Raw genomic sequence first — 109,641 nt, 5'->3', positions numbered from 1 at the left:
GCCTCGTCGATCTGGGTGAAGGGCCGGCTGCCGAGGAAGAGCTTGGCCGACAGCGGCGACGGGTGGGCGCCCTGCACGACGGCGTGCCGCTCCGTGTCGATCAGGGGCAGCTTCTTCTTGGCGTAGTTGCCCCACAGGACGAAGACCGCCGGGTCGGGACGGGAGGCCACGGCCTTGATGACGGCGTCGGTGAACTGCTCCCATCCCTTGCCCTTGTGCGAGTTGGCCTCGCCCTCGCGCACGGTCAGCACCGCGTTGAGCAGCAGGACGCCCTGCTCGGCCCACGGCATGAGGTAGCCGTTGTCCGGGACGGGGTGGCCGTACTCGTCCTTCAGCTCCTTGAAGATGTTCCGCAGGGAGGGCGGGGTCTTCACCCCGGGCCGCACCGAGAAGCACAGGCCGTGTCCCTGGCCCTCGCCGTGGTACGGGTCCTGGCCGAGGACCAGCACCTTGACCTTGTCGTACGGCGTGGCCTCCAGCGCGGCGAAGACCTGCTCGCGCGGCGGGTAGATCCGGTGGCTCCCGCGCTCCTCCTCGACGAACTCGGTGAGTCGGCCGAAGTAGGGCTTCGCCAACTCCTCGCCGAGGACGGCCTGCCAGGACTCGGGCAGCGTGATGGGCACGTCAGGAACCTCCGGTACGCGATCCGTTACTGGGACGAACGTACCGTTCCCCTCCGACAGTCGCCGCGCGTGGGGGATCCGCGGCCGCGGAGGGAGCGAGCCCCCGGTGCCGGCCGCCGTTTCCGGGGCCGGCACCGGGGCGTCGCGTGCCGGGCGCGGGCTCAGTGGCCGACGCCGGCGTTGAGGAAGATGCCGCCGTCCACGACGAGGGTCTGGCCGGTGATCCAGGCCGCCGCGTCGGAGAGCAGGAACGCCGCGGCGCCGCCGATGTCCTCGGGCACGCCGAGCCGCTTGAGCGGGTACGCGGCCGCCGCCTGCTCCTCGCGGCCCTCGTAGAGCGCCGCGGCGAACCTGGTCTTGACGACGGCGGGCGCGATGGCGTTGGCGCGGATGCCGGGGGCCATCTCGGAGGCGAGCTGCAGCGTGAGGTTGACCATGGCGGCCTTGCTCATGCCGTAGGCGCCTATGAAGGGGGAGGCGCTGACGCCGGCGATGGAGGCGATGTTGACGATCGCGCCGCCGTTGTCCTTCATCCACGCCTTGTAGGTCTGCTGGGCGAAGCCGAGCGCGGAGATCACATTGGTCTCGAAGACCTTGCGGACGACGCCGAGGTCGAGGTCGGAGAGCGGACCGAAGACCGGGTTGGTGCCGGCGTTGTTGGCGAGGTAGTCGACGCGGCCGAAGGCCTCCATCGCGCGCTCGACGACCTCGGCCTGGTGCGCCTCGTCGTGGGCCTTGCCGGCGACGCCGAGGGCGCGGTCGGCGCCGAGCCGCTCGACGGCCTCCTTCAGCGCCTCCTCGTTGCGGCCGGTGACGACGACGCGGTCGCCGCGGGCGACCAGGGCCTCGGCGATGCCGTAGCCGATGCCGCGGCTGGCGCCGGTGACGATCGCGACGCGGCCGCTGTCGGGCTGGGTGCTCATGGGTGCTGGTCTCCTGTCGCCGGTCAGTCGAGCGGGCCGCCGGCCACGTACAGCACCTGGCCGGACACAAAGCCGGCGGCGTCGCCGGTGAAGAACGCGATGGCGTTGGCGACGTCGTCCGGGTTGCCGACGCGCTGCACCGGGATCTGGGTGGCGGCGGCGGCCTGGAACTCCTCGAAGCCCATGCCGATACGGGCGGCGGTCGCGGCTGTCATGTCGGTGGCGATGAAGCCGGGGGCCACGGCGTTGGCGGTGACGCCGAACTTGCCGAGCTCGTGCGCGAGGGTCTTGGTGAAGCCCTGCAGACCCGCCTTGGCGGCGGAGTAGTTGGCCTGGCCGCGGTTGCCGAGCGCGGAGGACGAGGAGAGGTTGACCACGCGGCCGAACTTCGCGTCCACCATGTGCTTCTGGACGGCGCGAGTCATCAGGAAGGCGCCGCGCAGGTGGACGTTCATGACCGTGTCCCAGTCGGACGCGCTCATCTTGAAGAGCAGGTTGTCGCGGAGCACGCCGGCGTTGTTGACCAGGATCGTCGGGGCGCCGAGCTCCTCGGCGACACGCGCGACCGCGGCCGCGACCTGCTCCTCGTCGGAGACGTCGGCGCCGACGGCGACGGCCCGGCCGCCGGCCTTGGTGATCTGCTCGACGGTGTCCTTGCACGCGACCTCGTCGAGGTCCAGCACGGCCACGGCGCGGCCCTCGGCGGCCAGGCGTACGGCGGTGGCGGCGCCGATGCCGCGTGCCGCCCCGGTGACGATCGCTACCCGCTGCTCGGTGGTCGACATCTGTTCTCCTCAGCCCTGTGGGTCCGGTCGCGCAGGTGAGCGACCGCTTAGTACGTCCCGCTGCCGAAACCGTAGGAGTGCCGTGACCCTGTGTCAACGCCCACCGCGCCGATGTGGCTCAGCGCACCAGGAGATCCAGCAGGCGGTCGACCTCCGCCTGCGGGTCGGAGGTCAGCCCGGTGTGGATCGGGCCGGGCTGCACGATGGTGCTGCGCGGCGCCGTCAGCCACCGGAAGCGGCGGCCCGGGTCGTCCTCCGCGGCCTGCCCGGCGCGCTCGCCGCCCGCGCAGATGCCCTCGTAGCCGCGCAGCGCCGCGCGCACGCCGGCCACGTCGACGTCCGGGTCCAGGCAGCGCAGCCGGGTCTCGTCCAGGTGGACCCGGGCGCCGACGAAGGACTTGGCCCGGCAGTACACCAGCACGCCGGCGTTGATCAGTTCCCCGCGCTCGATCCGCGGCATGACACGCACCAGCGCGTACTCGAAGACGTCGCGCCCGTTCGCCGTGCTCACTTCGCGGCCTTCCCCTCGACCCAGGTGCGCAGCCACTCCGGCGGCGCCTGCTTCTCCTGCTGCTTCGGGGCGAGGTTGATGCGCTCCCCCACGGTGCCGGCCCGGGCCAGCAGCACCCGCTCGTACGCGCGCCGCACGTCGTCGGGGCCGTCGAAGCCGGGCTCGTCCACCAGCCACTCGTCCGGGATCTGCGCCGTGACCTCGCGGAGCAGCGCCTCGTCCACGCGCGGGGCGAGGTCGCGGGCGGCGGCCCCGATGTCGGGGGCGAACCGGGCGAGGGCGTGGTCGGCGGCGTCGTACGGCTTGTCGGCGGCCTGGTCCGCGCCCTTCCAGTTGTGGTGGAAGATCAGCGCGGCGCCGTGGTCGATCAGCCACAGGTCCTGGTGCCAGACCAGCATGTTCGGGTTGCGCCACGAGCGGTCGACGTTGCCGATCAGCGCGTCGAACCACACGATCCGGCCCGCCTCGCCGGACTCCACGTCGAAGACCAGCGGGTCGAAGCCGAGCGCGCCGGGCAGGAAGTCCATGCCGAGGTTGAGGCCGCCGCTGGCCTTGAGCAGGTCCTGGATCTCCTGGTCCGGCTCGCCGAGCCCGATCACCGGGTCGAACTGGAACCGCACCAGCACCGGCACCCGCAGCCCGAGGCGCCGGGCCAGTTCCCCGGCGATCACCTCGGCGACGAGGGCCTTGCGGCCCTGCGCGGCGCCGACGAACTTCACGACATAGGTGCCGAGGTCGTCGGCCTCGACCACCCCTGGCACCGATCCGCCCTCGCGCAGCGGCGTCACGTACCGTATCCCGGTCACTTCCTCCATGCCCGCATCCTAAGAGGCCCCTGAGGTCGCGGCCGACGTCACTCCCCCTCCGCGGCGGCGCAGTCGGCCCGGACCAGTGCGGCGAAGCGGCGGGCGGCGGGGCTCGCCGCGTGGCCCGTGGGCAGCAGCAGGTCGACGCGGCGCCCGAGGCCGGCATCCGCCAGCGGGACGAGCCGCAGCGGGCCGGCGGGCCGCGCGTGCAGGGAGAAGTCCAGCCCCTCCGGCACGAGCGCCACGCCCACGCCCGCCGCCACGAGATCGAGCAGCATGGGCCACTCCCCCACCTCGCACACGGTCCGGCGGGCCAGGCCGGCGTCGCGGAACGCCCGGTCGGCCTGGACACGGATCGCCCAGCCGGGCGGCGTGTCGACAAAGCGCTCCGCGGCGAGGCGCTCCAGCGTGACGGGTTCCCCGTCCGCGAGCGGGTGGTCCGGCGCGCAGGCCAGGACGACCGGTTCCTCCAGGAGCGGGACGACCTCGAGGCCCTCGCTGTACGGGGGCACCAACGGCATGACAGCGCAGTCGAGTTCACCGGCGCCGACCATCTCCAGCATCCGGACGGCGGGCAGCTGGCCGACGGTCACGTCCACACCCGGATGGGCCAGCGCGAACCGGGCGATCCACGAGGTGAAGGGCAGCGTGTGCCCGATGGTGTGCATGGCGCCGATGCGCAGCCGCCCCGACAGCACACCGCGCGCGTCCCGCACGGCCTGCCGCGCGGACTCGGCGGCGTCGAGGACCTGCCGCGCCACGGGCACCAGCGCCTCGCCCTCGGACGTCAGCCGCACCGGACGCGTACCGCGCACGAACAGCAGGGCCCCCACGTCCTTCTCCAGCGCGCGGACCGAGGACGACAGTCCCGACTGCACGATCAGTTCACGGGCCGCGGCCCGGGTGAAACTGCGCTCGTCGGCGAGGGCGACGAAGTGGCGCAGGTTGCGAAGCTCCATGGGGACATCATCTCTCGTGGAGATGGAAACCATCTGTTCCACATGTCCGGGAGCTGACACGGGGTTCCGGCCGGGACGTGTTGTGGTCGTACGCGGCACGGCACCCGTGACCGCGGCACCGCTCCGATCAGGCACCGAAGGACGCACATGACCACTCACCCTCCCGCCCTCACGGCCGCGGCCGCTCCCTCGGCCACGACCTCCCCGGGCCGGCACGCCCGCGGCTTCTGGTGCGTCGCGGCGGCCTTCCTGGTGCTGATGGCCTTCGGTACCGTCCCGACCCCGCTGTGGCCGCTGTACCAGGAACGCGACCACTTCGGCGCGACCGCGGTCACCGTCGCCTTCGCCGTGATGGTCGTCGGCGCCGCCTTCGGCTTCAGCCTGCTGGGCCATCTCTCCGACCGCCTCGGCCGGCGCCGGGTCATCGTCCCCGCGCTGCTCGTCGCCATCGCCTCGGCCGGCGTCCTCGCGGCCCGGCCGGACCTGCCGGGCCTCGTGGTGGGCCGTGTGCTCACCGGCGTCGCGGTGGGCATGATGGCCTCCACGGCCACCGCGTACCTCACCGACCTCCACCACCGGGCCCGTCCCGACCGGGCCGGTTCGCCGCTGCCCGCGCTGGTCGCCAGTGCCGTGAACCTCGGCGGGCTGGCCCTGGGTCCGCTCGCGTCGGGCGCCCTCGCGCAATGGGCGCCCGCGCCCCTGGCCACCTCCTACCTCGTCTTCGCCGCCGCGATGGCGGTGCTGCTCCTGCTGGTCCTCCTCACGCCCGAGACGGTCGACACCCGGCTCACCGCCCAGGACCGGCCGACCCGCTTCGCGCTGCGTCCCGGCCAGGGCGGCGCCTTCGCCGCGGCGGCGAGCCTGGGCTTCTTCGCCTTCGCCCTGATGGGGCTCTTCTCCTCGCTCGGCGCCGTCATGGTCCGCGGCGAACTCGGCATCACCTCCACGTTCGTCATCGGGCTGGCCCCCTTCACGGCGTTCGCCGCCTCAGCGGTCGCGCAACTCGCCCTCGGCGCCCTCTCGCAGCGCCGGCAGCTCGTCATCGGCGTGGTGGCCTTCCCCGCGGGCCTGGCCGTCACGGCGCTCGCCCTGCACGACCCGGCGCTCGGGCTCTTCCTTTTCGCCACCGCCCTGGCCGGCGGCGGCGCGGGCCTGCTGTTCAAGGGGGCGGTCACCCAGAGCGCCCGGGCGGCGGTTCCCGCCTCGCGCGCGGGGGTGCTGGCCGCGTTCTTCGTCATCGCCTACATCGGCATGGGGCTGCCGTCCATCGCGTTCAGCATCGTCGTCCGGCACGCCGCCCTCGTGCCGACCATGATCGGCTTCGGGGCCGTGCTCTCCGTCGGCGCGGTCGCCGCCGTCACGGTCGCGCTCCGGCACGAGGCCGCCGCGCGGGGCGGAAGGGTCACGGAAGAATAATTTCGTCGCGCATTGAACCACCTCCGGGGCCGGTCCGTATGCCTTCGCAGGGCGTGATCTCACGCCGCCGTGCCGGCGCGACGCCGGTCCGGACCGGACGAGGCAACAGGAAGTGTGAGGCATGGCCGAGACGACTGGCATCGCAGGAGCTCCCACCCGCCGCGCCGTGGTCGCCGGAGTGGGTGCGGCGGGGCTGGCGGCCGCGCTGGCCGCGTGCGGCGACTCGAACGACTCCGCCGGCGCGTACAGCCCCGCCGCGCCCCCGCAGGGCGGCACCGCCACCGGCGGCCAGGGGGGCGGCGACGGCGCGGCTCAGGCGCTGGCGAAGACGACCGACATCCCGGTCGGCGGCGGCACCGTCTTCGCGGACAAGAAGGTGGTCGTGTGCCAGCCGACGGCGGGCCAGTTCAAGGCCTTCTCGGCGATCTGCACGCACCAGGGCTGCGCCGTCAAGGACGTGGCGGACGGCACGATCAACTGCCCGTGCCACGGCAGCAAGTTCAACGTCGCCGACGGCAGTGTGGCCGCCGGCCCCGCCACCCAGCCCCTCCCGGCCGCGAACGTCAAGGTCCAGGGCGACTCGATCACCCTCGCCTGACCCCTGCCGCGTACCTCCCCGCGCGGGTGTGCCGCACGCCGGCACACCCGCGGCGGCATCTGCGGTGCGCCCCGTCGGGTCAGGGTGTGCGCAGCACGAATTCCCCGAGTGCCGACCGGTGTTCGCGTGCCGCGGCCCGCAGTTCCGCGAGCGCGAGCCGCCGGGCCTCGACGGGAGGGGAGAAGCGCCCGGCCGACGCCCGGACGTGCTCGCCCCAGCGGTCCTGCCAGAACTCGACCGTCCACCCCGGCCACCGCGAGGCCATCTCCGTCGCGCCCGCGGCGGCGCCGAGAAGCCACCAGCCCACCCGCCGCCGACCTGGGTCGACGTGGAGACCCGACTCCGCCGCGAGCCCACAGCGGCCGTGGTCGGGGGCTCCCACGAGGCGGTCGAGCACGGCCGGCCCCTCCGCCACCGGATGGTCGTTGCCGGCGGACAGCACATGGCACCGGTCCGCGCCGACGGTGACGACACGGACCATCGGGTCGCGTTCCGTAAGTTCCGCGTCGTCAGCGGCGAGGGCGGCGTCCGGATACACGCGGCGGCCGCGGTACCGGACGGCTTCCGGGTCGAGTCCCAGGTGGGCACGGAGTGCCGCGGGGCCGTCGTACGTCCAGCGGAGCTCCCAGCCCGGCCACGCGCGCCGCAGCGCCTCCCACAGCACGGCCCGGTGGCGCATCTGCGTGATCGGGCCCTCCCAAGCGAAGAACAGCAGCGTCCTGCCGGGCAGATCGACCAGAGCCGCGGCCTGGCACAGGCCCTCGTCCCGCCACTGCGCGGTGCTTCGGGACCGGAGCAGCGGAACGAGCACCTCGGGTCCCGCGAGCAGGTCCAGGTCGAGGCCCACCGCCCCGAGGCGGGCCTCGTACACCTCGTGCCCACCGTCCTCGCGCGCTATGACGTACGTCGCCCAATCGGCCATGGGGGAAGGATCTCAGGCGTCCGCCGCCGCCAGGGCCGTGCCCGCCTCACGGAGGGCGTCGACGGCGGCGCGGATCGCGGGGCGGCGGTCGGCGTCCGCGCGCCAGACGGCGTAGATGTGGCGGCGCATGGTGTGCCGGACGGGCAGGGCCCGGACGCCGGCCGGCAGGAGGCCGCGGCCGAGGCGGGGCACCACGGCGACCCCGAGGCCGGCTGCGACGAGGGCGAGCACGGTGGGGTGCTCCTCGGCGTGGTGCGCGATGCGCGGTTCGACGCCCTTGCCGCGCAGGGTGAACAGCAGCCACTCGTGGCAGAAGCCGCCGTCGGGCCAGGCGATCCAGTCGTCGTCGGCGAACTCGGCGAGGTCCACCTCCGCGCGCGCCGCGAGCGGGTGCCCGACCGGGACGACGACGTCGGCGATGTCGTCGAGCAGCGGCTCCTTGGCCAGTCCGCCGGGCAGGGAGAGCGGCTTGTTGTACCAGTCGAGGACGACCGCGAGGTCGATGTCGCCGCGCACCAGGAGGCCCAGCGCGGGTTGCGGCTCCATCTCCTGGACCATGGCCCGCAGCGTGGGGTAGTCGCCGCGCAGTGATTTCAGTGCCTGCGGGAAGAGGCCGCGGACGGCGGTCGGGAAGGCGCCCATGCGCAGTTCGCCGACCGGCGCGCCGCGGTGCGCCTCCAGGTCGGAGTGGGCGAGTTCGACGAGGGACAGGATGCGTCCGGCGTGCCCGGACAGCAGGCGGCCGGCGTCGGTGAGCCGTACCCCCCGGCCGTTCTTGACCAGCAGCGCCTGCCCGGTCTCCCGTTCCAGCTTGGTCATCTGCTGCGAGACCGCCGAGGTCGTGACGTGCAGGACGTCGGCCGCCGCGCTCACCGAGCCGTAGGCGGAGATCGCGTGCAGGATGCGCAGCCGCTCCAGATTCAACATGTAAGTGATGCTACGGGATGCCGCGCAGCGAATCTCCCTTGTGCTAAGAGGTTGCTTCCGTCATCGTGTGGGCCATGAGCGCTACCGCCCGCCCGGCCGACGCCGGCCTCACCCCCGCCGGCTCCCCCTCCCCCGACGCACCGGCCCGCCGTCCCGCGCTCGACTGGCGGGTCAGCTGGGCGGTCCTCGCCCTCATCTGGGGCTTCAGCTTCCTGTTCATCAAGGTCGGCACGGAGGCCTACGCCCCGCTTCAGGTCGCGCTGGGACGGATGGTCTTCGGCACCGCCGTGCTGGCCGTGGCCTTCGCGGCGCGGCGGCAGCGGCTGCCGCGCGGCGCGCGGACCTGGGGCCACATGGCCGTCGCCGCGCTGCTGCTCAACACACTGCCGTTCTCGCTCTTCGCGTACGCGGAGCTGACCATCCCCTCGACGCTGGCCGGCATCTGCAACGCCACCACCCCGCTGTGGAGCATGCTGCTCTCGGTGGTGGCCCTGTCGGACGACAAGCCCACCCGGCAGCGCGTCGCGGGCGTCGGCATCGGCTTCGCCGGTGTGCTGACCGTGCTCGGCGCGTGGCAGGGCTTCTCGGGGACGGACCCGTCGGGCACGGCGATGGCGCTCGGCGCGTCGGCGAGTTACGCGGTGGGCTGGATCTACGTCCGCCGGACGCTCAGCGGCAGCGGCCACTCGGCGCTGTCCATGTCCTTCTCGCAGCTGCTGCTCGGCACCGTCCAACTGGCCGTGCTGACGCCGCTGTTCACCTCCGCGCCGGACCGCTGGCCGCTGTGGCCGACACTGTCGGTCGTCGCGCTCGGCGCGCTGGGCACGGGCATAGCCTTCCTGCTGCAGTACGGGATCGTCGCGGAGAAGGGCCCGACGATCGCCACGATGGTCACGTACCTCATCCCCGTCATCGCCACCGCGGCCGGCGTCGCGCTGCTGGACGAGCGGCTGAGCTGGAACGAGCCGGTCGGCGCGGTCGTCGTGCTCGCCGGGGCCGCGCTCACCCAGCGCCGCCCGAAGGCGTGACGGCCGGGCGGGGGCGCGCTCAGCCGTAGCGGCCGGTCCGGCGCGGGCGTACCGCCCCGGCGACGGCGTCGGCCAGGGCCGGCACCTCCGCCGCGGCGACCGGCGAGACCGTGATCCGGATGCCAGGCGGGGAGGCGAGGCGGAAACGGGCGCCGGGCGCGACCGCCCAGCCGGCGTGGAGCAGGCGGGTGACCGCGCCGGTCTCGTCGGGCACCGGCACCCACACGTTCATGCCGCTGCGGCCGTGCGCGGCCACCCCGAGGCCGTCGAGCGCGCCGACCAGCGCATCGCGCCGCGCCGCGTAGGCGGCCGCGACGGCGGGGACGTCGACCGCGCCGGTGCGCCACAGGTGGGCGACGGTGTGCTGGAGCAGATGGCTGACCCAGCCGGGGCCCAGCCGGAGGCGGCCGCGCACCCGGTCCACGGTGACCGGGTCGCCGGTGAGCACGGCGAGCCGCAGGTCGGGTCCGTAGGCCTTGGCGGTGGAGCGGACCAGCATCCAGTGCCGGGTGCTGCCGGACAGCGGGTGCAACGGGAGTCCGGTCAGCCCGTGCACATGGTCGTCGTCGACCACCAGCACCTCGGGGTGCGCCGCGAGGACCGCCCGCAGCTCCCGCGCCCGCCCGGCGGAGATCGTCGCGCCGGTGGGGTTCTGCCCCCGGTCGGTGACGATCAGGGCCCGGGCGCCCTGCCGCAGCGCGCGGTCCACGTCCTCCGGGCGCGGTCCTTCGTCGTCGACGCCGACCGGCACCGCACGCATGCCGAGGGCCGGGACGAGGTCGAAGACACTGCCCCAGCCGGGGTCCTCCACCGCGACGCTGTCGCCGGGCCGCAGGTGGCCGGCCAGCGCGCGCTCGATCGCGTCGAGCGACCCGGAGGTCACCGCGACCGGCCCGCCGGGCACCCCGTCGGCGTCGAAGGCGGCGCGGGCCAGTTCTTCCAGTTCCTCGTCGACGGGCGGGGCGCCGTAGAGCGTCGGCCGTTCGGCGTGCCGGGCGGCGGCCGCGGCCAGCGCCGCGCCGAACGGGGGCAGCAGCGCGAGGTCGGGGTTGCCGGTGGACAGGTCCCGCACACCGGCCGGCACGGCCGGGCGGATCTCGTCGCGCGCCGTCGTCACCGGGCGGGGCCGGATCCGGCTGCCGCGCCGTCCGGCGGTCTCGATGACTCCGCGGTCGCGCAGCAGCCGGTAGGCGGCGGCGACCGTGTTGGGGTTGACCCCGAGCCGGGCGGCGAGTTCCCGCAGCGGCGGCAGGGCGGCCCCGGGCGCCAACGCGCCCTGACCGACGGCTCGTTCGACATCGGCCGCGATCTCGGCTGCGCCCTGACCGGTGAACATGTACTCTCCTAGCACAAACGACAGTATGCACTAGTGCAAAGGATCGCGCCATGGCCGCCCCGCCGCCGTCCCCGGCCTCCTCGCCCGGGGCCGCCCCTTACCCCGCCACCGACCGGACGGTCCCGACCCGCAGCCGTGAGCGGGCCTCGTACGACCGCGACGCCGTGCACGCGATCCTCGACGCCGGCTACGTCTGCCACCTGGGCTTCGTCCGGAACGGCGCGCCGGTCGTCCTGCCGACGCTCTACGCCCGCGTCGGCGAGCGGCTGTACGTGCACGGCTCCACCGGTTCGCGGCCGCTGCGCGGCGCGGGCGAGGACCCTGGGCTCGCGGTGTGCCTGACCGTGACGCACGTGGACGGGCTCGTCCTGGCCCGGTCCGCCTTCCACCACTCCATCAACTACCGCTCCGTGATGGTGCACGGCACCGCCCGCCAGGTCACCGACCCCGCGGAACGCGCCACCGCCCTCGACGCCGTGGTCGACCACGTCCTGCCGGGCCGCGCCGCCGACTGCCGCCCCGCGAACGCCAAGGAACTGGCCGCCACCGCCGTCGTCGCCCTCGACCTGACCGAGGTCTCCGCGAAGATCCGCACGGGCGGCCCGTCCGACGACCCCGAGGACCTGTCCCTCCCCCACTGGACCGGCGTCCTGCCCGTCTCCCCCGGCTACGGCCCGCCCGTGCCCGCCGACGACCTCGACCCCTCGATCGCCCTCCCCGGCTACCTCGACCGGCACTGACCCGGCACTGAAAGGAGGCACCCCGTGCTCATCCACCCCTGGGACTCCGCCCGCGACGACGCCGAGTGGCAGGACTGGCTCGCCGCCCACGACTTCGGGCAGCTCGCGGTCAACGGCCTCCCCGGCGAACCGCCCTACGTGCAGCCGCTGCACTTCGCGTACGACGCGGAGCGGCGCGAGGCCGTCACCCACCTCGCCCGCCCCAACCCGCTGTGGCGCGCGCTGGAGGCACGCCCGGAGGCGGTCCTCAGCGTCGTCGACGACTACACGTACATCCCCGCCCCCTGGCACGCCCCCGCCGACGGCCCGCCCGAGCACGGCACCCCCACCAGCTACTACGCCGCCGTCCAGCTGGTCTGCCGCGCCCGCATCGTGGACGACCCGCAGGAGAAGGCGGACCTCCTGCTCCGCCAGCTCGCCCACTTCCAGCCGGAGGGCGACCACGGCCACGTCGCCCCGGGCGAGGCGCCCTACGGCCGGCAGCTGCCCGGCATCCGCGGCCTGCGCCTCGAAGTCACCGGCGTGCGGGCGAAGTTCAAGTTCGGCGGCAACAGGCCGCGGGAGACGCGCCGGCACGTCAGCGACCTGCTGGCCGCCCGCGGCGGTCCCGGCGACGCCACCGCCCGCGCCCAGCAACTGCGGCGCCTCGCGGCGGACGGGGACTGAGCGCCCGGTCGCGCGACCGGGCCACAACGCCGGTGCGGCCGGCCACCCGCGTGATGCAGGATGGTGCCCATGTCCCACGTCCTCGACCGCCCCGAGCCCCGTCAGGTCCCGCCGCGCGAGCACCCGTGGTGGAACCGGGCTCTCGCCCTGCTCAACCGGGACCTGGCGGCGACCCTCCCCCAACAGGGCCCGCTGCGGCTGCTGGCCCACCCGGGCCACGGCACGGAGTACTTCTACGTCGCCATGGCCGACGGCGAGTGGCACGGCAATTACCTGCTCCCGGACACGGCGGACGACCCGGAAGCCGCGCTGGCGGCCGTCGCCGACGCCGCGCAGGAGACCGTCACCGAATGTCTGTCGCGGGCGTGGCCCGTGTGCGCCGCGCATGACCGGGGGATGCATCCGCGGGATGCCGACGGGCATCTGTCCTGGTGGTGCGCGGGAGAGCGGCCGGGTGGCGGCTCGGCCCACGTCGTCGCGGCCGTGGGCGTGCTCGACACGGTTGCCGACCGCGGCTGACCGGAGCCCCGGATATTCGGGCGACTCGCGCGGCCCGGCCCGCCTACTATCGGCCGTCGCCCCCGTGTCCCCGATGTCCCTGGTCGGTCCCCCGTGAAATCCTTGGTCCCCGCCGTACTGCGTGACGAACCGCAGTTCGCCCGCCTCTTCGCCGGGCAGTCCCTGTCGGTGCTGGGCGACCGCGTGTCGTTCGTGGCCGTGCCGTTCGCCGTGCTGTCGGTGGGCGGTTCCGCCTCCGACGTCGGGCTCGTGGCGGCCGCCGGGCTGCTGCCCACGCTGCTGTTCACGCTGGTGGGAGGGGTCTGGGCGGACCGCTTCCGGCGGCACCGGATCATGCTGGTCTCGGACGCGGTGCGGTGCGCCGTCCAGGGGGCGATCGCCGTGCTCCTGCTCACCGGAGCCGCCGAGGTGACGCACCTCGTCGTGCTGATGGCCGTGTTCGGCACGGCGGACGCGTTCTTCATGCCCGCCTCGACCGGGCTGCTGCCCCTGGTCGTCGGGGCCGGCCGGCTGCGGGAGGCGAACGCGCTGCGCGGCTTCGTGCAGTCGTCCGGGCTCGTGCTCGGCCCCGCGCTGGCCGGTGGCCTGATCGCCCTGGCCGGACCCGGGGGCGCCCTGGCCGTGGACGCGCTGACCTTCGCGCTCAGCGCCGCCTTCCTGGCCCGGCTGAGACCTCGCGAGGCGGCCCCGGGAGCGGCGGCGGCGCCCGCGGGCGGCAGTTTCCTGGCGGAACTGCGGGCCGGCTGGGCGCATGTGCGCGGCACCGCGTGGGTGTGGTCGGGAATGGCGGCCATCGGGGTGTACCACGTCGTCGTGCTGCCCTCGGTGTTCGTGCTGGGGCCGGTGCTGGCCGCCCGCGAGTGGGGCGGCGTGGCGGGCTGGTCGGTCGTCGTCGCGGCCTTCGGCGCCGGTGCGATCGCCGGGGACGTGTGCGCCTACCGGCTCGACGTCGCGCGCCCCATGGCCCTGGCCGCGGCGGCGCTCGCCGTGGCGTCCTGCCAGGCCGTGATCATCGGTTCCGGCGGGTCGCTCGCCCTGATCGCGGTGCTCGAAGCGGTGACCGGCGTCGCCGTCTCCGTCTTCTTCACCCTGTGGGAGACCGCGCTCCAGACGCATGTGCCCGAAGCGGTGCTGTCCCGGGTGAGTTCGTACGACTTTTTGCTGTCGTCGGGGCTCATGCCGCTCGGTCTGGCACTCGCCGGGCCGGTGTCGGCGTCCCTCGGTGTGCGGCCCACGCTGTTCGCGATGACGGTCATCGCCGTCCCCGCCTCGCTCGCGCTGCTCTGCGTGCCCGCCGTACGGCGGCTGCCCGCGCGCCCCGCGGCCGCGCCCGCCGGCGGCCCGGCGGCGGTCGCCGACCCGGCAGCGGCGTAGGCGCCTTCGGGGTTCACCGGTCCAAACCGGCGGACGGGATCACGCGGGCGGCGTGCTTCCGTCCACGCTCCCTCCATGATCCTCGATCAAGAGGTTTGCACCCTTTGCGCATGAAAGCGACCCCTTCACGCACTTCTCGTACGTCCTGAGGTGCTGTTGGCTGGTGTGGCCGCAGGTGCCGCCCGGCGTCAGTGGTGACGTGGGTGTTCCGCCTGTCCGTTCGCACACCGCTGACTCCTCTGGAGGCCTCGTGCCCGTACCCGACAGCGCCGCCGGTCCCGGCACCGACGGATCCGTACTCGACCCGCCCGCGGACCGCCTGCCCACCAGTCTCGGCACCCGTGCCGCGCGCCGGCTGGCGGACACGACCAAGTCCGAGCCCCAGATGGAGGCCATCTCCTCGCGGTGGCTGGTGCGGATGCTGCCGTGGGTGGATGTCAGGAGCGGCACCTACCGGGTCAACCGGCGACTGCAACTGCGCGCCGGGCGCGGCCGGGTGGACTTCGAGCACAACGGCGCTGACGACATCAGGGTGATCCCCAGGACCCTGACCGAACTGCCGGCGCTGCGCGGCTACCCGGACCTCGACGTCCTCCAGGAGCTCGCGGGCCGCTTCACGCCCCGGGAGGTCGCTCCCGGGCAGGTCCTCGCCGAGGCGGGGCAGCCCGTCACGGAGGTGTACCTCGTCGTCCGCGGCCGCTTCACGCGCTTCGCCGCCGGCCGGTACGGGGACGAGGCGGCGCTCGGCGTCCTCACGGACGGCACCCCGATGGGCGACGAGTCCCTCACCACACCCGACCCGCTGTGGCCGCACTCCGTGCGGGCGGAGACGGCGGGGGTGGTGCTCGCCCTGCCCTCGCCCGCGGTGAGGGAGTTCGCGGACCGCGTGCCGTCGCTGGCCGCCCACCTGGCGGCGTACGCGGAGCGGCAGCGCCTGCCGGCGAACCGCAAGGGTGAGGCGGACGTGCCGGTGCGGGCCGGCCACAGCGGTGAGCCGGCGCTGCCGGGCGGGTTCGTCGACTACGAGCTGCGGCCGCGCGAGTACGAACTCTCCCTGACCCAGAGCGTGCTGCGGGTGCACACCCGGGTCGCCGACCTCTACAACGGCCCCATGGACCAGACCCGGCAGCAGATCCGGCTCACGGTGGAGGAGATCCGCGAGCGGCAGGAGTGGGAGCTGGTCAACAACCGGGAGTTCGGCCTGCTGAGCAACGTCGACCACGGTCAGCGCATCAGCACCTTCACCGGGCCGCCGACCCCCGACGACATGGACGAACTGCTGTCGATGCGCCGCAAGACACGGCTGTTCCTGGCCCATCCGAAGGCGATCACCGCCTTCTTCCGGCAGTGCAACCGGCGCGGTCTCACCCCGGGCACGGCCGAGGTGAACGGGCACGAGGTCCCCGCCTGGCGCGGCGTCCCGATCTTCCCGTGCGGCAAGATCCCCGTCTCCGACGACCAGACCAGCAGCATCATCGCGCTGCGCACCGGCGAGGCGGACCAGGGGGTGGTCGGCCTGTACCAGACCGGCATCCCCGAGGAGTACCAGCCGGGGCTGAACGTGCGGTTCATGGGCATCGACGAGGCCGCCGTCGCCAAGTACCTGCTCACCGCCTACTACTCGATGGCCATCCTCGTCCCCGACGCGGCCGGGATCCTGGAGAACGTCCAGCTCGGCCGGACCGCGGACTGACCCGCCCTGACGACCCGGTGGAGCACACATCGATGAGCACGTCCGCGAACACCGCCGCCGGCTTCACCATGCCGGGCCCGCCCCACCCCGCGCCGGCCACGGCGGCCCGCCGCCACGGCGCGATTCCCGGGCTGAGACACCGTCCCGCCGTCCCGGCCGACCCGGAGAAGTCGGCGGAGGTCGACCGGCGGGTGGAGACCTGGGCCCGCGAACTGGACCTCTTCCCTCCCGAGTGGAGCGGGGACTTCGCGCAGTTCCAGTGCGGCCGCGCCGTGACCCTGCAGCACCCCGCGGCGGCCGACCTGGAACGGCTCACCGCCGCGGGCAAACTGCTGCTCGCCGAGAACATCGTCGACAGCTGCTACTGCGAGGAGGACGAGGGCAAGGGGGCGTCCCGGCGCCATCTGGGCGGCAGGCTGGTCGTCGCGCAGTCCGCCCTCGACCCCCTGCACAGCACCCCGGAGCACGAGGCGCAGTGGCGGAGCGCCGTCGACGCCGGCGATCCGCTGCGCGCCTACCACTGCGCGCTGCGGGACTACGCGGTCCTCGCCACCCCGAGCCAGACGAACAGGTTCGTGCACGATGCCGCCCGGCTGCACCTGGGCTACCTCGCCGAGGCCTCCTGGGCGCAGACACGGCACATGCCCGAGGTCTGGGAGTACCTGGTGATGCGGCAGTTCAACAACTTCCGCCCCTGCCTGTCGATCGTCGACGCGGTGGACGGCTACGAACTGCCCGAGCCGCTGTACGCCCGGCCGGAGGTCCAGCGGATCACCGCGCTGGCCTGCAACGCCACGACGATCGTCAACGACCTGTACTCCTTCACCAAGGAGCTGGCCAGCGATCCCGACCACCTCAATCTGCCCCAAGTGGTCGCCGCGAACGAGAAGTGCGGCCTCAAGGCCGCCTATCTCCGCAGCGTCGAGATCCACAACCAGATCATGGAGGCGTTCGAGAGGGAGTCCGCGGCGGTGTCCGCCGCCTCGCCGCTGATCGAGCGCTACGCCCAGGGTCTGGCCGACTGGGTGTCCGGCAACCACGAGTGGCACGCCACCAACACCCACCGCTACCACCTGCCGCACTACTGGTAGGCGCCCGGTCGGCGCCGGCCATCCGGCGCCGACCGCTGTCCGACCACTGCCTGACCATCGGATGTCCCAAGCAAGGAGTCACCGTTGACCACTGTGCACCCCGGCACCACGTCCGTCTCGCTCCCGACGCAGTCCACGTACCAGAGCCGCGTCGCGGACTACTGGAACGCCGAGGAGAACCCGGTCAATCTCGAACTCGGCAAGCTCGACGACCTGTACCACCACCACTACGGCATCGGCGACGCCGACCGCTCGGTGCTGGACGAGCCGGACCCGGGCCTGCGCCGCGAGCTGATCACCCGTGAACTGCACCGGCTGGAACAGGCTCAGGCGGAACTCCTCGCCTCCCGTCTCGGACCGCTGTCACCGGAGGACCGGGTCTTCGACGCCGGATGCGGGCGGGGCGGCGGCAGCGTGGTCGCGCACCAGCGGTACGGGTGCCACACCGACGGCGTGACCATCTCGGCCAAGCAGGCCGACTTCGCCAACGACCAGGCCCGGCAGCGCGGCATCGACGCCAAGGTGCGCTACCACCACCGCAACATGCTCGACACCGGGCTCGCCACCGGCGGGTACGCGGCCTCGTGGAACAACGAGTCCACCATGTACGTCGAGCTCGACCTGCTCTTCGCCGAGCACGCCCGGCTGCTGCGCCGCGGCGGTCGGTACGTGGTGATCACCGGCTGCTACAACGACACGTACGGGCGCGCCTCGCGCGAGGTCTCCCTCATCAACGCCCACTACATCTGCGACATCCACCCCCGCTCGGAGTACTTCCGGGCCATGGCCCGCAACCGGCTGGTCCCGGTCCACGTCGAGGACCTGACCCCCGCCACCCTCCCGTACTGGGAACTGCGCAGTGAGGCGGACCACTTGGTCACGGGCATCGAGGACGCGTTCGTGACGGCCTACAAGAACGGCAGCTTCCAGTACCTGCTGATCGCGGCCGACCGCGTCTGACAATCCATCAGGAAGGATGAGCGTCCGTCGTCGACCCGCCGCGCCCCGGCGGGTCAACGACGGACGCGGCGACGCGCGCCGCGGACGAGTTGCCGGGCCGCGAGGTGTCCCGAGCCGCCGCCGAGGCCGGGTCCGGGGTGGGTGGAGGAGCCGATGTGCCACAGCCCGGGTACGGGCGTGGCGTGCCGGGGCGCACTGGGCAGCGGGCGCCACAGCAGGCTCTGGTCGAGTTCCGCCGAGCCCCCGTACGGGTCGCCGGCCACCGCGTTGGGGTTGTACGCGGCCAGGTCGGAGGGGGTGACGGCGTCCCAGGCGACCACCTTGCCGGGCAGGTCGGGTGCGTGCCGGGCGATGCGCTCCAGCACCCGGTCGACGTAGCCCTCGGTCAGGGACTTCGTCCAGCCGCCGGTGACGTCCAGTTCACCGGCCGCGTCGCCGACCGGCGCGTAGGGCAGTTCCTGGAGCTGGATCCACAGGGCCGCGGCACCCTGCGGCACCCGCGACGGGTCGAGCACGTACTGCTGGCCGACGACCACCGTGGGCCTGCGCGGCAGCAGCCCGGCCTCGGCCTCCGCGCACGCCATTCCCGTGCTCGCGGACCCGTCGCTCAGGTGCAGCACCGGCAGCCCGGCCAGGCGGTCGTCCCGCCAGCCGGGCGGGGCGGAGAGCGCGACGTGGATCTGCATCGCGGCGCGGCCGTAGCGGTAGCGCCGCGCCTGCCCGCGGACCGCGGGCGGCAGCGGGACGTCCTGCGGCAGCAGCTCCCCGTACAGCGCGGTCGGGGTCACCGAGGCGAGGACGGCGCGGCGCGCGTGGATGGTCTCGTCACCGCTGATCACCCCGGTGACGCGGCCGCCGGTCACGAGCAGCCGCCGCACCGGCTGCCCGGTGCGGACGTCGACGCCCATCTCGGCGAGCAGCGTCTCGAAGGCGCGGACGAGGTTGCGGACGCCGCCCGCCACCACCGGCAGGCCGAAGCCGTGCAGCGAGGACGCCACCACGGGCAGGAGAAGGCCGCCGCCGGCGTGGTCCGGGCACAGGCCCGTGTGCAGCAGCCACGGCGTCCACAGCAGGTCCGCCTCGTCGCCGTGGAACGTACTGCGGCAGTACGAGCGGCCACTGGTGAGCGCGGCGCGCAGCCAGGCCTCGGTGCCGGTGAACCGTTCCCGGCGCACCATCTTCGCGATGTTCTTCAGCATCCCCGGCGAGCGGGGTTCTCCGCCGAGCATGCCGCCGATGGCGTCGGCGTTGTCGAGGAACCGGCGCAGCATGGCGAGGTAGGCGGCGCGGTCCTCGGCGCGGGCGAACGCCTCCGCCGTCACCACGGCGTCGCGGTGGGCGAGGACGGCGCGGCCGTCGTCGGCGACGGTGCCCGTGACGAAGCCGTCGGTGTTGCGGAACTCCAGACCGTGCCGGTGCAGATCCTCCCCGAGGGCGGCGTAGGCCGGTCCGGACACGAAGAGCGGCTGCCACGAGGCATAGGTGTCGTGCAGGAAGCCGGGGACGGTCCGCTCCTCGGTGGCGAGGAAGCCGCCCAGCCGCTCGCCCCCTTCCACCAGGGCCACCGACCAGCCCTCCTTGGCCAGTTCGGTGGCGGCGACGAGGCCGTTCACACCGGAACCGACGACGACGGCATCGACCGTGCGGGGCATCAGTGCTCCTCGGGTTCGTCGCTGGGGCGAGGCCTCCAGCCTGCACGCCCCGTCACGGCGCCGCACCCGGACAGCGGGGGCGGCGGTGGGGCGGAGCGCGCGACGCCCCGTTCCTCTGCGTCCGGCGTCCGGGCGCGCCACACTCGTTGACACAGCCGTTCACGAAAGCCGATCGATGACCACCGAAGACCTCAGCAAGCCCGCGATCCTCCTGGTCCACGGCGCCTGGCACGGGGCCTGGTGCTGGGAGGCGCTCGTTCCCGAGCTCACCGCGCTGGGATGGCGTGCGGCCACCGTGGACCTGCCGAGCGCGTCCGCCGACCCCGCGGACAACGCCGGGATGTACGACGACGCGCGCGCCGTCCGCGAGCGGCTCGCGGCCCTCGACGGCCCGGTGACCGTCCTGGCGCACTCCTACGGCGGCCTGCCCGTCACGGAGGCCGCCGCGCACGCGTCCAACGTCTCCCGCCTGGTGTACCTGGCCGCTTTCCTGGTCGACGAGGGTGTCTCGCTCGCCGCAGTGAGCAAGGGGCAGCTCACCCCCGGCGCCGGCGGCACCGTGCCCCCGCCCGAGGATGCGGGCGGCGTCCTCTACGGTGGCGTCGCCCCGCAGGACGCCGACCGCGCCGCCGCCCGGCTGACGCCGCACACCCTGAAGTCCTTCAGCGAGCCGCTCACCGAAGCCGGGTGGAAGTCGGTGCCCTCCAGCTACATCGTCTGCGAGGACGACAACGCGCTGGCTCCGGCCTTCCAGGAGACGATGGCCCTGCGCGCCGAGCGGTCGCACCGGCGCGCGTGGAGTCACTCCCCCTTCCTGTCGGCACCCGCCGAGCTGGCCGCGCTGATCACCTTCGACGCCGGCCGCTGACCGGCCGCCGACGGCCGCCGGGTCTCGGCCGCCCCCATGCCCGCGACCGCGGCCAGCAGGATCGCCGTGCCCAGCACGGTCGCGGGCCCCGGCCGCTCGCCGAGGACCGCGATCGCGACCACCGTGGCCGAGACGGGCTCGATGAGGGCGATCACCGAGACCGTGGCCGGCCGCAGGACCGCCGCGCCCGCGAAGTACAGCCCGTACGCGAGCGCGGTGGGCACCGCGGCGACGTACAGCAGCAGCGGCAGCGCGACGGTCAGCGCGTCGTGGCGCGGCAGCGGCCCCTCGGCCGCGGCGAGCGGCAACACCACCGAGGCGCAGACCGCGAAGGACCACAGCGACGCCGACGCGGGGTCCTCGGCCTGCCCGCGGCGGGCGGCGTGCCGGGTCAGCAGGGTGACGGCGGCGTAGCCCGCCCCGGAGGCCAGCGCGAGGGCGACGCCGCCCGGGCGCACGGTCGCGTCGCCGCCTCCGCCCAGAACGATGACGGCGAGTCCGGCCAGGGCCGCGGTGACGCCCCAGGCGCCGCCGCGGCCGATGCGTTCGCCGGTCCACAGCCGCTCGCCGAGCGCGATGAGCACGGGCCCGGATCCAAGGGTGACGACCGTGGCGACGGCGAGGCCGGTGGCGGCGACGGCCATGAAGTACGCGGTCTGAAAGACCGTCAGCCCGAGACCGATGAGCAGCGTGCGCGCGCCGGGGCGGCGCGGCCGAGTCGCGCCCGGGGCCGCGCGGGCGGCGAGCAGCAGCACGCAGCCGCCGACCGAGCGCCAGAAGGTGAGGGCGAAGGGGCCGAGCCCGGTGCGGTCGTACAGCACGGAGGCGGCGGCGCCCGCGGTGCCCCACGCGGTGGCGGCGAGGGTGACGTAGAGCAGGCCCCGCCGGACCGGCAGGGCAGGGGACATGGACACGAGGGTGCTCCCGCGGAAGGAATGAGGTGGTCGTGGGCTCCCGTGTGCGGGCAGCGGCCACCTGCCCGGGGACGTGCCCGGGCCGGGTCTTCCGTGGGTGCGCCGTCCGCCTTAAGCGGCGGGCGGCGGGGGGAGAACGGTGTGTCGCACGGCACCGACCCTATACGAGCCGCGCCGTGTCCTGGGGCGCGTCGGCGGCGTCCTCGCCGGCCGCCGGGACCGCGGCGGCGACCACGGTCGTCGCCCCGCGCTTCTTCGCGGTCTGGGCGACGAAGGCGCCCGCGAGGACGAGGACGCCGCCGAGGACCTGCGGGACGCCCAGGTGCTCGTCGAGCAGGATCCAGGCGAGGACCGTGCCGACGACCGCTTCCAGGCAGGCGACGACACCGGCGACCTGCGGCGACAGCCGCCGCACGGCGAGCACGCCGGTGAGGTAGGCGACGACGGTGGCCACCAGCACGATCCAGCCGACGAGCAGCAGCGCGGGCACGGACACCTCGCCCATGTCGGCGCGGTGGGTGAGCACGGTCCAGTCCATCCGCCAGGGGCGGGAGGTGACGGTCAGGACGAGGGCGCCGATGAGCAGCCCGTACGCGATCACGGCGACGGGGTCGGGGGCGTCCTCGCCGTCGCTGCCGTGGTCGGCCAGGACGAAGTAGCTGACCTGGCAGCAGGCGGCCCCGAAGGCGAGCGCGAGGCCCAGCGGGTCGAAGGCCAGCCCCGACCACACCTCGACCACGGCGGCCATGCCGCCCACGGCGAGCACCACGCCGACGGCCGCGGCCCTGCTGACCGCCTTGCGCTGCACGAAGCGCACCCAGCCGAGCAGCAGCGCGGGGCCAAGGAACTCCACGAGGATCGCGACGCCGACGGGGATGCGCGATATGGCCGCGAAGTAGAAGGCCTGCACACCCGCGACACCGAGCAGCCCGAAGCCGGCCAGCACCGCGGGGCGGCGCAGCAGCAGGGTGCGGTGGCGCAGGACGACGGGCAGCATGATGAGCGCGGCGCCGGCCACGCGCAGCCAGACCACGTGCAGCGGGTCCAGCCCCGCCTCGATCAGCGGCTTGGCCGCGACCCCCGAACCACCGAACGCGAACGCCGAGACGAGCGCGAGTCCGAGCCCGGTGTTCCTCCCCTGAGACACATGCATCGGGCCATGATGTCAGCTCACGACAGGACCGTCACCCCAGTAGCGACTGTCGTCACCGGCGCGTTGGGCCGGTGGACGCGCCGGCAGCCGTTCGGGGTCCACTCCGGCGGCGCGCAGCACCTCCACGGCCCGGCAGGCGGGGTCGGCCAGCAGTGCCGCCAGCAGGTCGCCGCCGTCGGCCTGCGCCACACCGCGTTCATGGGCGCGGGCGACCGCGGCGCCGATCGCCGTGGTGGCCGCCGGGCTCCAGCCGGGCGCGCCGAGGGGGGTGAGCACGGACAGGGCGCCGGAGTCCTCGACGGCGTCGCGCCACCGCATGCCGTAACCGATGCTGCGCTGCACGAGGTAGCCCAGGACGCGGGCCGCCTGCCCGCCGCCCGCCGCTCCGTCGACCGCCTCGCGGGCCCGCGGGTCGTTCTCCAGCAGGGAGTGCAGCAGATGCGCGGTGTCGACGCGGTCGTCGCCGTCGCGCACCGCGCGGCGCCGCGCCCCGGCGGTCACGGAGCGCAGCTCCACCGTGAGCCGCAAGTCGTCCCTGTGCACGGTTCCCACCCCATCAGTTCTGCCGTCGCGCGGCATCGGCGCGCGGGGCCATTCGTCACTCCTCCCGCGGGTGGGCACACGCGGGCGACCGGTCCTCCTGAGGGATGACGGCGGCGGCCGGCGTCTCAGGGCCAGAGCAGACCCCGCGTCCAGACCCCGGGCGCCGCCGGATCGCGTGCGTAGCGCAGCCGGATGTGGCGGCCCGCGGGTCCGGCCTGCCAGAACTCGGCCTCGTCGGCGGCGAGCCGGTAGACGGTGTGCCCCTCGGGGACGTCCTCCGGGGCGGCGGCGATGTGCGCGGTGGCGCGCCGCCTGGCCTCCTCGTACGCCTCCGGGCCGTCCAGCGGCGCGCTCATCACGCCGGTGAAACCGGCGGCCCTGGAGGGCTCGCGGCGGCCGAGGAAGTCACGGCGTGCGGTGTCCCGGTCCAGGATCTCCACCGGCCCTGCCACCCTGATCTGCCGGCCGTGCCGGGGCCAGTACCAGGTGAGCGCGGCGTACGGGCGCTCCGCCAGGTCGCGGCCTTTCCGGCTGACCGCCTCGGAGGCGAAGTCGAAGGCGCAGCGCTCGACGTCGACGCCGCGCAGCAGGAGCACCCGGGCCGAGGGGCGGCCGTCGGCACCTGCCGTGGCAAGGGTCATGACATGCGGCTCCGGCACCCCGTCGTCCAGGGCGCGGGCCAACCAGCGGGCGAACACCGGTCCGGGCGCGGGCCCGGCGCCGGCCGGGTCGAAGCCGGGGAGCGGGCCCGCCAGCACGGGGGCGGAACGCATGCGTTCGCGCAGGGAGTCGGCGGTCACGGGGTCGTCCTGGCCGGTCTCGCCGCGGACGCCGGGCTTGTCGTCGGTCACGTCGTGATCCTCACACGCCACCGCCCGGCGCACACACGGTGCACCGGGCGGCCGCGCGCCTGTCCCCCTGTCAGGCCGGGAGGTGGAACTGCTGGTTGGTGCCGCCGGCGCAGGTCCAGATCTGCAGCCGGGCCGCGTTGGCCGTCGACTTGTCCGTGACGTCGAGGCACTTGCCGGACGCGGGGTTCACCAGGGTGTCGCCGGTGCCGCGCTGCCAGACCTGGGCGCCGGTGCCGTTGCAGTCGTACAGCTGCACCTTGGTGCCGTTGGCGGTGCCGGCCGCGGTGAGGTCCATGCACTTGCCGAGGGCGCGGATGGTGCCGTCGGTGCCCACGGTCCACTGCTGGGCGGTGGTGCCGTTGCAGTCGTACATCTGGACGGCGGTGCCGTTGGCGCTGCTCGCGGCGGCGACGTCGACGCACTTGCCGCCGAGGCCGGTGATCTGTCCGGTGGAGCCGGTGGGCGGCGGGGTCGTGCCGCCTCCGGTGACGGTGTTGAAGATGCTGGAGAACTGCCAGGCGCTCTGCGGGGTGCCGCTGCAGGAGTCGGACAGCTGGCCGTTGGTGGCGCAGGCCTTGTCGCGGCCGACCGCCCAGAAGGCGAGTTCCTGGATGCCCTTGGACTTGGCGAAGTTGGCGAGCGTGGTGGCGTTGCCGGTGCTGAAGGTCTCGGCGGTGGTGTCGTTGACCCCGATCATCGGGGTGTTGCCCTCCATCGCCCACAGCTGCGCGTCGGTCTTGGTGGTCCAGATCGCGCCGAGCTGGTTGCGCAGCGCGGTGGCGGCGTCGGTGGCGGCCTTGCCCATGTCCATGGCCGGTCCGTAGTCCATCGTCATGATGTTGACGAGGTTGACGTTCAGCCCGTTGCTCTTGGCGTTGTTCAGCAGGCTGATCGAGTTGGACTCCAGGCCGGTCGGGTTGACCGGGAGCGTGTACTGCACGTCGAGCTTGCGGCCGGCGGCGGCGTACTCCTGCTGGAGCTGGGCCAGCGCCTTGTTGCGGCGGTCGTTGGCAGCGGTGTTGTCGAGCTGGCCGCCCTCGACGTCGAGGTCGATGCGGGTCAGGTTGAGGGCGTCGACGACCTTCTTGTACTGCGCCTTCAGCGAGGCCACGCTCGTACAGGAGACGCCGATCTCGGTGCCGGAGGCGCCGCCGAAGGAGGCGATGACGTCGCCGCCGGCGGACCGCAGGGAGTTGATCGCCGAGGTCCAGCCGGCGTCGGTGACCGGTGTGTCGCCGTTGAACATGGCGTTGCAGCCGCCGCCGTCGATGACGAAGGCCAGCGTGAAGTACTTCAGGCCGGTGGCGTTGCGGGCGTTGGCCATCGCCGAGGGCGAGTTCCAGGTCTCGACGTACGGCGCGGCGTACTGGGCGGGGAAGCCGGGGCCGGGGTTGGCGGCGGCGCTCGCCGAGCCGCCGGTGGCGACGACGGCGGTGGCGGCCATGGCCAGGACGGCGGGGGCGGCTGCGAGGGCTCTGACGGCGGTCTTCAGCACAGGACGACTCCTGTCGTGGGCGCGGGTGGGGTGCGCGCTGTGGGGGGTGGTGCGCCGCGGGGACGGCGTGGGGGGCTTGCCAGCTGTTCATGTAGGTGAACAACACCCCACTACATGAACAGCTGATGGCCGATGACGGTATGGACTAGACCAGCTCCGCGTCAACCCCCTGCGCCCGTGGGAATCCACGGGTCGTCAGGGCACCGCCGGGTGGACGCGGGCGCGCCGGGGAGCGGGGCCGCCGCCGCCGTGCGCACGGCGGCCCCGCCTCGGCCGGGTCCCTCCTGGCTAGGGACCCGAGACCAGGTTGGCCACGTTGCTGGAGGAGTTGGACGGTCCTCCGGTGTTGTTGATCACGTGGCTGATGGTGCCGGTGCCGCCGAGCGAGACGGTCACCATGTCGTGGAAGCGGACCCCGGACACGGCCGGCGCCTCGAAGGCGCGGTCGGCGACCACGGACGGGTTGACGTTGAAGTAGCAGTAGCTGCCCAGGCCCCATGCCTCGTGGCTGGTGACGGAGGGGCTGACCTTGTAGGCGTCGTAGCCGCGCACCGAACCGTTCATCCAGGAGCCCTGGTTGGGCGGGTCGTACGGCATCTCGTTCTGGAAGAAGTACGTGCGGCCGCCGTTGCCGTTCCAGATCACCTGGTGCTGCTGGTAGTGCTCCACGAACAGGCCGTACATCGTCACGTTGGTGCCGTTGACGATCAGGCCGTTGGTGGCGGTGTTGCTGGTCCAGCCGACGCCGCTGCCGTGGTCGGCGCGCCACAGCCACATGTGGTCGCCGATGACGTCGGAGCTGTTGACCACCAGGCTCTGCGTGGCCTTGCCGACGCCCGCGCCGCCGATGCGGAAGAACACGTCGTGCAGCGAGGTCGGGTCGGCGGTGTGCCGCGCGGCGGAGCCGGCCGGGCCGACCTGCATCAGTGTCTGCGAGTTGGTCGTGCCGGCGTCGATCAGCAGACCGGCGATCTTCACGCCGTCCACATCGGCCACGTTGACGGCCGTGATGCCGTTGTCCGGGACGATGGTCGCCAGGCCCAGGCCCAGCACCACGGTGTCGGCCCGGTTGATGTTGAGCGTCTGGTTGAGGTGGTAGACGCCGGGCGTGAACAGCAGGTTCTTGCCCTGGGCGAGCGCGCCGTTGATGTCGGTCGCGGTGGCGCCGGGCTTGACGATGAAGAACTGGTCGATCGGCAGCGAGCTGCCCGCCGGGCTGCCGCCCGCCCAGCTCGTGCCCTGGGTGTTGGTGCGCAGCGCCGGGACGAAGACCTGGTAGGCGCCGGCCGAGTCCACGTACAGGAACGGCTTCTCACGCGTCACCGGGGACTGCGCGACCGTGGTGTAGGGCGGGTTCGGGAAGGTGTTCGCGGGGGCGTTGACGTCCCCGACGAAGACCATGTTCCAGTTGGAGCCGGTCCAGCTGCCCCACTGGCTGTTGCGCGACAGCCACTGCTGCTGCGAGCCGGAGCGCACCTGTCCGTCGATCTTGGAGTCGGCGATCAGACCGCCGCTGGACCAGCCGCCGTCGTCCAGCTGCAGGTTGCCGCGGACGTGCATGCGCCGGTACGGGGCCGCCTGCGAGACCGCCCAGCGGTCGGTGCCGCTCGACGGGTTGACGGAGAGGTTCTCGGCCGAACGCCAGAAGTTCTGGGTGGCGTTGCCCTGGAACCAGTCGGCCTCGGCGTGGACCGCGCCGTTGATGGTGACGTCGTCCGGCGACAGGCCGAGGCCCGCGACCTGGGTGTAGAAGCCGACGTTGGCATCGACGTTGTAGCTGCCCGGCTTGAACAGCAGGGCGTAGCGCTGCGAGCCGAACTGGTTGGACTCCTGCTGGCCGAAGACCTGGCTGAGCCTGCTCTGGATGGAGGCCGAGGACATCGACGGGTCGAAGACGGAGACGTTGGGGCCGAAGTCGGGGGTGCCCGGCGGGTTCTGCGGGCCGTCGGTGGACCCGAGGCTGAAGGACTGGGCGGCGGTGCCGTTGCAGGTGTACTGCTGCATGCGCGCGGCGTCCGCGGTGGACGCCGACGGCACGTCGAGGCACTTGCCGCTGTTGCGGTTGACGAAGTGGAAGGTGCCGCCGGTCTCCTCCACCGGCAGCCACTGCTGGTTGGCGCCGCTGGAGTAGGACCAGAGCTGGATCGGGGCGCCGTCGGCGGTGGAGACGTCGGTGACGTCCCACGACTTGGTCGCGTCGTTGCGGTTGTTGACCCGCACGTATCCGTCGCTCGTGGCCTGGAACTGCCACTGCTGCGCGGTGGTGCCGTTACAGGCGTACTGCTGCACGGCGGTGCCGTTCGCGGTGGCCGCCGCGGCGGCGTCGACGCACTTGCCGCTGTGCTTGGCGGCGACCGTCACCCAGCCGGTGGGGACGGCGGCCTGGGCCTGGGGGGCGAGTACGACGGCGGACAGGCCCGAGGCGACCAGCGCGCCGAGGGCGAACGGTATGACGCGGCGCCGGATCCGGCTGCGGCCGGGGGCGTCCGGAGACGGTGCTCCGAGGATTCTCATGGATGCTCCTGTGCCGCGCGGGGCGCGGCGCCGTGGGGGGCGGGCATGCCGAATCGGGCGGCGGCATGCAGGAGTGTGAGGTGCTGTGCGGGGTGCGAAGAACTGACACGGGCTTCACCGGACGGGCAACGTCCGGCTGCGACAGCGGCTGAAAGGTCTGGACAACCTTTCTTCACGGCGTGAAGTTAGGCTCATGGAAGGGACACGTCAAGAGGTGGCGCTACGGATTCCGAACTCCCGCCGATCCGTGGTAAAGACTCGACTCCCCCCGCACACGCGGTGTTTGAGCAGCCCAAACACCGGGCACCCGGGGGTCCCCCGGCAGCGCCGGCCGTCGGCGCACGCTGATCAACACTTGAAGACAGACCCCCGCGCGGCGTCACGCGCGGCTCCGGCGCCCGCGACCGGTACCGCACCGACTGGTCTGTACCAAAGTCTTGACGGGGACCTTCTTTCACTCCTTAAATCACAACGTTGACAAAGGTCTCCCCACGGATCCCCCCACCGCGCCACCGTTCAACGCCGTGCCCCGCCCTTCACCCTCACCGGCGCCCCCACCCACGCACGCCGACACGGGAAGGACCCCCCATGACCGCTCTCACCACCGCAGGCCGGCGCGCCGCCGGCCGGCTGTTACTGCTGCTCGCCGTGCTCCTCGGCGTCACCGCCGCCCCCGCCGTCACCGGCCACGGCGCCGCGGCCGCCACCCCGTTCAAGGTGATCGCCTTCTACAACGGCACCTACGACGCGGCCCACATCAACTTCGTCGGCGAGGCCAACCGCTGGTTCCCGCAGCAGGCCGCCGCCAACGGCTTCACGTACACCTCGACCAACAACTGGAACCTGCTGGCCGACAGCAACGCGCTGAAGCAGTACCAGGTCGTCCTCTTCCTCGACGACGCACCGCAGACGGCCGCCCAGCGCGCCGGCTTCGAGTCCTACATGCGCGGCGGCGGCGGCTGGCTGGGCTTCCACGTCTCGGCGTTCACGACCAGCGCGTCCAGCTGGCCCTGGTACTACAACCAGTTCCTGGGCAGTGGGAACTTCGCCACGAACACCTGGGGCCCCACCACCGCCGTGCTGCGCGTCGAGGACCGCACCCACCCCTCGACCGTGCACCTGCCCGCGACGTTCACCTCGGCCGTCAGCGAGTGGTACAGCTGGAGCAACGACCTGCGCACCAACCCGGACATCGACATCCTGGCGTCCGTCGACCCGGTCAGCTTCCCGCTGGGCACGGACCCCAACCAGTCCTGGTACAGCGGCTACTACCCGATCCTGTGGACCAACAACAAGTACCGCATGCTGTACGCCAACTTCGGCCACAACGCGATGAACTACGACACGAACACCGGACTGTCGTCGACCTTCGCGAGCGCCACACAGAACACCTTCCTGCTCGACGGCCTCAAGTGGCTCGGCACCGGCTCCACCGGCGACCCGACACCGCCCACCGGCACCCTGCCCAGCGGCTGGGCGACGGTCGCCGCCAAGCACAGCGGCAAGTGCGTGGACGCCGCCGCGGCGGCCACCGCCAACGGCACCGCCGTGCAGCAGTACACCTGCAACGGCACCACCGCGCAGGACTGGCAGTTCCAGGCGACCAGTGGCGGTTACTACCGCATCAACAACCGCAACGACGCGACCAAGTCGTGGGATGTCACCGACGTCTCCACCGCCGACGCCGCCAAGATCCAGCTCTGGTCGTACTCGGGCGGCGCCAACCAGCAGTGGCTGCCCGTCGCGGAGACCGGCGGCACCTTCCACTTCGTCAACCGCAACAGCGGCAAGTGCCTCGACGTGCCGTCGGCGTCCACCGCGGACGCCGCGCGCATGCAGCAGTACACCTGCAACGGCACCGCCGCCCAGTCCTTCCAGCTGACCGCCCGGTCCTGACACCGGGCGGTCGCGTCAGGCCGTCCGTACCCCGTAACCGGGTACGGACGGCCAGCGCACCGTCAGCACGACGGACTCCTCCTCCGCGTGCCAGGAGTGGTCCACCCCGCGCCCCCACACGACGTAGTCGCCCTGCTCGGCGAGCACCACGCTGCGCCCCGGCAGCTCGACCCGGAAGCGCCCGCTGATCAGCACCAGCACGGCCGTGCGGGCCTCACCTCGCACCCAGGCCGCGCGCTCGTCGCCCTTCGGGTGGACCCCCCACTTGATCTCCACGTCCGTGCTGTGCCGGGGGTCGCCGGCCTCCTTGAAGTGGCCCAGGAGCCATCCGCGGTCCAAGGCCGCGTCCCGGCCCGCGTTGCCCACGTACACGCTGTCGTCCATGGCCGGACGCTAACATCCCGCAGGCCGGAGGCCTGCTCCCGCACACCGCCTCAGCGGAAGGCGGCGGCGTTGCGCGCCGCCCAGGCGGCGAACGGCGCCGCGGGGCGGCCCAGCAGTGCCTCGGTGTCGGGGCTGACGCGCCGCTCCCCGGGCAGCGGCTCGCCCAGGATGTCCAAGGTGCCGTCCGCGACGGCCTCCGGCATGAAGCGCAGCAGGCCCGACCGGGCCTCCTCCCGGCCCAGTTCGACGAAGCGCAGCGGCGTGCCCAGCGCTTCCCCGATCGCCGCCGCCTGCTCGCGCGGCGAGACGGGCACGGGGCCCGTCACCTCGTAGGTGCGTCCCGCGTGGGAGCCGTCGCGCAGGACGACCGCCGCGGCCGCGGCGATGTCGGCGGGGTCGACGACGGGGAGCGCGACGTCCGCGAAGGGCGCGGCGACCGTGCGCGCCGTGCGCACCGACTCCGCCCAGGCGAAGGCGTTGGAGGCGAAACCGCCGCCGCGCAGGATCGTCCAATCGGTGCCGGACTCGCGCACCGCGGCCTCGAAGGCGCGCAGCGGTTCGTGCGAGACCGCCTGCGGGCGGGTGCCGGCGGCCTGCGAGGAGAGCAGCACGACGCGGCGCACCCCGGCCGCCTTGGCGGCGCCGACGAGGTCGTACGGCCGGCCGCCGGGCCTCAGAAGCTCCCCGGCCGGCAGGAGGAACAGCGTCTCGGCGCCGTCCAGCGCCTCGCGCAGTTCCTCCGGGGCCGTCAGGTCGACCTTCCTATGGCGTACTCCGGAGGGGAGTGCGCCGAGCGCGGGACTCCGGCGGGAGAGCGCGGTCACCTGTTCCCCCGCCGCGGCGAGGGCGCGGACCAGCGGCTGTCCGACGTTCCCGGTGGCACCTGTTACTGCGATCATCTTCAGCTCCGTATCGGCGAGTTGACTGCGACGGGACGAAGCTAACAGCGCAGGTATAGTAGGTACCTAGAAGATAGTGACTATGCCGAACGCTGCCGAGTCCTCACGGAGTCGCCCCGATGAGCAGCCCGTCCGCCCGCAGCGCCCCGTCCCCGGCCGCCGACCCCGCGCTGGCCTGCCCGATCAGCCCGGTCGTCGACCTGGTCTTCAGCCGCTGGACCACCCCGATCCTGTGGACCCTGCACGCCCACGGCCGGCAGCGCTTCGTGGAACTCCAGCGCCGCATCGGCTCGGTCACCCCGAAGGTCCTGACACAGCGGCTGCGCCAACTGGAGCGCGACGGCCTGGTGATCCGCACGTACCACCCCGAGGTGCCGCCCCGCGTCGAGTACGAGATCAGCGAACTGGGCGGCAGCCTGGCCCCGTTGTTCGCGTCGCTCGCGCACTGGTCGCAGGAGCACATGGGCGACGTGGACGAGGCGCGGGCCGCGTACGACGACGACACGCGCTGACCCGCGCCGACACGCCGGACGCCGGGGACCACGGGGGCGGTGCGGCCCGCGGTCCCCGGCGCGCCGCACCTAACGCAGCACCACGTCGGCGCTCTTGTCCCCCGCGGTGAAGGTGTACGTGCCCCGCTCGACGCGCGGCGTTCCCGAGCCGTCGATGTCCCCGGGAGTCACCGCGAGCGCGCTCTTGGCGAAGTCCAGCCGAACGGTGCGGTGCTCGCCCGCCCTCAGGTGGACCTTCGTGAACGCCACCAGCTTGCGCGCGGGCGCCAGCACGTCGCTGACCGGCCGCGACGCGTAGACCGGGACCACCAGGTCACCGTCGCGCGCACCGGTGTTGGAGACCGTCACCTTGACGCCCTTGGTGTCGGCGGTGAGGGCGTCGAAGCTGTACGTGGTGTAGGACAGGCCCGCGCCGAAGGCGTAGAGCGGGTCGTAGGACGACTCCGGACCGCCGTTGGTGCCCGGCAGCTGCTGGTAGTACATCGGCTCGTCGCCGATGTTCCGCGGCCAGGACACTGGCATCCGGCCGCTCGGGTTCACCTTGCCGAAGAGCACGTCGGCGACGGCGTGGCCGCCCTCGGTGCCCGGCAGCCAGGACATCAGCAGGCCCTGCGTGCCCTCGGCGTCGCCCAGCACCAGCGGGCGCCCGGCCACGACGACCGTGACGACCGGCTTGCCGCTCGCCTTCAAGGACTTCACCAGCGCCTGCTGATCGGCCGTCAGCTCCGGCCGCGGGCTGTCCGCGGCACCCTCGGCGGCGGCCTTCTCGCCGACCACGACGATCGTGAGGTCCGCGTTCTTCGCCTGGGCGACGGCGTCGTCGGCGGTCTTGGCCTGCACCACCTCGGTACCGGCGGGCGCGGCCTCGCGGATGCCCTTGAGGATGGTCGTGCCGGGCAGCGTCACCCCGTCGGGCACGCCCTGCCAGCCGATGGTCCAGCCACCCGCCTGGTCGTTGATGTCGTCGGCGTAGGAACCGGCGACGACGATCCGCTTGGCGGAGGGGCTCACCGGCAGCACGCCGCCCTCGTTGCGCAGCAGCACCTGCGACTCGGCGGCGGCGGTGCGCGCCAGGCCCGCGTCGGCGCCGTTCACCGCGGCGTCGGCCTTGGCGGCGTCGACGTACGGGTGCTCGAACAGGCCGAGTTCGAACTTCATCTTGAGGATGCGGCTCACGGCCTCGTCGATCCGCCGCTGCGATACCAGGCGGCGGTCCACGGCGGTTCGCAGGCCCTGGCTCCACTCCTTGGCGAAGTACGGCTCCATGGCCATGTCGAGGCCCGCGTTGACGGCCAGCGCGATCGCCTCGGGGTAGTCGGCGGCGATCTTGTAGCGGGTCTGCAGCGCGCGGACGTCCTCCCAGTCGCTGACGGTCACGCCCTTGAAGCCCCACTGCTGCCGCAGCACCTTGGTGAGCAGATACGTCGACGCGGTGGCCGGAACGCCGTTGACGGCGCCGGAGTTGACCATGACGGACTTGGCGCCGGACTGCACGGCCTGCTTGTACGAGGGCAGCAGGGTGTCCTGGAGATAGCGGATCGAGACGTCGGCGGGCACGCGGTCGTGGCCGTTGGCCGGTTCGGAGTAGCCGCCGAAGTGCTTGACGGTGGCGGCCACCCGCTTGGCGCCCTTGGCGTGCTCGGCGCCGTCGACCGCGGCGGCGGCCAGGGTGCCGGCGAGCAGCGGGTCCTCTCCGTACGTCTCGTAGTAGCGGCCCCACCGCTGGTCGCGGGCGAGGTCGGCGACGGGGGCGAAGTTCCAGTCGATGCCGGTGGCGGCGACGGCGCGGGCCGTGGCGGCGGAGGAGTCGTGCACCGTGCCCGGGTCCCAGGTGGCGCCGAGGCCGATCTGGTGCGGGAAGATCGTGGCACCGAGCACGTTGTTGTGCCCGTGCACCCCGTCCACGCCGTACACGATCGGAATGTGCAGCCGTGAGTTGGTGATGGCGTACTTCTGCACGGCGTTGACCATCGTGGCCCAGTCCTGCGGGGTGTTCTTGGCGGGGGCCATGCCGCCGCCGGAGATCACCGAGCCGACCGGGTAGTCGGCGAGGACGGTCTTCATGCAGCTCTCGTTGAGCGCGCCGCCGCTCCATTCGCAGTCGCCCTGGATCCGGGCGACGGCGATCTGGTCCATCTGGCCGATCTTCTCGTCCAGCGTCATGCGCTTGAGGAGGTCCTTCACGCGCAGGTCCACCGGGGCGCCGGCCCGCGTGTAGAGCGGGCCGTCGGCTTGGGCGGGCACGGACGCGACGGCAGCGGCGCAGGCGGCCGCCGTCACGAGGACGACGAGGTTTCTCAGTCGTGAGCGAGTGAGGCGTGTGCGCGGTTCGTTCGCAGGCATCGCAGGCATCCCGTTCCTGTCCGGCCCCGTCGGGGGCACTGGCCGTAAACGTTTCCGGCTGCTGTCGCCCCTAGAGCCTGACGCTGACATGACATACCGTCAAGACGTGAGCGTGCCGCGAAATCCCGGAGACCAGACCCCCGTCCCCCCGCCCCAGGGCGCCACCGCCGTCACCCTGCGCGAACTGGCCCGGCGCAGCGGGGTGTCCACCGCGACGGTCTCCCGTGCGCTCAACGACCGGGCCGACGTCAGCCGGGCCACCCGCGAACGCATCCGCCGGCTCGCCGGCGAACTCGGCTACGCCCCCAACGAACCGGCCCGCACCCTGGTCCGCCGCCGCTCGGACACCATCGGCCTGCTGTGGGACACCTGGCACGAGTCCCAGGGACTGCACCACCCCTTCCTGCAAGGGCTGCTGAGCTCGGTGCGCACCGCCCTGTCCGACGCCGGCTACCACCTGATGCTGCTGACGACGGCCGGCCCCGGCGATCCCGACGGGGTGTACGTCCAGGCCGTGCGCCGGCACAGTCTGGAGGGCGTCATCGTCATGGGGCGCCCCGCCGACGACCGCGCCCTGCGTGTGCTCGCCGCCTCCGGGACCCCCTGCGCCGGGCTCGACGTCGCCCTCGACGGCCCGCGCACCGCGAGCGTCGCCTCCGACAACGCCGCCGGCGCCGAAACGGCCGTCGCCCATCTGCACGCCCTCGGCCACCGCAGGATCGCCACCGTCACCGGGCCGCCCGAACTCCCGCCCGCCGCCGGGCGACTGGCCGGCTTCCGCTCCGCGTGCGCCCGCCTCGGGCTCCCCGCACCCGAGGAGTACGTGGTCACCGGCGACTTCTTCCTGGAGAGCGGCCGCCGCGCCGTGCACCGCCTGCTCGCCCTGCCCGAGCCCCCGACCGCGCTGTTCGCGGCGGGCGACCTCATGGCCGTCGGCGCCCTGCGCGCCGCCACCGAGGCCGGCCGGTCCGTACCGCGCGACCTGGCCGTGGTCGGCTTCGACGACATCGACGCCGCGACCCTCGTCAGCCCCGCGCTGACCACCGTCGCACAGGACCGCAACGCCCTCGGCGCCGCCGCCGTCGCCGCGCTGCGCGACCTGCTCGGCCCGGGCCCGGCGGAGCATCCCGCCCCCTCGGTCGTGCCGACCCGCCTGGTGGTCCGCGGCAGCTGCGGGGCCGCTTCGACCTGACCGTACGTCACCCTTCCGTCGTGATTGCGGCATTCACACGGTGTGCCCGGGTACGTATGCGTCATGAGCCCGAGCCGCCCCGCCGCCCGCCCGCTGGCCGCGATCCTCGCCGTCGCCGCCGTGACCGCCCTCACCGCGTGCGACCCGGCGGACGACGGCACCAGCGACCGGCCCTCCGGGAACCGCACCACCGCCCCCGCCGCGGTCGCCGACCTGCCCGACCTGCGCGGCATGGAGTTGCAGGCCGCCCAGGACCGGGCGCAGTCACTCGGCTTCCATCGGCTGGACTCGCACGACTCCGCGGGCCGGGGGCGCGAGCAGATCTGGGACCGCGACTGGAAGGTCTGCTTCCAGAGCCCCGCCCCGGGCCGCCCCACGCGGACCACCGTCGACCTCGGCACGGTCAAGCTCGCCGAGACCTGCCCCGGGAGCGACGCGAGCGCGCCCCCGACAGCCGGCAGCACGATGCCGGACCTGACGGGCACCTCCCTGAACGTGGCGCGCCGGGCCCTGCCCTCCATGACGAGCATCACGGCGGAGGACGTGTCCGGCAAGAAGCGCTACATCCTCCTGGAGAGCAACTGGCAGGTGTGCTCGCAGACCCCCGCGCCCGGCGCCGCGCTGCACGGACAGCCCGTCTCGTTCAAGGCCGTGAAATTCGGCGAGCGCTGCCCCTGACACCCCCCTCCCACCCATCACCACCTTGACAGGTGACGCACATGCATGCGAAGGTCGTCACTCTTCCAGCAGGTGATGGGCGAGGAGAGGCTTCGTGAGGCATGGCTGAACGACGGAAGCGCGCCGCGGAGGCCGACGGCCCGCCGGTGGCGCGACGCACCATGCTCGCCATGCTCGGCGCGGGAGCCGCCGGCCTCGCCGCCGCCCCCTGGGCGCAGCGCGGGTGGGAGAAGTTCCTCGGCGCGGCCTCCCAGGTCGACCCCACCGGGCTCACCGGGGTGCTGCCCAACCCCGGGGGCTTTCGCTACTACAGCGTCGTGGGATCCGTGCCGCGCAAGGACGCCACGAACTACCGGCTGCGAGTGAACGGCCTCGTCGACCGCCCGAGGACGTACACCCTCGGCGACCTGCGCGCCCTGCCGCAGACCCGGATCGTCCACGACGTGCGGTGCACGGACGGCTGGCGGGTGGCCGACACCCCGTTCACCGGAGTGCGGCTCGCGGACCTCCTCGACGCGGCCGGCGTGCACGCGGACGGCGCCGCGGTCCACTTCACCTGCTTCGACGGCGTCTACACCGAGAGCCTCACCCTCGACCAGGCCCGCCGCTCCGACGTCATGGTGGCGCTGACCATGCAGGGCAAGCCGATCAGCCACGAGCACGGCGGCCCCGTCCGGCTCTACGTGGCGCCCATGTACTTCTACAAATCGGCCAAGTGGCTGTCCGGGATCACCGTGACCGACCGGGTGATACCCGGCTACTGGGAGGAGTACGGCTATGCCGTCGACGGCTGGCTCGACGGAGCCGACCAGCGCGGCGACGCTGCCGCGGCCTGAACGCGCCGGACTCGTCGCCCGGTTCACCCGCGCCGAACGCCTGGTCCACCGGGCCACCGGCTGGCTGATGCTGCTCTGCGTGACGAGCGCGGCATGCCTCTACCTGGCCCCGCTGGCCCAGCTGGTCGGCCGCCGCCACCTGGTCGTCACCGTCCACGAGTGGTCGGGGATCCTGCTGCCGCTGCCCTTCCTGCTCGGCCTGGCCTCGCCGGCGTTCCGCGCCGACCTGCGCAGGCTGAACCGCTTCGCCCGGTACGACAGGCAGTGGCTGCGGGCGGTCCGAAAGCGCCTGACCTCACCGGAGGCGCGGCCGGCCGGCAAGTTCAACGCCGGGCAGAAGATCTACGCGGGCTGGATCGCCGGCGCCGTCCTGACCATGATGGCCACCGGCCTGCTGATGTGGTTCACGGGCGTGCTCCCCTCCGTCTCCCGCACCAGCGCGATCTTCGTGCACGACATCCTGGCCTGGGCCGCCGTCGCCGTCCTGTTCGGCCACATGCGGATGGCCTTCCGCGACCCGCAGGCCCGCCTCGGCATGCGCACGGGGTACGTGGAGCGGACCTGGGCCCGGCGGCTGCATCCGCGGTGGCTGGACGACGAGCACGCGCCTGAGGGGTTCGCACGGCCCCGTGGAGGGATCATCAGAGGGAAGGACCGCTGAAGCCCGCCTACCCCCAGGGAAGTCGCCATGTCCTACCCAGACCCCCGCTACTTCGGCGCGAAAGGCCAGGTCAGCGCGGCGTTCCGCCCCGCGTCCCCGGCGCCCGACACCGGGGTCGTCAGCTACGTGGCCACGCAGAAGGACACCGGCGGAGAGTTCGGCCTCTACAAGATCGACATGCCCCCGAGGAGCATGGGCGCCGCCGAACACTTCCACCGCACGATCTCCGAGTCCTTCTACGTCCTGTCCGGCGAGGTCCGCCTCTACAACGGCGACCGCTGGCTCACCGCGGGCCAGGGCGACTTCCTCCACGTACCGGTGGGCGGACTCCACGCCTTCCGGAACGACAGCGCCGACCCGGTGTCGCTGCTGCTGCTCTTCACCCCGGGCGCTCCCCGGGAGGAGTACTTCGAGAAGGTCGCGGAGTACGCGCAGCGCAGCCGCGCGGAACTGAAGGCCTTCCGGATCAAGCACGACCAGTACGACACGGACTTGCTGGACGACTGACCCCGCGCGAGGACCGCCGGGCTCTCGCGCCCTGTCCCTTCAGGGCTGCGCACTCTCGGCTCCCGTGACCAACGGGCCCACAAGGCACCACGATCGGTCGGGACAGGCAGTTCACTCTTCGGCCACGATCCCGACTGATCGCAAGTGCGACCATGTGCGCATGCCGCTGCCCTACCCCGCCGATCTGGCATCTCTGGTGCTGCGCACCGACTTCAGCGACGACTCCGCCTGGTACGCCCTGCGAAGAACGATCGATGCCGCGGACGAAACAGCCGCAACCTACGTCGACGACCCACGTTACGCGGGCGTGAGCGTGCAAGCCCTGGTCGACGAAGATGCCGCAGCCGACGAGGACGAGAAGATCACGTACGTGTTCCTCGCGGATGCCCGCACCATGACCGATCCGGCGCACCCTCTTCTCGCCGTCGACCTCTACGACGAGCCCGGCCGGAGTTTTCGCGTACCGGCCGAGTGGTACTTCGAAATCTCCGCCAACCTGAGCATCGCCAACATGGACTTCGCCGACTTCGCCGACTCCACGGACGACACCGGCACCTTCCGCGGCTGCTGACAGCGGCGCCGTTCGGCAACCGCCCGGGCAAGCCCGCGGGCGCGGGACGGTCGTCATTCGGGGCTCCCGCGGGCCGGAGCCCGGTCCTGCAGCTCCAGCCACTGCCCGGTGCTCTGCCTTCCGGAAGTACATGTCCAGTTCCGACCGCGCGCGGCAGCACGGCCGTCCCACTGGCCGGGCAACCGGAGCCCGGTCAGACCGTCCACGTTGCCGAGTTGTCCCAGGGGAACAAGGGCATGGGAGGATCACAGCTGTGGAGGCCACGTCCCTGAGCTCGCCGAGACCGCCGTGGGTGGTCTTTGCCTACGGGAATGACTCGTGGTTGACCAATGAGCTCTCCGAGCTCGTGGAACGCGGAGGCCTCGTCTTCAGGATCGACGGCCGCGAACTGATACATCCGATGGCGCTGTTCCGGGTGTTCGCTCGTGAGCTCTCGTTCGCCGACTACTTCGGCCACAACTGGGACGCGCTCGCAGACTGCCTGCAGGACTGGCACGGCCCGGGCCACGGTGAACTGGACGTCGCCGTCGTCATCGATGACGCCGATGGCCTGCTGGACGCCGACTTTCTCGGCCTGTTCGTGTCGGTGCTGTGCCAGGCGGCATGGCAGGCGAATCTCCGACTCGACGCTGACGGGATGGCGGACGTGACAACGCCGCGGTTCGCCCTTCACTTCGTATTCGCGCTGCGGCGGACGCCGCCGGCCTGCTTCACCGAGGCAGTCAGGACAGGCATGGATGTTGTCACTTCTCTGTCCGGTCGACGCCTGACCGCCACGCTTGCCGGTGAAGACTGGCCCGGGGCCCCTCCGTCCACCGGTTGCCCGTAGAGCTGCGAGGCGGGCAGATCCTCGACGTCACGCGATAGAAGGCTGTTCTCATGGGTCGCCGCTACTACTTCACGAGTAATTGTCAATAGTCGCGGACGAGTTCTGAGCCTTACCGGGTACTTGGCGTCGCCAGCCGGCCGTGAGACTGCTTGGCCTCTCACCTCGATACGGCATCCAGCGATATCCGGTTGGAACGGAACGTAGTCCGTGATGCAGCGGTGCGCCCCGCAGTCATTCAAGACCGAAGCGGATCAACTGGACAATCAAAAAGCCCGCGACGAGGAACTGCGTCACCGCCGTGACCCACATGCGCTCGCTCCAGGCCGCCGCCGCAATGATTCCGGCACTCGCGGTGACCAGCCCGTAGCTTGTCGGTCCGAGCCACTCCGCGTGCGCTCCCCCGAACTCGATCAGCATCAGCACAAGGCCCGCCCCGAGCATGGTCGCGGCTTCACAAACCACCAGGATCACAGCGACAACCGCGTCTCCGAACCACTTGCCGTAGCGTCTCCACGCGTCACTCACATGCGCAGCGTTCACCGGGAATGTCGCATTCACCGCTGCGGACCCCGTACTGAGACCGGACCGAGACTGCGTCGAAGCCCTATGCGTGGCCCCAGCCCACCAGGGCCATCGCGGTAAGGGCCGTCGTGGAGGGTGCGCCGGCATCCGCGATGCGGGGAGGGCAGGACAACCCTGCGCGATACTTGAGCTGTGGCGTGGTTCGAGCAGGCCCAGGCTGCGGAACAGCGGCGAGATCAGGACACGGCCATCGCGCTGGTAAGCGCCCACGCCAAGTACTACTCGACCCATCTGCGGCACATGGATTTGCTTGCCCGCGCGGAACGGCTACCCGAACTCGCGGAGCGCGCTCTTACGGATGTTCACGCACGTCGGAGACTCAACGGAGCTATTCGCGAGCGGGAGATGGAAGCGGCCCTGCACAAGCCCGCGCCAAGGATCGACCACTGCTGACCGAGGACGAAGCGGAGAAGAGCCCGCCACGGTCACCCAACACGGCCCAAGCACCTTCCCGGTGAACGTGCGGGCAGAGGGCGGGACGGCCCGCTACTCCGCGTCGAACGGGAGCAGGCAGATGGGGCATGTCGCCGCCCGCTGCGCCCGCGCGGGCGCCTCAATCCAGACGATCGTCGAAACCGCGAGGACGGCCAGCGCGCCCACCAGGCCGAGCCATGTGGGTTTGACGAACAGCGGCCAGATGACGAGGACGCTCAGGTCGGGGACTTCCAGGAGTGACCGAAGGACGCGGACCTGGTGGAACAGGATCACGATCGCCACGACCACCGCTCCGGCCTGCTTCACCGCCAGGCTTCCGGCGGATTTGCCGGCCTTCTTGCGCACCACCGGCGGCACCCGCTGTTCGCAGCGACGGCAGTACCTCTCGATGTCCTCGACCACCTGCCCGGCCATGCCCCACCCCCAGCGCGATGTCCAGTCGTGCCGGATGGTCCCACCGTGTCCACACCCGGTCAACGGGCCTGCTCGGCAGGCAGTGAAGGGCCCCCAAGCCGCTGAGCCCGCGCATCCGTCACGGCTGCATCTCGACGCGGGCCTCCACGACGGCCGGAGGCTGATCCTCCCGGCGCGGCGCGCGGATCACGAGGACCGCGAGCAGGGCGGCGACGGCGGTGATGGCGGCCGCGACGGTCATGGCCGCGTTGTAGCCGGAGGTCAGTGCCTGGGGCAGGGCGTCGTGCGTGAGGGAGGCGGTCACGGTCGCGGCGGCGCCGGAGATGACAGCCAGGCCGAGTGCGCCTCCCGCTTGCTGGGAGGTGGCGATGAGCCCTGAGGTGACGCCTGCCCAGCGGGCCGGGACTCCGGCGGTGGCGGCGGCGTACATCGGGGCGAAGCTCATGCCGTAGCCGAGCGGCATGACCAGCAGCCCCGGCAGTACGTGCACGAGGTAACCGCCGTGCACGGGAAGGTGGCTGACCCACAGCATCCCGGCGACGACCAGGGCCGGGCCGAGGATCAGGAACCGCCGGAAGCCGAAGCGGCGGACCAGGCCGGCCATGCGGGTGGAGGTCAGGCCCAGGACGACGGGGAAGGGCAGGAAGGCCAGACCGGTGCGGACCGCGCTGTAGTGCTCGACGTCCTGCAGGTAGAGGGTGAGCAGGAAGAACATGCCGAGGTTGCCGGCGAAGACCGCGGCCATCATGCCGTTGGCGCCGCGGACGTTGCGGATCTTGAAGATGCCGAGGTCCACCAGCGGTTCGCGGGAGCGCCCCTCATTGATGACGAAGGCGGCGAGCAGGACCACGCAGGCGGCGAACCCGGTCAGGGTGCGCCCGTCGGTCCAGCCCCACGCGGGCGCCTGGCTGAAGGCGAGGACCCCCGCCATCAGGCCGGCGGTGGCCAGCACGGCGCCGGGTGCGTCCGGCAGGCCGCGGCGCCCGCTGCGCGCGGGCCGGTGGTCGGGGACGAGGCGGGGCACGAGTGCCAGGACGGCGAGGCCGACGGGGACGTTGATGAAGAAGTTCCAGCGCCATCCGGCGTATTGGGTCAGTACGCCGCCCAGGAGCAGTCCGACCGCGGCTCCGCCGGTGGCGACCATGGACCAGTGGCCCAGGGCGCGGGCGCGCTGGTGCCCGTCCGGGAAGAGCACCAGGACGGTGGACAGGGCCGCGGGGGACATGACGGCGGCGGCCAGGCCCTGCAGGCCGCGCAGCACGATGAGCAGCGGCACCGAAGAGTTGATCCCGATCAGGAACGAGACCGCGGTGAAGGCCGCCATGCCGGCGATCAGGGTGCGGCGGCGGCCGAACAGGTCGGCGGCCCGGCCGCCCAGCAGCAGGAAGCCGCCGAACGCGAGGACGTAAGCCGTGACCACCCACTGGATGGTGCTGTCGCCGAAGTCCAGTTCTCGTTTGATCACGGGCAGGGCGACGTTGATGATCGCGGTGTCCAGCACCACCATGAACTGGGCCGTCGCCACCAAGGCGAACACCGCCCAGGGGCCAGCAGCCCTGATTTTAGACATGGTCATGACACAGTCCTCGCTAGGGGGCTTCCGACGGCGTCACTCGGAAGCGGGAAGTAAAGGGAGCGGTCGGGCGCCCCGCGTCGTCGCGAGGTTCGTCCGTCAGGATTCCGGGTGGTCAGCCCAACCGGCCGCCAAGGAGTTCGCCCTCGGACTCCAGTCGCTGCGCCTCGGCGTCGTCGCCGGCCTGCACGGCGCGCCAGTACGCGACCCGGTTGTCGATGTAGCGCTTGCGGGCCGCGAGGCGCCGCATCTCCGCCGCGAGCGCCTCGCCGTGCCCAGCCAGCATGTCGATCTTCATGGCGACCGTCTCGGGCGAGTGCCCGCGCGCCGCCATCAGCGCGCGCATCTCCTCGATCCCCAGGCCCGCGGCCCGCAGGTGCGCCAGTGACTCGATGCGGGTCAGGTCGGCACGGCTGTAGGCACGGTGACCGCTGGAACGGTCGCGCGTCACCGGGTCGATCAGGCCGATCTTCTCGTAGTACCGCAGCGTCCAGCCGCTCAGCCCGGTGATCCGGGAGACGTCCTGGACACTCAGGACCGTCTCCGCCGCCGGCTGCGCGGCGTGCTCGCCCCGGACCGCCCGTGCTTCGTTCATACATCGAGTATCAGGAACTTGGAGCGCTCCAAGTCAAGCGCCGACCGTCGCCGGCCGTACCGGCGCGGGCCGCGCCCCCACCGGTCCGGCCACCGCCGCGCTACGCGGCCACTCCCGCGGCGTCGAGAAACCGGTGCATGTCCTCGACCGGCAGTGCGGGGTTCCCCGCGGCGTGGTGGGCCGTGTCGAAGTCGGCCGGCAGCTCACGGATCCGCGCCAGGGGCATGCGGGGGTCGCGGGCGGCGCGCCGGCGGCACTCCCATTCCGGGTCCCGGGTGAACGCCTCCAGGGCTTCCGCGGTCAGCGCGGGATCGCGCAGGGCGAGGAGACGCCGCCGGGGATCCTCGGACGTCGCGAACCGGGCCGCGAGACCGGCGGCGGGGAACATCGGCCGTGTTGGGCGGATTCGGATCTGCGTTCGGGTCGAAGTGCCCGCAGGCCCGGGGCACTTCCCATCGGCCGCGTTCACCGGGCCGACGTGAGCGGACCGCTGGATAGCGGGAGGAAAGTCAGGCGTACACTGACAATCGCGCCGTGCCGCGACCCCGCGCGCGGGCGCACATCACGCAGGAGGTGCGCAGTGCCGTCCGGAAGGCAGGTCTCCGGTCCCACGGAGGACGACCCGAGCTGCTCCATCGAGCGAAGCCTGCAGATCCTCGGCGAGCGCTGGTCACTGCTGGTGCTGCGCGACATCTTCGGCGGGCGGCACCGGTTTGCCGAGATCCAGTCCTCGCTCGGCGTGGCACCCAATCTGCTCAGCACCCGGCTCAAGCTGCTCGTCGACGCCGGTGTGCTGTGCACGCGCACGTACCAGGAGCCCGGAAGCAGGCCGCGGCAGAGCTACCACCTCACGGAGGCCGGAGAGGAGTTGCAGGTGGTGCTGGCCGCACTCCAGCAGTGGGGCGACCGCCACCGTCCGCGCCCCTCGGGCCCGTCCGCGAAGCGGCGGACGCGTTCCACCAGCCGCCCCGTCCACGTCGGCTTCCTCGACGAGAACGGCCACGAGGTCCCCGGCACCGATGTGACCCTGCTGGGCGACAAGAGCGCCCGCGCCTGATCCCCCGCCCTCCGGCGGCGGGGGGCTGCCCGCCGCCACGGCATGGCGTTCGGCCGAGTCCACCCTCGCGCCGGCCTGCGCTTCCTTACTTCCGTACTTCCGTGCTGTGCGATTCCTCTCCCCCGGCGTTCACTCACCACCTTTGACACTTGTAGACCGGTCGTCTAGCTTTTTATAGGCGACCGGTCGACTAGTACGGTCGCCACCCCCCAACCCCGCACACACCAACGGAGCACCCCTGTGGCCACCCCCGTGAAGCTCGCGATCGTCTACTACTCCTCCACCGGCACCATCACCGAGATCGCCAGGGAGCTGTACGACGCCGCCCTGAAGACCGGCGCCGAGGTCCGCCTCGTCAAGGCCGCCGAGCTCGCCCCGCAGTCCGCGATCGACAGCAATCCCGCCTGGGCCGCCAACCACGCGGCGACCGCCGGCGTCCGGCACGCCACCCCCGAGGACGTCGAGTGGGCCGACGCCGTGATCTTCGGCACCCCGACCCGCTTCGGCAACGTCTCCTCGCAGCTCAAGCAGTTCATCGACACGCTCGGCGGCCTGTGGAGCCAGGGCAAGCTGGCCGACAAGGTCTACAGCGGCTTCGTCTCCAGCGCGACCGCGCACGCCGGCCAGGAGTCGACGCTGCTGGCGCTCTACAACTCCATCCACCACTTCGGCGGGATCACGGTCACCCCGGGCTTCACCGACCCGAGCAAGTTCGTGGACGGCAACCCCTACGGCACCTCCCACGTGGACGGCCAGGGCAGCAACCCCATCGACGACATCACGCGCACGGCCGCCCGCATCCAGGCCGAGCGCGTCGTGCGGCTGGCCGCACGGGTCAAGGCAGCCTGACCCTCGGCGCGAGTGCGCCGAGAGGTTCCCACGGGCCGGTGCCGCCTCGCAGGCGGCACCGGCCCATCTGACTTGCATAACTAAAGTTAGATGCCTAGCCTGGCACCACAAGGTGCGTTCGCGCCTGCGATCGAGCCCCGGACGGACTCGATGCCACCGCCGCCGTGCCGGGCGGCACGCCGGCGGCCGCCGAAACCGCCGCTCGCCCCGCTCTCGGCCGATACCGCGCTCCGCCCCCTGGCGGCGCCCGTCGCAAAGGAAGCCCCCATGAACATCGAAGGTTCTGTCGCCCTGGTGACCGGCGCCAATCGCGGAATCGGCCGGGCGTTCGCCCGGGCGCTGCTCGACCGCGGCGCCGCGAAGGTCTACGCGGGGGTTCGCGACCCGGAGAGCGTCGTCGACCCGGACGTCGTCCCGCTGCGCCTGGACGTGACCGACCCCGACCAGGTCGCGGCGGCCGCCGCCGTCGCCGGTGACGTCGGCATCCTGGTCAACAACGCCGGTGTCGGCGGAGCGACCGCGAGTCTCCTCGAAGGCCCCCTGGACGGCCCGCGCGAGGCGATGGAGGTCAACTACTTCGGCACCTGGCGGGTCTCCCGGGCGTTCGCGCCGGTCCTGGCCCGCAACGGCGGAGGAGCGGTGGTGAACATGCTGTCGCTGGCCTCCTGGATCGGGCAGGCGGCGTCCCCCGGTTACGCGGCCTCCAAGGCGGCGCAGTGGTCGCTGACGGACGCCATACGGAAGGGGCTCGCGGAGCAGGGCACCCTGGTCGTCGGCGTGCACTCCGGTTACGTGGACACCGACCTCAGCGCCTGGACGGACGCACCGAAGATCAGCGCCGCCACCGTGGCGGAACTGACCATGGACGCCCTGGCCGCGGATCTGCCCGAGGTCCTCGCCGACGATCACACCCGGCAGATCAAGGCCATGCTGTCGCACCCCGTGGGCGCCGTCCCCGGCAGCTGACGCCGCCCCCACCCGCACATGCGTGAACTCCACCGACCCCTGGGGCCGGTGGAGTTCACGCATGTGCGGGTGCGGGCAGGGACTGTCCGCACCCCCGTGACGGACAGCGAGCTCTCCTTCGTTCAGTGGCCGGCGTTCTGGCCGCCGTCGACGTAGAGGATGTTGCCGGTGACGAACGGGGCGTTCTCCAGGTAGACCACCGCGTCGACGATGTCGTCCACCTCGCCCATCCGGCCCACCGGGTGGAGGGCGGCCAGGGCCTCGTGGTGCTCGACGGCGTGCATCGGGGTCTTGATGGTGCCGAGGGAGACCGCGTTGCTGCGGACGCCGCGGGTGGCGTACTCGATGGCCAGCGACTTGGTGGCGGACTGCAGGCCGCCCTTGGTCAGGGAGGCGAGCACGGAGGGCACGTTGGAGTTGGCGGCGTCGGCCAGCGCGCTCGTGATCTGCACGATGTGGCCGCCGCCCTGCTCCAGCATGCGCTCGACGGCGAGCTGGGTGATCCGGAAGAAGCCGTCCACGTTGACGCCGAGCACCGCGTCGTACTCCTCCTCGGTGTACTCGTGGAACGGCCTGGCGACGAAGATCCCCGCGTTGTTGACCAGGGTGTCGACACGGCCGAAGCGCTCCATGGCGGTGGCGATGACGCGCTCGGCGGTGTCGCGGACCGCGATGTTGCCCCGGACGGTGGCGATCTCCGGGTCGTGCGACTCGGGGATGTTCCGCGAGGTGGCGACGACGGCGTATCCGAGCTTGCGGTACCCGGCGACGATGCCGGCGCCGATGCCCTGCGAGGCGCCGGTGACGACCGCGACCTTCTGACCCTGGTTGCTCATGGTGTCCCTCTCTTAACGGTGGAAAAGGGGTTCAACCGGTGTTATCCGACCGGTCATCTACAAGGTAGACGACCGGTCCACAATCGTCAAAGGGCCATTCGGCCCCACACTCCTACCCGCGCTCGGCCGCCGCGGGCTCGCGGCGCGGGCCGGACCCCGGACCGCGAAGGCCCTCGGTGCCGTTCTCACGCGGGAAGCCGATACGGAGCACGAGGGCCGCGACCGCTGCCGCCAGAACCACGACGGCCGCCAGGATCAGCGCCCGGTGGTACCCGTGGTGCAGCAGGGGCGCGGCGGCCAGCGGGCCGGCGATCTGGCCGACCGAGTACCCCGCGGTGAGCAGCGCCACAGCGCGGGGGAACCGCAATTGCGTGCCCGTCGCCAGCGCCAGCGAGCTCACCCCGAGGAAGGTCGCCCCGAAGAGCAGTGCGGAGACGAGGACCGCCGCCGCACCGCCGACCAGTGCGGGCAGCGCGATCCCCACGGCCTGGACGATCAGCGCGGCGAGCAGCAGGCCCGGGCGCGACCAGCGCCGCCCGAGCGCCGCCCAGAGGGCGGAGGACGGTACGGCCGCCAGGCCCACCAGCACCCAGGCACCGCTGCCGAGCCAGCCGGGCGCGCCCTGGCCGACGGCCGCCACCAGGAAGGTTCCGGCGATGATGTAGCCGATGCCCTCCAGCGTGTAGGAGGCGAAGAGCGCGGCGAAACTGCGGCGGCCGCGCCCGCCCGCCGGGGCGGCCGCCGCGGTCCCGGGCCCGGAGGGCTCCGGCGCGGGTTCGGGCCGCATCGTCCACGCGGGCACGGAGAGCGCCGCCGCCAGCGCGGCGGACACCCACCACGCGGCCCGCCAGTCACCGAGGTCGCCGAGCCCGCGCAGCGCGAGGACGAGCAGGCCGGACAGCGCGATACCGGCACCGACGCCGCCGAAGGCCCAGCCGGGCAGATGGGCCGGGTGTCCGCGCAGGTGGCCGTGGAGGGAGTTGACGGCGATGACGAAGACCAGCGCGCTGGCGGCGCCCGCCACCAGGCGCAGCGCGAGCCACACTTCGGTGCTGTCCGTCGCCGGCATCAGGGCGAGGCTCGCCACGAGGACGGCCAGGCAGCCGCGCAGCACGGTGGAGGAGCGCAGCAGCCGCGGCAGCCAGATGCCCGCGAGGGCGCCCACCAGGTAGCCGACGTAGTTCGCGGTGGCCGCATGTGCGCCGCCTGCGGCGGTCAGCCCCGCCTGCGCCTGCATCAGGGGAAGGATCGGGGTGTAGACGAAGCGGCCGACACCCATGGCGGCGGCCAGTGCCGCCGCCACGGCGAGCACGTGGGCCCAGGGGGAACGGGACGGCTCGCCGCGTGCCGCGGCCGGACGGAGGGCGGACTCGTACATGACGGGGATCCTCGGGTGGTCCTGCTCCGGGCATACCGGAAACCGCTGCTCGCGCCGGCCACGGGGGGGGGCGGTCGTGGCCGGCGTGAGCAGCGGCGGCGTGGAGCGCGGGGTGGGGGGAACGGGACGCGTGGTCAGCCCGCCGCGGCGGTCCGGCCCGGGTCGTTGGGGTGCGACTGCAGGGCGGTGACGACCCGCGTCATCCAGGGCGCGAGCGGCAGTGTGCCGAGGACGTTCTCGAGGAGGTCGGCCTCGTCGTCCGCGCGCCACAGCCCGATGCTGCGCAGTTCGCCCACGGGACGCCACAGTCTGACCAGGTGGCCGGTCGCGGCGAGCTCGGCGGCGCGAACGGCCTCGGCCGCGCGCCGGCGGTCGACCTCGGCCGGGTCGGTTCCCTCGGGAACGGTGGTGGTGAGCTCGACCAGGAACTCCTGCATGGTCCTGCCTCTCGTGAACGAGTGCCGATGAGGGGGGTGGGGGGGGGACGGGGTTTCAGTGGTCGGTGGCGACGCGAGAGACGTGGTACTGGCGGATGCGCCAGTCCTCGCCCTCGCGCCGCAGGACCAGCGAGAGGTGGACCGAAGCCGCCCAGCCGTCCGGGTCCTGGAACGTGACGTCGGCGAATCCGCCGGCCACCTCCTCGCCGATGCCGTACGCGTGCACCTTTCCGATGTGGGCCCGGCGCACTTCCGGCACGGCCGCGTAGTAGTCGCGCACGGCGTCACGGCCGGCGAGCACCTCGGGACCGAACCCCTGGAAGAGTGCGTCAGAGGTGAACAGGCCTGCCATGGCGTCGTTCTGGTGGGTGTCGAAGGCGGCCTTCCAACGGGTCAGGACGTCGTGCAGCGGGTGGGTCTCGGTGTCGGCGCTCACGGTGGGGGTCTCCTCGGGGACGGCGGAACGGGTGCCGGCTCCCTCCCGGACGGACGGGCGGCGGGCGCGGCCTGGAACACGGCCGAAGTAAATAGCCGACCGGTCTAGTAGACCGTAGTCGAGCGGTCGTATACTGGCAAACATGGGACGGACCAGTGATGCCAGAGAGAAAATCCTCACGGCGGCGCAATCGCTCATCGAACTGCGCGGCTACTCAGCTCTGGGTGTGGCCGAAATCTGCAAGACGGCCGGGGTGCCCAAGGGCAGTTTCTACTACTTCTTCGAGTCCAAAGAGGCCCTGGCCCTCGCCGTCATCGACGAGCACTGGGCGATCCAGCGGGGCGGCTGGTCCCGCATCATGAACGGCGACGCGCCTCCGCTGGAGCGGCTGCGGCAGCTCTTCGAGGAGACGGAGGCCGAGCAGCGGGCCGGGCAGCAGAGCTGCGGAACCGTGTCGGGCTGCATGTTCGGCAACCTCACCCTGGAGATGAGCAACCAGACCGAGGCCATCCGCGCCCGGCTGCAGGACATCTTCGACGCCCAGGTCGCGATGGTCGAGGCGGTCGTCACCGAGGCCCGCGACCGCGGCGAAGTGCACGTCGCCGACCTCCACGAGGCCGCCCGTTCCGTGGTCGCGCAGCTCGAGGGCCAGGTGCTGTTCGCCAAGCTCTACAACAACACGTCCCCGCTCGGCATGCTCTGGGCGAACTGCCTGGCACTTCTCGGTGCCCACGCGCCGCAGGAGCCCGCCACGGTCTGACGACGGACGCGGCACGGGGCCCGCCCCGCCGGTCCCCGTGCCGCGCCGTCCCCGCAGGAGGAAAGCAACCATGACCCACTCCCCCCTGGCCGCCCTGGGTGCGGGCCTCCCGGTCCTCGCCGCCCCCATGGCGGGCGGTCCCACCACGCCCGCGCTGGTCGTCGCGGCGGCCGAGGCCGGCGGTCTCGGCTTCCTCCCCGGCGGTTACCGCACCGCGGAGGCGCTTGCCGGGCAGATCGCCGAGGTCCGCTCGGCGGGAGTGGGCTTCGGGGTGAACCTCTTCGCGCCGAATCCCGTCCCGGTCGACGCGGAGGCATACCGCCGCTACGCGCGGGCGGTCGCCCCCGACGCCCGGGCCCACGGCATCGACGTCCTGGCGACCGGGGTCGTCGAGGACGACGACCAGTGGAACGAGAAGCTCCGGCTGCTGCTGTCCGATCCCGTACCGGTCGTGAGCTTCACGTTCGGCATACCTCAGGCGGCGGTGGTCGCCGCGCTGCGCGCCGCCGGGAGCCTGGTCGTCCAGACGGTCACTTCGCCCGCCGAGGCCCGGCTGGCCGCGGAAGCAGGCGTGGACGCGCTGGCCGTGCAGGCCTCGGCGGCCGGGGGCCACTCCGGCACCCTCACCCCCGAGCGCACACCGGAGTCCGTGCCCCTGCCCGAACTGGTCGGCCGGGTACGGGATGCCGCGCCCCTGCCGCTCGTCGCCGCGGGCGGTGTGTCGACCCCGCGGGCCGCGGCCGAGGCGCTGCGCGCCGGAGCGGAGGCGGTCATGGTCGGCACCGCCCTGCTGCTGGCCGACGAGGCGGGCACCTCGCGCCCGCACCGGGCTGCGCTCACCGACCCCGCATGGGAGGGGACGGTCGTGACGCGGGCCTTCACCGGCCGTCCCGCCCGTGCGCTGCGCAACGGTTTCACCGAACGGCACACCGCAGCCGCCCCCTTGGGCTATCCCGCGCTGCACCATCTGACGAGCCCGATGCGCAAGGCCGCGACCGCCGCGGGCGACCCCGAGCTGATCAATCTGTGGGCGGGCACCGGCTACCGCGAAGCCGTGGCCGAGTCGGCCGGGCAGATCCTGCGGCGGCTCGCCTCGGAACTCTGAGCGGTGGGCGGCCCCGCACGGGGCCGCCAACAGCCGTTCCACCGAACGCCTTTGACCGGACATCCCGTCCCGGAGAGTTCCGTGCCGCCCTCATTGCGTCACCATCTTGACCGGTGACGATTATCCGTGCGAGGGTTGCGACCACGCAGGGCAGCAGCGCAGGCACGGCATCCCGCCGTCGCCACCGCGCGCGAACTTCCGCGGCACGCGGACGTGAAGGAAGGTTCCACATGATCGACAGGCGCACTTTCGGCAAGGTCCTCGGCACGGGAGCGGCGGCGGCCTCACTGACCGGCGCGCTCCCCGCGGCGGCGGCCTCCGCCGCGACGCCCGGCCGGCCGGAAGCCGCGACCCGCACCGGGCCGGGCGGCCGCACGTCGTTCGGGCCGCTGAAGCAGATCCACGCGGGCGTCCTGGACATCGGATACGCCGAGGCCGGTCCGGCCGACGGCCCCGCCGTGATCCTGCTGCACGGCTGGCCGTACGACATCCACAGCTACGTCGACGTCGCGCCCCTGCTCGCGGCGGAGGGCTACCGCGTGATCGTCCCGCACCTGCGCGGCCACGGCACGACCCGCTTCCTCTCCGGCCGCACGTTCCGCAACGCCGAACAGGCCGCCATCGCCCAGGACATCATCGCCCTCATGGACGCGCTGCGGATCGAGAAGGCGATCCTGGCCGGCTACGACTGGGGTTCGCGCACCGCCGACATCGTCGCGGCGCTGCGACCCGACCGCTGCAAGGCGCTGGTCTCCGTGACCGGTTACCTGATCACCAACCGCGAGGCCAACAAGTCCCCGCTCCCCCCGAAGGCCGAGTGGGCCTGGTGGTACCAGTACTACTTCGCCACCGAGCGCGGCCGGCTCGGCCTGGAGCAGAATCGGCACGACCTGGCGCGCCAGATCTGGCAGTTCAACTCCCCGACGTGGGCCTTCGACGACGCCACGTTCGAGCGGACCACGACGTCCTTCGACAACCCCGACTACGTGGCCATCGTGATCCACAACTACCGCTGGCGCCTGGGCCTGGCGCGGGGCGAGAACCGGTACGAACTCATCGAGCGGCGGCTCGCCGCCGGCCCCGTCATCACGGTGCCCGCGATCACCCTCGACGGGGAGACGGACCCCTTCACCCCGGCCGGCGACGGCGCGTCCTACCGCGGCAAGTTCGCCGGGCCGTACGCCCACCGCACCCTGAAGGGGATCGGCCACAACGTGCCGCAGGAGGCACCGGAGGCCTTCGCGCAGGCGGTCGTCGACGTCGACGGCTTCTGAGGGGACGACGGCGGCCCGGGACATCGCGTCCCGGGCCGCCGTCGCGCTGCGCCAGTCCTCGGTCCTCAGTCCTCAGTCCTCGTCGGCGAGGATCAGATACAGCTTCTTCCGGGCCTCGTTGACCACGGCCAGCGCCTTGTCGCGCTGCTCGGGCGTACCGGTCGCCCAGACCTGCCGGAAGGCGTCGACCAGGCCGCCGCCCGCCTTGCGGATCTCGTTCATGGCATCCCAGTCGATGCCGCGCCCGGCCTCCTCCCAGGGGGCGTCCGGCCCTTCCGCCGCCTCGGCGCGGCCGGCCTCGGTGAGCGTGAAGAGCTTCTTGCCGCCCTCCGACTCACTGCTGATCAGGCCCTCGTCCTCCAGCAACTGCAGCGTCGGGTACACCGAGCCGGGGCTCGGCTTCCACGCGCCGCCGCTGCGCTCGGCGATCTCCCTGATCATCTCGTAGCCGTGCATGGGCCGGTCGGCGAGCAGGGCGAGGATCGACGCGCGGACATCCCCGCGCCGCGCCCTCCCCCGAGGCCCGCCCCGTCCGCCCCGCCCCCCGTGCCAGGGCCCGGGACCCCAGGGCCCCGGCCCGCCGAACGGCGGCCCGAACGGCCCGAACGCGGCCCGCCGCCCGTCCCCCTCGTGCTCGCCCCGGCCGTGATGGCCGGGGCCGAAGTGTCCATGTCCGTAGGAACGCATGATGACGCTTCCCTCCATCGTCGTACGATCGCGATGCCTCAACGATATATCGGAACCTGTCGCCTGACAAGGCCCGTGGAGGGTCGCCGGCAGCGCTCAAGCGATCCCGACGCCGGGTCGTAAGCCCGGTTGCTCGAAGCCCGACGCGGCCGCGAGGGCATGGGCGACTGCCGCCGATCCGGTCACACGCTCACCAGATGACGGCCGCGGTCCACGCAGGGATGGGCGCGGCGGTGTCGGCGGTGGCCGCGGAGGAGACCCTCCAGAGGCCGACCACCGCCGAGGAGACGGTGGTACGGAAGCGGCCGTTGCCGTCGGTCGTCAGGGTCGCACCGGCACTGCACGTGGATGCGCAGAACTGCACGAGCACCTGCTTGCCGGCGTAGTCCGCATCCACGTGCGTCTCCCAGTCGGCCCGGGTCAGATGACCGGAGAGAGTGACCGGCCGGCCCTTGACCGGCCTGGCCCCGACACCCGCGACCAGCTTGCTGGCCCGCAGCACGCCGAAGGTCGCCGCGGTGTCGATGTAGCGGTGCTGGAGGAAGAGGCCGCCGTAGGCGTCGGCGGACATGTTCCATGTGCCTGCCTGCGAGTGCTTCAGTCCGTCGAGGGTGCCCTTCATGGAGCAGGTGGCACTCACGCGGGCGGCACTGGACGGCCATTCACAACCGGTGAACTGCACGCTCCGGTCATTGTCTGCGGTGCTGACGCCCTGGTACAGCGTCCCGCCGGCGCTGGCGAGGCCGTCCCAGTCGGAGACGAACATCGACGCGGGCACGGACACCGTGCCGGAGGAGTCGACCGCCACGGCATTCCCCGAGTTCACGACGACACTGGATGTCTGCAGTTCGCCGACCGGGCCGCCAGCCTGGGCGTGCGGCGCCGCGACAGCCCCCACGATCAGGGAGGCGGCGACGGCGGCGATGAGCGAACGGACAGGCGCGCGCATGGAACCCCACTTCCTACGGTCCAGTCCGCCGTCCCGCGGACGACGATCGTGTGAGGGCCGGTGCGCCCACAGCCCGGTGCGGCCGGCGGGGACCCTCCAGTGACTGGTGCCGGACGACCCGGCACGACAGAAGATGTCAGCCGACACCGGTCCGCACCCGGCGCCTCGGTACCCTGCCGCTCCTCCCCACGGGGGAACCCGCTCCCGCGGAACCGGTACCACAGACGGAAGCGCCGGCTCTCCCGGCCGCGCCCCGTGCGCCATGTCCCTTGCGCCGTCCAGGACCGCGCAGGCGCCGCAGGGACGGCTGCCTTTCATACCGCGAGGGTATGGGTGGTGATCGAAATCGTCATTGATCCCCGTGCAGGCCAGGACATGTAATCGCTGAGAGCGGATGAAATCCGATGTCATCCGGAATGCCGAAGCAGATGGAGTACGTGAAATGGGTGAACTCGACGGCAAGGTCGCGGTCGTCACAGGTGGCAGCAAGGGTATTGGCCTTGCCGCCGCACGACGCTTCGCGGAGGAAGGCGCCCACGTCTACCTCACCGCCCGCAGCAAGGAGGAGCTCGACGCGGCCGTGGCCTCCATTGGACCGGCGGCCACCGGCGTGGCCGGTGACATCACCGACCTTGACGATCTCGACACGCTGTTCGCCACGGTCGGCAACGACGGCCGTCGCATCGACGTCCTGTTCGCGAACGCCGGCGGCGGCGGGTTCGTGCCCCTGGAGGCGGTGACCGAGGAGCACTTCGACCGGGTCGTCGGACTCAACATGCGCGGCACGCTGTTCACGGTGCAGAAGGCCCTGCCTCTGCTCAACGACGGCGCGTCGGTCATTCTCGCGTCCTCCATTGCCGCCAGCTCCGCCATCGCCGGACTGGGCGTCTACGCCGCGGCCAAGGCAGCGATCGTCTCCTTCACCCGTACCTGGGCCAGTGAACTCAAGGGCCGCGGTATTCGCGTCAACGCACTCGCCCCTGGCTCGACAGACACCCCTGGTGTGGACGAGGCCGCTCCCGAAGGCGTCAGCCACGAGGACTTCAAGGACATGCTGGCCGGCTCGATCCCGCTGGGTCGCGTCGCGCGCCCCGAGGAGCAGGCCTCCGCCGCGCTGTTCCTCGCTTCCGGGCAGAGCAGCTTCGTGACCGGCATAGAGCTGCTCGTCGACGGCGGGATCGTCCGGGCCGCCTGATCCGCTGTGCCGCCCCCCCCCAGGGGGACGTGTCGCGCCCTGCGCCCGTGAGGGGACCACCGGCCGGGCCGGCGGCAATCCGCATCCGCTCCCGACGAGGAATGCCGGCCGGCGCCCTCACCCGCGCGGCGTGAGGGCGCTCTTGTCCGGCGTGGTGGTCACCGGGCGCGTGCAGCCGACCTCCGGGGGCTTGGCCATACGCGTGCGGATGTAGAGGACGTCGCCGATGAAGAGGTCGTAGACCAGGACCCCGACGACGCCGCCGACGAGCGGGCCGACGATGGGGACCCAGAAGTAGTCGCTGAAGGCGCCGGGCTGCGAGCCGGGCAGGGCGAGTTGCCCCCAGCCCATCGCCCAGGCGAACAGGCGCGGGCCGAGGTCGCGGGCGGGGTTGATGGCGTAGCCCGCGTTCGCGCCGAACGACAGGCCGATGGCGGCGACCCCCAGGCCGATGACGACCGGCCCCAGGTAGACCCGGACGGCCGGGTTGCGCAGGTCGATGACGGCCATGATGAAGACGAGCATGAACGCGGCGCCGACGATCTGGTCCACGAGCGGGCCCCACATGCTGCCGTGGAAGTACGGCGCGGGAACCGTGCCGAAGATCGAGAAGCTCGCCAGCGTGTGCCCGTCGGTCTTCGGCCCCTTCATCGCCTGCTCCAGGGCGCTGATCGCGTCGTGGTACACCGCGTACACCAGGACGCCTCCTGCGAAGGCGCCGACGAGCTGCGCGAACATGTACGGGACGACCTTGGCCCAGGAGAACCGGCGCCGCACCGCGAAGGCGAGCGTGACCGCCGGATTGAGGTGCGCGCCGCTGACGCCGCCGGCGACGTAGACACCGAAGGTCACGGCCAGGCCCCAGCCGAGCACGGGCATGACCCAGTCGCCCGCGCCGACGAAGCTCGTGGTGGGTCCCGCGGTGCGGCCGGATCCGGGCAGCGCCGCGACGGCCATGGCGGCCACGCCGCATCCGAACGAGACGAGGACGAACATCCCCAGGAACTCGGCGAGGCACTCGCCGAGCAGGCCCTCCCGGCGCCGGATCCGCGCGGGGCTCACGAGGGGCGGGATCTCAACGGCCATCAGGGCTCCCTCGTGACCAGGCGTACGGGGACGGCAGCCCGCCGAGGACCGCCGGGCTCGGCGGAGGTCTAGGCGTCGGCGCCGGCTCGGTACTGGAACCGCGTGACCCAGTGCGGGAGGTCGCGTTCCAGCTCGCCGCGCTGCTGGAGGCCGGCCTCGAACAGGTGCTGTGCGACGTGCTGCTGGGCCGGACGGTTCACCGCGGCCCAGAAGGCGTCCATCTGGTCCTTGAACTCACCGTCCGGCCGCAGGGTCGCGACATTGACGAAGTGCTTGATGTCCTTGATCGTCTGCAGGTCGAAGGCGGCGATACGGGAGGCCAGTTCGTCGACGAAGCCGTCGAGTTCGGCGTCGGGGAAGGCGCGGTTCAGGTAGCCGTAGCGTTCGGCGAGGTCTCCGTCGAGGTCGAGGCCTCCGAGGAGGATCTCGAAGGTCCTGCCCCGCCCGACGAGTGCGGGCAGGCGCGTGGCGGGTCCTCCGCCGGGGATCGCGCTCATCCCGATCTCGAACTGGCCGATGACGGCCCTCTCCCGGCTGCCGAACCTCATGTCGGCGGCGAGCAGGAACTCGCTGCCCGCGCCGCGCGCGATGCCCCTGACGGAGGCGATGGTCGCCATGGGGAGCTTGCTCAGCCGGGTGAGGAGGGCCGTGAAGGGATGGACCTCCTGCGGGTGGGCCAGTACGTACGCCAACTCGTCCTTGGCGGAGAGGTCGTAGTGGGCGATCCAGAACTCGGGGTCCGCGCTGTCGAAGACGACGACCGCGACTCCGGCCGCCTCGGCACGCGTGAAGACGGCGTCCAGCTCGCCCGTCATCGTCGCGTCCACGAGGTTGACCGGCGGGTTGTCGAAGGTCACGCGCCAGTACGTGGGCGTGTGCTCGGTCAGCGTGAACCTCGTCGGTGAGTCCATGGGCCCGACACTAATGTCCGGTGAGGGAGCGGCAACCCGGTCGCGTCCAGCGGAGGGACGACCCCGGTCCCCCGGGTCACGGGCCCTGCTCCCACCCCGGGGAGACGGGGGTGGGAGCAGGGCCGTCCCGGGTCACCAGGCGCTGGCGCCACCGTCGACGGCGTAGTTGGCGCCGGTGATGTACGAGGCCCGGTCGGAGGCGAGGAAGGCCGCGAGCTCGACCACTTCCTCGGGCTGGGCGAACCGCTTGAGCAGTGTCTTGCCGGTGATCGCGTCCCGCATCGCCTGGTTGTCGCCGAGGTCGCGGTCACTGGCAGGGGTCAGGACGGGGCCGGGGCTGATCGCGACCGCGCGAATCCCGTGAGCGGCGCCTTCGAGGGCCATCTGCCGGGTCATGCCGATGACTCCGGCGTTGGCGGCGGTGTGCCCGACCATCGGGGGGTTGTGACCGGCGATCATGCCCGCCATCGACGCGACGTTGATGATGACGCCGCCGCCGCGGCGCACCAGGTGGGGCCAGGCGAACTTCGAGACGAAGAAGGGGATGTCGAGTTCGCCGGTGATGGTCGCCCGCCAGTCCTCGACCGGGAAGTCCGGCATGGACCCGAAGCGCAGGGAGGCGGCGTTGTTGTAGACGACGTCGAGTCCGCCGTAGGCCGCCGCCGCGTCCTCGACCAGGTGCCCCACCTGACCGGGGTCGGTGAGGTCGATCGGTGCGATGCCCGTCATCTCACCGCCCGCGCGGCGGACGAGGCCGACGGTCTCCTCGTTGGCGTCGGCCCGGATGTCGCATCCGACGACCTTCGCGCCTTCTCTGGCGAACACCTGTGCCGCGACGCGGCCCATACCCACGCCGGTGCCGGTGATCAGCACGACCTTGCCGTCAAGAAGAGATGCCATGGAACGTTCTCCTGCCGAATCAATGGTGCGAATGCCCCCGCGCCCCGACCGCGGCCCGTCCCGGGCGCCCACCGTGGGCACGGCACGCCCGGGACGGGCTCGTCGCCGGGCTACTTGGTGCTGGGGTGAACGGTGCCGGGAGGCGTCTCACCGCGGAGCGTGTCCAGGAAAACGCCGAAGTTGCCCTCCGACCAGTGCTCCACGGACTGGCCGTGAATCACGCGGTCGATGGAGATGCCGCTGAGCTGGACCTCGCGGCCGGAGGCGGGGATGCCGAAGACCGTCCCGGTGTGGCGCCCCGCGAAGCTCCATCGGGTGACGACCTTGTCGCCCTCGACGATCTGGTCCAGGACGGTCATCTTGAAGCCGGTCAGCCCGGCCTTGATGTTGAGGTCGCCGTTGAGCCAGTCCTCCCGGTTCTCCGGGCCGTTGAAGCCGTGGAGCACCAGGTCCTTGGAGATGTAGCGGTTGAAGCCGGCGGCCAGGTCGCCGTTGTAGCTGGCGTAGTAGGCCGAGGTGACCTGCAGCGGCGACAGGTAGTGGTGGCGCGCGTGGCCGGCCGAGGCGGCGTCCGGCCCCTGGCCCTGCGCGACGGCGGGTACGGCCACGGCGGTCAGGGCGACGGCGGCGACGCCGGCCGCGGCACCGATCACCTTCCTGCGCCGTGCGGCCAGGGAGCGGGCACCGGGGGTGGACGCGGCCTCACGGCTCTTGCTGAGGAACACGGGGCACTCCTGAAAGACGGAGGAGTCGGCGCCTGACGGCACCGATGTACTTGACGCGTCAATCATGCGTCGTGGCTTGACAGCCGTCAAGCACCAGATCCGGCTGCGGACGGCACGAACGGCCTGGGTACCGAACGGTCGCGTGACCTGCGGCGGAGAATGATGGCATCGCGCCTTCGAGGACGGACCAAGGGGAACCGGCGCTCGACAGGCACGACCTGGACGAGGCCACGGGGCACGAACGGAGAGATGCCGCAGTGACGGAAGGAACACCGGCGCGGGACACGAAGGAGACGGCGCGCGGGAGGTTCGCTCCGGTCCGCATGGACGAGAGCGAGATCCTCCGGCGGGGCCTGGCCACCTTCGCCGAGCTCGGCTACGCCGCGACCACCATGCGCGAGCTGGCCCGGCGGCTCGACGTCAGCCACAACTTCGTCCATGAACGCTACGGATCGAAGGGGAACTTCTGGCGCGCCGTGGTGGACTTCGGACTGCGGGACACTCAGCCCGCGCTCGACCGGCTGCTCGCGGAGGGCCGCGACGACGACGAGCGCCTGCGGAACGTCGTCGTCGCGCTCTACCGCGTGGCCGCCGACGCCTCAGGCATGAACCGGCTGATCAGCGACGAGTCGACCCGCGACTCCGACCGCCTCGACTACCTCCACCAGCGATTCATCAAGCCGTTCTGGGACAGCATCGAACCGACCGTCCACAGCCTCATGGCGGCCGGCCGCATTCCGCGCGTGCCGACGCACGTCCTGTACTTCGCCATCACCGCTCCCGCGCTGGCCCTGGCACAGGACCCGATCGCCGAACGGCTGGACCAGGCCGCGGCACCCGCGGCCGAGCAGGACAGGACCGCCATGGCCGACGCCCTCTCACACCTCGTCCTGCGAGGCCTGCTCCCGTAAGCACATGCCGGGGACGCGACGCCGGCGAAGAGGGTCGCCCTTACAGGGACGCGGCCGGCGTGACGACGGTGGCCGCGGCCACGAGCAGCAGCAGGACGGGGACCGTCGCGGCATTGCGGGTCGCGCCGTCGCCGTACTCGCCCTTCTCCGCGGGGAAGGCGACGGCGCCGATGAACAGCACGGCCATGCCCGTCGCGGCGGCGATGCCCAGTGGCTGCCACCAGATACCGACGACCAGTCCGACGGCCGCGGCCGCCTCCGCGATGCCGATGAAGCGGACCGGGCCGGAGCCGAGCCCCTTCTCGATGAGACGGTCCGGCACCGCGCCCTTGAGTTGCGCCTCGGGCACACCGGCGGCCAGGGAGACGAGGGCGAGCAGGGCGCTGAGGATCACGGCGCCGTCAGGGGCCGTGCTCGGTCCGCCTGCCCGGCGCAGCTCTCCGCGCGCGCCGGGTCCTCAGGCCGGGACGGCGGACGCGGCGGGCTCCGCCACAGGGATCCGGTCGGCGAGCCAGTCGAGGATCTTGCCGAAGGCGTACCGCTGCCCGCCCACATGGCAGTGCGCTCCGGCGCCTTCCGCGTCGGTGAGTCGCAGCAGCGTCTTGTCGGGTGCCGTGAGATGGCCGAAGACTTCCTCGGGTTGTCCCTTGAAGAAGAGGTCGTCCTCGGCCTCGCAGATCAGCACGGGGCAGTCGATCCGCTCCGCCACGCCGTCGCGCACGTTGAAGTCCAGGGTGCGTGCGGCGTACTGGCGAGGTGTGTCGCCGCCCATGACGTACATGCCGTGGGTGATGGCCCATCGCGCGGTGGGGCTCGATTCGGCGGCCGCGGCGAGTTGCTCGTCTATCTCCGGAGCCTCCGGTGCCCGCAGTGCCGCCCGCACCTTCTCCGGGTCTCCCTCGATGAAGCGGAGCATCAGCTGACTGAAGTCGTAGACCCCGTCCACGGCCATGACGGCCTTGATGCGCGGCTCGAACGCGGCGGCGCGGAGGCAGAGTTCGCCACCGAGGCTGACGCCGAGCAGGGCCACCCGGCCGGTGTCCACGTCCGGCAACTCGGAGAGGTGGTCGAGGACGGGGCCGACGACGTTCTCCCAGTCGGGGCGGAAGAGGAGCCCCTGGTGCTGGCGCGCGCCGGGCTGGCCCGGCCCGTCGAAGGTCAGTACGTGGTACCCGCGTTCCTGGGCGGCGACCGCGCCGAAGAAGTGCATCTCCTCCGCGGTCCCGTCGAAGCCGTTGTGCATGACCACGACCGGCTGCTCGCCCGGAAGCGGGCTGGGATAGAAGTAGCCGTGGAGGGTGGCGCCCTCAAAGGGGATGTCCACGCGTGCGACGGAGGTGCCGCTCAGTGCGGCGAAGTCGTGGAACGCGTCGACGGCCTTGTCGTAGGTCATCAGGATCCGGGGGTCCGCAGGATTTCCGTGGAGGAAGAACTCCGCCGTGCGGTAGTAGTTGGAGGCGCGCAGGTAGCTGTCTTGGGCGGTGTTCACATGTCCCTGTGCACGGGCTTCGTCAGCGAGCGCACGGATGCGTTGCGCGGTGGCGTACCACTCGTCGAACCAACTGTCGTAGTCCCCGGGGCGGATCCGCTCGGCCGTGGCCTCCACTTCTCCGAAGTCGGCACCGCCGTAGGCGATGTGCCCGAGCGAACGGAGCGTTTCGAACCAGAAGTTCTCGTCCTGGGCGAAGAGCAGATGGCGCACGACGGCTCCCGGGGTGGCAGCTTCGCCGAGCCCGGATCGACGGGACCCACCACCCGGCGCGGGGATGGCGTATCCACTCCAGCCTAGTGCCGGTGGCGGCCTTTCGCAGATGCGAAAGGCCGCAGGTCAGCCCGGGTACGGCAGTGGCGTCAGGCGCCACCGAGCGTGACGGTCAGGGCGTCCGTGTCTTCGGCCTCGCGGGAGAACACGACCGTCTCCCCGTTCCGGCTGAGGACCGTGCGGGAGAGGACGGCGACGAAGTCGCCGTTCTTGTCCCGCATGGCGAGGGTGTAGGTGATCGGCGAGGAGGTCTGCGTGCGCCCGCGGGTGACCCAGGTCCGAAGGCCCATTGTTGCCAGGTCCTTCTGCAGTTGGGCGGCGTCGGCCGTCTGCGCGGCACTGGCGCGGACGGTGATCCTGACGGCGTCGCCCTGCTCGCGGTCCAGGGTGTAGGCAGCGGTGCTGATGTTGGTGAGCGGGCTGTCGGCCGGTCGGGGGGAGGCGTCGCGGGACGCCGTGACGCGGGGCGTGCGGTCGGCCGAAACCGTCGTGGACAGCTGAAAGGCGGTGAACGCCCCGACCGCTGCCGTGGCCACCGCGAGGGGCGTCGCGATGCGGACGAGGAGGCGGCGCCGCGTGCCCGGGCCGCGGGACAGCCGCAGCCAACTGGCCGTCAGGTGTTCCTCGTGCTGGCGTCGGCGGCCCGGCGGGAAGTCCCGTTCGGCCGGGGCCGGAAGCATCCGGCGCAGTGCCTGCAGGTCGTCGTGGTCCAGGTCCCTGTTCATCGCTTCTTCCTCCCGTTCAGCAGGACCACGTCCGCTCGGTCGCCCGGCGCCGGCTGCCGGTCGCCGGCTCCGGTCGCCCTGGCCGGGCCGGTGCTCTTCTCCGTGAGTTTCTCCAGGCGCCGCCGGGCCCGCGACAGCCGGGAGCCGACGGTACCGACCGGCACGCCCAGGGCCTCGGCCGCGCCCTCGTAGTCCAGCCCGCCCCACACGCACAGGGCCAGGACGTCCCTGTCGGCCCGTGGCAGGCGGTTGACGACGTCCATGGCCGCCGCGATCCGGTCCTGGTCGTCCAGCCGGCCCACCACCTCGTCGGCGAGATCCGGCACCAGCTGGATCGCGGGCAGCCGCCTCATCAGCCGCTGATTCCTCCAGGCCACCCGTCGGTGCCGGTGGACCACGCGGGTCGCGACACCCAGCAGCCAGGGCAGCAGGGTGCCGCCCTGCCGGTCCACTTTCGCCCGGGATCGCCATGCCTCGAGGAACACCAGCGACGTGCAGTCGTCCGCCGCCGCCCAGTCGCCCGTCAGACGGAAGCAGTAGTTGTAGACCGAGGTGGCGTGCTCACGGAACAGCACGCCGAAAGCGCCCTCGTCACCCGCCCGTATCCGAGCCCGGAAATCGTCGTCCATACCCATCTCTGCCTCGCCGGACAGCACCCCTTCCCATGATGTGGCTCACACGCGGGTCGTCCCGCGAGGCGGTGCGTCGTGGAGCTCACCGTACGTCCGGCCGCTCGCGGCCGATCACCCCGGACTCAGCCCATCGGGCCGAAGTCGCGCGGTCCGCTCGCCCTCCCGGCCAGGGGGTAGGTCGTGTGGCACTTCTTGTTGATGTCCTCGAGCCGCGGGTCGTGGAACCACTGGGAGCGGGTGTCGATGACCTCGCCGCCGTACTTGCCGTCCGGGTCGGGGTAGTCCGTCAGTCCTGCCGCGCGCATGCACTTGGCGAACGCGAAGTCCTGTTCCAGTTCCTCGGCGGTGGGGAGCTGGGCGTGGAACTTCTCCGGCAGGAACGGTGAGCAGGCGCGGAAGGCCGCCTTGCCCTTGGCGGTCGGCGGGTAGTCGACGGTGAACTCCGGAGTGGCCGGATCCGGGATGTCGACGCCGTTGCTCCGCATGCACCGCGCGTATTTCGTGCCCGTCGCCTCGCTCCGGTCCTTGAAGGTCGGGACGGCTGAAGGGGCTGAAGTGCTCGGGGCGGGCGCGGTGGCGGTGCCGGGCGCGGACGGGGCCGCGACCTGGGCGGTGGGAATGGTCCGGTCGGCGCTGTCCGCGGACGGGCCGCCGGCGCACGCGGCCAGGGCCGCGAGGCCCGTGGTCACCATGCAGGCCACCGTCAGTGATGTACGACTTCTCAAGGCTCTGTCTTCCTCGTCTTCCTCGTGTCCGGGTCCGGCGCGAGAGCGGCCGTTCGGCATCCCGTACTGCCGCCCGGCAGCGGCGCCTTCCCGTGACGCGCCTCACACGGCGCCGACGGGCGCCCCTGTGACGCAGACCACTGCAAGGCGTCCGGGCCCCGGTGGCAGTACGGCGTGAACGAGCCATGAGGACAGTCATGAGGAGCAGCACATGAGGCACAGCGCCACGGCGGTCGGCGGCCGCCGCAGCGAGCCGTCGGGACGGTCCCGTGGGTAGGCGCTCGCAGCCGCGGAGCAGGCGGCCCCTGCTGGTGGCCGTGGCGGTGGTGGTGGCCGGCGCGGCGGTCGCGGTGGCGGTCGTCGGCATCCGCACCGGGAACCGGGCGCCCGCGCCCTCCCGGAAACTCGCGGTCGCCACCGCCGTGGTGACCCGGCAGACCCTGACGCAGACCGCGACAGCACCCGGGACGCTGGGCTTCGCCCACCCGGTCCAGGTCAGCAACAGGCTCGCGGGAACGTACACCGCGCTGCCGGCCGTCGGCGCGACCGTCGCCCGGGGGCAGCGGCTCTTCGCCGTGGACGACCGCCCGGTGACCCTGCTGTACGGGCTCCTGCCGGCCTACCGGGAGTTGAAGGCCGGCGTGGTGGGGGACGACGTGCTGGAGCTGGAGCAGAACCTCGCCGGTCTCGGCTACGGCGGTTTCACGGTGGACAGCACGTTCTCCGCCAAGACCGGGGCCGCCGTCCGGCGGTGGCAGAAGGACACCGGGCAGGAGGTGACCGGCGCCGTGGCCCTGGGACAGGTGGTGTTCCTGCCCGGGCCCTCCCGGGTGAGCGACGAGAAGGTCTCCACCGGTGACGCGGCGGTCGCCGGACAGCAGGTGATGGCCGCCACCGACACCACCCGGACGGTGCGCACGCAGCTGAAACTGGCCGACAAGCCGCTGGCCGTCCCCGGCAGCAGGATCAAGGTGACGCTGCCCGACGGCTCGACGGTGCCGGCGACCGTGGCCATGGCGGCTTCGGGCTCGGCCGCCGGCGGCGGCACCGGTACGGGTGCCGACCCGGGCGAGGCGGACGCGGGACCCGCCGGGGACCCGACCGTGCAGGTCCTGGTCGCGCTGTCCGGTGCCGGGGCGCAGCGGGCCGCCGCACCGTTCGACGGCGCCGGCGTGGAGGTCACGTTCACCGCCCTGGTGCACCGGAACGTCCTGGCGGTACCGGTGGAGGCCTTGGTGGCACTGGCCGACGGCGGGTACGGCCTGCAGGTCGTGGACGGCACCACGTCGACGTATGTGCCGGTCACCACCGGGATGTTCGCCTCCGGCAAGGTGGAGGTCTCCGGTCCCGGCATCAGGGCCGGATCCAGGGTCGGGGTGCCGCAGTGACCCCCATGGTCCGCCTGGAGCGGGTCACCAAGGTGTATCCCGGGGACGTCACCGCCGTGGACGAGGTGTCCATGACGATCGACCGCGGCGAACTGCTGGCCGTCGTCGGGCCGTCCGGCTCGGGGAAGTCGACCATGCTGCATCTGCTGGGCACCCTGGACCTGCCGACCCGCGGACGGGTCGAGATCGACGGGCACGACGTACGGCGGCTGCCGGACCGGCAGTTGTCGGCGCTGCGGGCCCGCCGGATCGGCTTCGTCTTCCAGCAGTTCCACCTCGCGCCGGGACTGTCCGCCGTGGACAACGTCAGTGACGGGCTGCTGTACGCGGGGGTCGGCACGGCACGCCGCCGCCGGATGGCGGAGGCGGCGCTGCACCGGGTGGGCCTCGGCCACCGGCTCGGCCACCGGCCGCAGCAGATGTCCGGCGGCGAACGGCAGCGCGTGGCCATCGCCCGCGCGGTGATGGGCGACCCCGCCCTGCTGCTCTGCGACGAGCCCACGGGAAATCTCGACACCGCGTCCGGGGAGGGGGTGCTCGCGCTGCTCACGGAACTGCAGCGGAGCGGCACCACGATCGTCGTCATCACCCACGACCAGGGCATCGCCCGGAGCCTGCCGCGCCAGGTCCGCATGCGCGACGGCCGGATCGTCCCGGACAGCGGGCCGGGGCGGGCGCATGCGGAGGCACGGACATGACCACACCCCTGCGCCCCGCGCGGATGCGACCGCGGGACGTGGTCCGCGTCGGCAGCGTGGGCCTGCGCACCAGACCGCTGCGGGCGTTCCTGTCCGCGCTCGGCATCGCCATCGGCATCGCGGCGATGGTGGCCGTGGTGGCCGTCTCCGCCTCGTCGCGAGCCGGCCTGGACCGGTTGCTGGCACAACTGGGCACCAACCTCCTCACCGTCCAGCCGGGACAGGGCCTCGACGGGCGGCAGAGCAGCCTCCCCGAGCAGGCCGTGGGGATGATCGGGCGGATCGGACCGGTGACCGGCGTCTCCGCGGTCGGCCGGATCGAGGGCGCCAAGGTCTACCGTTCCGACAAGGTCCCCCCGCAGGAGAGCGGCGGGCTGGCCCTGTACGCGGCGCGCACCGATCTGCCGGCGACGGTCGGGGCCACCGTCCGCTCCGGGACCTGGCTCAACGCGGCGACCTCCCGGTACCCGGCCGCGGTGCTCGGCTCCGTGGCCGCGCGGCGGCTCGGCCTTGCCGCCCCCGACGCCGGGATCCAGATCTTCGTCGCCGGCACGTGGTACAGCGTCATCGGCATCCTCGACCCCGTCACGCTGGCCCCCGAACTCGACACGGCGGTGCTGGTGGGCTGGCCCGACGCCCAGCAGCGGCTCGGCTTCGACGGGCACCCCACCACCATCTACACCCGCGCCCTGGACGACCAGGTCGACGCGGTCCGCGGCGTGCTCGCGCGGACCGCCAACCCCGAGAACCCCTTCGAGGTCTCCGTCTCCCGGCCTTCCGACGCGTTGGCGGCGAAACAGGCCGGCGACAGGACCTTCGGCGCCCTGCTGCTCGCCCTCGGCGCGGTCGCGCTGCTGGTCGGCGGGGTGGGAGTGGCCAACACCATGGTCATCTCGGTGCTGGAGCGGCGGTCCGAGATCGGCCTGCGCCGGGCCCTGGGCGCGACCAGGGGGCAGATCCGCCTGCAGTTCCTGTCCGAATCACTCCTGCTGTCGGGCCTCGGCGGCGGCGGGGGCATCCTCCTGGGCGCCGCGGCGACCTCGGGCTTCGCCGTCACCCAGCACTGGCCCTCGGTCATCCCCCTGTGGACACTGGCGGCGGCCTTCGCCGCCACGCAGGTCATCGGCGGCCTGGCCGGCCTCTACCCGGCCCTCCGGGCCAGCAGGCTCCCGCCGACCGAGGCGCTCGGCTCCACCTGACGCCCGGGGGCGCCGGGCGGCGCTCCGCGGACGGACCTCGCGGAGCGCCGCCGGAGCCCGGCGTTCGCGGACGGCCGCCCGATGCCCGGGGAACCCCTGCGCAGGGGGTCACTAGGCTCGCGCCATGTCCACCGATCTCGGTTTCACCTGCTCGCACTGCGGCGAACACCATGCGGAACTCCCCATGGGCTACTCGACCATGGCCCCCGACGCCTGGGATCGCCGCTTCGAGGGTGATCCCGACAGCATGCTCTCCTCCGACCAGTGCGTGATCAAGGGTCAGCACTTCTTCGTCAGGGGCCTGATCGAGATACCGGTGATCGGCGGCCAGGACGTCTTCTCCTGGGGCGTCTGGGTTTCCCTGAGCAGGGACAACTTCGCCCGCGCCCTCGAGGTGTGGGACACGGAGGGCCGCGAGGCCGAGCCGCCGTCGTTCGGCTGGCTCAGCACGGAGCTCGCGCTCTACTCCCCCGGCACCACCAATCTGAAGACCCACGTCCACACGCGACCGATCGGCCGGCGGCCCTTCGTCGAGCTGGAGCCCACCAGCCATCCGCTCGCCGTCGAACAGCGCACCGGGATCAGCCGGGAGCGGGTGCGGGAGATCGCCATGGCCGTGCTGCATCCGTCCTGAGCCACCCCGGGCGAAGGCCGCACCGAAGTCGTCCAGCGCACGGGGTGTGGCCGATCGGGCCACGTATCCCCGACCGCATGCCCCGCCGCCCGAAACCACCGCGCCCGTCGGCGCCGGCGGTCCGGGCCGCTACGTCCCGGCGGGGCGCCCTTCGGCTCCGGGGACGTGGGCTTCACCCGGGGCACGGACCGGCACCTGCACGAACCCTTGTGGCACCGTCGGCGGCGCGTCGTTTGCCCGCACTCCAATAGGAGCATATGCTCATAATTATCAACCGAGGCTGCCCACGGCCTGCGCCCGGGCCGTCGACCGACCTCCGAAGGAGACTGGACATGCCCGATCCGGACACCGGGAACGCCGCCACCCAGGGGCTGAGCTACTACCCGTGGTGGCTCGACAACCTGGCCGCCGACGCCACCCTCGAAGGCGCGGCGATGAACGGCACGGCACGTGGCGCGGAGGCCGTGCGCGCCATCGTGGTCAAGGCCCGCGAGCTGTACGAGTTCCAGGACTTCGGCTTCACCGGCGACTTCGGCGACGACGGCTTCCTCGAGATCTACGACGCCTCGGTCCAAGGCGAGCCGCTGAAGGTCGTCGTGACGGTGGTCCGCAACGCCGCCGGGCAGGCCCAGGATCTCGCGGTGCTCCACCGGCCGCGCACTGCGCTGCTGCGCTTCTCCCGTCTGATGCACGAGAAGTTCGCCGGCACCCCGCTCGCGGAGCACTTCCTCGCCGACGAGGCCGGCCGATGACCGCCGGCCGTCGCGTGCTCCTGTCCGGCGCCGGCGGCGTGAGCCGCGTGGTCTTCGACCATGTGCGTGCCCACGGCATACCGGTGCGTGTCATGGTCCGCCGCGAGGACGAGCGTTCGGCCGCGTTGCGGGAGCTCGGCGCGGAGATCGTCGTCGGCGATCTGACGCGGCCCGAGACCGTGGCGGCCGCCCTCGAAGGCGTGTCGCGCATGTACTTCGCCATGCGCGTGTCGCCCGATCACCTCCTGGCGGCCACCGTGGTGGCCTCGGTGGCACGGGAGTACGGCGAACTGGACGCCCTGGTCGACCTCTCGCAGATGACGGTGTCGCAGATGACGGCGACCAGCACCGGCGAGTCCCACCAGCAGCGGCTGCACTGGCTGGCCGAGCAGGTGCTGGACTGGTCGGCCCTGCCCGTGGTCCACATCCGGCCGACCTCGTTCCTGGACAACCCGCTGTTCACCGCACTCGCGGCGCGGACCATCCAGGAGAACGGCACCATCGCGCTGCCGTTCGGCGCAGGACGCACCTCACCGGTGTCCGTGGACGACGTCGCCCGCGTGATCGCCACGGTGCTGCGCGATCCGGCTCCGCACATCGGGCAGGTGCACGAACTCACCGGTCTTCGCTCGGTCGACATGCACGAGCTGGCCGCGGAGTTCTCGCGTGCGCTGGGCCGCACGGTGTCCTACGTGGACGTGCCGCAGGAGCGGTGGGAGACCGAAGTCCTGGCCAAGGTGGGCCTGCCGCCGCACATCGAGCGCCACATCGCGGCCATGGGCCGACTGCACCGGGAGAACCGCTACGACCGCACCTCCGACGGTGTCGAGCAGGTGACCGGCACCGCTCCCCAGTCGATCGAGGCGTTCGTGGCCGCCCGGAAGGACTTCTACCTGGGCTGAGCGACTTCGGCCCCGCTCACCCACATGTCCGGCCTGCCTCAAGCGCCTTGAAGCAGGCCGGACGTCTGCCGGGGTACGGCTGCACGAGCGCGGCGCCCGGCCGGACACCGCCGGCCGGTGAACGGCGCCTGGAACCCCATCACCCCGTCCTCGAGGAGGCACACCATGTCGAACACGGAAAGCGGCAACGACCAGGGACTCGGCTACTACCCGTGGTGGCTGGACAAGCCGGCCGACAACGTCACCGGCCAGGGCTCGTTCATCGACAACGGCCCGATCCAGGGCCCGGAGGCCGTGCGCGCGGTGGTGACGGCCGCCCGCGGGCTCTACGAGTTCCAGGACTTCGCGTACACCGGCGACTACGGCGACAACGGCTTCATCGAGGAGTACCGCACCCAGGTGAAGGGCGAGCCCCTCCACGTCGTCGTCACGGTCGCCCGGAACGCCGCGGGCGAGTGCGAGAAGCTCGTCGTCAACCACCGGCCGCGCAACGCGATGCTGCTCTTCTCGCGCGAGATGCACCGGGAGTTCGCCGGCACATCCCTCGCGGAGCACTTCCTCGCCGACGGGTCCTGAGCCCCGCGCCTACTCGGCCCAGGGGGTGAAACCGGTGTGGAGGACGGCTTCGAGGGCGGTGCGCAGCCGGGCGGCCTCGGCGTCGCCGAAGCTCTCCTCGAACCGGGTCTGCACCTCTCTCCACAGCGGCAGCGCCGCCTTCACGCGGGAGCGCCCGTCGGGCGTGAGCGTGACGATCCGCGCCCGGCGGTCGGCCGGCGAGGGCTCGACGGTGACCAGTCCCTCCCGGACCAGCGGCTTGAGGTTCGAGGCCATCGTCGTACGGTCCATGGCGATCACGTCGGCGAGGCCGGTGATCGTCATCTCGCCGAGCACGCTGAGCTTCTGCAGGATGCTGAACTGCGTGCCGCGCAGGCCCACCGGCGCCAGGGCCTTGTCGTAGGTCGCGCCGAGGTACCGCGCCGCTTTGCGCAGGGCCAGGCTGTTGCACGCGACGTCGTCGTCCGCGGGTGTGGCGGTCATCGTCCCCTCCAAACTCTGCCCTCCCACGATACGAGCAAATGCTCGCACATGGGAAACGGCGGGCGATGCCCGCCGGCCCGGGTGTATCGCCCGGCACCGGGCTCAGGGGCCCGCGGGCGTGAGGGGGTCCGCACTGCCCGTGCCGGGCGGGGGGCCCGGGAGCGGCGGGACGCCGGTGGCGCGCATGCCGTCGAAGACCAGGCGCAGGTAGCGGCGCCACAGGTGCGGCTGGGACGCGTGCAGGCGGGACGTGGTCTGCGGGATCCCGCTCATCATCAGCATGACGTCCTGGCCGGTGATGTCCGGGCGGACGGCTCCGTCCCGGCGCGCGCGGTCGGTCAGCGCGTCGGTGACAGCGGCCACCCTCTCCTGGCTCCTGCGCACTTCGGCGTGGTCGCGGGCCACCCCGTCGACGACCTGGCAGAAGGCGCGGTCCTCGACCTGGAGTTCGATCGCGGCGCTCATGAACTCGCACAGCGCGGGCCCGGGGTCCGCCGCCTGCGTCAGCCGCTCACCGGTCGCGGCGAGGGCGTGCATCTTCTCGGAGACGATCGCCGCGAGAAGGTCGCCCTTCGTGGGGAAGTGCCGGAACACGGTCCCCTTGCCGATCCCGGCCAGCCCCGCGATCTCGGCGACGGACACCTCGGCGCCCCGCTCGGCGAACGCCTTGGACGCCGCGCCGACCAGCAGTTTCCGGGTCCGTACGGCATCGCTGCGCATCGGTCTGGCCGCTGCCGGTTCCGTCATGGCGCCTCCTTCGTACCGCGGCGAGTCTAACTCAACCGGACCCATGGGTCAGTTTCACGGGAGCCGAACATGACCGTCCGGTCCGTTTGTGGCGCAGTTAACGTGACCGCCCGGTCCGCTTACGTGTTACGGTCAAGCTGACCACGCGGTCCGCTTGCGCCCCGGGCCCCCGGGCCCCCCGAGCGCCAGGAGCCGCGTCTTTAAGACGACGTCGCGTCCAGGAGCCCGTCTCCGCACCGACGTCTCCTCCTCCCGCACCGAGAGAACGCCCTGCCATGTCTGCACCCCGTCATCCGCATCCGCGCCGCTGGGCGGCACTGCTCTTCATCTCGATCGCCCAGCTGATGGTGTTCCTGGACAGCGCGGTCATGAACATCGCGCTCCCCTCCGCACAGCACGCCCTGCACTTCTCCGACGGCGGCCGCCAGTGGGTCATCACCGCCTACGGGCTGGCCTTCGGCGGTCTGCTCATCCTCGGCGGCCGCCTGGGCGACCTGCTCGGCCGCAAGCGCGCGTTCACCATCGGGCTGGTCGGCTTCGCCCTGGCGTCCGCGCTCGGCGGAGCCGCGAACGGCCTGGGCGTTCTGCTGATCGCCCGTGCCGGACAGGGTGTGTTCGGGGCCCTGCTCGCCCCCGCCGCGCTCGCCCTGATCTCGCTGACGTTCACCGACGCCAGGGAGCGGGCCAAGGCGTTCGGCATCTACGGTGCCATCGCCACCGCGGGCGGCGTGCTCGGCCTGGTGCTGGGCGGTGTGCTCACCGAGTACCTGAACTGGCGCTGGTCGATGTTCGTCAACATCCCGTTCGCCGTCGTCGGCATCGTCGGCGCGCTCACCGTGGTGCACGACGTCCCCGGCGCGGAACGGCGCGGCCGCATCGACCTGCCCGGCGCGATCCTGGCCACCCTCGGACTGGTCGCCCTGGTCTTCGGCTTCTCCGAGGCGGAGAGCCGCGGTTGGGGCTCGGGCCTCACCGTCGCCATGCTCGTCGGGAGCGCGGTGCTGCTCCTGGCCTTCCTGATCACGCAGGGCAGGATCGCGTCGCCGCTGCTCCCGTTGCACGTGCTGACCGAACGCAACCGGGCCGGCGCCTACGTCTCGGTGGCCTTCGGCGTGATGAGCATGTTCAGCATGTTCCTCTTCCTCAGCTACTACCTGCAGCTGGTCAAGGGCTACTCCCCCGTCGCGGCCGGTTTCGCGTTCGTGCCGCTGGGGGTCGCGCAGGGCGCCGGCTCCATGCTCCTGGGCACCCGGCTGTCCGCCAGGATGCGCCCCGGGCTGCTCATGGCCGGCGGCTACCTCGTCAGCGGCGTCGGCGTACTGCTGCTCGCCCTCCTGCACGAGCACAGCTCGTACGGCCTGCTCGCCGTCGCCGAGGTCATCACCGGCCTCGGCATCGGCACCGCTTTCATGCCCGCCATGAGCCTGGGCACCCACGGGGTCGCCCCGCAGGACGCGGGCGTCGCCTCCGCCATGGTCGGCACCTCCCAGCAGGTCGGCGGCTCGGTCGGAACGGCCCTGCTGAACACCGTCGCCGCGAGCTCCACCGCGGCCTATCTCGCCGCCCACCGCGGGCACGGCGGGGCGGCGACCCCCGCCGCACTGGTCCACGGTTTCAGCGTGGGGTTCTGGTGGGCGGCCGGATTCCTGGCCGTGGCCGCCCTGTTCTCCTTCTTCGCGGTGAACGCCCCCCGCCCGGAGCACGGTTCGGCCGCCGCCGGGGCCGAAGCCCTGGAAGCCCCCGCCCCCGTCCACTGACCCCGGGCGGCATCCGCCGGCGCCGTCCGCGCCGCGCACCCGCCCCCCCCCACCCCCGCACCCCCGCACCAGTCCGTCCCGGCAACCCGTGGCCCCGCCACGCCGGGCAACCAAGGGAGAAGCATGTCCAACCGCCTTCAGTCCAAGGTCGTCGTCGTCACCGGAGGCACCTCCGGCATGGGCGCCGCGTTCGCGAAGCGAGCCGCCTCCGAGGGGGCGACCGTGCTCATCGGCGCCCGCGACAGGGCACGCGGCGAGGCGACCGCGGCGGAGATCGCCCGCGAGGGCGGGAAGGCCCTGTTCGTCCCGACCGACGTCACAGTCGAGGAGGAGGTCGCCCACCTGGTCGACGTCGCCGTCACCGAATTCGGCGGCCTGCACGGTGCGTTCAACAACGCCGGCGGCGGCGACAGCCAGGGCGCGCTCCGCGACATCGACACGTCCTTCTGGAACCGTGTCATCGCCCTCAACCTGACCAGTGTCTTCCACAGCCTCACGTACGAGATCCCGGCGATCGTCGCCAGCGGCGGCGGTTCCGTCGTCAACAACGCCTCCGTGGTCGGCATGGTCGGCGACCCGGCCGCGGCCGCCTACGCGGCCGCCAAGCACGGAGTCGTGGGCCTGACCCGTTCCACGGCGCTCGAGGCCGCCAAGGACGGCGTACGGGTCAACGCCCTGGTGACCGGCCTGGTCAACACCCCGCTGTGGCAGGGCTTCACCAAGAGCAACCCGGCAGCCGCGAGCGCCCTCCTCGACCGGCAGCCGACCGGCCGCGCCGCCGACGAGTCGGAGATCGCCGCGTTCGCGACGTTCCTGCTCAGCGACGAGAGCCCGTTCATCACCGGCGCAGCGCTCGCCATCGACGGCGGCCTGACCGCCGGCTACTGAAAGGGCGTTCCCCACATGCACGCGATCCGCATCGAGAAGCACGGCGGCCCCGAGGTGATGACCTGGACCGAGCTGCCGGATCCGGTTCCGGGCCCCGGCGAGGTGCTCGTACGGCTGGCCGCCGCCGGTGTGAACTACATGGACACCGGCATCCGGCAGCACGGCGCCACCGGCTGGACCGCGCCACTGGTCCTGGGCGCGGAAGGCGAAGGCCGCGTCGTCGCCCTCGGCGAGGGCGTCGACGGGCCGGCGGTCGGCGACCGGGTGGCGTGGTACGACCACCAGGGCAGCTACGCCGAGTTGATCGCCCTGCCCGCCTCCTCGGTGGTGAAGGTCCCGGACGGCATCGCGGACGGGACGGCGGCCGCCGTGATGCTGCAGGGGATCACCGCACACCACATGGTCACGGAGACCTACCCGGTCGGCCCCGGCACCACGGCGGTGGTGCACGCCGCGGCGGGCGGCGTCGGCCTGCTGCTCACGCAGATGGCCAAGGCGCGCGGCGCCACCGTGATCGGGCTCGTCTCCCGTGAGGAGAAGGCGGCAACGGCGCGGGAGGCCGGCGCCGACCACGTCCTGGTGTGGTCCGGCGGCGGCTTCGAGGACCGGGTCAGGGACCTCACCGGCGGTGAGGGCGCCCACGTCGTCTACGACGGCGGCGGCACCCCGACGTTCCGGTCGTCCCAGCTCGCACTGCGCCCCCACGGGGTGCACGCCTTCTACGGCCCCATGATGGGAATCCCGTCCCTCAGGCCGACCGACCTGCGGCGCAGCGTCTTCCTGACGTACCCGGTGCTCAACGACCATGTGCCGACGCGTGAGGCACTGGTCCGGCGCACCGGCGAGATCTTCGCCATGGTGCGGGCGGGGAGGCTCGCACCGCTCGTCGGCGGTCGCTACCCGCTGCGGGAAGCGGCACGTGCCCACCGGGACATCGAGTCCCGCGGAACGGTCGGGAAGCTGCTGCTCATCCCCTAGGCCCGGGCACGTTCGACGGCCGGGGAAGCCCCGGGTGGACAGGGTGCCGGCCCGTCCGCCCGGGGCTTCGCCGTGTCTCAGGAGCGCAGGGCGTCGACGGGTTCCATACGCGACGCCCGCAGCGACGGGTAGAGGCCGGCCAGGAGTCCGACGAGGGCTCCGGCGACCGGGGCCCCGAACGCGAGGCGGACGTCCAGGACCGGGGTCCAGTCCCTGGCGGCGGAGACGGCCACGACGACGACCATGCCGAGGACTGCGCCGAGGACGCCGCCGAGGAGGCCGATGGTCGTCGACTCCACCAGGAACTGGGCGGCGATCTGCCGTCGGGAGGCGCCCAGCGCGCGGCGCAGCCCGATCTCCCCGATCCGCTCCATGACCGTCACCAGCGTCACATTGGCGATGCCGATGGCCCCGACCACCAGGGAGACCAGTCCGAGGACCAGGAACAGGCCGTTGACGTCGCCCTGGACTCCCTTGCGCGCCTTGGCCGGGTCGGGCGGTGCGGTGACGGCGAGGGCGTCCTCGGCACCCGGGGCCAGCGCGATCGGCGCCTGGTGCGCGACCTGGAGCGCCGCGCCGAGCGCGGTGTTGATCAGGACCCGGGTCACCGCTCCCAGGCCCAGCTGGTCCTGGGCGGTGGTGGGCGGCAGCATCACCGCCGCGGCGAGCTGCTGCTCGCGCTCGGCTCCGCCGAGGATCCCGATCACGGTGTAGGCCTGGCCCCCCAGGAAGACCGCCGGCGCATCGCGCACCGAGCTGATGCCGAGCAGCCGTGCGGCCTGGTCGCCGAGCACCGCCACCCGGTCGTGCCGGGCGATGTCCCCGTCGTCGTAGAAGCGCCCGGTCGTCATCCGCCCGCGCACCGCGGCGGGCAGCGTGGGCGACGCGGCGAGGACGGCCAGCGTCTGGCCGGTGAGGTCGCCGGGGGCCACCACGTCGTTCGCCCGCACCTGGACGTTCGCGGTGGCCTGGGAGTCGGCGAGGGCCGCCGCCGACTCGACCCCGGCCAACCGCCGGACCGCGTCGACGCCCGACCAGTCCACCAGTGGAACGGGGTCGGCCGACGGGGGCGGCGGCGGGACCACCACCGTGACCGAGGTCGCGGTGAGGGCGTCGAAGCGGCCGACGATCTGGTTGCCCGCGGTGGCCGAGACCCCGATGGTGATGACCAGGGTGGTGATGCCCAGGACGGTGCCCAGTGTGGTCAGGGCGGAGCGCATCGGGCGGGCGAGCACCCCGGCCAGCGCCTCGCTCCCCAGGTCCCGGAGGTCCATCCAGGGGCGCTCGATGCCCCCGGCCCTGCCGCGGCGCCGTGCCCGTCGCCCGCGGCCCGGCTTGCGGGGGCCCGCTGCCGCGCGGTCCGCCGCGGCCGCCAGTTCGAGCACGCGCGCCCTGGCGCGCAGCCGGGCCCTCATCGGGTCTCCTCGGTCAGCCGTCCGTCACTGATCCGCACCCGCCGGTCGGCCCGCCTGCTGACCGCCTCCTCGTGGGTGATCACCACCAACGTCATGCCCTGCTCGCTCAGTTCGTCGAAGAGGTCGAGCACCGAGCCGGTGTTCTCGCTGTCGAGGTTGCCGGTCGGCTCGTCGCAGAGCAGCAGGGCGGGCTCGCTCATCAGCGCGCGGGCGATCGCCACGCGCTGCCGCTCGCCGCCGGAGAGCCGGTCCGGCCGGAAGCCGGCCCGGTGCGCCAGGCCCACGCGTTCCAGGGCCTGTTCGGCCCGCGCGCGGCGGCCTGCGCGGCCGCGTCCCGGGCGCGGCCGGCGATAGGCCTCGGCCAGCATGACGTTCTCGTCCACCGTGCGGTAGGGCAGCAGGTGGAAGGACTGGAAGACGAATCCGATCCGGCTGCCGCGCAGCGAGGTGCGCTCCAGGTCGCCGAGCGTCCTGGTCTCCACCCCGTCCAGCCAGTAGGCGCCCGCGGTGGGGCGGTCGAGCAGGCCCAGGGTGTTGAGCAGCGTCGACTTGCCGGAACCGGACGGGCCGACGATCGACAGGTGCTCCCCGCGGCGGACGGCCAGGTTCACGTCCCGCAGGGCGTGCACCGGCGGTTCGGAGTCGAAGGCCCGGTCGACGCCGACCAGTTGGATCACCGTGTCCGCGTCCGGCACGGCGGGCACGGCGGGCAGGAGGAGCGTCCGCGGGCCGTTCACTGGCCGATCACCACGGAGTCGCCGGCTTTCAGGGCGTCGCCGGTGGGCGTGACCTCCACCTGGCCCTCCGCGGACAGACCCGCCTTGACGGGGACGTCCACCACGGTGCTGCCGCGACGGACCCGCACCCTGGCCTGCCCGTCGGCCGACGTGTGGAGCGCGGCGATCGGCACCGTCAGCACCTTGCCGTCCGACGAGCCCACCTCGATGGTCACCTTCGCGGACCCGTTGGCGTTGCCGGTCAGCTTCCCCGACGGGACGGAGATCTGCACCGGCACGGGCGCCGCGGCGTCGCCGCCACCTCCGCCCGAGGTTCCCGCCGTGTCCTGGCCGTTCCCCGCGTCGTTCTTCGGCACGTCGTCGCCGAGTGCCACCAGCTTCCCCACCGCTCTTCCGCCGTCGGGGGTCTCCACCTGCGCCGTCATGCCCTTGTGGAGCAATGTGGCGTCGCTGCCGGGGACCACGGCCTGCACCACGACCCGGGAGCTGGTGACCGTGCCCAGGATTCCTGACGGTGTGTCACCGATTTTCACGGACACCTTGTCCAGGCGGGCCGGCAGATCCGGCAGGAAGATCACCTCACCGGCGGGGACCTTGGTCCCGTAGCCGGCCTGGAAGGCGGCCAGCGCCGCATTGGCCGCGTCCAACTGCTGCTGCGCCGCCTTCCGTTGCAGCCTGGCCTCTTCGTCACCGGTGCCGCTGCCGGCGCCCTCGGAACCGCCGCCCGCACCCGCGGCCGCGAGGACGGCCTGCTGGGCGGTGGTCACCGCCGCTTCGAGCGTCCCCAGCTGCTGCTTGTCCGCGACGCTGGGCTCCTCGGCGTGAAAACCCTTGCTCCGGTACCAGCGGCTCACCGCGGTGGCGTCCCCGAGCCCGTAGGTCCCGGTGGCTCCGGCGGAGGTGAACCCCAGCCGCTTCAGGGCCTGCTCGAGCTGCCGGACGTCGTCCCCCGACGTGCCGGGCCCCAGCGTGCGGTACATCGGGACGGTGCCGCGCAGCACTAGGACCGGCCGGCCGCTCACCTGCATCAGCACGTCGCCCTCCTTCACCTCCGACCCGGCGACCAGCGCCTTGGTGACCCGCTGGACGACGGCGTCACCGGCCCCGGAGCCGGACCCGCCGGAGCCGGAGTCGGCGGATCCGACCGGCCCGGCCAGCGCGAGGCTCTGCGGTGAGGCGAACTCCACCGACCCCTGCGCCACCACACTCGCCGTCAGCGCCCGCCGCTGGACCGCGACGGTGACCGGTCCGGCCTCCGGCGGCCGATGGGCGGCCGCCGCGTCCGCCGGCGACTGCATCTGCGAGCCGGCGAACCAGCCGCCAGCCCCGACGAGCCCCACCGCGGAGACGATGATCCCCAACTGCCGGGGGCGGCTGCCCACCCGGTCGCGGCGGCGGCTCATCCGGCACCGCCGCCGCTGGTCGGGGCCTTGAGGAACTTCGGGAAGTAGGCGGCCCGGAACTCCTTGCCGCACTTCAGGTCCTGCAGCGCCAGGGCGATGTCCTTGGTGAGCAGCGGCAGGGCCTCGTCCTTGCCCATGGTGTCCAGCGGGGTCCCGTCCGGGGTCACGGTGCCGATCCGCGCGTTGGGGGGAGTGGACATGCTCGCCTGGAACTTGACCATGTCCCCGATGCCGGTCGGCTGCGTGGTGGTGACGTGGATGCCGTCCTTGCTCAGGCACGAGGCGTACGCCTGGGCCAGCGCGATCAGCTGCGGATCGCCGTTGAGTGCCTGCGCGTTCGCCTGGTCCTGTGCCGCGGAGGCATTGCCGCGCTCCTGGGGCGACGCGGAGCCGTAGACCTGGCGGTTGGCCGATCCCTCGCAGCCCGACCACCCCTTTTCGCCGGTCTTCGGGTCCGGGGGGCCGCCCAGCGCCTTGTCGTAGGCGGTCTTCTGCGAGGCCGTGAGGGTGGCGACGTAGTCCGCGTTGGGAGAGACGGTCGAGGCGTTCTGGGCCGCCTTGCTGCCCGGTGCCTGGGGGTCGTCGGGGTAGACGAAGGCCGCGTAGATGCCGAAGCCGTACTTCTGCCGGTACTTCTCCGTCAGCCGGTAGTCCGCCCCGTCGGTGTCCCAGGAGGCCAAGGGGTCCTCGGGGGCCACGGGCGTGTAGACGAACCCCTGCTTCTTCATGCAGGCCGCGACCGCGTTCTCCATGAGGTACTGCTTCTTGAGGTCCGCGCCGGCGTCCGCGGGAACGTCGAGTTCCCCGGACGAGCCCGCCGGGGACTTCCCGCCGCCGTCCGCCGCGTGCGACGCCGCGCCGGAGCCGCAGGCCGCGAGCAGCGGCAGCAGACTCACCGCCACGGCCAGTTTCCGAACAGTGCGGGATCCAGACATGCTCTTCCGTCCGATCGAGAGGGTGGGGTGGGGTGCGTGGCGGCGGGGTAGTGCCCGCGCCTGCGGCTTCCGGAGCCGCGGACGCCCGCGACGACCAAGGGGTGCCGCCGGGTTGAAGAGTGGCGTCCGCAGGTGATGGCCCGCGGCCCGGACGATGACCGGGCTGTAACGGCGGGACTCGGCCCGTCACGGAGGCCGGGGCGGCCCCCTACGGCACGTGCGGCCCGGAGACGTAGTGGCCGTTCTTGTCGTACGGCCAGGCGTTGGCGACGCAGCCGTGCAGCCCCTTGATCTGCTGCATCATGACGGGGGCCGGTTGGCCGGGGCCGCCGCAGGTCATGTGCGTGAGGCCCAGGGAGTGCCCCATCTCGTGGTTGATGATCAGCGCGCGGTACTCGTGGATCGGTCCGTCGAACGTGGGCGAGCCCTTCACCCAGCGCTTGAGGTTGACCACCACCCCGCCGGGGATCTCGCAGTTGTACTCGCCGTGGGTGCTCTGGTGGATGCCCGCCCAGCACAGGGCGTCCGCCGTCCCCGGTGTCGCTATCTTGATCACGAGGTCGTAGGGCTCCCCCGCGCCCACCGGCCGGAACGAGTTGTTGCCGCTGTGGGTCCAGCCCCTGGGGGCGGCGAGTATCCCGGCGATCTCCCGCGCCGCCTCGTCGGGGGAGACATCGAGCCCGGTCTCGACCTGCACCGCGTAGCGGATCAGATGCGGACCGCGGCCGACCTTCTCGCCGCCGGCCCGCGCGGTGGTGAACATGCCGCTGCCCGTCGCCGGGACGTCGATCTCGGTAGGTGTCGGGGTCGGCGTCGGCGTCGGGCTCGGACGGGGCGCGGGCGAGTGGGTGAGGTGCGTCACGTGCCGCGGGGGCTGCGTACTGCTGGACGCGTCGCTCCGCCCGCCGTCGAGGAGGAAGATGGCGGAGCCGAGCAGACCGGCGGCCGCCATGACCAGGATCAGCCAGCGCCCGCCCCGGCGGCGCGGACGGCGGCGATGGGACGTCCGGCGGCGCCCGCCGTGCCCGGAGTCGCCCTGCCGGCGACTGCGGTGGGCGGCCGCGCTCTCGGTGGGCGGTGCGGATTCCCGCTCTCGTGCCGAATACATGGCAGCTCAAACTGGTCTTTTCAGATGATCGCCATAGGTTCGGAAAGTCACAAGAAGATAACGGGCAGCTCTCCTTATGACCCTTCTGTAACAGGCCCCGGGAGGGGCTCTTCGCGGGCCGATCACCGAATACGGTCTGCGTACACTGTCGAGGTGTCGCGAGTCCTTATTGTCGAAGACGACCCGGATGTCCGCAATGCCGTGCAATTGGCGCTGCGGCACCAGGGCCATCACGTCGTGGCCGCCGGTACGGGCGAAGAGGGGCTGGAGCAGCTCCGCCCCTTCCGGCCCGACGTGGTGGTGCTCGACCTCATGCTGCCCGGCATGTCCGGCCTCGACGTGTGCCGGCGGATCAGGGACCGCGACCAGGTGCCGATCATCATGGTGACCGCCAAGGGGGACGACATCGACGTGGTCGTGGGCCTGGAGGCCGGCGCCGACGACTACGTGGTCAAGCCCGTGCAGGCCCGGGTGCTCGACGCCCGAATACGGGCCGTACTGCGCCGGCAGGACGCGTCGGTCGCCGACGGCATCCGCCCCAGGGCGGAGTCGCACGGCGCGCTGGTCATCGACCGGGCCGGGCTCGTGGTGACGCACCACGGCGCCCCCGTCGCGCTCGCCCCCTCCGAACTCCGGCTGCTGCTGACGCTGTCGGCCTCGCCCGGCCAGGTCTTCAGCCGCCAGCAACTGCTGGAAGCCGTCTGGGAGCACAGCTACCACGGCGACATACGGCTCGTGGACGCCTGCGTGAAGCGGCTGCGCAACAAACTGGGCGAACTGGGCGGGGATCCGCAGTACATCCAGACCGTCCGCGGTTTCGGCTACCGGTTCGTCTCCCCGTGAGCGGCAGGAGATCCGTACGGGCCCGCGAGGCCGGCGCGGCCGCCGGCGAGCCCGCTCCCCGGCCGAAGCGGTTCCTCGGGGCGGCCCTGGCGAAGGCGCCGCTGCCGCTGCGGGGCCTGCGCGCCCGCCTGGTGGTGGCCTTCGCGCTGGTGGCCGTGGCCAGCTCCCTGAGCACCGGCGCGCTCGCCTTCCGGGAGGCGCGTACGGGCGTCCTCCAGCAGAGCCAGGACTCGGTGATCCAGCAGTTCCGGCACAGCGTCGACAACGTCGCCGTCTACACCCCCTCGACACCGGGCCAGGAGGACCTGCAGGCGGCCGTCAACCATGTGCTCTACGACAACCCGCAACGCAACTGGCGGGTCCTGGCCACCTACGGCACCCTCCGCGCCTGGTCGACCAGTCCGGACTTCAACCGGCTGAGCCCCACGCTGCTCCGTTCCGTGCGCACCACTCCCGCCGCGGTGTTCCAGCGGGTGAACGCCGACGGGCACCCCTGGCTCGTCGTCGGCATGCCGATCACCTACGCCAACCCCCCGTCGAAGAACCTCCTGCTCTCGGGGATGGTCATGTACCTGGTGGTGCCGCAGGACGCGGAGAACGGCTACGTCCAGGCGATGGTCAGCGGTATCGAGCGCGCCACACTGGTGGCACTCGCCCTCGCCGTGGTCCTGGCGCTGCTGGCCGCCAGCGGCGTGCTCCGCCCCGTACGGGCGCTGCGCCGCGCGACGCGCCGGATGGCCGAGGGGCACCTCGACGTCCGGCTGGCCGTCAACGGCTCCGACGAACTGGCGGACCTCTCCCAGTCCTTCAACGACACCGCGGCCGCGCTGGAGCGGTCGGTCGCCGAACTGCGCCGGCTGGAGGCCCAGGCGCGCCGCTTCGCCGCGGACGTCTCCCACGAACTGCGCACCCCCCTGACGGCGATGGCGGCACTCACCGACGTGCTGGACGAGAACGCGCTGCACCACGACCGGGAGACCGGCGAGGCACTGCGGCTCATCAGTGAGGGCACCATCCGGCTGAGCGCCCTGGTGGAGGACCTGATGGAGATCTCCCGCTTCGACGCGGGGGCGATCGAACCCAACCTGGACGAGGTCGACCTGGCCGAGTCGGTACGCCGCACCCTCGCCTCCCGGGGGTGGCAGGACCAGGTGGAGACCGACCTGCCGGGGCCCGGCGTGCTCAGGACGCGCGTGGATCCGCGCCGCCTCGACGTCGTCATGGCCAATCTGGTCGGCAACGCCCTGCGGCACGGGGCGCCGCCCGTGCGGCTGACCATGAGCGTGCGGGAGGAGCGAAGCGGCTTGGCGTGGGCCGTCATCGAGGTGTCCGACAGCGGACCCGGGATCGCCGAGGAGGCGATGCCGCACATCTTCGAGCGCTTCTACAAGGCCGGCGCCTCGCGCACCAGGAGCGAGAGCAGCGGGCTCGGCCTGGCCATCACGGTGGAGAACGTCCACCTGCACGGCGGCCGCATCAGCGCGGCGAACCAGCCCTGGGGCGGGGCGGCGTTCACCGTCGAACTCCCCCTGCACCGCGAGTCCTCGACGGCCGACGACGACGCCGCGGCGGGTGCCCGGTGAAGCGCTCCCGTGCGGCGGCGCTGCTCGTCGGGGCCGCGGCCGCGCTCACGCTGGGGGCGTGCGGTGTCCCCCCGTCCGGCGTCATCCAGGCCGGCGAACCGGCGAGCGGCATTTCCCGCGCCGACGCGCAGCCCGCGTCGTCGGCCGATGTGTACTTCCTCGTCAACGGGGTTCCGGCACCTTACGGCCGCAAGGTCGTCGGCGCCCGGGAGCTCAGCGCCGTCCTGGCCCTGCTGTTCGACGGACCGGCCAAGAGCGAGGCCGCGGAGTCCGCCACCACAGAGCTGCCCCGCATGATCGCGGCACCGCATGCGACCACCGACAACGGCACGGTCTCCGTCCTGCTCCCGGGGAACCTCAGCCCCTTCAGCCACGCGGCCATGCTCCAGTTGACGTGCACGGTGACCCACGCGCTCGTGCCGCTGGACTCCCGGTCCGTCACCTCGGTGGGAGGGACCGGCGGCGCGGATGCTTCCGTCCAGGGACAGGGCAAGCCGGCGCCCAAGAACGTCCGCGCGGTCGGCAACGGGTGGACGAGAACGCTCCCCGCGGACGCGTGCCCGTTTCCCGTCCGTCCGTAGCGGCGGCAGCGGCCGGTCAGCCGCCGCGCAGGAGGGCGTTGAGCCGGGCGGCCTGGCGCGTCAGATGATCACGCTCGGCGAGGTCGGGGGCCCTGCGGGCCGCCTCGGCGTACAGCCGTGCCGCCGTCACGAGATCACCGTCGCGCTCGTGGAGATGGGCCGCCACCGCGGTGTGGCGCGGAACGGGGTCCGCGCCCGGGGAGCCGGACGGGGAGCCGGTCACCGCCGCGAGCGCCGCGAGCCCCGCGCGCGGTCCGTCGGCCTCGCAGACGGCCACCGCGCGGTTGAGCCGGACGACCGGGCTGTCGGTCAGGCGCACCAGCTCGTCGTACCACTCCACGATCTGCACCCAGTCGGTCTCCTCGGCGGTTCGCGCGTCGGCATGGAGCGCCGCGACGGCGGCCTGGGCCTGGTACTCGCCCAGCCGGTCGCGGGCGAGGGCCGCCTGGAGGATCGCGACACCCTCGGCGATCGCCCCGGTGTCCCACCGGCCGCGGTCCTGTTCGGCGAGCGGCACCAGGCTGCCGTCGGGCGCGGTCCGGGAGGCGCGCCGGGCGTGGTGGAGCAGCATCAGGGCGAGCAGCCCGGCCACTTCGGGATGATCGATCGCGGCGGCGAGTCGACGGGTGAGGCGGATCGCCTCGGCGGCGAGGTCGACGTCGCCGGAGTAGCCCTCGTTGAAGACCAGGTAGAGGACGCGCAGCACGGTGGCGACGTCGCCGGGCCGGTCCAGGCGCACGCCGGAGACGGTGCGCTTGGCACGGCTGATGCGCTGCGCCATCGTCGCCTCGGGCACCAGGTAGGCCCGGGCGATCTGACGAGTGGTCAGACCACCCACGGCGCGCAGGGTGAGCGCGACCGCGGACGAGGGCGTCAACGACGGGTGGGCGCACAGGAAGTAGAGCTGGAGCGTGTCGTCCGCGCCCGGCGCGGGCCCCGGCACCGGCTCCTCGTCGACGAGGTCCTCGCGCCGGCGCCGGGCGGCGTCCGCCCGGGCGGCGTCGAGGAACCGGCGCCAGGCCACGGTGACCAGCCACGCCTTGGGGTCGCGCGGAGGGTCGTCCGGCCAGACGCGGACCGCCTCGACCAGCGCGTCCTGCACGGCGTCCTCGGCCGCCGCGAAGGGGGCTCCGCGGCGGACGAGGATCGCGAGCACGCTCGGTGTGAGGCTCCGGAGCAGGGCCTCGTCCATGGCAGAGGTCACTCGGTGATGGTGTGGGCAGCGGTCAGGAACGGGCGCAGCTCCAGCCACTCGTGGATGGGCTTCCCGCCCGCTCCGGGTGCGGCGGACAGCTCCCCGGCGAGTTCGACGGCGCGCTCGTGGCTGTCGACGTCGATCACCATCCAGCCGGCGATGAGGTCCTTGGTCTCGGCGAACGGGCCGTCGGTGACGGGCGGCCGCCCCTCGCCGTCGTACCGCACCCAGGTCCCCTCGGGGGCGAGCGCCTGACCGTCGACGAACTCGCCGGTCTTCTCCAGCCGGGCCGCGAATTCGTGCATGTACTGCATGTGCGCCGAGATCTCCTCCGGCGTCCACTCGGTCATGGGCACGTCGTTGACCGCGGACGGAGCGCCTCGGTAGTGCTTGAGCAGCAGGTACTTGGCCATGGTCGTTCTCCTCGCTCCTGGTGCGGCCCATTGTGGCCGCCTTCACCCCTGGGACGGAGCCGGCCGCCGGTTCTCGACACGGCGGGGCACACGAATTCAGGGCCGGGCCGAACGCAGTCCCGCGACGAGGAGTCCGACCAGGACGCGCGGGTCGTAGCGGGGATCGCTCTCCGCGCCGATGCACAGGTTTCCGACGCCGCGCATGAGCTGGTACGCGTCGGTGCCGGTGCCGATCTCCCCGGCGCCGGCCGCGGCATCGAGCAGCTGGGCGCACACGGGCAGCAGCCGGTCGAGGAAGTAGGCGTGCAGGGCGTCGAACTCGGTGTGGTCGGACTGCAGCACCGCGGCGAGTCCGTGCTTGGTGACCAGGAAATCGACAAAGAGATCAATCCACTGCGCCAGGGCCACGTACGGACTCGCCGCGCCGGCCAGCAGCGCCGGTCCGGCCTCCGCGCACGCCTCGACCTGGTGCCGGTAGACGGCGATGATCAGATCCGCCCGCGTGGGGAAGTGGCGGTAGATCGTGCCCGTCCCGACGCCGGCCCTGGCCGCGATGTCGCGCACCGGCGCTTCGACGCCCGCCGCGACGAAGCTCGCGGCGGCCGCTTCGAGCAGGGTCTCCTTGTTGCGCCGGGCGTCCGCCCGCTTGGGCCGGGCCGCGCCCACCGCGCCCGCGTCGCTGTCGTTCACCGCGGCGTGCCTCCCCTGCCGAATCGCGCTTGCTAAACGGAACGTCGTTCCGTATCGTTAACGGAACAAGGTTCCGCTTGCTCATGATGCCAGAGCAGGGGGCCTACGACCAAGCAGTTCCAGAGGAGACACGGTCATGCAGTACCGCACCTTGGGCCGCACCGGTGTGCAGGTCAGCTCCCTCGCGCTCGGCGCGATGAACTTCGGCCCGATCGGACGCACCACCCAGGACGAGGCCACCGCGATCGTCGACGCCGCCCTGGAGGGCGGGATCAACGTCATCGACACCGCCGACATGTACGGCGACGGGCAGTCGGAGGAGATGGTCGGCAAGGCCGTCGCCGGCCGCCGTGACGACATCGTGCTGGCCACGAAGGCGGCCATGCCGATGGGCGACGAACGCAACCACCGGGGCGGTTCCCGCCGCTGGCTGGTCACCGCCCTCGACGACAGCCTGCGCCGACTCGGCGTCGATCACGTCGATCTCTACCAGATCCACCGGTGGGACCCGGCGACCAGCGACGAGGAGACGCTGTCGGCCCTGACCGACCTGCAACGCGCGGGAAAGATCCGTTACTTCGGCTCCTCGACCTTCCCGGCCCACCGCCTCGTCCAGGCCCAGTGGGCCGCCCGGGAGCACCACGTGGGCCGGTACGTCACCGAGCAGCCCAGCTACTCGATCCTGCAGCGCGGTGCCGAGGCCCACGTCCTGCCGGTGACCGAGGAGTACGGCCTCGGCGTGCTGGTGTGGAGCCCGCTGGCCTCCGGCTGGCTGTCGGGGGCGGTCCGCGCGGGCCGGGAGATCACCACCCACCGCTCGGCGCTCCTGCCGCAGCGTTTCGACCTGTCCGTACCCTCCAACCGCGCCCGGCTCGACGCGGTGGAGCGCCTTGCCGCGGTCGCCGACGAGGCCGGTCTGACCATGATCCAGCTCGCCCTCGGATTCGTGACCGCGCACCCCGCCGTGACCGGCGCGATCATCGGCCCCCGCACGCCGGAGCACCTGCACGCGCAGCTGGCCGCCGCGGACATCACGCTCTCCGCCGATGTGCTCGACGCGATCGACGCGATCGTCCCGCCGGGCGCCGACCTCGCCGCGCACGAGAAGTTCGACACGCCGCCCGCCCTGCTCGACCCGTCGCTGCGGCGCCGCTGACATCAGCAGGATCAGTACGTCATCGGCGCCGGCGCGCCCGCCACCGGGCGCCGAACCGCCGGCGCGGCCGCCTCGTCGGGGAAACGCGGCGGGAGGCGCCCTCCTCGCGCACCGGCCGCCACGGATCGCCGGGCGCCGTCACGGGCGTCTTCCGCTCCGCCTGCGCCTGGATCTCGTAATGCGCGTCGTGGGCCGTCACCTGGAAGGCCTCCTCGTAGGAGGCCATCGCCGCCCGGACGGCGGAACCGGCCACGCCCCTGCGGCGGATCACCGTCGCCAGCCACGCGAAGAGGCCCATGACCGCGGCCAGGCAGGCGGCGAGGGCCACGTACGGCAGGAGCGGTCCCATGGCCCTGAGCCTAGGCGCGCGTACCGCAAAAAAACACCGGCGTCCCGGCCGGCCCGACGGGGCCGGCCAGGACGCCGGGGCGTCACACGGTCAGACAGTCACACGGTCGGACCGTCAGACGAGGTCGAACCGGTCGAGGTCCATGACCTTGGTCCACGCCGCGACGAAGTCGCGCACGAACTTCTCCTTCGCGTCGTCGCTCGCGTAGACCTCCGCGAGCGCGCGCAGCTCGGAGTTGGACCCGAAGACCAGGTCGGCACGGCTGCCGGTCCACTTGACCTCGCCCGTGGCGCTGTCGCGGCCCTCGAAGGTGTTCGCGTCCTCCGACGTCGCCTTCCACACCGTGCCCATGTCGAGCAGGTTGACGTAGAAGTCGTTGGTCAGCGACCCGGGGGTCGTGGTGAGGACACCGAGGGACGACTGCTGGTAGTTGGCGCCCAGGACGCGCAGGCCGCCGACGAGGACGGTCAGCTCGGGGGCGCTGAGGGTCAGCAGGTTCGCCCGGTCGATCAGCAGGTACTCGGCCGGCAGGCGGTTGCCCTTGCCGAGGTAGTTGCGGAAGCCGTCGGCCGCCGGCTCCAGCGCGGCGAAGGACTCCGTGTCGGTCTGGTCCTGCGTGGCGTCCGCGCGGCCCGGGGTGAAGGGCACCTCGACCTCGAAGCCCGCCTCCTTGGAGGCCTGCTCGACGCCCACGCCGCCGGCGAGGACGACCAGGTCGGCGAACGAGACCTCCTTGCCGTCGGTGCGGCCGGCGTTGAAGGACTGCTGCACGCCCTCCAGGGTGCGCAGCACCGTCGCGAGCTCGTCCGGCTCGTTGACCTCCCAGCCGGCCTGCGGCTGGAGGCGGATGCGCGCGCCGTTGGCGCCGCCGCGCTTGTCGCTGCCGCGGAAGGAGGAGGCCGACGCCCACGCGGTGGAGACGAGCTGGGAGACCGTCAGGCCGGAGTCGCGGATCAGGCCCTTGAGGGCGGCGACGTCGCCGGCCTCCACGAGCGGGTGCGTCACGGCCGGCAGCGGGTCCTGCCAGAGCAGGACCTCGTCCGGGACCTCGGAGCCGAGGTAGCGGACGACCGGGCCCATGTCGCGGTGCGTCAGCTTGTACCAGGCGCGCGCGAAGGCGTCCGCGAACTCGGCGGGGTTCTCCAGGAAGCGCCGCGAGATCTGCTCATAGGCCGGGTCGACGCGCAGCGACAGGTCGGTCGTCAGCATCGTCGGCGCGTGCGACTTCGACGCGTCGTGGGCGTCCGGGACGGTGCCCGCGCCGGCGCCGTCCTTCGGCCGCCACTGGTTGGCACCGGCGGGGCTCTGGAACAGCTCCCACTCGTAACCGAAGAGGATCTCGAAGAAGCTGTTGTCCCAGGTGATCGGCGTGTTGGTCCAGATGCCCTCCAGACCGCTGGTGATGGCGTCACCACCCTTGCCGGTGCCGAAGCTGTTCTTCCAGCCGAGGCCCTGCTCCTCGAGCGACGCGCCCTCCGGGTCGGCGCCGACGCTGTCGGCCGGGCCCGCGCCGTGGGTCTTGCCGAAGGTGTGACCGCCCGCGATCAGGGCGACCGTCTCCTCGTCGTTCATCGCCATCCGGCGGAACGTCTCACGGATGTCGCGAGCCGCGGCCAGCGGGTCCGGGGTCCCGTTGGGGCCCTCGGGGTTGACGTAGATGAGGCCCATCTGGACGGCGCCGAGCGGGTTCTCCAGCACGCGGTCGCCGGTGTAGCGCTCGTCGCCGAGCCAGGTGGTCTCCGGGCCCCAGTAGACGTCCTCGTCGGGCTCCCACACGTCCGCGCGGCCACCGGCGAAGCCGAAGGTCTCGAAGCCCATCGACTCCAGGGCGACGTTGCCGGCGAGGATCATGAGGTCGGCCCACGAGAGGTTCTGGCCGTACTTCTTCTTGACCGGCCACAGCAGACGGCGGGCCTTGTCGAGGTTGCCGTTGTCCGGCCAGCTGTTGAGGGGCGCGAAGCGCTGCTGCCCGGCGCCGGCGCCGCCGCGGCCGTCGCTGATGCGGTAGGTGCCGGCGCTGTGCCAGGCCATGCGGATGATGAACGGGCCGTAGTGGCCGAAGTCCGCGGGCCACCAGTCCTGGGAGGTCGTCAGGGCCTCGGCGATGTCGCGCTTCACCGCGGGGAGGTCCAGGCCCAGGAAGGCCTCGGCGTAGTCGAAGTCGCCGCCGAGGGGGTTGGCCACGGCCGGGTTCTTGGCGAGGATCTTCAGGTTGAGCCGCTCCGGCCACCACTGGCGGTTGCCGCCGCCCTGCGTCGGGTGCGGAGCACGTCCATGGGCGACCGGGCAGCCACCTCCGCCCTCCGTCTTGGCGTCGACGACGATGGCGTCATGGTTCTCAGACATGGGAATCCTTCCGGACCAGGCGGATCACGGTGCTCAGGCACTGCGGGCGGCGGGACAGCGGGGGCAGGGGGCCTCGGCGCTCGTACGACGGGGGCCGGGCGCGGCGCACGGGACGCGCCGCGACGCGCGCGGAAGGGGCCTCAGCCACGACTCGGCAGGGCCGGCACCGCGCAGAACGCCCGCGGTGATCCCGTCACGTCCCTGTCTCCTGCCGCGCTGAGGGCTTCCAGTCCCTTGGCTGTTGCCGGAACCGATCCTACGATGGACGCAGTCCAAGTCAAGAAGCGTGCCAACCCCCCACCGCCGATCGCACCGGCTCCGGGACGTCCACTGGTAAATTTCGGGTATCCCATCGAACCTGAACAGGTGAACCGACATGAGTGACCTTCTGGAGCGACTGCGAGGGCGCGGCTGGCGGATGACCTCCCAGCGGCGTGTGGTCGCGGAGGTCCTCGACGGCGACCACGTGCATCTCACGGCCGACGAGGTGCACGCCCGCGCGTCGCAGCGGCTGCCCGAGATCTCGCGCGCGACCGTCTACAACACCCTCGGCGAACTGGTCTCCCTGGGCGAGGTCATCGAGGTCGCCACGGACGGCCGCGCGAAGCGCTACGACCCCAACGCGCACCGCCCGCACCAGCATCTGGTGTGCTCCGGCTGCGGCACCGTCCGCGACGTCCACCCGGCCGGCGATCCGCTCGGCGACCTCCCCGCGGAGGAACGCTTCGGCTTCACGGTGTCCGCCGTCGAGGTCACCTACCGCGGACTCTGCCCGGCCTGCGCCTGAGCCGGCCCCGCACACGCCGAACGGCGCGCTCCGTGCGCGCCGTTGGCGTTCCCCCCGGCTCTGCCCGGGTCTGCCCGGGTCTGCCCGGGTCGTCTAGTAGTAGTGGCGACGGCCACCGACGGCGTGTCCCAGGGCGCCCAGCACCCAGAGCACGAGCCCGATGACCACGAGGATGATCCCGATGGTCCACAGGATCGATATGCCTGCCAGGAATCCGATGATCAGCAGGATGACGCCGAGTACGATCATGATGTCCTCCGTTGGCCGAGGTCACGACGCCCGATTCCGCACGGTGCGAGCGGCCCTCGCTCCGTCGCGTCACCGGCGATCGCCCGAGTTCTGTGCAGGTCGCCGAGGTGCCTGTCCCGCCGTTCCGGCGTACCGCGCGACCGTGCGGTCATCGAAATCACCTCTTTCACCACATTTCGTCCCTGAGGGGCGGCTACCCCGGTGGACGCGGATCATCCCTGTCCCGACTTGTGCACTTCCCGAGGGCCCGCGATCGTCGGAGTCGGGGCCAGCGGAGGCCTGAACCGGCTCGGCAAGAGGTGTGACATGAGTGGGACCAGCAGGCAGTACGCCGTCGGGAAGGCGTTCCACTCCGCGCTCGCCGAGGCCGACTGGGGCGGTCTGCGGGCCCTGCTGCACGACGACGTGGCCTGGACGCTCCCCGGCGACAGCGCGATCTCCGGGACCGCCCGGGGCCCCGACGAGGTCGCCGGGCTCGCCCGCCGCATCGCCGGGTACGGCCTGCGCTTCGAACTGCTCCACATCCTGGTGAGCCGGGACAATGTGGCCCTGTCCCTGCACAACACCGCCCGCCGCGACGACTCCGTGCTCGACGAGCACGTGGCGACGGTCCTGGCGCTGCGGGACGGCAAGGTGGCCCGCATCGAGAGCTTCCTGTCCGACGTCGACGGCGTGAACGCCTTCTTCGTCTGAGACCCCGCCAGTCCCCGGGTCCACGACCGCCGGATTGGCCCTGGCCTGCGGCTTCACACCCGGCCTAGGCTCATGTGCATGCGGATTCGAATCGTCGACGCCTTCACCGACCTCCCCTTCGGGGGCAATCCCGCGGGCGTGCTGCTGCTGCCCGACGCCGACGCCTTCCCCCCGGACGAGTGGCTCCAGTCCGTCGCCGCGGAGCTCAACCTCTCCGAGACCGCCTTCGCGCACCCCACGCCCGGCGCCGCCGACGCGGACTGGGCGCTGCGCTGGTTCACCCCGGCGGCGGAGGTGAACATGTGCGGGCACGCCACACTGGCCACGGCCCACGCCCTGCACTCCAGTGGCGCCGCCACCGGCACCGTGCGGTTCAGTGCCCGCTGCGGGGTGCTGACGACAAGCACGCGCGCGGACGGCACGATCACGATGGACTTCCCGGCCGCTCCGCTGACACCCGTCGAGGTGCCCGCCGGCGTCGCCCCGGCGATCGGCGCCGACGTGCTGTCGGCCCACGGAACCGGTGAGGACGTGGGCGACCTGATGGTCGAGGTGGCCGACGAGAAGACGGTACGGGCACTCGCCCCCGACATGGCGAAGGTGGCCGCGCTGCCGTCGGAGCGGGGCCTGATCGTCACGGCGCGGGCCGAGTCCGCGACGGCGGAGTACGACTTCGTCTCGCGGTGCTTCTTCCCCGCCCTCGGCATCCCCGAGGACCCGGTGACGGGCAGCGCGCACACCGCCCTCGCCCCCTTCTGGGCGGCGCGGCTGGGCCGCGGCGAACTGACCGGACTGCAGGCCTCCGCCCGCGGCGGCCTGGTGCGGACGGTGCTCCGGGCGGACCGGGTGCTGCTCACCGGCCGGGCGGTGACGGTGGTCGACGGAGCGCTGCACGCGCTCCCCTGACCCGGCGCGCGCTCACGCGGTGGGCAGCCAGCCCACCTTGCCCGCCAGCACCGCGTACCCGACGAACGCCACGATGTCGATGAGCGAGTGGGCCGCCACCAGCGGGCCCACCCGCCCCCAGCGGCGGTAGAGCAGCACGAAGACGACGCCCATCGCCATGTTGCCGAGCAGTCCGCCGATGCCCTGGTACAGGTGGTAGGAGCCGCGCAGCACACTGCTCGCCACCAGCGCCCCTATCGGCGTCCAGCCCAACTGGCCCAGCCGGCGCAGCAGATAGCCGACGACGATCACTTCTTCGAGCACGGCGTTCTGGATCGCGGAGGCGATGAGGACCGGGATCTTCCACCACACGTCCGGCAGGGACTCGGGCACCACGGTGAGGTTGGCCCCCGAGGCCCGCGCCCCCAGGTAGAACAGCAGCCCCGTACCGCCGATCACGGCGGCCACCACCGCTCCGCGCAGTACGTCCGAGCGCGGGCGCCGCAGGTCGAAGCCGATCACCGGCATGCCGGTGCCCTCGCGCGCCAGCAGATGCGCGACGAGCGCGACGGGGACCAGCGCGGTGGCGATCCCGAACAGCTGCCAGGCCAGGTCCAGCCAGGGACGCCCCGGGGCGTGCGTGCCCACCAGCGTCGCGGCCTGGTCCTTCAGCCCGCCGGGCTTGGTGACGGAACCGATGAAGCTGATGAGCGCCGAGAGCGCGCTGGCGCCGAGCGACAGCGCGAGCACCAGCAAGGTCTCACTGCGCAGCGTGCGCGGCTCCAGTGCGCGGGCGTCGCCGGTCCCCGCGCCGCCCGCGTCGATCGTCCTGCCGTTCTCCGAGGCCTCCACGCGCGCCATCCTGCCTCATCGGCCCGGCGGACGGCGCGCGGGCCCGGCTCAGGGCTCCACGGGCCACTCGTGGACGGGCGCCCCGTCCTGCATCAGCTCGCAGTAGCGCACGGTCATCGCGGCCAGCGCGCGCTGCCGGTCGAGCCCGCGGTCCAGCTCGCGGTGGAAGACCGCGGCCTGCCACTCGGCGCCGTTCGTCCGCTTGCGGCAGCGGCCCTCGATGATCCCCAGGTAGCGGTCCCGGTCGACCGGGTCGATGCCCCAGCCGTCCAGGCCGGCGGCGGCCATCGGCAGCAGCTCCTCCAGCACGAGTTCCACGACGGGCACTTCGATCGTCCCGCTGCCGCGCGAGGACCGGGGCCAGCGCAGCACGGCCTCGATGCCGTGGCGGCAGGCCTCGTCGAAGTTGGCCGCCGCGGCCGCGAACGGCAGGCGCGTCCAGACCGGGCGGGACGCCTCCGCCAGCGCCCGCACGAGGCCGTAGTAGAAGGCGGTGTTGGCGACGACGTCGGCGACCGTGGGCCCGGCGGGCATCACCCGGTTCTCCACCCGCAGGTGGGGGACGCCGTCGACGACCGCGTAGACCGGGCGGTTCCAGCGGTAGATCGTGCCGTTGTGCAGGGTGAGTTCCTTCAACTGCGGCACCCCGCCCTCGTCCAGGACGTGCAGCGGGTCCTCGTCCTCGCAGATCGGCAGCAGGGACGGGAAGTAGCGCACGTTCTCGGCGAACAGGTCGTAGGCGGAGTCGATCCAGCGCTCGCCGAACCAGGTCAACGGGCGTACGCCCTGGGCGCGGTGCTCCTCGGGGCGGGTGTCCGTCGCCTGCTGGAAGAGCGTCGGGCGGGTCTCCCGCCACAGCTCCCGGCCGAACAGGAACGGTGAGTTGGCGCCGAGCGCGACCTGCGGCCCGGCGACCACCTGCGCGGCGTTCCACACGGCGGCGAAGCGTGCCGGGGTGACCTGCAGGTGCATCTGCATCGAGGTGCACGCGGCCTCGGGCGCGATGGAGCCCGACGTGCTGGTCAGGCGTTCCACGCCGGCGATGTCGAGGGTGATGTCCTCACCGCGGGCCGCCAGGATGCGGTCGTTGAGCAGGGTGTAGCGGTCGACGCGGGAAAGATTCGCACCCACCAGGTCCTGCGCTCCGAGCGTGGGCAGGATTCCCACCATCACGATCTGCGCGCCGACCTCCCGGGCCTTTCTGTCGGCATATCCCAGTGCCATGCGCAACTCTTCGGCGAGGCGGTCCAGGACACGTCCGGAAAGCCGGTGCGGAGCGATGTTCACTTCGATGTTGAACTGCGCGAGCTCCGTCTGGAAATCACGGCTCGCGATGCGCTCCAGCACCTCCTCGTTCATCATGCGCGGCAGGCCGTCGCGGTCCGTGAGATTGAGTTCGATCTCCAGACCCATGAGATTCCGGGGACGGTCGAAACGTTTCTCCTCCAGCAGCCGCTCCAGTCCCAGGAGGCACTGCTTCAGCTTCCTGCGGTAGCGCTGGCGGTCGGAGAGGTCGAACCCCGTGGCCGCGACCTTTTCCCCCATCGAAGGTCCCTTCTCGCGTGGGCCGTGATCACAGCATGCCCAGCGATGAGATCGATAACGCCCCCTGTGACGCACACGACCCGGTAAGCTGGCAGGAGCACCGTCTTCCGGCACATTCCGGTGGCATGGCACATCATTCATTTGCCATCGGCGGCGCCCTCGTGAAAAACGCCGACGAGATTCGGCCATCCGTGGTGGCGGAAAAGGCGCAGTTCGCCGGCCGGGGAGCCGGTTCGAATAGGGATGTTCCGGCCACCCAGGATGTCCTGGTTCCGCCTTGCGCTCAATATCGCCGGCGGCTAGGTGAAACACTGCCAGAACACACCTCGTATATCCTCTGTTCACAGGCAGAGCCTCCGCGATCCGCCGCGCGCCCGCGACGCTCCGGCCACGGGAAAGGGATCCGCATGCCCCCGCTGATTCCGCACGCCGCCACCCACCGGCGCCCCATGTGCTGGGCCTGCCCTGGCCTGCCGTTTCATCGCTGACAACGCTGTTAGCACCCACTGAGCACCCCGTGTCTCCCCATGAGAGGCCGCCCACCATGCCGCTGCAGGTAGCTCCAGCCCCCGCTCCCGCTCTGCGGAGCGTTCTCGCCGCACTCAGCTCGCCCACCGCCGTCCGCGAGGCCCGCACGCCCTCACTGCGCACCGCGACCGGGCTGCTCACCGCCGAGCACCCGCTGCCGCTGCACGTGCTCGACCCCGTGATCGCCGGACCCGACGGGCTGCCGCGGGCGCGGCTGACCGGCTGGCGCTTCCACATCCACGCCGGGGAACGCAACGACGCGGCGGTCCCGCCGCAGGAGAGCCGCGGGCGGGTGGTCGCAGCCGGAGAGACCGTCCACACGCCGGACGGATGGGCGTTCTCGCACTTCTGCGAAGGGCCGTACCTGGCCTCGACCGAGCGGGCGCTCCTCCAGGCGGACGCCCTGACCGCGTCCTACCAGCCGCACCTGCTCTCGGTGCCGGGCCTGTACATGCTGACCCTGTGGCTGCACGGCGACACCGGCGCCGACGCCGGAACGGCCCAGCCGGCCGCTTCGGACCTGCTGATCCCCCTCGCGCCGGCGCCTCCGGGAATCGCGGCGCACCGCGTGCACCGGCTCTCCGACCTGGTGCCCGTGCTCACCCTGCGGCTGGCGCCCCCGCCGCTGCTCGGCACGACCGCTTGACGTTCCCCTCAGGGGCGGTGCTCGTACGCCTCCGTGACCGGCCGGTCACGGAGGCGTTGCATTGTCCCGGCAACCGCCCGCCAGAGTGAAAGCGTCACCAACTATCGAGCACAGCTCGCGCGAAATCCCTGCGGAAAACCGTCAGTAGAGCAACACTGGGACCGACCGACGAACGGGGGAACGGCCATGACTGAGGTTCCTACCCAATCAAGCCGTGTTTCACACCACTCGCAGCGAAAGACATCGTCCATGTGCCCGCACCAGCCGCATTGTCCGTCCGCCGCCAACTCCGACCGGGAGGCCGCGCACATCGTCGCCAGCCACCCCGAGCAGGGGTGGAGCCTGCTGTGCAACGGCGTCCTGCTCTTCGAGGACACCGGTGAACTGCTCCCCGACGGCCAGATCATCGCCCCGCACCGCCCGCTCGGCAGCGAGCACGTCGTCACCGCCGCATAACCCCGATGAACCGCGGCACCGCGGCGCCGCAGCACCGCAGGCACACGAACGGCGTGAAGTGCAAGAAAAGGGCCGACCCCGCCGGCGAACAGCGGGGCCGACCCTTGTGAGTCCCCGGCCCGGTCTCCGGGCCCGGTCGCACTACGCGTCGTACTCGTCCAGCGGCGGGCAGGAGCAGACCAGGTTGCGGTCGCCGAAGGCGCCGTCGATCCGGCGCACCGGCGGCCAGTACTTGTCCGCGGCCGACACGCCGGCCGGGAACACCGCCTCCTCGCGCGTGTAGGAGTGCTTCCACTCCCCGCCCAGCGCGGCCGCCGTGTGCGGCGCGTTGCGCAGCGGGTTGTCGTCCTTGGGCCACGCCCCCGAGCCGACCCGGTCGATCTCCGCGCGGATGGCGATCATCGTGTCGCAGAAGCGGTCCAGCTCCGCGAGGTTCTCGCTCTCCGTCGGCTCGATCATCAGCGTCCCGGCGACCGGGAACGACATCGTCGGCGCGTGGAAGCCGTAGTCGATCAGGCGCTTGGCGACGTCGTCGACGGTGACACCCGTCTCCTTGGTCAGTTCACGCAGGTCGATGATGCACTCGTGGGCGACCAGCCCGCCGGGACCGGTGTAGAGCACCGGGAAGTGCGGCTCCAGGCGCTTGGCGATGTAGTTGGCGCCGAGCACCGCGACCTGGGTGGCGCGCTTGAGGCCCTCGCCGCCCATCAGGCGCACGTACGCCCACGAGATCGGCAGGATGCCGGCCGAACCCCACGGGGCCGCCGAGATCGGGCCCACGCCCGTCTCCGGGCCCGCCTCGGGCTGCAGCGGGTGGTTCGGCAGGTACGGCGCGAGGTGCGCGCGGACCGCGACCGGACCGACGCCCGGGCCGCCGCCGCCGTGCGGGATGCAGAAGGTCTTGTGCAGGTTCAGGTGCGAGACGTCGCCGCCGAAGTGACCGGGCTTGGCCAGGCCCACCAGGGCGTTGAGGTTGGCGCCGTCGACGTAGACCTGGCCGCCGGCGTCGTGCACCGCGCCGCAGATCTCGCCGATGTGCTCCTCGAAGACACCGTGCGTGGACGGGTACGTCACCATGAGCACGGCGAGTTCGTCGCGGTACTGCTCGATCTTGGCCCGCAGGTCCTCGACGTCGACCTCGCCGTCACCGGCGGTCTTCACCACGACGACCTTCATGCCGGCCATCACCGCGCTGGCGGCGTTCGTGCCGTGCGCGGAGGACGGGATGAGGCAGACCGTGCGCTGGGTGTCGCCGTTGGCACGGTGGTACGCGCGGACGGCGAGCAGACCGGCCAGCTCGCCCTGCGAACCGGCGTTGGGCTGGAGGCTCACCTTGTCGTAGCCGGTGACCTCGGCGAGACGGTCCTCCAGCTCGCGGATGAGGGTGAGGTAGCCCTCGGCCTGCTCGGCGGGCGCGAAGGGGTGCAGCTGGCCGAACTCGGGCCAGGTGACCGGCTCCATCTCGGTGGTCGCGTTGAGCTTCATCGTGCAGGAACCGAGCGGGATCATGCCGCGGTCCAGCGCGTAGTCGCGGTCGGCGAGGCGGCGCAGGTAGCGCAGCATCGCGGTTTCCGAGCGGTGCTGGTGGAAGACCGGGTGCGTCAGGTAGTCCACCTCGCGGGCCAGGCCGGCGGGCAGCGCGTCCTCGGTGGCCGCGTCCAGGGCCTCGATGTCGGCGTGGTCCCCGCTGACACCGAAGGCGCCCCACACGGCGGCGAGGTCGGCGCGGCCGGTGGTCTCGTCGCAGGCGATGCCGACCAGGTCGGCGCCGACCTGGCGCAGGTTGACCCCGGCCTCGCGGGCGGCGGCCACGACCTCGGCGGCCCGGCCGGGCACGCGGGCGGTGACGGTGTCGAAGAAGGCGTCCGTGGTCACCTCGACGCCGCCGGCGCGCAGGCCCCCGGCGAGGACGGCGGCGTAGCGGTGGGTGCGGCGGGCGATCTGCGCCAGGCCCTCGGGGCCGTGGTAGACCGCGTACATGCCGGCCATGACGGCGAGCAGCACCTGTGCGGTGCAGATGTTGCTGGTGGCCTTCTCGCGGCGGATGTGCTGCTCGCGGGTCTGCAGCGCCAGGCGGTACGCCTTGTCGCCGTCGGCGTCGACGGAGACGCCGACCAGGCGGCCGGGCAGGCTGCGGGCGTGCGCCTCGCGGACGGCCATGTAGCCGGCGTGCGGACCGCCGAAGCCCATCGGCACGCCGAAGCGCTGCGTGGTGCCGACCGCGATGTCCGCGCCCAGCTCGCCCGGGGAGGTGAGCAGCGTCAGGGCGAGCAGGTCGGCGGCGACGGTGACGATCGCGCCGAGCCCGTGGGCCTGCTCGATGACGGGCTTCAGGTCGCGCACGGCACCGGAGGCGCCCGGGTACTGCAGCAGCACGCCGAAGACGCCGCGCTCGGCGATCCCGGCGGGGATGCCGTCGGTGAGGTCGGCGACGACGACCTCGACGCCGGTGGGCTCGGCGCGGGTCTCGATCACGGCGACGGTCTGCGGGAAGGTCTCGGCGTCGATGAGGAAGACACCCTGCTTGACCTTGCCGACGCGGCGGGCCAGCGCCATCGCCTCGGCGGCCGCGGTGCCCTCGTCGAGCAGCGAGGCGCCGGAGGTGGGCAGACCGGTCAGGTCCGCGACGACCGTCTGGAAGTTGAGGAGGGCCTCGAGGCGGCCCTGGGAGATCTCGGGCTGGTAGGGCGTGTACGCCGTGTACCAGGCGGGGTTCTCCATGACGTTGCGCAGGATGACCGGCGGGGTGAAGGTGCCGTGGTACCCCAGGCCGATCATGGGCCGCAGCACCTGGTTGCGGTCCGCGAGCGAGCGCAGCTCGGACAGCACCTCGGGCTCGGTGCGGGCGGTCGGCAGGCCCAGGGCCTCGGCGCTCTTGATGGTGTCCGGCACGGCTGCGGCGGTGAGCTCGTCCAGCGAACCGTAGCCGACGTGCGCGAGCATCTTGGCCTGCGCGGCGGCATCGGGTCCGATGTGGCGCTGCTCGAACGGGATGCCGCGCTCCAGCTCGGTGAGAGGGGTGCGGTGGGCGGTCATCTGCGGAGGCCTCCTGGTCTGGCGCGACTCGGCCTCCCCCTCTGTCATCTGAACCTGAGAGTTTCACCGTCCCGCGCGAGCAGGACGGCTTTCACCGTCGGTGAGGAACGGGCCCGCCACGGACGGGCTTCCCTTCCTGCTTTCCAGAGTGACCTCACCCATGCGGTACGGATGCCTGAGAGATTCCGGGGAGGGTTTGCTCCTTCGGCGCCCGGCGGCCGGTGCTTCGCACCGCCAGGACTCTCCCGCATGGGGTCGCCAGCCACTGTCAGCCTACCAGCGGCGTTCGTTGAACGGTCATGTGACAGCGGACACCTTTCGTGCCTAAATAGGAGTATTCGCGACCAGTTGGAGGGACCGTGCAGACCGGTATCGATCCGCGGAGCCTGATCGGGCGCAGGGCCTTCGACCGCAACGGAATGAAGATCGGAACGGTCGACGAGGTGTACCTCGACGACGCCACCGGCGAACCCGAATGGGCCGCGGTGCGCACCGGGATCTTCAGCCGCGACGCCTTCGTCCCGCTGGAACCGAGCGAATTCGGCGAGGACGGGCTGCGCGTCCCGTTCGACAAGTCGCTGATCAAGGACGCCCCGGACTTCGGGGTGGGCCGGCATCTCTCCCCGGAGCAGGAGCTCCAGCTCTACCACCACTACGGGATGTCCGGCCCGGGCGCCGTCACCGGGCCGGGCGACGAGCCGCCGCCCGACCGGGACTTCGGCAAGCTCGCCGGCGACAGCTGACCCTCGGCCCCCGGCTCACCCGGATAACACCAGCGGCAGCGCCTCGGACGGCTCCAGATCCGGGTCCGTCACCGCGAAGGTGCGCACCCGCCCCGGCACGGCCGACTTGGGCTCCTCGAAGCGCACGGTGACCCGGCCGACACCGCTGCCCTGCACCCAGCCCGCGCCGTACTCCGCGTGCCGGACGTCCTGACCGGGCATCCAGCGCCGTTCCGCGGCGGACGGCACCCGAGCGGCACCGGCGGGCGGTTCCTCGTCCGCGTCCGCCCGGGCGGCGCCCTCGTCGTCGGGGACCTCCTCCGCGCGCTCGGCCGCCTGGGCGAACAGGTCCTCCTGCGTGAAATCCGCCAGCCCGGCCACACCCACACCCAGCAGCCGCACGCCGCCCGTGATGTCGACGGCCTCCAGCAGCCGCTCCGCCGTCTCCCGCACGACGACGGGGTCGTCGGTCGGCGCGCGGAGCGTCTCGGACCGGGTGAGCGTCGTGAAGTCGTACCGGCGCACCTTCAGCACCACGGTGCGGCCGGAGCGCCCGGCCTCGCGCAGCCGCCGCACGCAGCGGTCGGCGAGCCGGTCCACCTCCAGCCGCATCCGGACGCGGTCGGTGAGATCGACGTCGAAGGTGTCCTCGACGGAGATCGACTTGTGCTCGCGGTCGGGGACCACGGGCCGTTCGTCCACCCCCAGGGCCATGCCGTGCACATGCGCGCCGTGCGCCCTGCCCAGCAGGCGCACCAGCTCGGCCTCGCCCGCCTCCACGACGTCCCCGACCGTGGTGATGCCGCCCCTCCGCAGGTGCTCGGCCGTGGCGGGACCCACGCCCGGCAGCGTGCGCACCTGCATGGGCGCCAGCAGCTCGCGCTCGGTGCCGGGCTCGATGACGACCATGCCGTCCGGCTTGGCCTGCTCCGAGGCGATCTTGGCGAGCAGCTTGGACCCGGCCAGCCCGACCGAGCCCGTGAGCCCCGTGGCCGCCCTGATGTCGCCTCGCAGCCGCTCCCCCACGCGCCTCGGCTCCTCCGCGATGCCGCCCGCCTCCAGGTCCACGAACGCCTCGTCCAGGCTCAGCGGCTCCACCAGCGGTGACAGCCGGGCCAAGATCTCCATGACGACATCGCTGACCTGCCGGTACACACCGAAGCGCGGCACGAGGTACGCCGCGTTCGGGCAGAGCCGGCGCGCGTGCGCCATCGCCATCGCCGAATGCACCCCGTGCACCCGGGCCTCGTACGAGGCCGTCGCCACCACGCCCCGCGGGCCCAGCCCCCCGACGATGACCGGCTTCCCCCGCAGACTCGGCTTCGCGGCCTGCTCGACGGCAGCGAAGAACGCGTCCATGTCCAGATGGAGGATGGTCGGCGCGCTTCTCACGTCACCGATGGTGCCCTACGGCACCGACAGCCGCCGTACGGGCGTACGGCGGCTGTCGGTGCTGTGGGAGTCGTCCGCCGGTCCGCCCCGGCGGCACACGGGTCAGACCGCGCGGTTGCGACGCCGGGCGAGTTCGTCACCGGGGTTGTGGCCGACCAGCGTCTCGCCGGTGTCGACCCGCTCGCCGTGCAGCTGCGACAGCCCGCTCTCCACGTCCCGCCACACCACGCCCACCGCGATCCCGAAGATGCCCTGGCCGCCCTGGAGCAGGTCCACGACCTCGTCCGGCGACGTGCACTCGTAGACGGTGGCGCCGTCGCTCATCAGGGTCATCCGGGCCAGCTCCGCGGGGCCGGTGGACCGCAGGTGCTGCACCGCGGTGCGGATGTTCTGCAGGGAGACCCCCGTGTCGAGCAGCCGCTTGACGATCTTGAGGACGACGACGTCCTTGAAGCTGTACAGCCGCTGGGTGCCCGAGCCGTAGGCCGGACGGATGCTGGGCTCCACCAGTCCCGTACGGGCCCAGTAGTCCAGCTGGCGGTAGGTGATCCCGGTCGCCGCGCAGGCCGTGGGCCCGCGGTAGCCGACGCTCTCCCCCGCCCCTTCCGGCTCCTGGCCGGAGACTTCGCCCGCGCCCCCGCCGGAGGCCACGGCCGCGTTGCGGGCCAGGGCCGCGCGCATCGGGTACGGGCCGCCAGCGGCCATACCGTCGCCGGTGCTTCTCACGCCGACCTCCCGTCCCTTCGCACCCCTGAGGGCACGCGCACGTGCCATCGGGACTTTCCATCTCGACGGTAGGCAGTCACTCCGGGTGCGTCAACGATCGCCACGCTCGGCACGCCGAGTGATATCAACCCCTGGAGTGGTTTCCCGTATCCGTTCAGGGGGTAAGGCTCGTCGAATGGTCCGCGCCGGACCTCACTGACTGCTGGTCCCGAAGTCCTCGGGCGAGATCTGATCGAGGAACTCGCGGAACTTCTCGACCTCGTCCTCCTGCTCGTCGGGGATGGCGATGCCGGCGTCGTCCAGCACACCGTCGCTCCCGTAGATGGGGGTTCCGGTCCGCAGGGCGAGCGCTATGGCATCGGAGGGACGGGCGCTCACCTCCACGCCGCTGGCGAACACCAGCTCGGCGTAGAACACGCCCTCGCGCAGGTCGGTGATCCGGACCTCGGTCAGCCTCTGGCCGACGGCCTCGAGCACGTCCTTGAAAAGATCATGGGTCAGCGGCCGCGCGGGCGTCATGCCCTGCTGCGCGAAAGCGATGGCGGTGGCCTCCCCCGGCCCGATCCAGATGGGCAGGTAGCGGTCGCCTCCCACTTCCCGCAGGAGCACAATCGGCTGGTTGGAGGGCATTTCGACCCGGACACCCACGACGTCGAGCTCGTTCACACAGCAACCCTAGGACGTGCTCGGCAGGTTTGGGTAGTCGGGACGGGTCCGGCCGGTCACCGGCCGGGCCCCCTCCCGGTCACTCAGCGTCAGAAGAGCCGGATCAGAAGAGCCGGATCCTGAGGGCCGACTGGACCAGCGCCGCGTGCAGGCGCACCGACAGCGCCGCCAGCTCCTTGGCGGTGGCCTCGGCGTGCGTCCTGGTCTGCGGATTGCGGTGCAGCCGCAGCGGGGCCACCACCTGCTCCACCAGACCCGCCTCGCGTTCGGCGGCGGCCTTCACAGCGCGTAGATGACGCGGCTCCAGACCGAATCGTCCCAGATCCGCCACGAGCTTGGCGATGTTCACCGTTTCGGCGTCGTAGCCGCCGTCCGGGCCGGCCTCCACCAGCCCGTAGGACTCCCACTGCGCCAGTTCGGCGTCGTCGGCGCCCGTGGCGGCCATCAGCTCGTCCCGGCCGATCCGCAGTCCGGGAGGGCCGTCCGGCTCGATGCCGCCGGCCTCCAGCAGCTCCCGGGGCTCCGCGGGGGCGGGCAGCGGCAGCGGCTCGCCCCGGTCCAGGGCGTCCAGGTGCTCGCGGATCACTTTCAGCGGAAGGTAGTGGTCCCGCTGCATCCGCAGGACATGACCGAGCCGCTCGACGTCCCTGACCGAGAACTTCCGGTAGCCGGACGGAGTGCGGTGCGGTTCCACCAGCCCCTCCGCCTCCAGGAAGCGGATCTTGGAGATGGTGACCTCGGGGAACTCCTCACGCAGGTCGTTGAGCACCGCTCCGATGCTCAGCGGTCGGTCCTCCGCGGTGGCGGTGCCGTTGCCGGCACCGCCCGACGGTGTACGAAGCATGAACCTTCCCTCGCGGGGTCAGGCGCCCCACTGGCTCGCGTAGAAGACCAGCCGGTACTTGCCGATCTGAACCTCGTCACCACTGGCCAGGGTCACCGAGTCGATGCGCTCCCGGTTGACGTAGGTGCCGTTGAGGCTGCCGACGTCGGAGACCGTAAAGCTGCCGTCCTGGCCGCGCCGGAACTCGACGTGCCGACGGGAGACGGTGACGTCGTCCAGGAAGATGTCACCTTCCGGGTGGCGGCCGGCCGTGGTCAGCTCGGCGTCCAGCAGGAAGCGGCTGCCCGAGTTGGGACCGCGACGCACGACCAGCAGCGCCGAGCCCGGGGGCAGCGCGTCGACCGCCGCCTGGGCCTCCGGGGACAGTGCGGGAAGCACGGTCTGCCCGGTGACCTCGGCCTCGTAGGCCTCCAGGCCGGAGATCGAGATCGTGGACGTGGTCTCGGAGGCACGTTCCGACGGCACTCCGGCACGCAGCGGCGCACCGCAGTTGGAGCAGAAACGACTCGCTTCCGCGTTCTGGAAACCGCACCGCGTACAGACCGGCAAGGACCCTCCACCCGTGCTGGAGCCTGATGGTTGACCGAAACCTATGCGCCCCGATGCGGCAGGGTCAACAGAAACCGCACCATGACCGCCCGAAATGTCGCCACCCGGAGCAGCGCCCTGATCCCGGAACAGCGGGCGATCCTCGCCCATGGACTCATCTTGCGTGTGCCGCGGCGCCCGGTGACGTGCCGTAGGGCTGTCACCGTCCGGACGCGCACTCTTGCCGAACCACTTACCGAACAACTTCACGGGCGATTCCCCTTGAACGACACAGACCCGCCCGTGGGGCAGGACGAACCCTCAGTCACGACCAACACACAGTTTCCCTCACGCACCACCCCAACGGTGCGGCGACCCCCCGCATTCTCCTGCCCTCCCCCGTGCACCCCCACTCGTGCCCGGCTCACCGGGATGACGACTGAGCGTAGTCAGGCTGCTCCGGCGGCCGCAAGGCATCCACGACGATCTTCTGCGAACGCGTCACATCGACCGTGGCCTGCTCCTTCTCCAGAGTCTGTACCACGCCGCCCGGGATGTTCAGGGCGGGTTCAAGATCTTGTGGATTACCGATGACCTTGAAGCGGTACGGCTGGGACACCTTGTGGCCGTCGATCTCCACGGCGCCGTCGGCACCCTGGGTGAAGTACGTGTCGGCGACCACCCGGATGTCGTTGATCTGGATCGCCTCGGCCCCGGCGGCGCGGAGTTCCTGCAAAGTGTCCAGCAGCATGTCGGACTCGACACCGCCGCTGGTGTCGGTGACCGTCAGCGTGATACCGGGGCCCTGCGCCGCGACCGTGCCTGCCAGCACGCCGAGTTGGGCGGCCTTCTGCTCGGTCTGCTTCCGGGCCTCCTCGGCCTGGTCGGAGCTGTTCTCCAACTCCCGGCGCTGGTCCTCCAGACGCTGCTTCTCGTCCTCCAGGCGCTGTGTGCGGTTGTCCAGCTCGTCGAGGATCCGCACCAGGTCCTCCTGACGGGCGCCGCGCAGCGCGCTGGTGTCGCTGGTCGAACTGACCTGGATCGCCAGGCCCAGTCCGAGCACGAACAGCAGCAGCGCGACGATGAGCTGCGCGCGACTGGCCCGCGGCGGCCAGAGGCCGGCCTTGAGCCGCTGGCGGCCCGTCGACACTCCGGTGGACGGCGCGGGCGCCTGCTCGTGGGGCTCCTGCGGCCCGGGGCCGGAACCGGGCCCGGCATCGGGCAGCGGCGCCGACTCCTGGGCGGGCGGCGCCTCTTCGGGCTCCCGCGGGCCGGCACCGGGCACGGCCGCCGGCGGCAGCTCCGGGGACTCGGGGAACTGCGGCAACTGCGGCCGGGCCGGCCGCCGCTCGGGGCCGGCGTCGGGCCCGCCTTCGGGCGCGCCGGACCCGGTGCCGGGTCCTTGCGCCGGCTCCTGCGGTTCCCGGCCGTTCTCTTCGTGCCGGCCGTGCTCGTCCGTCATCGTGCTGTCACGCCCGGAAGACATGGCGGCGGATGGCCGCCGCGTTGGAGAAGATGCGGATGCCGAGGACGACCACCACACCCGTGGAGAGCTGGGCCCCGACCCCCAGCTTGTCACCGAGGAACACGATCAGGGCCGCCACCACGACGTTGGAGAGGAAGGAGACCACGAAGACCTTGTCGTCGAAGATCCCGTCGAGCATGGCGCGCAGACCGCCGAAGACGGCGTCGAGTGCGGCCACCACGGCGATGGGCAGGTAGGGCTCGACCACCGTCGGCACCACGGGGCGGACCACCAGGCCCACCACCACTCCAACGATCAGGCCCAGTACGGCGATCAATTCGTGCCCTTCCCAGTTCCGTTTGCGGCCGGCGAACCGGCCGAGGGGACCGGCGTCGCATAGCGGATGATCAGACTCGGCGCCGCCGGCAGACTCAGCTTCTCCTCCTGGGAGATGCTCACGCGGATCCCGTAGTTCTCGTGCAGGACGTGCAGATACTGTCCGTCCGCACTGTCCTGGAACGACGTACTGAGGTGCTGCGGGTTCCCGATCGCCGAAATCGTGTAGGGCGGCACCAGGGGCCTGTTGTCCACCAGTATGGCGTCTCCGGCGGCGCGGATGGCCGAGAGGGCGGTGAGGCGCTGCCCGTTGACCGAGATCGCCTCGGCTCCCGACGCCCACAGTCCGTTGACGACGCGCTGCATGTCGCGGTCGCGGACCCGGCCGGTGTCCGAGAAGCCACTGGTGGTCCGCGGATTGCCACCACCGCCCGAGGACGCCTCCTTGGCGTCGTCGACCTTGACCTGGATACCGGGACCGGTCACCGCCGTCGCGCCCGCCAGCAGCGCCACCTGCTCGGCGCCGCCGCCCTTCTCCTTCAGCGCCTGGCGCTGCCTGGCCGCCACGTCGTCGCGCAGCGTGTCCACGCTGCCCTGCAGTTCGTCGGCCGCGGCCGTCTCCGACTGGATGCGGTCAATGAGCTTCTGCCGCTCCTTGGCCAGCGTCGGGGCGGCGACCTGCGTCTGCGCCGCCCCCACCGTGACCACGACGGCGGCGAGCACCAGCCCGAACGCGAGTAGCAGTTTGCCCCGCAGCGACCCCGGCAGCCGGGAGCTGCCGGTCGCACCCCTGCGTGCCGCGGCCTCGGCATATCCGTCGTCGAGGCTGTGCTCCATGACGTTGGTGAGCAGCGACATGGAGGCATCGGGGCGCCGGTTCACCGCCCTGTCACTGGGGCTGCTCCGATCGGGGTGCTGCTGCGGCATGCCGCACATCGTCGCACGTCGCCGCCCCCGACCTCGAACGGGCCCCTCCCGGCGCGCCGTTGCGCGCGCCGGGAAGAGCCCGTGAGCCGTATGCGGAGTGTGATCAGCGGCCCGCGCTGTCCACGATCGCGGACCACTCGTCGAGCAGGGCCTGCGCGGACGCGTCGTCCGGCCCCTCCGCCCATACGTGCGTGACCGCCTCGGACGGGTCGGGCAGCACCATCACCCAGCGTCCGTCGGACTCGACCACGCGCACCCCGTCCGTGGTGTCGACGGAGCGGTCCCCCGCTTCCTCGACAACCCGGCGCATGACCAGGCCCTTGACCGCCCACGGCGTCGCCAGGTCCCGCTTGAGGACGTGGGCGCGCGGGATACGGGCGTCGATCTGGCTCAGGGTGAGCTGCGTCCTGGCCACCAGGCCGATCAGCCGCACGAACGCGGCAGAGGCGTCGAAGACACTGCTGAACTCGGGCACGATGAAGCCGCCCTTGCCGTCGCCGCCGAAGATCGTCGACTCCTGGCGGCAGACCCGGGTGAGGTCGTCGGGCGACGTCGTCGTCCACTCCACCTGCGTACCGTGGTAGGCCGCGACCTGCTCGGCGATGCGCGTCGTCGTCACCGGCAGCGCCACACGGCCGCTGCGGCGCTCCGCGGCGACCAGGTCGAGCATGACCAGCAGCGCGCGGTCGTCCTCGATGATCTTGCCGCGCTCGTCCACCAGCGACAGCCGCTCGCCGACCGGGTCGAACCGCACACCGAACGCGGCCCGCGAGGACGCCACGATCTCCCCGAGCCGCACCAGGCCCGCCCTGCGGCCGTCGGAGGTCTCGGTCGGGCGCGCCTCGTTCAGGCCGGGATTGATGGTGAGGGAGTCCACGCCGAGCCGGCCGAGCAGGCTCGGCAGAACCAGGCCCGCGCTGCCGTTCGCGGCGTCCACGACCACCTTCAGGCTCGCCTCGGCGATGCCGGAGGTGTCCACGGCCCGCAGCAGCGCACCGGTGTAGGAGTCGAAGACGCTCGACGGGAAGTTGAGGTCGCCGATCTCGCCGGGGAACGCGCGGCGGTACTCCTGGCGCGCGAAGACCCGGTCCAGTTTCCGCTGCCCCGCGGCCGACAGGTCCGCGCCCCGCTCGTCGAAGAACATGATGTCGACCGAGTCGGGGATCCCCGGGCTGGTACGGATCATGATGCCGCCGGCGCTGCCGCGCGCGGTCTGCTGCCGCGCCACGGGCATCGGCACGTTCTCCAGGTCCCGCACGTCGATGGCGCTGGCCTGGAGGGCCGAGATCACCGCCCGCTTCAGGGCACGGGCACCACGGGAGTGGTCACGGGCCGTCGTGACGGTCGAGCCCTTCTTGAGCGTCGTCGCGTACGCGCCCGCCAGCCGCACGGCCAGCTCCGGGGTGATCTCCACGTTCAGGATGCCGGAGACACCGCGCGCGCCGAAGAGATTGGCCTGCCCCCGGGACTCCCAGATGACCGAGGTGTTGACAAAGGCGCCGGCCTCGATCGTCTTGAAGGGGTAGACGCGGACATTGCCCGCGATGATCGACTCCTCGCCGATCAGGCACTCGTCGCCGATGACCGCGCCGTCGTCGATCCGCGCCGCCCGCATCACATCGGTGTTCTTCCCGATGACGCAGCCGCGCAGATTCGTCTGGGGCCCGATGTACACGTTGTCGTGCACCACGGCCTTGTGCAGGAACGACCCCGACTTGACGACCACGTTGGAGCCGACCACGGAGTGCTCGCGGATCTCGGCCCCGGCCTCGACCTTCGCGTAGTCGCCGATGAACAGCGGCCCGCGCAGCACCGCGTCCGGGTGGACCTCTGCGCCCTCGGCGACCCACACCCCGGGCGAGATCTCGAAGCCCTCGAGCTCGACGTCGACCTTGCCCTCGAGGACGTCGGCCTGCGCCTTGATGTAGCTCTCGTGCGTGCCGACGTCCTCCCAGTAGCCCTCGGCGATGTAGCCGTAGACCGGCTTGCCCTCCTTCATCAACTGCGGGAAGACGTCGCCGGACCAGTCGACGGAGACATCGGCCTCGACGTAGTCGAAGACCTCGGGCTCCATCACGTAGATACCGGTGTTCACCGTGTCCGAGAAGACCTGGCCCCAGGTCGGCTTCTCCAGGAAGCGCTCGACCTTCCCCTCCTCGTCGACGATGGTGATGCCGAATTCCAGGGGATTGGGCACCCGCGTCAGGCAGACCGTGACCAGCGCACCCTTTTCCTTGTGGAAATTGATGAGTTCGGTCAGGTCGAAGTCGGTCAGTGCGTCACCTGAGATCACCAGGAACGAATCGTCCTTGAGCGCGTCCTCGGCGTTCTTGACGCTGCCGGCGGTGCCGAGTGGCTTTTCCTCGTTCGCGTACGTGAGCTCCATGCCGAGCTCCTCGCCGTCGCCGAAGTAGTTCTTGACGAGTGAGGCGAGGAACTGCACGGTCACCACGGTCTCGGTCAGACCATGCCGCTTGAGCAGCTTGAGCACATGCTGCATGATCGGCTGATTCACGACCGGCAGCAGCGGCTTGGGCATGCTCGAGGTCATCGGGCGAAGGCGTGTGCCCTCGCCGCCGGCCATCACGACGGCCTTCATGTCGGAAGCGTCCTCCTTGAAGAGACGACTGGCTTGCCGACCTCACCCGCGCTTCGGACCTGTGCGGTCCGGCGGACCACCTGGTCACACGTCGGGTACCCGGCGGGAGGCCAGTCCTGCCGGGGATCGCGGGCTCAATCGGCCGTGGCGTCCGCTCTCACGAGTCGGCGGACCTGGACCACGTACAAGATTCCTGCCCACCAGTAGAGGGTTGTACCCCATCCGGCGAACGCCCATCCGAAAATAGCAGCGAGCGTGTTCAGCCACCCGTCACCGTCACTGAGCAGCAACAGCGGGAACGCGTACATGAGGTTGAAGGTCGCGGCCTTGCCCATGAAGTTGACCTGCGGCGGGCCCCAGCCGCGGCGCCTCATGACCAGGATCATCACCCCCAGGACGACGTCCCGGGCCACCAGGATGGCCGTCAGCCACCAGGGGAGGATCCCGCGCCACGTCAGGCCGACGAGCGTCGACACGATGTACAGCCGGTCCGCGGCCGGGTCCAGCACCCTGCCGAGGTTGCTGATCTGGTTCCAGCGGCGCGCGAGCTTGCCGTCGAGGTAGTCGCTGATGCCGCTGAGGGCGAGGATGAGGAGCGCCCAGCCGTCGGCCTTCGGGCCGCCGAACTCCGGCCACAGGATCAGCCACAGGAAGACCGGCACGCCGGCCAGCCGTGCCATGCTCAGGATGTTGGGGATCGTGAAGACGCGATCCGTCTGCACCCGTGTCTCCTGGACCTCCACCGGGGGCCCCTCCTGTTTGTGCGTATGCTCCGAATGATTCCACCCGACCCTACCCCAGGGCACAAAAAAGCCTGTCCCCGGGGATCGTGATCGATCTCCGGGGACAGGCTGAAGAATTGTTCGGCGGCGTCCTACTCTCCCACAGGGTCCCCCCTGCAGTACCATCGGCGCTGAAAGGCTTAGCTTCCGGGTTCGAAATGT

The 109,641-nt window shown here is 72.2% G+C and carries 113 protein-coding genes, 1 rRNA gene, 1 pseudogene and 1 riboswitch (1 of these 116 only partly in view); of the genes and pseudogenes, 49 read left to right on the top strand and 66 right to left on the bottom strand.

All coding sequences use genetic code 11. The features are described from left to right. From ACIP64_RS34745 to ACIP64_RS34720, 6 genes are all read right to left on the bottom strand, one after another. A protein-coding gene (locus ACIP64_RS34745; protein ID WP_401594894.1) for a uracil-DNA glycosylase crosses the window boundary here: on the bottom strand, positions 1–623 show its 5' portion. Its footprint begins 61 nt before the window's first position; the window shows 623 of its 684 coding nt (coding positions 1–623); the start codon lies at positions 621–623; the stop codon falls past the left edge of the window. A gap of 161 nt (positions 624–784) precedes the next feature. Then, positions 785–1,546, bottom strand: coding sequence for an SDR family oxidoreductase (locus ACIP64_RS34740; protein WP_401594891.1), 762 nt, complete (start codon positions 1,544–1,546; stop codon positions 785–787). A gap of 23 nt (positions 1,547–1,569) precedes the next feature. Next, positions 1,570–2,331: a 3-oxoacyl-ACP reductase FabG gene (fabG, locus tag ACIP64_RS34735; protein WP_401594888.1), complete on the bottom strand. Its 762-nt coding sequence runs from the start codon at positions 2,329–2,331 to the stop codon at positions 1,570–1,572. Between the two features lie 118 nt (positions 2,332–2,449). Next, positions 2,450–2,791 (bottom strand): DUF3037 domain-containing protein, encoded by a 342-nt coding sequence (locus tag ACIP64_RS34730; RefSeq protein WP_401594942.1) that lies wholly within the window; start codon positions 2,789–2,791, stop codon positions 2,450–2,452. Positions 2,792–2,838: 47 nt separating this feature from the next. Further along, on the bottom strand, positions 2,839–3,657 hold the full coding sequence (locus ACIP64_RS34725) for a HipA family kinase (RefSeq protein WP_401594885.1): 819 nt from the start codon (positions 3,655–3,657) through the stop codon (positions 2,839–2,841). Between the two features lie 38 nt (positions 3,658–3,695). Next, positions 3,696–4,607 carry a LysR family transcriptional regulator gene (locus ACIP64_RS34720; RefSeq protein WP_401594882.1) on the bottom strand — a complete coding sequence of 304 codons (912 nt, stop codon included), beginning with the start codon at positions 4,605–4,607 and terminating at the stop codon, positions 3,696–3,698. A gap of 147 nt (positions 4,608–4,754) precedes the next feature. Between ACIP64_RS34720 and ACIP64_RS34715 the strand changes: the two genes are divergently transcribed. Both ACIP64_RS34715 and ACIP64_RS34710 read left to right on the top strand, forming a co-directional pair. Then, positions 4,755–6,023 (top strand): MFS transporter, encoded by a 1,269-nt coding sequence (locus ACIP64_RS34715; RefSeq protein ID WP_401594879.1) that lies wholly within the window; start codon positions 4,755–4,757, stop codon positions 6,021–6,023. 121 nt (positions 6,024–6,144) lie between these two features. Continuing rightward, positions 6,145–6,621, top strand: coding sequence for a Rieske (2Fe-2S) protein (locus ACIP64_RS34710; RefSeq protein ID WP_401594876.1), 477 nt, complete (start codon positions 6,145–6,147; stop codon positions 6,619–6,621). 79 nt (positions 6,622–6,700) lie between these two features. On the opposite strand, the gene ACIP64_RS34705 is transcribed toward ACIP64_RS34710, so the two are convergent. Then, positions 6,701–7,543: a hypothetical protein gene (locus ACIP64_RS34705; protein ID WP_401594873.1), complete on the bottom strand. Its 843-nt coding sequence runs from the start codon at positions 7,541–7,543 to the stop codon at positions 6,701–6,703. Between the two features lie 12 nt (positions 7,544–7,555). Further along, positions 7,556–8,470 (bottom strand): LysR family transcriptional regulator, encoded by a 915-nt coding sequence (locus ACIP64_RS34700; RefSeq protein ID WP_401594871.1) that lies wholly within the window; start codon positions 8,468–8,470, stop codon positions 7,556–7,558. Positions 8,471–8,544: 74 nt separating this feature from the next. On the opposite strand from ACIP64_RS34700, the gene ACIP64_RS34695 reads away from it, so the two are divergent. Continuing rightward, complete coding sequence (locus tag ACIP64_RS34695; RefSeq protein WP_401594868.1) at positions 8,545–9,498, top strand: DMT family transporter; 954 nt, start codon at positions 8,545–8,547, stop codon at positions 9,496–9,498. 19 nt (positions 9,499–9,517) lie between these two features. On the opposite strand, the gene ACIP64_RS34690 is transcribed toward ACIP64_RS34695, so the two are convergent. Continuing rightward, complete coding sequence (locus ACIP64_RS34690) at positions 9,518–10,834, bottom strand: aminotransferase class I/II-fold pyridoxal phosphate-dependent enzyme (RefSeq protein WP_401594866.1); 1,317 nt, start codon at positions 10,832–10,834, stop codon at positions 9,518–9,520. A gap of 50 nt (positions 10,835–10,884) precedes the next feature. Here ACIP64_RS34690 and ACIP64_RS34685 point away from each other — a divergent pair, with 50 nt between their 5' ends. The 7 genes from ACIP64_RS34685 to ACIP64_RS34655 all read left to right on the top strand — a co-directional run bounded on the left by ACIP64_RS34685 (position 10,885) and on the right by ACIP64_RS34655 (position 17,877). Beyond that, a complete protein-coding gene (locus ACIP64_RS34685) occupies positions 10,885–11,574 on the top strand; it encodes a pyridoxamine 5'-phosphate oxidase family protein (RefSeq protein ID WP_401594863.1) in 690 nt (229 codons plus the stop codon). Positions 11,575–11,598: 24 nt separating this feature from the next. Continuing rightward, complete coding sequence (locus tag ACIP64_RS34680) at positions 11,599–12,240, top strand: FMN-binding negative transcriptional regulator (protein WP_401594861.1); 642 nt, start codon at positions 11,599–11,601, stop codon at positions 12,238–12,240. A 69-nt stretch (positions 12,241–12,309) separates the two neighbouring features. Further along, positions 12,310–12,759: a hypothetical protein gene (locus ACIP64_RS34675; RefSeq protein ID WP_401594859.1), complete on the top strand. Its 450-nt coding sequence runs from the start codon at positions 12,310–12,312 to the stop codon at positions 12,757–12,759. 93 nt (positions 12,760–12,852) lie between these two features. Beyond that, positions 12,853–14,133: an MFS transporter gene (locus ACIP64_RS34670; RefSeq protein WP_401594857.1), complete on the top strand. Its 1,281-nt coding sequence runs from the start codon at positions 12,853–12,855 to the stop codon at positions 14,131–14,133. Positions 14,134–14,383: 250 nt separating this feature from the next. After that, positions 14,384–15,826: a family 2B encapsulin nanocompartment shell protein gene (locus ACIP64_RS34665; RefSeq protein ID WP_401594854.1), complete on the top strand. Its 1,443-nt coding sequence runs from the start codon at positions 14,384–14,386 to the stop codon at positions 15,824–15,826. A 32-nt stretch (positions 15,827–15,858) separates the two neighbouring features. Then, entirely contained in the window at positions 15,859–16,917 is a 1,059-nt protein-coding gene (locus tag ACIP64_RS34660) for a family 2 encapsulin nanocompartment cargo protein terpene cyclase (RefSeq protein WP_401594852.1), read from the top strand. An 84-nt stretch (positions 16,918–17,001) separates the two neighbouring features. Then, positions 17,002–17,877 (top strand): geranyl diphosphate 2-C-methyltransferase, encoded by an 876-nt coding sequence (locus ACIP64_RS34655; protein WP_401594849.1) that lies wholly within the window; start codon positions 17,002–17,004, stop codon positions 17,875–17,877. 53 nt (positions 17,878–17,930) lie between these two features. Here the strand turns inward: ACIP64_RS34655 and ACIP64_RS34650 are convergent, their stop codons facing one another. Then, positions 17,931–19,529 carry a phytoene desaturase family protein gene (locus ACIP64_RS34650; protein ID WP_401594847.1) on the bottom strand — a complete coding sequence of 533 codons (1,599 nt, stop codon included), beginning with the start codon at positions 19,527–19,529 and terminating at the stop codon, positions 17,931–17,933. Positions 19,530–19,704: 175 nt separating this feature from the next. Here ACIP64_RS34650 and ACIP64_RS34645 point away from each other — a divergent pair, with 175 nt between their 5' ends. Next, on the top strand, positions 19,705–20,397 hold the full coding sequence (locus ACIP64_RS34645; protein WP_401594845.1) for an alpha/beta fold hydrolase: 693 nt from the start codon (positions 19,705–19,707) through the stop codon (positions 20,395–20,397). Here the strand turns inward: ACIP64_RS34645 and ACIP64_RS34640 are convergent. The 6 genes from ACIP64_RS34640 to ACIP64_RS34615 all read right to left on the bottom strand — a co-directional run bounded on the left by ACIP64_RS34640 (position 20,331) and on the right by ACIP64_RS34615 (position 27,867). Further along, positions 20,331–21,305, bottom strand: coding sequence for a DMT family transporter (locus ACIP64_RS34640; RefSeq protein WP_401594842.1), 975 nt, complete (start codon positions 21,303–21,305; stop codon positions 20,331–20,333). The genes ACIP64_RS34645 and ACIP64_RS34640 overlap by 67 nt on opposite strands. Positions 21,306–21,471: 166 nt before the next feature. Beyond that, positions 21,472–22,464, bottom strand: a complete 993-nt coding sequence (locus tag ACIP64_RS34635) for an EamA family transporter (protein ID WP_401594839.1) — start codon at positions 22,462–22,464, stop codon at positions 21,472–21,474. 12 nt (positions 22,465–22,476) lie between these two features. Then, positions 22,477–23,043, bottom strand: coding sequence for a Clp protease N-terminal domain-containing protein (locus ACIP64_RS34630; protein ID WP_401594836.1), 567 nt, complete (start codon positions 23,041–23,043; stop codon positions 22,477–22,479). Positions 23,044–23,132: 89 nt separating this feature from the next. Next, positions 23,133–23,858, bottom strand: coding sequence for a pyridoxal 5'-phosphate synthase (locus tag ACIP64_RS34625; RefSeq protein WP_401594833.1), 726 nt, complete (start codon positions 23,856–23,858; stop codon positions 23,133–23,135). 70 nt (positions 23,859–23,928) lie between these two features. Further along, on the bottom strand, positions 23,929–25,353 hold the full coding sequence (locus tag ACIP64_RS34620; protein WP_401594831.1) for a ricin-type beta-trefoil lectin domain protein: 1,425 nt from the start codon (positions 25,351–25,353) through the stop codon (positions 23,929–23,931). Between the two features lie 288 nt (positions 25,354–25,641). Next, a complete protein-coding gene (locus tag ACIP64_RS34615; protein WP_401594829.1) occupies positions 25,642–27,867 on the bottom strand; it encodes an RICIN domain-containing protein in 2,226 nt (741 codons plus the stop codon). Between the two features lie 588 nt (positions 27,868–28,455). Between ACIP64_RS34615 and ACIP64_RS34610 the strand changes: the two genes are divergently transcribed. Further along, entirely contained in the window at positions 28,456–29,763 is a 1,308-nt protein-coding gene (locus ACIP64_RS34610) for a ThuA domain-containing protein (RefSeq protein WP_401594825.1), read from the top strand. 15 nt (positions 29,764–29,778) lie between these two features. Here the strand turns inward: ACIP64_RS34610 and ACIP64_RS34605 are convergent, their stop codons facing one another. Both ACIP64_RS34605 and ACIP64_RS34600 read right to left on the bottom strand, forming a co-directional pair. After that, a complete protein-coding gene (locus ACIP64_RS34605; RefSeq protein WP_401594822.1) occupies positions 29,779–30,147 on the bottom strand; it encodes a signal peptidase I in 369 nt (122 codons plus the stop codon). A gap of 50 nt (positions 30,148–30,197) precedes the next feature. Next, a complete protein-coding gene (locus ACIP64_RS34600) occupies positions 30,198–31,046 on the bottom strand; it encodes an NAD(P)H-binding protein (RefSeq protein WP_401594819.1) in 849 nt (282 codons plus the stop codon). 119 nt (positions 31,047–31,165) lie between these two features. Between ACIP64_RS34600 and ACIP64_RS34595 the strand changes: the two genes are divergently transcribed. Next, positions 31,166–31,558, top strand: coding sequence for a winged helix-turn-helix transcriptional regulator (locus tag ACIP64_RS34595; protein ID WP_401594817.1), 393 nt, complete (start codon positions 31,166–31,168; stop codon positions 31,556–31,558). Positions 31,559–31,627: 69 nt separating this feature from the next. Here ACIP64_RS34595 and ACIP64_RS34590 read toward each other — a convergent pair whose 3' ends face one another. Beyond that, positions 31,628–33,802 (bottom strand): glycoside hydrolase family 3 N-terminal domain-containing protein, encoded by a 2,175-nt coding sequence (locus ACIP64_RS34590; RefSeq protein WP_401594815.1) that lies wholly within the window; start codon positions 33,800–33,802, stop codon positions 31,628–31,630. Positions 33,803–34,007: 205 nt separating this feature from the next. Between ACIP64_RS34590 and ACIP64_RS34585 the strand changes: the two genes are divergently transcribed. The 7 genes from ACIP64_RS34585 (at position 34,008) to ACIP64_RS34555 (ending at position 39,175) form a co-directional block, all read left to right on the top strand. Further along, positions 34,008–35,093, top strand: coding sequence for a LacI family DNA-binding transcriptional regulator (locus tag ACIP64_RS34585; protein ID WP_401594812.1), 1,086 nt, complete (start codon positions 34,008–34,010; stop codon positions 35,091–35,093). A gap of 63 nt (positions 35,094–35,156) precedes the next feature. After that, a complete protein-coding gene (locus ACIP64_RS34580) occupies positions 35,157–35,771 on the top strand; it encodes a hypothetical protein (RefSeq protein ID WP_401594809.1) in 615 nt (204 codons plus the stop codon). Between the two features lie 101 nt (positions 35,772–35,872). After that, a complete protein-coding gene (locus tag ACIP64_RS34575) occupies positions 35,873–36,607 on the top strand; it encodes a molybdopterin-dependent oxidoreductase (protein ID WP_401594806.1) in 735 nt (244 codons plus the stop codon). Continuing rightward, positions 36,549–37,268, top strand: a complete 720-nt coding sequence (locus tag ACIP64_RS34570) for a cytochrome b/b6 domain-containing protein (protein WP_401594803.1) — start codon at positions 36,549–36,551, stop codon at positions 37,266–37,268. Before ACIP64_RS34575 ends, ACIP64_RS34570 begins: the two co-directional genes overlap by 59 nt. Before the next feature lie 27 nt (positions 37,269–37,295). Continuing rightward, positions 37,296–37,775, top strand: coding sequence for a cupin domain-containing protein (locus ACIP64_RS34565; RefSeq protein WP_401594800.1), 480 nt, complete (start codon positions 37,296–37,298; stop codon positions 37,773–37,775). Positions 37,776–37,935: 160 nt separating this feature from the next. Then, complete coding sequence (locus ACIP64_RS34560) at positions 37,936–38,346, top strand: DUF6924 domain-containing protein (RefSeq protein ID WP_401594797.1); 411 nt, start codon at positions 37,936–37,938, stop codon at positions 38,344–38,346. A gap of 322 nt (positions 38,347–38,668) precedes the next feature. Continuing rightward, positions 38,669–39,175 carry a barstar family protein gene (locus ACIP64_RS34555; RefSeq protein ID WP_401594794.1) on the top strand — a complete coding sequence of 169 codons (507 nt, stop codon included), beginning with the start codon at positions 38,669–38,671 and terminating at the stop codon, positions 39,173–39,175. A 231-nt stretch (positions 39,176–39,406) separates the two neighbouring features. Here ACIP64_RS34555 and ACIP64_RS34550 read toward each other — a convergent pair whose 3' ends face one another. Next, complete coding sequence (locus tag ACIP64_RS34550; RefSeq protein ID WP_401594791.1) at positions 39,407–39,700, bottom strand: hypothetical protein; 294 nt, start codon at positions 39,698–39,700, stop codon at positions 39,407–39,409. A gap of 189 nt (positions 39,701–39,889) precedes the next feature. Here ACIP64_RS34550 and ACIP64_RS34545 point away from each other — a divergent pair, with 189 nt between their 5' ends. Further along, positions 39,890–40,150: a hypothetical protein gene (locus tag ACIP64_RS34545; RefSeq protein WP_401594788.1), complete on the top strand. Its 261-nt coding sequence runs from the start codon at positions 39,890–39,892 to the stop codon at positions 40,148–40,150. A gap of 93 nt (positions 40,151–40,243) precedes the next feature. Here the strand turns inward: ACIP64_RS34545 and ACIP64_RS34540 are convergent, their stop codons facing one another. From ACIP64_RS34540 to ACIP64_RS34525, 4 genes are all read right to left on the bottom strand, one after another. Beyond that, positions 40,244–40,606: a hypothetical protein gene (locus tag ACIP64_RS34540; protein ID WP_401594785.1), complete on the bottom strand. Its 363-nt coding sequence runs from the start codon at positions 40,604–40,606 to the stop codon at positions 40,244–40,246. Between the two features lie 118 nt (positions 40,607–40,724). Continuing rightward, positions 40,725–42,182 carry an MFS transporter gene (locus tag ACIP64_RS34535; protein ID WP_401594782.1) on the bottom strand — a complete coding sequence of 486 codons (1,458 nt, stop codon included), beginning with the start codon at positions 42,180–42,182 and terminating at the stop codon, positions 40,725–40,727. Between the two features lie 112 nt (positions 42,183–42,294). Then, positions 42,295–42,774, bottom strand: a complete 480-nt coding sequence (locus ACIP64_RS34530; RefSeq protein WP_401594779.1) for a MerR family transcriptional regulator — start codon at positions 42,772–42,774, stop codon at positions 42,295–42,297. A 100-nt stretch (positions 42,775–42,874) separates the two neighbouring features. Continuing rightward, positions 42,875–43,162: a hypothetical protein gene (locus tag ACIP64_RS34525; protein ID WP_401594776.1), complete on the bottom strand. Its 288-nt coding sequence runs from the start codon at positions 43,160–43,162 to the stop codon at positions 42,875–42,877. A 192-nt stretch (positions 43,163–43,354) separates the two neighbouring features. On the opposite strand from ACIP64_RS34525, the gene ACIP64_RS34520 reads away from it, so the two are divergent. From ACIP64_RS34520 to ACIP64_RS34510, 3 genes are all read left to right on the top strand, one after another. Next, complete coding sequence (locus tag ACIP64_RS34520; protein ID WP_401594773.1) at positions 43,355–43,831, top strand: winged helix-turn-helix transcriptional regulator; 477 nt, start codon at positions 43,355–43,357, stop codon at positions 43,829–43,831. 240 nt (positions 43,832–44,071) lie between these two features. Then, positions 44,072–44,680: an NAD(P)H:quinone oxidoreductase gene (wrbA, locus tag ACIP64_RS34515; RefSeq protein WP_401594771.1), complete on the top strand. Its 609-nt coding sequence runs from the start codon at positions 44,072–44,074 to the stop codon at positions 44,678–44,680. A gap of 267 nt (positions 44,681–44,947) precedes the next feature. Further along, a complete protein-coding gene (locus ACIP64_RS34510) occupies positions 44,948–45,646 on the top strand; it encodes an SDR family oxidoreductase (RefSeq protein WP_401594768.1) in 699 nt (232 codons plus the stop codon). A gap of 122 nt (positions 45,647–45,768) precedes the next feature. Here ACIP64_RS34510 and ACIP64_RS34505 read toward each other — a convergent pair whose 3' ends face one another. The 4 genes from ACIP64_RS34505 to ACIP64_RS34490 all read right to left on the bottom strand — a co-directional run bounded on the left by ACIP64_RS34505 (position 45,769) and on the right by ACIP64_RS34490 (position 48,733). Continuing rightward, positions 45,769–46,482 carry an SDR family NAD(P)-dependent oxidoreductase gene (locus tag ACIP64_RS34505; protein ID WP_401594765.1) on the bottom strand — a complete coding sequence of 238 codons (714 nt, stop codon included), beginning with the start codon at positions 46,480–46,482 and terminating at the stop codon, positions 45,769–45,771. Between the two features lie 112 nt (positions 46,483–46,594). Next, positions 46,595–47,860, bottom strand: coding sequence for a YbfB/YjiJ family MFS transporter (locus ACIP64_RS34500; protein WP_401594762.1), 1,266 nt, complete (start codon positions 47,858–47,860; stop codon positions 46,595–46,597). 134 nt (positions 47,861–47,994) lie between these two features. Next, the gene (locus ACIP64_RS34495) at positions 47,995–48,297 is read right to left on the bottom strand and encodes a muconolactone Delta-isomerase family protein (RefSeq protein WP_401594760.1); all 303 of its coding nucleotides are present in this window, start codon (positions 48,295–48,297) and stop codon (positions 47,995–47,997) included. A gap of 55 nt (positions 48,298–48,352) precedes the next feature. After that, positions 48,353–48,733, bottom strand: a complete 381-nt coding sequence (locus tag ACIP64_RS34490; RefSeq protein ID WP_401594757.1) for an SgcJ/EcaC family oxidoreductase — start codon at positions 48,731–48,733, stop codon at positions 48,353–48,355. 142 nt (positions 48,734–48,875) lie between these two features. On the opposite strand from ACIP64_RS34490, the gene ACIP64_RS34485 reads away from it, so the two are divergent. The 3 genes from ACIP64_RS34485 (at position 48,876) to ACIP64_RS34475 (ending at position 51,872) form a co-directional block, all read left to right on the top strand. Beyond that, positions 48,876–49,493, top strand: coding sequence for a TetR family transcriptional regulator (locus ACIP64_RS34485; RefSeq protein WP_401594754.1), 618 nt, complete (start codon positions 48,876–48,878; stop codon positions 49,491–49,493). A 70-nt stretch (positions 49,494–49,563) separates the two neighbouring features. Then, positions 49,564–50,598, top strand: a complete 1,035-nt coding sequence (locus tag ACIP64_RS34480; RefSeq protein WP_401594751.1) for a nitronate monooxygenase — start codon at positions 49,564–49,566, stop codon at positions 50,596–50,598. Positions 50,599–50,828: 230 nt separating this feature from the next. Beyond that, positions 50,829–51,872 (top strand): alpha/beta fold hydrolase, encoded by a 1,044-nt coding sequence (locus ACIP64_RS34475; RefSeq protein WP_401594748.1) that lies wholly within the window; start codon positions 50,829–50,831, stop codon positions 51,870–51,872. A gap of 72 nt (positions 51,873–51,944) precedes the next feature. Here the strand turns inward: ACIP64_RS34475 and ACIP64_RS34470 are convergent, their stop codons facing one another. Further along, positions 51,945–52,559 carry a PadR family transcriptional regulator gene (locus ACIP64_RS34470; RefSeq protein WP_360912593.1) on the bottom strand — a complete coding sequence of 205 codons (615 nt, stop codon included), beginning with the start codon at positions 52,557–52,559 and terminating at the stop codon, positions 51,945–51,947. Positions 52,560–52,749: 190 nt separating this feature from the next. Beyond that, positions 52,750–53,508, bottom strand: a complete 759-nt coding sequence (locus ACIP64_RS34465) for a hypothetical protein (protein WP_401594746.1) — start codon at positions 53,506–53,508, stop codon at positions 52,750–52,752. A gap of 442 nt (positions 53,509–53,950) precedes the next feature. Between ACIP64_RS34465 and ACIP64_RS34460 the strand changes: the two genes are divergently transcribed. After that, positions 53,951–54,703 (top strand): SDR family NAD(P)-dependent oxidoreductase, encoded by a 753-nt coding sequence (locus ACIP64_RS34460; protein WP_401594940.1) that lies wholly within the window; start codon positions 53,951–53,953, stop codon positions 54,701–54,703. 117 nt (positions 54,704–54,820) lie between these two features. Here ACIP64_RS34460 and ACIP64_RS34455 read toward each other — a convergent pair whose 3' ends face one another. From ACIP64_RS34455 to ACIP64_RS34440, 4 genes are all read right to left on the bottom strand, one after another. Beyond that, on the bottom strand, positions 54,821–55,789 hold the full coding sequence (locus tag ACIP64_RS34455; protein WP_401594743.1) for an MIP/aquaporin family protein: 969 nt from the start codon (positions 55,787–55,789) through the stop codon (positions 54,821–54,823). A gap of 68 nt (positions 55,790–55,857) precedes the next feature. After that, a complete protein-coding gene (locus tag ACIP64_RS34450) occupies positions 55,858–56,700 on the bottom strand; it encodes an enoyl-CoA hydratase/isomerase family protein (RefSeq protein WP_401594740.1) in 843 nt (280 codons plus the stop codon). A gap of 132 nt (positions 56,701–56,832) precedes the next feature. Then, the gene (locus ACIP64_RS34445; protein WP_401594738.1) at positions 56,833–57,600 is read right to left on the bottom strand and encodes an SDR family NAD(P)-dependent oxidoreductase; all 768 of its coding nucleotides are present in this window, start codon (positions 57,598–57,600) and stop codon (positions 56,833–56,835) included. Positions 57,601–57,710: 110 nt separating this feature from the next. Further along, positions 57,711–58,325, bottom strand: coding sequence for an ester cyclase (locus tag ACIP64_RS34440; protein WP_401594735.1), 615 nt, complete (start codon positions 58,323–58,325; stop codon positions 57,711–57,713). Between the two features lie 323 nt (positions 58,326–58,648). Between ACIP64_RS34440 and ACIP64_RS34435 the strand changes: the two genes are divergently transcribed. Beyond that, complete coding sequence (locus ACIP64_RS34435) at positions 58,649–59,236, top strand: TetR/AcrR family transcriptional regulator (RefSeq protein WP_401594733.1); 588 nt, start codon at positions 58,649–58,651, stop codon at positions 59,234–59,236. Positions 59,237–59,276: 40 nt separating this feature from the next. Here the strand turns inward: ACIP64_RS34435 and ACIP64_RS34430 are convergent, their stop codons facing one another. The 5 genes from ACIP64_RS34430 to ACIP64_RS34410 form a co-directional block, all read right to left on the bottom strand. Continuing rightward, positions 59,277–59,630, bottom strand: coding sequence for a DoxX family protein (locus tag ACIP64_RS34430; protein WP_401594730.1), 354 nt, complete (start codon positions 59,628–59,630; stop codon positions 59,277–59,279). 63 nt (positions 59,631–59,693) lie between these two features. After that, complete coding sequence (locus tag ACIP64_RS34425) at positions 59,694–60,938, bottom strand: alpha/beta hydrolase family protein (protein ID WP_401594727.1); 1,245 nt, start codon at positions 60,936–60,938, stop codon at positions 59,694–59,696. 149 nt (positions 60,939–61,087) lie between these two features. Further along, positions 61,088–61,723 (bottom strand): hypothetical protein, encoded by a 636-nt coding sequence (locus ACIP64_RS34420; RefSeq protein ID WP_401594724.1) that lies wholly within the window; start codon positions 61,721–61,723, stop codon positions 61,088–61,090. Next, on the bottom strand, positions 61,720–62,352 hold the full coding sequence (locus tag ACIP64_RS34415; RefSeq protein ID WP_401594721.1) for an RNA polymerase sigma factor: 633 nt from the start codon (positions 62,350–62,352) through the stop codon (positions 61,720–61,722). Before ACIP64_RS34415 ends, ACIP64_RS34420 begins: the two co-directional genes overlap by 4 nt. Positions 62,353–62,477: 125 nt before the next feature. After that, positions 62,478–63,047, bottom strand: coding sequence for a hypothetical protein (locus ACIP64_RS34410; RefSeq protein ID WP_401594719.1), 570 nt, complete (start codon positions 63,045–63,047; stop codon positions 62,478–62,480). A 302-nt stretch (positions 63,048–63,349) separates the two neighbouring features. Between ACIP64_RS34410 and ACIP64_RS34405 the strand changes: the two genes are divergently transcribed. The 7 genes from ACIP64_RS34405 (at position 63,350) to ACIP64_RS34375 (ending at position 69,229) form a co-directional block, all read left to right on the top strand. Then, positions 63,350–64,468, top strand: coding sequence for a peptidoglycan-binding protein (locus ACIP64_RS34405; RefSeq protein WP_401594716.1), 1,119 nt, complete (start codon positions 63,350–63,352; stop codon positions 64,466–64,468). Between the two features lie 5 nt (positions 64,469–64,473). After that, entirely contained in the window at positions 64,474–65,166 is a 693-nt protein-coding gene (locus ACIP64_RS34400; protein WP_401594937.1) for an ABC transporter ATP-binding protein, read from the top strand. After that, entirely contained in the window at positions 65,163–66,365 is a 1,203-nt protein-coding gene (locus ACIP64_RS34395; RefSeq protein ID WP_401594714.1) for an ABC transporter permease, read from the top strand. Before ACIP64_RS34400 ends, ACIP64_RS34395 begins: the two co-directional genes overlap by 4 nt. 184 nt (positions 66,366–66,549) lie before the next feature. After that, positions 66,550–66,999 (top strand): DUF2199 domain-containing protein, encoded by a 450-nt coding sequence (locus tag ACIP64_RS34390; RefSeq protein ID WP_401594935.1) that lies wholly within the window; start codon positions 66,550–66,552, stop codon positions 66,997–66,999. Between the two features lie 332 nt (positions 67,000–67,331). After that, entirely contained in the window at positions 67,332–67,751 is a 420-nt protein-coding gene (locus ACIP64_RS34385) for a hypothetical protein (protein WP_401594712.1), read from the top strand. Beyond that, entirely contained in the window at positions 67,748–68,653 is a 906-nt protein-coding gene (locus tag ACIP64_RS34380; protein WP_401594709.1) for an NAD(P)H-binding protein, read from the top strand. Before ACIP64_RS34385 ends, ACIP64_RS34380 begins: the two co-directional genes overlap by 4 nt. Positions 68,654–68,818: 165 nt before the next feature. Beyond that, positions 68,819–69,229 carry a hypothetical protein gene (locus tag ACIP64_RS34375; RefSeq protein WP_401594707.1) on the top strand — a complete coding sequence of 137 codons (411 nt, stop codon included), beginning with the start codon at positions 68,819–68,821 and terminating at the stop codon, positions 69,227–69,229. Positions 69,230–69,238: 9 nt separating this feature from the next. On the opposite strand, the gene ACIP64_RS34370 is transcribed toward ACIP64_RS34375, so the two are convergent. Next, positions 69,239–69,691, bottom strand: a complete 453-nt coding sequence (locus tag ACIP64_RS34370) for a MarR family winged helix-turn-helix transcriptional regulator (RefSeq protein ID WP_401594704.1) — start codon at positions 69,689–69,691, stop codon at positions 69,239–69,241. A 102-nt stretch (positions 69,692–69,793) separates the two neighbouring features. Continuing rightward, entirely contained in the window at positions 69,794–70,438 is a 645-nt protein-coding gene (locus ACIP64_RS34365) for a TetR/AcrR family transcriptional regulator (protein WP_401594702.1), read from the bottom strand. Positions 70,439–70,713: 275 nt separating this feature from the next. Here ACIP64_RS34365 and ACIP64_RS34360 point away from each other — a divergent pair, with 275 nt between their 5' ends. The 3 genes from ACIP64_RS34360 (at position 70,714) to ACIP64_RS34350 (ending at position 74,061) form a co-directional block, all read left to right on the top strand. Next, positions 70,714–72,195, top strand: coding sequence for an MFS transporter (locus ACIP64_RS34360; RefSeq protein WP_401594699.1), 1,482 nt, complete (start codon positions 70,714–70,716; stop codon positions 72,193–72,195). A 123-nt stretch (positions 72,196–72,318) separates the two neighbouring features. Beyond that, positions 72,319–73,083, top strand: a complete 765-nt coding sequence (locus tag ACIP64_RS34355) for an SDR family NAD(P)-dependent oxidoreductase (RefSeq protein ID WP_401594696.1) — start codon at positions 72,319–72,321, stop codon at positions 73,081–73,083. 15 nt (positions 73,084–73,098) lie between these two features. Continuing rightward, positions 73,099–74,061, top strand: a complete 963-nt coding sequence (locus ACIP64_RS34350) for a quinone oxidoreductase family protein (RefSeq protein ID WP_401594693.1) — start codon at positions 73,099–73,101, stop codon at positions 74,059–74,061. 77 nt (positions 74,062–74,138) lie between these two features. On the opposite strand, the gene ACIP64_RS34345 is transcribed toward ACIP64_RS34350, so the two are convergent. The 5 genes from ACIP64_RS34345 to ACIP64_RS34325 all read right to left on the bottom strand — a co-directional run bounded on the left by ACIP64_RS34345 (position 74,139) and on the right by ACIP64_RS34325 (position 79,659). Beyond that, the gene (locus ACIP64_RS34345; protein WP_401594690.1) at positions 74,139–75,476 is read right to left on the bottom strand and encodes an ABC transporter permease; all 1,338 of its coding nucleotides are present in this window, start codon (positions 75,474–75,476) and stop codon (positions 74,139–74,141) included. Then, the gene (locus tag ACIP64_RS34340) at positions 75,473–76,213 is read right to left on the bottom strand and encodes an ABC transporter ATP-binding protein (protein WP_401594687.1); all 741 of its coding nucleotides are present in this window, start codon (positions 76,211–76,213) and stop codon (positions 75,473–75,475) included. Before ACIP64_RS34340 ends, ACIP64_RS34345 begins: the two co-directional genes overlap by 4 nt. Continuing rightward, complete coding sequence (locus tag ACIP64_RS34335) at positions 76,210–77,616, bottom strand: Tat pathway signal protein (RefSeq protein WP_401594685.1); 1,407 nt, start codon at positions 77,614–77,616, stop codon at positions 76,210–76,212. Before ACIP64_RS34335 ends, ACIP64_RS34340 begins: the two co-directional genes overlap by 4 nt. Further along, a complete protein-coding gene (locus ACIP64_RS34330) occupies positions 77,613–78,518 on the bottom strand; it encodes a hypothetical protein (protein ID WP_401594682.1) in 906 nt (301 codons plus the stop codon). The genes ACIP64_RS34335 and ACIP64_RS34330 overlap by 4 nt, the downstream gene beginning before the upstream one ends. 241 nt (positions 78,519–78,759) lie before the next feature. Beyond that, positions 78,760–79,659: a DUF3152 domain-containing protein gene (locus ACIP64_RS34325; RefSeq protein ID WP_401594679.1), complete on the bottom strand. Its 900-nt coding sequence runs from the start codon at positions 79,657–79,659 to the stop codon at positions 78,760–78,762. 153 nt (positions 79,660–79,812) lie between these two features. Between ACIP64_RS34325 and ACIP64_RS34320 the strand changes: the two genes are divergently transcribed. The 3 genes from ACIP64_RS34320 (at position 79,813) to ACIP64_RS34310 (ending at position 82,666) form a co-directional block, all read left to right on the top strand. After that, on the top strand, positions 79,813–80,502 hold the full coding sequence (locus ACIP64_RS34320; protein ID WP_401594676.1) for a response regulator: 690 nt from the start codon (positions 79,813–79,815) through the stop codon (positions 80,500–80,502). Positions 80,503–80,588: 86 nt separating this feature from the next. Continuing rightward, positions 80,589–82,085, top strand: a complete 1,497-nt coding sequence (locus tag ACIP64_RS34315) for a sensor histidine kinase (protein WP_401594932.1) — start codon at positions 80,589–80,591, stop codon at positions 82,083–82,085. Next, on the top strand, positions 82,082–82,666 hold the full coding sequence (locus tag ACIP64_RS34310) for a hypothetical protein (RefSeq protein WP_401594673.1): 585 nt from the start codon (positions 82,082–82,084) through the stop codon (positions 82,664–82,666). The genes ACIP64_RS34315 and ACIP64_RS34310 overlap by 4 nt, the downstream gene beginning before the upstream one ends. Positions 82,667–82,682: 16 nt before the next feature. On the opposite strand, the gene ACIP64_RS34305 is transcribed toward ACIP64_RS34310, so the two are convergent. The 3 genes from ACIP64_RS34305 to ACIP64_RS34295 all read right to left on the bottom strand — a co-directional run bounded on the left by ACIP64_RS34305 (position 82,683) and on the right by ACIP64_RS34295 (position 84,964). Beyond that, entirely contained in the window at positions 82,683–83,858 is a 1,176-nt protein-coding gene (locus tag ACIP64_RS34305) for an RNA polymerase sigma factor (protein WP_401594929.1), read from the bottom strand. A gap of 8 nt (positions 83,859–83,866) precedes the next feature. After that, complete coding sequence (locus tag ACIP64_RS34300; protein WP_401594670.1) at positions 83,867–84,274, bottom strand: YciI family protein; 408 nt, start codon at positions 84,272–84,274, stop codon at positions 83,867–83,869. Positions 84,275–84,370: 96 nt separating this feature from the next. Continuing rightward, positions 84,371–84,964, bottom strand: coding sequence for a TetR/AcrR family transcriptional regulator (locus tag ACIP64_RS34295; RefSeq protein ID WP_401594667.1), 594 nt, complete (start codon positions 84,962–84,964; stop codon positions 84,371–84,373). Positions 84,965–85,100: 136 nt separating this feature from the next. On the opposite strand from ACIP64_RS34295, the gene ACIP64_RS34290 reads away from it, so the two are divergent. Further along, entirely contained in the window at positions 85,101–86,120 is a 1,020-nt protein-coding gene (locus ACIP64_RS34290) for an aldo/keto reductase (RefSeq protein ID WP_401594664.1), read from the top strand. A 19-nt stretch (positions 86,121–86,139) separates the two neighbouring features. Here ACIP64_RS34290 and ACIP64_RS34285 read toward each other — a convergent pair whose 3' ends face one another. Then, positions 86,140–86,469 (bottom strand): hypothetical protein, encoded by a 330-nt coding sequence (locus ACIP64_RS34285; protein WP_401594661.1) that lies wholly within the window; start codon positions 86,467–86,469, stop codon positions 86,140–86,142. Positions 86,470–86,583: 114 nt separating this feature from the next. Continuing rightward, positions 86,584–88,815: a catalase/peroxidase HPI gene (gene katG / locus ACIP64_RS34280; protein ID WP_401594659.1), complete on the bottom strand. Its 2,232-nt coding sequence runs from the start codon at positions 88,813–88,815 to the stop codon at positions 86,584–86,586. Positions 88,816–89,191: 376 nt separating this feature from the next. Here katG and ACIP64_RS34275 point away from each other — a divergent pair, with 376 nt between their 5' ends. Then, the gene (locus ACIP64_RS34275; RefSeq protein WP_401594656.1) at positions 89,192–89,602 is read left to right on the top strand and encodes a Fur family transcriptional regulator; all 411 of its coding nucleotides are present in this window, start codon (positions 89,192–89,194) and stop codon (positions 89,600–89,602) included. Between the two features lie 93 nt (positions 89,603–89,695). On the opposite strand, the gene ACIP64_RS34270 is transcribed toward ACIP64_RS34275, so the two are convergent. After that, entirely contained in the window at positions 89,696–89,851 is a 156-nt protein-coding gene (locus tag ACIP64_RS34270) for a DUF6131 family protein (protein WP_360912659.1), read from the bottom strand. A gap of 306 nt (positions 89,852–90,157) precedes the next feature. Here ACIP64_RS34270 and ACIP64_RS34265 point away from each other — a divergent pair, with 306 nt between their 5' ends. Beyond that, positions 90,158–90,544, top strand: coding sequence for a nuclear transport factor 2 family protein (locus tag ACIP64_RS34265; RefSeq protein WP_401594652.1), 387 nt, complete (start codon positions 90,158–90,160; stop codon positions 90,542–90,544). 78 nt (positions 90,545–90,622) lie between these two features. Next, positions 90,623–91,450, top strand: a complete 828-nt coding sequence (locus ACIP64_RS34260; protein WP_401594649.1) for a PhzF family phenazine biosynthesis protein — start codon at positions 90,623–90,625, stop codon at positions 91,448–91,450. A 12-nt stretch (positions 91,451–91,462) separates the two neighbouring features. On the opposite strand, the gene ACIP64_RS34255 is transcribed toward ACIP64_RS34260, so the two are convergent. Together ACIP64_RS34255 and ACIP64_RS34250 are read right to left on the bottom strand one after the other, a co-directional pair. Then, complete coding sequence (locus tag ACIP64_RS34255; RefSeq protein ID WP_401594646.1) at positions 91,463–92,290, bottom strand: CPBP family intramembrane glutamic endopeptidase; 828 nt, start codon at positions 92,288–92,290, stop codon at positions 91,463–91,465. A 39-nt stretch (positions 92,291–92,329) separates the two neighbouring features. Continuing rightward, entirely contained in the window at positions 92,330–93,826 is a 1,497-nt protein-coding gene (locus ACIP64_RS34250; protein WP_401594643.1) for a glutamate--cysteine ligase, read from the bottom strand. 544 nt (positions 93,827–94,370) lie between these two features. On the opposite strand from ACIP64_RS34250, the gene ACIP64_RS34245 reads away from it, so the two are divergent. Beyond that, entirely contained in the window at positions 94,371–95,000 is a 630-nt protein-coding gene (locus tag ACIP64_RS34245; RefSeq protein WP_401594641.1) for a hypothetical protein, read from the top strand. A gap of 249 nt (positions 95,001–95,249) precedes the next feature. Continuing rightward, positions 95,250–95,456 carry a DUF5999 family protein gene (locus tag ACIP64_RS34240; protein WP_384297288.1) on the top strand — a complete coding sequence of 69 codons (207 nt, stop codon included), beginning with the start codon at positions 95,250–95,252 and terminating at the stop codon, positions 95,454–95,456. A 141-nt stretch (positions 95,457–95,597) separates the two neighbouring features. Here the strand turns inward: ACIP64_RS34240 and gcvP are convergent, their stop codons facing one another. Beyond that, positions 95,598–98,492 (bottom strand): aminomethyl-transferring glycine dehydrogenase, encoded by a 2,895-nt coding sequence (gcvP, locus tag ACIP64_RS34235; RefSeq protein ID WP_401594638.1) that lies wholly within the window; start codon positions 98,490–98,492, stop codon positions 95,598–95,600. 153 nt (positions 98,493–98,645) lie between these two features. Further along, positions 98,646–98,750, bottom strand: a riboswitch (glycine riboswitch). A gap of 101 nt (positions 98,751–98,851) precedes the next feature. Between gcvP and ACIP64_RS34230 the strand changes: the two genes are divergently transcribed. Continuing rightward, complete coding sequence (locus tag ACIP64_RS34230) at positions 98,852–99,235, top strand: PRC-barrel domain-containing protein (RefSeq protein WP_401594635.1); 384 nt, start codon at positions 98,852–98,854, stop codon at positions 99,233–99,235. Here the strand turns inward: ACIP64_RS34230 and ACIP64_RS34225 are convergent. The 11 genes and pseudogenes from ACIP64_RS34225 to rrf all read right to left on the bottom strand — a co-directional run. Next, positions 99,145–100,606, bottom strand: a pseudogene (locus ACIP64_RS34225) (DNA polymerase IV). The gene ACIP64_RS34230 and the pseudogene ACIP64_RS34225 overlap by 91 nt on opposite strands. A gap of 102 nt (positions 100,607–100,708) precedes the next feature. Further along, positions 100,709–101,380: a MerR family transcriptional regulator gene (locus tag ACIP64_RS34220; RefSeq protein WP_401594633.1), complete on the bottom strand. Its 672-nt coding sequence runs from the start codon at positions 101,378–101,380 to the stop codon at positions 100,709–100,711. A gap of 144 nt (positions 101,381–101,524) precedes the next feature. Next, on the bottom strand, positions 101,525–101,998 hold the full coding sequence (locus ACIP64_RS34215; protein ID WP_360912680.1) for a bifunctional nuclease family protein: 474 nt from the start codon (positions 101,996–101,998) through the stop codon (positions 101,525–101,527). 103 nt (positions 101,999–102,101) lie between these two features. Further along, the gene (locus ACIP64_RS34210) at positions 102,102–102,842 is read right to left on the bottom strand and encodes a MerR family transcriptional regulator (RefSeq protein ID WP_401594630.1); all 741 of its coding nucleotides are present in this window, start codon (positions 102,840–102,842) and stop codon (positions 102,102–102,104) included. An 18-nt stretch (positions 102,843–102,860) separates the two neighbouring features. Further along, positions 102,861–103,682 carry an FHA domain-containing protein gene (locus ACIP64_RS34205; protein ID WP_401594927.1) on the bottom strand — a complete coding sequence of 274 codons (822 nt, stop codon included), beginning with the start codon at positions 103,680–103,682 and terminating at the stop codon, positions 102,861–102,863. A gap of 112 nt (positions 103,683–103,794) precedes the next feature. After that, on the bottom strand, positions 103,795–104,856 hold the full coding sequence (locus tag ACIP64_RS34200) for a DUF881 domain-containing protein (protein ID WP_401594627.1): 1,062 nt from the start codon (positions 104,854–104,856) through the stop codon (positions 103,795–103,797). Beyond that, the gene (locus ACIP64_RS34195; protein WP_003984969.1) at positions 104,840–105,172 is read right to left on the bottom strand and encodes a small basic family protein; all 333 of its coding nucleotides are present in this window, start codon (positions 105,170–105,172) and stop codon (positions 104,840–104,842) included. Before ACIP64_RS34195 ends, ACIP64_RS34200 begins: the two co-directional genes overlap by 17 nt. Then, complete coding sequence (locus ACIP64_RS34190) at positions 105,169–106,107, bottom strand: DUF881 domain-containing protein (protein ID WP_401594622.1); 939 nt, start codon at positions 106,105–106,107, stop codon at positions 105,169–105,171. The genes ACIP64_RS34195 and ACIP64_RS34190 overlap by 4 nt, the downstream gene beginning before the upstream one ends. Positions 106,108–106,201: 94 nt before the next feature. After that, on the bottom strand, positions 106,202–108,697 hold the full coding sequence (locus ACIP64_RS34185) for a sugar phosphate nucleotidyltransferase (protein ID WP_401594619.1): 2,496 nt from the start codon (positions 108,695–108,697) through the stop codon (positions 106,202–106,204). A 134-nt stretch (positions 108,698–108,831) separates the two neighbouring features. Continuing rightward, positions 108,832–109,440, bottom strand: coding sequence for a CDP-alcohol phosphatidyltransferase family protein (locus ACIP64_RS34180; protein WP_401594617.1), 609 nt, complete (start codon positions 109,438–109,440; stop codon positions 108,832–108,834). A 118-nt stretch (positions 109,441–109,558) separates the two neighbouring features. After that, positions 109,559–109,641, bottom strand: a 5S ribosomal RNA gene (gene rrf, locus ACIP64_RS34175); the annotation flags it as partial.

This window comes from Streptomyces sp. NPDC088733, from assembly GCF_044751185.1.
Taxonomy (GTDB): domain Bacteria; phylum Actinomycetota; class Actinomycetes; order Streptomycetales; family Streptomycetaceae; genus Actinacidiphila.
Note: the sequence above shows the minus strand (reverse complement) of the source record. Positions and strands in the feature narration are given on the sequence as shown.

Coding starts and splice junctions, on each gene's coding strand:
- ACIP64_RS34355 (WP_401594696.1), top strand. CDS start 72,319: ATGTCCAACCGCCTTCAGTCCAAGGTCGTCGTCGTCACCGGAGGCACC.
- ACIP64_RS34460 (WP_401594940.1), top strand. CDS start 53,951: ATGGGTGAACTCGACGGCAAGGTCGCGGTCGTCACAGGTGGCAGCAAG.
- ACIP64_RS34255 (WP_401594646.1), bottom strand. CDS start 92,290: ATGGCGCGCGTGGAGGCCTCGGAGAACGGCAGGACGATCGACGCGGGC.
- ACIP64_RS34465 (WP_401594746.1), bottom strand. CDS start 53,508: ATGCGCGCGCCTGTCCGTTCGCTCATCGCCGCCGTCGCCGCCTCCCTG.
- ACIP64_RS34730 (WP_401594942.1), bottom strand. CDS start 2,791: ATGCCGCGGATCGAGCGCGGGGAACTGATCAACGCCGGCGTGCTGGTG.
- ACIP64_RS34450 (WP_401594740.1), bottom strand. CDS start 56,700: ATGGACTCACCGACGAGGTTCACGCTGACCGAGCACACGCCCACGTAC.
- ACIP64_RS34485 (WP_401594754.1), top strand. CDS start 48,876: ATGGGACGGACCAGTGATGCCAGAGAGAAAATCCTCACGGCGGCGCAA.
- ACIP64_RS34400 (WP_401594937.1), top strand. CDS start 64,474: ATGGTCCGCCTGGAGCGGGTCACCAAGGTGTATCCCGGGGACGTCACC.
- ACIP64_RS34595 (WP_401594817.1), top strand. CDS start 31,166: ATGAGCAGCCCGTCCGCCCGCAGCGCCCCGTCCCCGGCCGCCGACCCC.
- ACIP64_RS34635 (WP_401594839.1), bottom strand. CDS start 22,464: ATGCATGTGTCTCAGGGGAGGAACACCGGGCTCGGACTCGCGCTCGTC.
- ACIP64_RS34275 (WP_401594656.1), top strand. CDS start 89,192: ATGAGTGACCTTCTGGAGCGACTGCGAGGGCGCGGCTGGCGGATGACC.
- ACIP64_RS34495 (WP_401594760.1), bottom strand. CDS start 48,297: ATGCAGGAGTTCCTGGTCGAGCTCACCACCACCGTTCCCGAGGGAACC.
- ACIP64_RS34560 (WP_401594797.1), top strand. CDS start 37,936: ATGCCGCTGCCCTACCCCGCCGATCTGGCATCTCTGGTGCTGCGCACC.
- ACIP64_RS34415 (WP_401594721.1), bottom strand. CDS start 62,352: ATGGACGACGATTTCCGGGCTCGGATACGGGCGGGTGACGAGGGCGCT.
- ACIP64_RS34445 (WP_401594738.1), bottom strand. CDS start 57,600: ATGGCATCTCTTCTTGACGGCAAGGTCGTGCTGATCACCGGCACCGGC.
- ACIP64_RS34395 (WP_401594714.1), top strand. CDS start 65,163: ATGACCACACCCCTGCGCCCCGCGCGGATGCGACCGCGGGACGTGGTC.
- ACIP64_RS34240 (WP_384297288.1), top strand. CDS start 95,250: ATGTGCCCGCACCAGCCGCATTGTCCGTCCGCCGCCAACTCCGACCGG.
- ACIP64_RS34540 (WP_401594785.1), bottom strand. CDS start 40,606: ATGGCCGGGCAGGTGGTCGAGGACATCGAGAGGTACTGCCGTCGCTGC.
- ACIP64_RS34250 (WP_401594643.1), bottom strand. CDS start 93,826: ATGGGGGAAAAGGTCGCGGCCACGGGGTTCGACCTCTCCGACCGCCAG.
- ACIP64_RS34575 (WP_401594806.1), top strand. CDS start 35,873: ATGGCTGAACGACGGAAGCGCGCCGCGGAGGCCGACGGCCCGCCGGTG.
- ACIP64_RS34285 (WP_401594661.1), bottom strand. CDS start 86,469: ATGGGACCGCTCCTGCCGTACGTGGCCCTCGCCGCCTGCCTGGCCGCG.
- ACIP64_RS34370 (WP_401594704.1), bottom strand. CDS start 69,691: ATGACCGCCACACCCGCGGACGACGACGTCGCGTGCAACAGCCTGGCC.
- ACIP64_RS34470 (WP_360912593.1), bottom strand. CDS start 52,559: ATGCGTTCCTACGGACATGGACACTTCGGCCCCGGCCATCACGGCCGG.
- ACIP64_RS34580 (WP_401594809.1), top strand. CDS start 35,157: ATGAGCCCGAGCCGCCCCGCCGCCCGCCCGCTGGCCGCGATCCTCGCC.
- ACIP64_RS34700 (WP_401594871.1), bottom strand. CDS start 8,470: ATGTTGAATCTGGAGCGGCTGCGCATCCTGCACGCGATCTCCGCCTAC.
- ACIP64_RS34360 (WP_401594699.1), top strand. CDS start 70,714: ATGTCTGCACCCCGTCATCCGCATCCGCGCCGCTGGGCGGCACTGCTC.
- ACIP64_RS34675 (WP_401594859.1), top strand. CDS start 12,310: ATGTCCCACGTCCTCGACCGCCCCGAGCCCCGTCAGGTCCCGCCGCGC.
- ACIP64_RS34720 (WP_401594882.1), bottom strand. CDS start 4,607: ATGGAGCTTCGCAACCTGCGCCACTTCGTCGCCCTCGCCGACGAGCGC.
- ACIP64_RS34690 (WP_401594866.1), bottom strand. CDS start 10,834: ATGTTCACCGGTCAGGGCGCAGCCGAGATCGCGGCCGATGTCGAACGA.
- ACIP64_RS34685 (WP_401594863.1), top strand. CDS start 10,885: ATGGCCGCCCCGCCGCCGTCCCCGGCCTCCTCGCCCGGGGCCGCCCCT.
- ACIP64_RS34420 (WP_401594724.1), bottom strand. CDS start 61,723: ATGAACAGGGACCTGGACCACGACGACCTGCAGGCACTGCGCCGGATG.
- ACIP64_RS34380 (WP_401594709.1), top strand. CDS start 67,748: ATGACCGCCGGCCGTCGCGTGCTCCTGTCCGGCGCCGGCGGCGTGAGC.
- ACIP64_RS34710 (WP_401594876.1), top strand. CDS start 6,145: ATGGCCGAGACGACTGGCATCGCAGGAGCTCCCACCCGCCGCGCCGTG.
- ACIP64_RS34305 (WP_401594929.1), bottom strand. CDS start 83,858: ATGGACGAGGCCCTGCTCCGGAGCCTCACACCGAGCGTGCTCGCGATC.
- ACIP64_RS34325 (WP_401594679.1), bottom strand. CDS start 79,659: ATGTATTCGGCACGAGAGCGGGAATCCGCACCGCCCACCGAGAGCGCG.
- ACIP64_RS34455 (WP_401594743.1), bottom strand. CDS start 55,789: ATGGCCGTTGAGATCCCGCCCCTCGTGAGCCCCGCGCGGATCCGGCGC.
- ACIP64_RS34615 (WP_401594829.1), bottom strand. CDS start 27,867: ATGAGAATCCTCGGAGCACCGTCTCCGGACGCCCCCGGCCGCAGCCGG.
- ACIP64_RS34695 (WP_401594868.1), top strand. CDS start 8,545: ATGAGCGCTACCGCCCGCCCGGCCGACGCCGGCCTCACCCCCGCCGGC.
- ACIP64_RS34740 (WP_401594891.1), bottom strand. CDS start 1,546: ATGAGCACCCAGCCCGACAGCGGCCGCGTCGCGATCGTCACCGGCGCC.
- ACIP64_RS34505 (WP_401594765.1), bottom strand. CDS start 46,482: ATGAGCAACCAGGGTCAGAAGGTCGCGGTCGTCACCGGCGCCTCGCAG.
- ACIP64_RS34565 (WP_401594800.1), top strand. CDS start 37,296: ATGTCCTACCCAGACCCCCGCTACTTCGGCGCGAAAGGCCAGGTCAGC.
- ACIP64_RS34435 (WP_401594733.1), top strand. CDS start 58,649: ATGGACGAGAGCGAGATCCTCCGGCGGGGCCTGGCCACCTTCGCCGAG.
- ACIP64_RS34345 (WP_401594690.1), bottom strand. CDS start 75,476: ATGAGGGCCCGGCTGCGCGCCAGGGCGCGCGTGCTCGAACTGGCGGCC.
- ACIP64_RS34525 (WP_401594776.1), bottom strand. CDS start 43,162: ATGTTCCCCGCCGCCGGTCTCGCGGCCCGGTTCGCGACGTCCGAGGAT.
- ACIP64_RS34725 (WP_401594885.1), bottom strand. CDS start 3,657: ATGGAGGAAGTGACCGGGATACGGTACGTGACGCCGCTGCGCGAGGGC.
- ACIP64_RS34480 (WP_401594751.1), top strand. CDS start 49,564: ATGACCCACTCCCCCCTGGCCGCCCTGGGTGCGGGCCTCCCGGTCCTC.
- ACIP64_RS34645 (WP_401594845.1), top strand. CDS start 19,705: ATGACCACCGAAGACCTCAGCAAGCCCGCGATCCTCCTGGTCCACGGC.
- ACIP64_RS34510 (WP_401594768.1), top strand. CDS start 44,948: ATGAACATCGAAGGTTCTGTCGCCCTGGTGACCGGCGCCAATCGCGGA.
- ACIP64_RS34475 (WP_401594748.1), top strand. CDS start 50,829: ATGATCGACAGGCGCACTTTCGGCAAGGTCCTCGGCACGGGAGCGGCG.
- ACIP64_RS34385 (WP_401594712.1), top strand. CDS start 67,332: ATGCCCGATCCGGACACCGGGAACGCCGCCACCCAGGGGCTGAGCTAC.
- ACIP64_RS34530 (WP_401594779.1), bottom strand. CDS start 42,774: ATGAACGAAGCACGGGCGGTCCGGGGCGAGCACGCCGCGCAGCCGGCG.
- ACIP64_RS34390 (WP_401594935.1), top strand. CDS start 66,550: ATGGGCTACTCGACCATGGCCCCCGACGCCTGGGATCGCCGCTTCGAG.
- ACIP64_RS34190 (WP_401594622.1), bottom strand. CDS start 106,107: ATGTGCGGCATGCCGCAGCAGCACCCCGATCGGAGCAGCCCCAGTGAC.
- ACIP64_RS34705 (WP_401594873.1), bottom strand. CDS start 7,543: ATGGCCGATTGGGCGACGTACGTCATAGCGCGCGAGGACGGTGGGCAC.
- ACIP64_RS34500 (WP_401594762.1), bottom strand. CDS start 47,860: ATGTACGAGTCCGCCCTCCGTCCGGCCGCGGCACGCGGCGAGCCGTCC.
- ACIP64_RS34535 (WP_401594782.1), bottom strand. CDS start 42,182: ATGACCATGTCTAAAATCAGGGCTGCTGGCCCCTGGGCGGTGTTCGCC.
- ACIP64_RS34610 (WP_401594825.1), top strand. CDS start 28,456: ATGACCGCTCTCACCACCGCAGGCCGGCGCGCCGCCGGCCGGCTGTTA.
- ACIP64_RS34290 (WP_401594664.1), top strand. CDS start 85,101: ATGCAGTACCGCACCTTGGGCCGCACCGGTGTGCAGGTCAGCTCCCTC.
- fabG (WP_401594888.1), bottom strand. CDS start 2,331: ATGTCGACCACCGAGCAGCGGGTAGCGATCGTCACCGGGGCGGCACGC.
- ACIP64_RS34640 (WP_401594842.1), bottom strand. CDS start 21,305: ATGTCCCCTGCCCTGCCGGTCCGGCGGGGCCTGCTCTACGTCACCCTC.
- ACIP64_RS34335 (WP_401594685.1), bottom strand. CDS start 77,616: ATGAGCCGCCGCCGCGACCGGGTGGGCAGCCGCCCCCGGCAGTTGGGG.
- ACIP64_RS34365 (WP_401594702.1), bottom strand. CDS start 70,438: ATGACGGAACCGGCAGCGGCCAGACCGATGCGCAGCGATGCCGTACGG.
- katG (WP_401594659.1), bottom strand. CDS start 88,815: ATGTCTGAGAACCATGACGCCATCGTCGTCGACGCCAAGACGGAGGGC.
- ACIP64_RS34650 (WP_401594847.1), bottom strand. CDS start 19,529: ATGCCCCGCACGGTCGATGCCGTCGTCGTCGGTTCCGGTGTGAACGGC.
- ACIP64_RS34300 (WP_401594670.1), bottom strand. CDS start 84,274: ATGGCCAAGTACCTGCTGCTCAAGCACTACCGAGGCGCTCCGTCCGCG.
- ACIP64_RS34260 (WP_401594649.1), top strand. CDS start 90,623: ATGCGGATTCGAATCGTCGACGCCTTCACCGACCTCCCCTTCGGGGGC.
- ACIP64_RS34265 (WP_401594652.1), top strand. CDS start 90,158: ATGAGTGGGACCAGCAGGCAGTACGCCGTCGGGAAGGCGTTCCACTCC.
- ACIP64_RS34660 (WP_401594852.1), top strand. CDS start 15,859: ATGAGCACGTCCGCGAACACCGCCGCCGGCTTCACCATGCCGGGCCCG.
- ACIP64_RS34270 (WP_360912659.1), bottom strand. CDS start 89,851: ATGATCGTACTCGGCGTCATCCTGCTGATCATCGGATTCCTGGCAGGC.
- ACIP64_RS34350 (WP_401594693.1), top strand. CDS start 73,099: ATGCACGCGATCCGCATCGAGAAGCACGGCGGCCCCGAGGTGATGACC.
- ACIP64_RS34220 (WP_401594633.1), bottom strand. CDS start 101,380: ATGGCACGTGCGCGTGCCCTCAGGGGTGCGAAGGGACGGGAGGTCGGC.
- gcvP (WP_401594638.1), bottom strand. CDS start 98,492: ATGACCGCCCACCGCACCCCTCTCACCGAGCTGGAGCGCGGCATCCCG.
- ACIP64_RS34185 (WP_401594619.1), bottom strand. CDS start 108,697: ATGAAGGCCGTCGTGATGGCCGGCGGCGAGGGCACACGCCTTCGCCCG.
- ACIP64_RS34600 (WP_401594819.1), bottom strand. CDS start 31,046: ATGATCGCAGTAACAGGTGCCACCGGGAACGTCGGACAGCCGCTGGTC.
- ACIP64_RS34410 (WP_401594719.1), bottom strand. CDS start 63,047: ATGGTGACCACGGGCCTCGCGGCCCTGGCCGCGTGCGCCGGCGGCCCG.
- ACIP64_RS34605 (WP_401594822.1), bottom strand. CDS start 30,147: ATGGACGACAGCGTGTACGTGGGCAACGCGGGCCGGGACGCGGCCTTG.
- ACIP64_RS34375 (WP_401594707.1), top strand. CDS start 68,819: ATGTCGAACACGGAAAGCGGCAACGACCAGGGACTCGGCTACTACCCG.
- ACIP64_RS34245 (WP_401594641.1), top strand. CDS start 94,371: ATGCCGCTGCAGGTAGCTCCAGCCCCCGCTCCCGCTCTGCGGAGCGTT.
- ACIP64_RS34210 (WP_401594630.1), bottom strand. CDS start 102,842: ATGCTTCGTACACCGTCGGGCGGTGCCGGCAACGGCACCGCCACCGCG.
- ACIP64_RS34570 (WP_401594803.1), top strand. CDS start 36,549: ATGCCGTCGACGGCTGGCTCGACGGAGCCGACCAGCGCGGCGACGCTG.
- ACIP64_RS34630 (WP_401594836.1), bottom strand. CDS start 23,043: ATGCCGCGCGACGGCAGAACTGATGGGGTGGGAACCGTGCACAGGGAC.
- ACIP64_RS34200 (WP_401594627.1), bottom strand. CDS start 104,856: ATGTCTTCCGGGCGTGACAGCACGATGACGGACGAGCACGGCCGGCAC.
- ACIP64_RS34715 (WP_401594879.1), top strand. CDS start 4,755: ATGACCACTCACCCTCCCGCCCTCACGGCCGCGGCCGCTCCCTCGGCC.